The following is an 85,857-nucleotide window of genomic DNA, read 5'->3' as shown; positions in this document are numbered from 1 at the left end:
TGCTGAGGAGACCATAAACAACGGATCGCTTCAACAATAAATTTCCAGAGGATTGAATCGATTTTGAGTTTTCTGTGACCACGTCTACGTCTAGCGAAGGTGTTATCAGAAGCATATCGAGCTTGATAAACGTCATTGATGCTATTTCTTTTAAGCTCACGATAGATCGTACTAGGATGTCTTTTAATGAGTTCAGCAAATTTTCTGGCTGAAAAGCCTTCTTTTCTTGACTCAAGCATTAATGCAGTACGATCTTCAAAGTTAAGATGATGGTATGACAATTTTATATACTCCATAAACCCTTTAAATTAATTAGGTGGTTTATGTCGCACTTCAAGTTTTACTCTGCCGATCTAATTGTTTAAGTATGTAATGTATATCGTATTGAAAATAAAAAAATTCCTTTTAAAAAGCACCGTTATCGGTGCTTATAGTTATTTACACTTTCCATTAGGACCATTTATTTCTTCTTTTAAAGAATCAATATCCATTTGAATTAACTCTTTATCAGCAGCTACTACTAGACCAGATCTTTTCATGAAAGTTTTATATTCTTTAAATCTAGAAATAAGAAATTCATTATATTTTAATTCGGATTGCATATAGCTACATTCTATTGAATCTAGCTTTTTCCTTTGCGAACTGGTTAAATTTTTATTCGCATTCTTTTTGATAAAAGCATCTCTTTGTGCTTGAACTATATGGAATTTTTCTAAAATACTATAATATTCATCTTCAAAGCTTGTGTTTGGTGCCGCCGTAGTGTTAGTACAAATAAGTAAACCCAAGATAAAAAATCGTAATTTCATAATATGTAATATTCGCTTATGATAATTAAAAAGTGCATATTATAAGACTGTCACCATCAAATAAAGTAAATAAATTATATAAAAGAAAACCGCCCCAGAAGGCGGTTGCTGAAATTTATCAGCAATTATAAAAGTGCGGTGGACACACACTTTTATAGGTTTTAAACCAGATTTATTTTTTTATTATTTTTTTTATACTCTTCGGAATTAAAATAGTTCACTATCATCTTGGCATTTTCTTCTGATACTGCCTTTTTACTTTCAAGTACGGATTGAGTTTCTTTTTTAGTATTAAAGTCAGCAGGTACAATACTTGAAAGTGGTGGAAGTTTTGGCTGACCACCTGTTGTAATTCTTTCAATAAAGCTTGCTAACCACATAATATATTCACCCTTATTTTTATATTTAGGCATTAAGCTCATGTCGAGTTTAATTGAACATTCATTTAAGGGTTTACTTAGACATTCTTCAAAGTCTATAAAATTATATTTGAGTTTACAGGGGGTTCCCTTTATCTCTTTTCGAATAATACTGACCAAATTATTTAATTGTTCAATCAGGTTATCAGAGAACAATTTATCTTCTTCGAATTTTTTATACACCTTCTCGGCGATTATTAGAAATTTTGGCATGGTTCCTTCCCTCTTATTCTGACTTTGGTGATTAATCAGATTTTTAGGGAAGTATGATGGATATATTATTGCAGTATGTAAGTGTTGAAATGCCAAATGTAATCAATAAGAGGGTTATGAAACTGCCTTCCATAATAAGCCACAGCAATTAAATAAAATGCAAAATTCGTCGCATTTTATGTGCGGAAAGATTTTATAGTTGGTAATAATTTTCTGAAAAAAAATTAAGCTCATCAATAATATTATTTGACTTATATTTTTTGTGCTGTCTTAGCTAAAAATAGAATATAGAAATTTTTGAATTATTTTTTTATTTGCTGCCTTGCTGAATAACGAGTTTTTAGTCGAGGGACTGAAAAGTTAACCGTGTCTTCAGCAAGGTCTTTTATAATTTATGTTTTAGCTTGATGGTACTCATGCACCGCTTAAAGCTGCTTCAAACATTTCAATTATTGCTTTGGCTCCTTCAGCCTTTTGCCTTGCGTCTTGATCGTCAAAGATAATGGTTTCGTCATTTAGTTCACTCACATATCGCCGGGCTTCGTCTAGAGCTCTCCTTAGTTTTTGGACTTTGTGTTTGTTTACATCTTTGGCAATGGTTGGCGCATATCCTCCACGTTTTGCGTTTTTAAGTTGTCTAGCTCGGTTCTCTATTGCTGTAGCCATTCAAACACTCCAACTCACCTAACAAATTTTAGTAAAGCAACTTTATTGTTTGTTATTCTTAAACATTTAGTATTTTCTTTGTTCAAAGTGTCAAAATTGTTACTTAAGCCTTACTCCTGAAAAGTTATAGATCGAGTTTGCTTAAAAATTAATCTTTTCAAGTTATGAAACGCACATAACTTGGTATAGTCAATTTATACCGCTATTTAATAATAATTTTCCAAAAATAATTATTAATTAATGTATAAAATTATTAAAAGAATGCTATCTATTTGAAAAATCAAGAAAGATAGCATTCTTCTATTTAGTTATTCTACTGTTAGTTTTTGAAAATCATAGGCTGAAGGCGCTTGATACACTCTTAAGCCAAACTCTGGCAATATCGCGATGAGATGATCAAATATATCAGACTGAATTGCTTCATAAGAAACCCACGCCGTAGTATTGGTAAAAGCATAAATTTCTAAAGGTAGACCTTCACTCGTCGGTTGTAATTGACGAACAATAAGAGTTTGGTTTTGAGCAATGCCCTTATGCTGACGTAAATAGAATTCAACATATGCTCTGAATGTCCCAATATTGGTTAAACGTCTTTTGTTATAGCGTGACTGACTCCCTAAATGCTTATTGAATTCTTCAATTTCAGATTGCTTGGCATTGAGGTATTGATCTAATAATAGAAAATCTTTAAGTTTTTGCTGCTCTTCTTCAGTCATGAAGTGAACGCTAGTTTGATCAATATAAAGAGAACGCTTCATACGGCGACAACCGGCATTACTCATACCGCGCCAGTTTTTAAAAGTGTCCGTTACGAGTTTATTGGTTGGAATGGTGGTATAGGTTTTATCAAAGTTCTGGACTGTGACTGTATGCAATGAAATATCAATCACATCACCATCGGCATTTAACGATGGCATTTCAATCCAGTCTCCTATACGTACCATGTCATAAGAAGCAATTTGTACACTCGCGACCAATGACAAAATGGTATTTTGGAATACCAGCATTAATACGGCTGCCATCGCACCGAAGCCAGCCAGTAAGGTAAATACATCCTTTTTAAGGAAAGTACCTAAAATCATCAAACCACAAACAACAAAAATGATGAGTTTAACGAGTTGTAAATAACCTTTAATCGGCTTATTTCTAGACTTTGGATTACGCTGATAGATTAAGTTAAATATATTTAATAATTCACTAATAGTGAGTGCAATAGTCAGGAAAATAAATGCCTGTGCGCCCATCTGTACCAAAGCAATGGCTTTTTCAGATAAGTGTGGAACAGTGGTAATACCATTCATAATCACAATGGCTGGCACAATATTGGCAAATCGCTTAATAACACTATGCTGAGCAAAAACAGATTGGTTAAGTGACTTGATTTTAGTCACTAAATGACGGATTCCCCTAACAATAATTCGCTTAGCAATAAAGTTTGCCAACGCAGCAAATAAAATCAAAATTGTGAGTGAAACTATCATTTCTAGCCAAGGATAGTTGCTTAACTCAGCTTGAAGATCACGATAATAATTAAAAAAATCCAAACCCTTACACCTTACAACTTTATTTTCAATAATTTTAAAGTGTTCGTATGTTATAGATTAAGGCTTGTTTACATATGTCGTCATAAATACAACACGTCTATAATACTTAATCGCTAAATTAGATTAATTTTTAGAAAAATGATTCAAGTAGGCAATAAGTAGATTTTCATTTTTAAAATAAGACTAGTTATTCAACACTGCTTTATCTACTTAGCTCCTTCATAAGAAGTGCTCTTTTTATCAAATTACAGCTTTTTTGTTTCAATAAACTTACCTTGGTATGAAGAGTTATGAATGAAAAAACTTTCCTCATCACCTATTTTTCTTCATTTTTTCGTCAACTCACTTATTTTTTCACTGTGATTAAATTTTATAAAATAGTAAGTTCCTGCCTATCTGCTTATATTTAAAAAGTTTATTAATTTAAACTTTTGTAAAATATAGAGTTTATTATTCAAAGAATTAGAACAAAAAAATTAGTGAAAATTCCTATAACTCCTCCTGTTTTTTCTTTACAAACCGCAACAATCTTGGAATAAATCGTAATAATAATTTAATTAATAATAATTATCATTTACAACACATAAAAACCTGAGAAGATCTGCCATGATCCATGAAAATATTCTCGAATGCATAGGTAAAACGCCACTATTACAACTATCAAGGCTATTCACGCATCAATCAGTCTCAGTGATTGCGAAAATGGAATTGTTAAACCCAGGAGGAAGTATTAAAGACCGTCCAGCATTATTCATGCTACAGGAAGGCCTGAAATCTGGAGTGATTAATAAAGACAGCCATATTGTTGAAAGTTCATCAGGGAACTTAGCTATTGCGCTTGCAATGGCCTGCAAAATATATGGATTAAAATTTACTGCCGTGATTGACCCAAAAATTGCCTCAGCAAATTTACAAATGCTGAAGCTTTATAAAGCCAATATCGAAATGGTTTCTGAGAAAGACCAAAACGGCGGATATTTAAAAACCAGAATTGACACTGTAAAACGGCTATGCCAACAACTGCCAAATGCGGTTTGGATTAATCAATATGCCAATCCAAACAACTGGAAAAGCCATTACTTTGGTGAAGCAGAAGAAATCCTAAATCAAATTGATCGCAAGATTGATTACCTCGTGATTGGAGCAAGTACCTCCGGAACGATTATGGGCGTGTCTCGTCGCCTTAAAGAAAGATTTCCAGAATTAAAAGTCATTGCTGTCGATATTGTCGGCTCTGTGCTGTTTGGTGGTACATCTGGTCCACGCGAAATTCCCGGTATTGGAGCAAGTACTGTTCCGGCTCTCCTCTCCCCCGATGAAATTGATGATGTCATTTATGTAGATGACTACGAGTCGGCACTTGGTTGTAGAGAACTTCTTGAACACGAAGGAATCTTTGCAGGCGGTTCAAGCGGCTCATCAATTTCAGCCATAAAAAAACTGATTCCAACCATTCCCGAAGGTTCATGCGTCTTAACGCTTTTACCCGATCGCGGCGACCGTTATCTCGATCTGGTTTATGAAGATGAATGGTTCGAAATGATCAAAAAGCGTCACTTCAATCGAAACGTACGACGTCAAGAAAACCTTACTTTACAAAATGTTGTTTAACTTTCTCCTTAGGACATATTCATGAGCAATTTGGCTACCCTTCGCTATTTAAGTCAATCAGATTTATTAAATCTTGGAGCAAATCATAGTAATTCATTTATTGAAGCGATCACTGAAGGTTTAACCCTGCATGCAAATAAACAGTTTGTACAACCCTTAAAACCATACCTTCGCTGGCAAGGTGCAGACCATATTGCTGACCGTATTATCGCTATGCCTTGTTATTTAGGTGGCAACGACCCGATTGCCGGAATCAAATGGATTGGTTCAAGACAACATAACCCTAAAAAATTCAATATTCCGCGTGCCAGCGCACTGATTGTTTTAAATGATTCAGAAACAAATTATCCGGTTGCAGTGATGGAAGGCAGCTTAATTAGTGCAATGCGAACTGCTGCAATTACGGGTGTTTCGATTAAGTATCTAGCAAAAAAAGACTTTTCAGACATTACCGTAATTGGCTGCGGTCCAATTGCTCAAATGCAGATTAAAACTGTACTTGAGCAATACGCTCAAGTGAAAAAAATCCATTTATTTGATGTAAACCCTGAAGCAGCTGAAAAACTCAAAGCATTGTTCTTATCAGAATATCCGAATCTAGAAATTGAAATTCATGACAGTGCTAAGTCTGCAATTGTGCAAGCCGATGTCCTCATTACCTGTACCGTTTCAGATAAGCCTTACATTCCGTTTGAGTGGCTTAAAAAAGGCTGCTTTGTTTCAAACATTTCAATTATGGACATCGAACCCGAAGTCTTCTTAAAAGTAGACAAAGTGATTGTAGATGACTGGGACCAATCAAACCGAGAAAAGAAAGTCATCAACGTGTTGGTTGAAGATAGCTTGTTCAGTCGTGAAAAACTGCATGCTGAACTTGGCGACATCATTATTGGTCATAAAAACGGCCGTGAACACGAAGATGAAATCATTTTGCTCAACCCAATGGGCATGGCAATTGACGATATTGTCTGCGCGAAGTGGTTCTTCAATGCTGCACAAGAACAAAACGTTGGCACGGTTCTACCGCTTTTATAAGAATAGGAATAACTAAAATGTTAGATCGGATTTACACAGCACAACTACAAAAAACGATAGATGCCCTCTACATGGAGAATTATGGAGATTTTAAAGATCATATTTCCTATAAAAAGCCTTATCTGGCAATTACTCTCAATGATGAGTTGGAACTCTATTTCAGCTGTTTAAAAGTAGATGGTGTAAATCCTTTCTATGTTACCCAACCCGAAGTTTTACTTCATAACCTCTTAAGCAATACAACATCTAAAGTTTCGATTTCTGAAATTTTTAACTATTTAACTCAAGCAACTTGGTGGCCGTCACCACACCATCAAAAAGCGATTGATTATTGGCTAGACAACTTAGTAACGGCTGAAAAAATTCCTCAAATTTTACAGTCAGCACTTTCATTTTCTTCGCCTTTAATCAAAAGCGAGTTGCTATCGCTGGTCGCTGACCGCCCATTTCATCCATTCGCGCACTCAAAAGGTGAACTTGCCCCACTCACAACTCAAAAAGAAATTGAGGTGTATTGGTGGGCATTTAAGAAAGATGATGTGATCAATAATATGGAGTCAATTCCTCACAAAGAGCTTCTGTTATCAGAAGTTGAGGAAAGTCTTATTGTTGAAAAAATGGCTCAGCTTTCAGAGGACTACTTAGCCCTGCCTTTGCTAGAGACTCAACATCGCTATTTAAAGTTTGATGAAAATAAGTACGGTGGTATTGACCTGAACCATGTCACAACAATTGGTTTACCGACTTCTTCTTTAAGAACGCTTATTCACAACACAAAACCTACACTGCATTTAAAACTTTCGACCAATGCCAAGACATTAGGTGCAATCCGCTCTATGCCAGGCCGTTATTTAATGAATGGTCATACGGCGTATGATTTTTTAAATGACGTCATTAATAAAACTTCTTTATTAAAAAATCGCCTCTTTTTAAGTAATGAAACGCATTGGTGGGTGCTGGGTAAACAAGAGCCGATTGTAAAGAATTTAGGTGTAATTGGTTGCCAAGTCCGACATTTACCTGACTTTTGCCAAGACAAAAATGTCACACCAATCACTATGTCAGCTTTAAGCTGTACATATGTTGACCCTTGGGAAACTTTAGGCATTAAGGGTGACAAATGGACATTACTAAAAGACTTAAGCGTTCATTTTATTCAAACATTTTTAACGCTTTGGGCAAAAGGAATCATGCCTGAATGCCACGGGCAAAACACCATGGTGTGTTATGAAAATAACAAGTTGAAATGCTTTATTTTACGTGACCACGATACCTTAAGAATATGTACCACAGCCATTGAAGAAAGCGGTTTTATACCTCCGGTTTATATCATTGATACCAGTACACCGAACAATCTTATCTTTACTAAAAATGAAGACTTATTTAATTACTTCATTACCTTAGGGATTCAAATTAACCTCTACCCAATTGCTCTAGCTACCTTGAAATATACGGATCGTACAGAAAGCGATTTTTGGGAGATGGTACAAGACATTATTCAAGATTTTGTAGAAACCCAACCGATTTCAGAACAAACAAAATCACTAATTCAAACTTATCTTTTTGACAATAAGAATTGGCCATTCAAACAGCTACTTACGCCTTTACTTGCGCAAGAAAGCGACTCAACAGGCATGCCAAGTAAAATAGGAAGTACGCCAAACCCTTATCACAGCTTATCTGTTTCTAGCTATGAGACCATGGATATCTAAATCATGCGCTCATCTCGCCTAGATCATTTCATTATTTTGCTCTGTCAGTTTTTTTCCACTTTCGGGCTTATGGTGCTGATTCCGATCATGCCGCTCTATATGGAAAAACTGACGGCGCATATGAGTGCTCCCACTATCTGGGCAGGTTTGGCACTTGCGGCTCCGGCTATTGGCAGTTTATTTACAGCACCGATTGTGGGACACCTATCCGACACATTCGGCCATAAAAAGGCCTTGCTACTTTCTCTGGCTGGTTTTTGTATTTCAATACTGCTCATGGCGAGCGCCCAGCATTTATACCTGTTTATTTTTGCGCGAATTTTACTCGGTTTTTGCGGTCTCTCAGTCATTTTAAATGCCTATGTTTCATATCTTTCTAATGAACAACAACGTGGTGCCGCTTTTGGGCAACTACAAAGTAGTGTTGCGCTAGCTTGCCTATGTGGCCCCGTGCTCGGCGGGATATTTATGGATCAATGGCGGGTTGAAGTATTACTCAACGCAACAGCATTTGTTGTGATGACGCTCATTGTGATCGCGTCATTTGTATTAACTAATCCCGTTAAAGCAGAGGTCACAAAAACCAAAGAGAAATCTAAGCTTCCAGCTTTCTTTGATAGAACGATTTTTTCATGGTTAAGCGCCGGCATTTTGGTTCAAGCGGGCGGCTTTGGTTTGGTGTCATGCTTTGTTTTATACATTAGTGAAATAAGCCAAAGCACTCACTCATCGTTATCTGCTGCGAGTTTAACGGGAACCATTCATGCGCTTTCATGGGGAGCAGCCTTTATTGCTGCGACCTATTGGGGAAAACGAAATGATGATAAAGGAGATTCTTTTAATAACTTCATTTACGCATCTTTGATTTGCGGCATCACGATTTTTGCATTGATCTGGGTTTCGAATATCTGGCTAGTTCTTGTATTACGACTCATACAAGGCTTTTGCTTTGCAGCCCTTATTCCTTCGATCTTACATACCATTTCTCTAAAAGCTGGCGCTCAAAGCCAAGGAAAAGTGATTGGTATTTCTAACAGTGCCTTTGTCTTAGGGCAACTTATTGGCCCAATCACCATCACGCTCACTTACTCATTTTTCAATATTACCGCGGCATTAATCTGCACCTCACTATTTTTTATCGGTGCGGGATTAGTGGTGATTTTGAACAGATTCTTAATGGATACAATTTTAAAAGAGGCACAAGAATGAACTCAATTATTACAACAGATGCATGGTCTTATAAACTTTTCGAACAGTACCTGAATACTTTCTTTCGTGAACTCAAAGTGAATCTTGAAGAATGCATTATTCCAGCTCAAGACTCTCCTTTATTCACCCTATATGCAGAGCAACCAAATACCCTGTATTTTGCTTATACATTTCATGCATCTAACACGGTTGTTTATGGCGCAGTTCAGCACTTATCAACTACGGGTTATCACAGATATCAACGTGGTTTTGTTCTGCAAAATTTAAACGACAATACGTTTGACTCGCTCACCGACCCTAAACAGTTAGTGAAGCTGATTACAGATGAACTGAATAGCTTATTGAAAGATAAAAACCAAAATAAAAACCTGTATTCCGATATTACCAATAGTATCGAGAACACAAAATTCTTTTTAGAAAATAGACCTTCCAAAACAGCAACTAAAGCATTGAGTGGTTTTCAGGCTACTGAACAAGGCATGTTATATGGGCACCCTTTTCATGTGACCTCTAAAGCCAATTTAGGTTTTTCTAAAGAGGACATGAAAAAGTATAGCCCCGAGTTAGGTGCAAGTTTTCAACTCCATTACTTTGCGGTTCATTCGTCTTTAATACAAAAACTGGTCAGCGAGAACGAACCTTCTCACCATATTGAAGAGGAAGTTTTAGAAGCTGCGAAAAATCGTTTGCAAGAAAAATTAGCAAATTATGAACTCATGCCCACCCACCCTTGGCAAGCCAACTTCTTACTTCAACACCCATCTTTAAAGAAATATTTAGACAGCCAAGACGTGATCTATCTGGGCGCTTTAGGTCAAACGGTATGGCCGACCTCATCCGTTCGCACCGTGTGGCTACCTCGATCGAACCTATTCTTAAAGCTTTCAATTGATGTACGTATTACCAGTTTCATTCGTAATAACCCAATGGATGAAATGGAACGTGCCATTGATGCGAGCAAAATTATTATTAATCACAAGATTAATGAGCAATATCCCGACCTTTTGATTCTGCCGGAGTTAGAAGCAAAAACAGTCAAAATCCCAGAGCTTGAAAGTTCATTTGGCATTATTTATAGAGCGGGGCTTACGCCAGAGGTATTAGAAAATACCCGAATGCTCGGTGGCTTGGTTGAAGAAAACGAAAACCATGAAATCCCGCTTTTAAGCTTTATTCAGCAAGCAGCACCGAATCAAAACTTACAATCGACCGATGCGAAAGACTTCATTACTTTCTGGTGGAAACAGTACCTTAAAGTTTCACTTATTCCATTAGTTGAATTGTTTGCAAACAAAGGTATTAGCGTAGAAGCGCACATGCAAAACAGTTTAATGGAATTTAAAAACGGTTATCCGCATCGTCTTATTCTTCGAGACATGGAAGGCATTAGTATTGTTTCAGAAATGATAGAAGACGACTCATCTATTTCTGAAGATAGTACTGTTTGGTTCTCTCAAAAAGATGCTTGGACCTTTTTAAAATATTACCTCGTGATCAACCATATTGCTCATCTCATCAGTGCAATTGCACGAGTTACGGTAATTGAAGAATCTGAACTTTGGCAAGCCACCCGTCTTACCCTCACACAAGAAAACTTTACTGCCAAAGGCAAGCAGTACCGCGACTTATTAATTCATTCACTCACATTACCAATTAAGGCAAATATGTTAAATACGCTCTACCACAGTGGTGGCAATCCAATCTGGATTGAAGTTGAAAACCCTATTTATAAATATCGCGGCGCAGAAGCGCTTTGCCCTCTTCAACCAACACAACAAACCAATTATAAAACCCTTGCGGAAAATCGCGTGATGGGTCAATTATTAGAAGCGCTCATTTTTGAAAATACTTTTAAATACGAATTTTCTAAAGGTCAAATCAAGTTCTATATTTCCGATACCGTTTTCTATACCTGCGCGGCCAAACGACATTTTAGTTTTAAACGAATTAAGCTAGATCCTTCAAGCTTAATCCGTTCTGATATTACGTTAGACGCTGAAACTTGCCCTAACTTAAAAACGCTACTTGCCGACCTCAAAAATATTATTGAAGCTGACCCAGTTAAATGGCAAAACTTTAATGATGAACTCAATTTAACTTACGTTAAACATGCGCAAACTTTGAGCCAAGCACCTGCTCAACCTTTAAGAACTTTGCCTTACCTAGAACAAGAAGCGCGAATTACCAACGCCCATTTATATCACCCAAGCTTTAAGTCACGTATCGGCTTCGATTTAAAAGAAAATCAAAAATATGCACCCGAGCTTTCTGAAGGTTTTACGGTTCAATGGGTAGCGACTCATAACAGTTTATGCAAACTGGTTTTAAGTGAAACCATTAACTTAGAACAGCTTTATAAACAGCATTTTTCAGAGAAAGATCTACAAGCCATTAACGATCAATTGAAAGAGCAAAATGTAGATTTTAAAGATTATATCCTCACCCCAATTCATCCGTGGCAGTGGGATAAAATTATTGAATTGTATTATCAAGATGCGATTAGCAACCAACTGATCATTCCGTTAGATATTGAAGGTCCAACTTATTTACCACAGCAGTCGATTCGAACTTTATCAAATATTAGTGATATCTCGGCGCTTTCTCTTAAGTTGGCAATGAATTTGGTCAATACCTCGACCTCTCGCGTATTGGCACCACATACCGTTCAAAATGCGGCAAAAATGAGTGACTGGCTGTATAACATTGTTGAGCAAGACCATATTTTAGAAAAACAGCGTAAGCCTGTTATTTTAAGAGAGATTGGCGGTCTTTCAGTGAATCAGCAGATTGCCCTTCCTGTTCAATACGGCGCACTCGCCTGCATTTGGCGCGAAAGTATTTACAGCTACTTAAAAGAAGGTGAATCGGCCACGCCAGTAACAGGTTTGATGCAAGTTGATATTGACCAAAAACCTCTCATTGATGAGTGGATTCAAGAGTATGGTATCGAGTTCTGGTTAGAAAAATTACTCACCAATGCTTATCTACCCATCATGCATATTTTATGGTGCCACGGTCTCGCTTTAGAATCACATGCGCAAAACATGGTACTGATTCATAAAAATGGCTTACCAGTTAAAGCGGCCTTGAAAGATTTCCACGATGGAATTCGTTTTAGTCGTCATCTTTTACGCGAGCCGAATCTTTTACCTAACTTGCAAGATGCACCTAAAGAACACGCCAAAATTAACCCGAACTCGTTCTTGGAAACCCACTCTCCAAATGAGCTCAGAGACTTTACTCAAGATGCGCTTTGGTTTGTAAATCTGGCCGAGTTAGCAATTTTCTTAAATGAACATTATGACTTCGATGAAATCAAATTCTGGACCATGTTAAGAACCATCATCAATCAGCATAAAGAAGCTCACCCAGAGTTTATTGAGCGATATGAATTGTTTAACTTTACAGATGACACCATCGATATTGAACAGCTCGCAAGCCGTCGTTTTCTTCCGGAAATTCGCTTGAGAGTACAAACCACACCCAACCCGCTCAGCCTTATTAAGGAAATTGAATATGAATAAGCATTCGATTTCTTTTAAGAAACGAATAGCAAATGGCGAGACGCTCTACGGAATCTTTTGTTCCGTAGCTTCTCCGATTAATGTCGAGCAACTGGCACTTGCGGGCTACGACTTTATTATTATCGACTTGGAACATACTTTATTTAGTACGTCTCAAGTCGAGACCATGATTTTAGCTGCTAGAGCCATGCCTCTTGATGTGTTTGTAAGAGTGCCGTTAAACGCGAACCACCTCGTACTACCTCTGCTCGATGCAGGGGTAACGGGCATTGTGTTTCCGCGTATTGAAAATGCGGAGCAGGCTCAACAGGCGGTGAACTATTGCCACTATATGCCGCTTGGGCAAAGAGGACTCAACTCGACAAGATTAAATCGATACGGCATGGACGATTTAGCGAGTTTTGTTCAACAGGCTGCAAACGAAACGGTTGTCATTGCCATGATTGAAAGCTTGGAAGGACTACAACAACTTGATGAAATATTAAAAGTTGAAGGTATCGATATTATTCTGGAAGGTGCTGCCGACCTTTCTCAATCTATGGGAATGCCGTGGCAAACTAGCCATCCAAAAGTGAAAGAAAAAGTTCAAGAGATGTATTTAAAGACTAAAAATAGTCAAAAGCATTTCTGCGCCATTCCTCGACAACCTGAAGATATCGCGGCATGGAAACAACAATCTGTTCAGCTTTTTGTGCTCGGGGATGACCGCAGCATTATACGCCGTGCCCATCAAAACCATCTAAATACCTTTAAAGACATTTCATAACTGTTCACATCTTTTAAGGGGAATAAATGCCTATTCCCCTAATTCATTGAATAAATTTCAAATATATTATTTTAATGCAATTAATAATATTGTTAATTACAATGATTCTCATTTATAATTCGCTCAATTTAAAATCACTCTCAGGGCGAGACAATGGCAAATAAGAAAAGTAATAAACTTTTTACAAGAAAGTCTGAAGTTAAAAATATCATTCCACTTCTTTCACTTGGAGGAGCCATTATTCTTTCAAATTCGGCATTTGCCGCTTCACCTGCTGAAACCACAGAAACAGAAAAAAAGCCTGAAGCCCTCCCTACTATTACCATTACCGCTTCACGTGCAGATGAACTCTCTACCTCTGCCAAGCAAGTCACCAAGCTCGATGAAAAACAAATTGAACTTTTGAAAAATGGTTCGTCTGGCAACATTGCGACTGTTTTAGCCAAAGCCGTACCCGGCCTATCCGACTCAAGCCGAACTATTACTGACTATGGTCAAACTTTACGTGGCCGTAATGCGCTTATTTTGGTCGATGGCGTTCCAATGAACCTCACTCGTGATACAGCGAGAGGACTTTCAGCCATTGACCCTGAAAGTATTGCCAACATTGAAGTGATTCGTGGCAGTAACGCAATTTATGGTGGCGGTGCTGCGGGCGGTATTATTTCAATTACCACGAAAGCTGCGGGCGGTGAACCTACGGCTAAAACGGTCGTTGGACTTCAAACACCACTTACAAATCTACGTTCTAATGCTTTAAGTGGTGATATTCACCAGTATTTTACGGGCAGTTTTAACGCTTTTGACTATGCGCTCGACTTTGGTTATCAACGTATTGGTAGCCCATATGATGCAAGTGGTGACCGTGTTGCACCCGAACCAAGTCAGGGCGACCTTTACGACTCAAATGGCTATAGCATTGGCGGTAAGCTGGGTTATCACATTGATGACAACCAATACCTCCAGTTTGCTGCAAACTACTATAATGCTGAGCAAGACTCAGACTATGCATCTGACCCAAGTCCAAGTATTAAGAATGCTCCAGCTGGAACCGTACCAGCCAAAGCCATTAAAGGCTTAAAGCTCAAAGACCAAAATAAAAACGAAAACCAGATCTACAATTTAACCTATAACCATAAAGACTTTTTTGGTAATAAAGTTGATGCTCAAATTTATTACCGCGACTTCTTTACCCGTTTTTCACCGTTTGATGCCCGTGGAAATGCCAACCGTGGTAAACAAGTCGACCAGATTTATCAAGAAAATAATGTACTCGGTAGCCGCTTAACGGTGACCACTCCCCTTGAGTTTTTAGGTGATACCTCATTGGTTTGGGGTGGTGACTTTAGCCGTGAAAAAAGTGAGATGCCTTTAGATATTTTTGATCAAAAAATTTATGATCAATCGGGCGGCTTAGAGTTTGTAAAAATCGGCAAACTGATTTATTTACCTGAACTCACCACGCAAAGTGTCGGTGGTTTTGTACAGCTAAAACACCGCTTTAATGACCAATGGTCAGCAGAAGCTGGTACACGCTATGAAGACAGCTATGCGCAAATTGACAGCTTTGTTCCCTTATCACAATTAGGCAAAACCAACCCTTACACAGTTCCAGGTGGAAAAGTGAAAGCTGATGCATGGTTATACAATGCCAATGTGACTTTCTCACCAAACGACCAGCACTCAATTTATGCATCGTTTAACCAAGGTTTCCAGTTGCCTGATGTTGGCTTGATTATTCGTAATGCTGGTGAAGGTTTTAACCTTGGATCATCATTCTTAGAGCCTGTAAAAGTTGATAACTACGAACTTGGCTGGAAAGGTAACTTTAATAACTTCTCTTCAAGCTTAGCTGTATTCCACTCTACTTCTGACTTGGGTGCTGTTCAATCATTCAATAATGGTTTAGTGCTGGCTCGAACTAAAGAGAAAGTCACAGGTGTTGAAGCAACTTTTGACTACCTTGACGATGCAAATGTTTGGGGAACTGGTGGTAGCGTAACGTGGATGAAAGGCCGTGAGAAACCTCAAAATGGTGCTGAACAGGACATGACGGGCTTCCGTATTCCACCATTAAAACTAACAGGTTATATTTCTTATAGCCCAACTGAAACTTGGACAAACCGTCTACAAGCTACTTACTTCGGTTCAGAAGATTACCGTTTGAATGGTGTAAATAGTTTTGGTCGTTACGATGTAAAATCTTATACCACGGCAGATTTAATCAGTAGTTTTGCGCTTAACAAGAAAGACACCATGACCATTGGCCTAGAAAACATGTTTAACCGCAAGTACTACCCGCTTTATAGCCAATTATTAAGAACGAACGATAACACCAGCCACTTAGTTGCAAATGGTATAAAGCTTAAAGTGACTTATAGCCATAAGTGGTAAGAGCTTTGCTTAGCCCCTAATACAGTAAAAGCCCCAACCTCGGGGCTTTTATTATCTTTAGTATTTTATAAAAACATCGCTATAAAATATTCGAATTGTTTGTCCCGCTCATCTACATCGTTATGACTGAGCCTTTGGATAATGGTTCCTTCAATTATATGCAGAAGTAATTTGGCATCATGAAATGAAGCATCAGCTTTTAGTAATCTAAGCTGACTATAAATTTCATTGGTTATCCAAGTTCTATATTTAAGTGCGACCTGATAAGCATTTGAATAGGTATTTTTGGTTTCAAAAATGGCTTTAAATAATAAGTAATACAGCCCTTCCAAGTCCGTATGTACGTCATAAAGTGTTTTAAGTTTATTCGTTACGCTTGTGCTGTGATCATACTCAAACATAGCAATGACTTGGTCTTGCAGCCGTTCTTTTTGCACAAGTATGCAAATTTCAATAAATCGTGCTTTGGACTGGAAGTGATGATAAAAAGTCATTTTTGTAATTTCAGACTCTTTGATAATTCTGTCGACACCAACAAGATGGAATCCGTGATGGTGAAATAAATGAATTGCATGATTCACAACTTTTAAAGCACGTGTAGAAAGTACTAAAGGTGGCATATTTGTACCGTTTAAAATAATTTTTTGTTGTATATAAAAGAGATAGAAATGCCGTCACTCTTAAATTGAGCGCTAAAAACAGGCATGCAAAAGCAGCACAATAAAGGTGTGCTCGCCTATCTCGGGTTTATTGTTGCTATGATTTTTGAGTCGTAACGATTCTTAAGACGTAAAGACTTAGAGTCGATTAAACCGATTTATAGACTGTTTAAATGGTATGGACAGAGAGACTTTGGCAAAGGCCAATTTAGAAAAAGTAGGCATGAATGAAATCCTATATGCATAAAATTTCTGCCAATCACTGCTAAATGATTATGGTGGCAGAACGAAAGAGGGTTAGCAGACTGGGCATATAGAACCAGCACGCACAAGGCGTCCCCCTTCCGTCCTACCGCTACGAAGGGGGGACGAACGAGTTCGCCACCAAAAAATTGCTTTTTTGATGCGCTATACGCTCGCGGTCTGCTAAAACCGACTGGCAATGTAGGCCAGCAGGCAAAGAATAATCGGAGAGATTTGGGGTGTCAATGTGATATTGGCTAGAAAATGGATAAATAATTTTTTTGTTTTTCATTAGATTAGATTCGTTAATCTATTGAATAGAATATATTATATTTGCTTAACGCACTTTAAATTATAAATATGAATACGATCTACTCATTTATATAAGCATATGAGTGAATGAAGGCAGGTTGACAGACTGACACACAAGAATCAGCACGCATAAAGCGTCCCACCTCCATTCTACCGCAGAGAATAATAAGAGAGATTTTAAGTGTCAATGTGATATTGGCTAGAAATAAATCATTAAAAGTTTTAGTAAAACGAATTATTAATCCATTACATTATCTTTTATTTTTTGAGATTTAAAATTATCAGTAATATTTAAAGATACACCGATAAAATGAATCATAAAATCCATTTTATCGGCTTTGCTACAGAGGTTTTTTAAGATTCCATTTTATTTTCTAATATAGTTTGGAAACTCTTTTAAAACTGTGCTACATAATTGGCCTTTCATATCTTCACGTTTGCGTGCTTCAAATTGGTCCATACCTAATCTCATAACTTCTCTACCATACTTTTCACCTAGTTCATGTTTGGTACATTTGTCAGATTCATGAACTAATTCTTGTGAAGTATAGTGATAATTACAATCAAGTTGAGCACGGCTTAAAAAACCATGTAGTTGTACTGTTCTCTCGCAAGTTGTTCGTTGTATATAAGTTTTAGGCTCTTGAGCAGCATAAACTGATGTGCCTATCAATAAAGTGAAAGCTGTTACTAAAAAATTACGCATTATTTCCCCGATAAAATTATTAAAAGTATTAGTGGCAATGTTGCGGACGTATTAAATAATAATTGTGTATAAGTGTCTATTAATAATAAGAAAGTTAGATAAATCCTCTTATCTTTTGAATATTTCATCACCTTATTAAAATTATGGGATTAGTTTTATATGCACTTATAATGATTAAATTAAAATTTTGATGTAGGTTTAAATAACATACTTTATATTTTTCAATGAATGAGATTATAAAACCATATAAGAATAATTATAAAATAAAAATGAGAATTAACTTCATTAAATCGATAGATTTAGTTTATGAGAGTACCTAACAAATGTTTAAATAAATTTGTCAAATATAAAACTAAGCAGCAGATAAAGATAATTTCTTTTAGTGACTTTTCTTCAACTATAAAAGCAGTTTTCGAATCAAAAATTTCTAATATTTAATTTTTTATAAGATCCGCAAAGAGCACTGTTTAGTCACCCTTACTGAAACAGTGCTCTTTGCTTCATCACAACTCCTATCCAGTAGAGTTCGATGCATAGAAATAGTGTATGGCTGTGTCACTCAAAATGTTTACTGTATTTTCAGTTTTTTTTAAATGATCTCAGCATAAAAATCACGTATATTAAAAATTAACAGAAGAATCTTCTTTGGTTTATATTTTGAACAGCACAGAATACACACTAGATCGCATAGATCGGAAAATATTATCTGCCCTTCGTGGAAATGGACGCTTAACGGTTGCGCAGCTCGCCGAAGAAGTTGGGCTTTCATCTTCACCCTGCTGGACTCGACTCAAACGTTTAGAAAGTCTAAAAATTATTGAAGGCTATACAGTAAACGTAAACCCAAAAGCGATTGGTATTCACGAGTTGTTCTTTATTGAAATTACGCTAGAACGCCATGACGATGAAATGCTAGAAAACTTTAGTGAGGCTTTGGCAGACATTCCCGAAGTAATTGAAGCGCATTTAGTAACGGGTGACTATGATTACTTGGTGAAAGTGGCCGTAAAAGATGCCGAACATTACGAACGCTTTTTACGTAAAAAGCTCTATTCGATTAAAGGTATTCGGCATACGCGTTCAACCTTTGCCTTACGACCACTTAAATCTGCCAATACTGCCGATTTAATGTTGATTGAATAATTGAGTTATATAAGCCGCTTTAGGTGCTTCATTGTTTTAATTTGATTTTATTCAATGTTACACATAAAGCCTTTTTATCGGCTTCTTTAAGTTGAGGGTGCTGAACTGGCCACATATAGCTACAGCCATGAGGCGCCTTGTTATTATTTTTCTTAAGTTCATAGGCAATATTTTTTAGAAGTTCGGTGTTTAAAGAACTAATTTTTAAACGCACTTCACTTAAGTCTTGAGGCTTCCAGTTGGTTTCAGGGCTAGACAACCAGTCCGCACGATAACGATATTGAATTGCTTTAGCTACATCCATTTGCGCCACTATAAATGGCTTTACTGTTTCACTGTTCAGTCCAAAAGATTCGGCCGCAGAAAGTGATTGGTCGAGTACCTTCTTTTCTTGTGTTAAATCTTCAATCGGTAAATGCTGCTCTGCTTTATAGCCTGCGACATCTTTCATATAAGATAAACGTTCGTTAATTAAACGTGCTGTTTGCTCATATTGATAAGCTTGTGCCAGTGAAGAAAAGCACATCAAAGTTGCCACTGCAGTCGCCACTTTAACCGTTTGTTGAGCATACTTAATATTTAACATTTGAGTACCTGTAGAAATTATTGTTGTGCTGTCATTCCAAAGCAGTACTCTATTTTAAGAACACTCGAAAGTAAAATCTCACGATACGCTGAGCTCTTGGCTCCATGCAGAATCAGATTGGTGATAGATGTGCTGGCACACTTGTTTAACCGATGAAATAAAGTGCGGGTTTTGTCCCTCCCATTTTTCCACCATACAATACGCCACGTGTATACCTTTGGGTTGAAACTCTCTTGCCATCGACTGTGATAACGCTCGTATACTCGCAAACATACTTTGACTTAATACATCGTGATGAGCCGAATGATGAGATGGCGCTCCAAGAAAAATCACTGTACCCCGCTGCTGCTTTAACATAGGTTTCAGTACGAACTGTGACACGTTCACTGCACTTAAACCTGTGGTCTGCCAACTGTGTTCAATTTCTTCTAAAGATAAAGCTTCGATATTTGGCGCTGATGAAAAATTTGGCTGAAACACACATAACTCAATGGTATGACAATGCTCTGTTATATATTTCAGCAGACTTTTTAAATGCTTAGTTTTTATCAAGTTTAAGCGCACACTCGTCATGCCATCATTTACGTAACTTACTTGTATGTTCTGAACAGTAGAATCATGTATGACTTGATAAACATGTAATGGAGCTTGATGATTTTTATCCAAAATTACAAAGTCATGATTAAGTAGTTCTATATCATGGCCGGCAACCACAACACAGCCCTGCTTTTTTTGAAACTTCTGAAATATTGTTTTTAGCATATGAGTCTCTCAAAATTTTTCTTGGTATGGGCGTAAATCTAACTCATGTGTCCAAAGTTCAGGGCTTTGCAGGTAGAGCATCCAATAGTTTTCTACTATTGCATCAAGATTAAGCCCGCCTGTTCCACGTGTAAGACGCGCCAAACGGCCTAGCCCAAATAAAGCTTTATTAATTCTGTCACCATTTACCATTCCATCAATAATGACATGAGCAATATGAATGCCTTGTGTTTTATAAATTTGAGCTAGATTTAATGCATAAGCTCGCAAGGCAGATTTACCCATGGTAAAAGCAGCGAAAAACGGTTTTCCACGTAAAGAAGCACTCGCCCCAGTAAAAATAAGTGTGCCGTGATTTTGTTCTTTAAAAATTTTTAGGCAGCTTTGAGAAACCAAATAAGCTGATAAAAATGTGGATTGCCACATATCATTAAAAAACGATAGCGGGCTGCGTAAAAAAATTGAGGGAATATTTCCCCCAACATTATGAATAACAGCAGTAATACGTTCGTTTTGACTAGTAACGGTGTCAAATAGGGCCTGTACTTGATGTATATCTTCGGCATCTAAACGAAATGCGGTAGCTTCACCACCCTTTGCATGGATTTCGGCCGCGACTGCTTCAATTTTCTGGAAAGTTCGCCCAGCAACGTAAACTTTTAATCCTTCTCTTGCAAAACGATGACAAACGGCTGCTCCGATCCCCTGCGAAGCCCCGACACCAATAACAACTGCACAATCTCGTGTTTTATTCGGTGGTTCTAATGACATAGCCGTTTCACCCTGTTTGTTTTTTATACCATAAAGCAATAAACGGACGATTCAAAATTTCTTTACTAAACTTTTTACTTGTTCGAACGACTTCACCAAGTTGAGCAACCACGGCAATGTCTGCAATCGTCTGGTTATCTCCAACCAACCATTCGCTTTGTGATAAAACCTGCTCAATACGGTCTAAGTGTTTAATAAACTCTGCTTCAACATCTTCGGCTTTCATTCGGCCCAAGCCCTGAAAGAAAAGCTGTGTTTTTAATTCGGCTAAAATAAAAGCTTTCACCATCGGCTTTTCATACGCTGGGCGACCAATACTACTAATACGGATGGCTTCCTCTAAAGCTTCCGAATCATTTACTCTTAAATACACCTCATAAAAATAAAGAGACTCATCTGCCCAGTCTTCCCACAGTTCGGCAAGTGCTTTTTGATTTGGATCTTCGGGATAAAGTCGCGGTGTATCTGGATAGGCTTCATCTAAATAACGAGCAATACGGGTACTGTCTTGTATACGTTGCCCTTTATCATCAATAACGGGTACTTTCCCCACTTTACTCAGCAAAGGAACTTTGGCACCAAGAATGCCGTTATAGTTTACTGTATCAAATGGGATACCCTTAAATTTCAAAGCCCTTGAAATTTTTTGACAAAATGGAGAAATTTCCCACTGATGCAAAATAATATCTGACATTTATTCACCTTTATTTTTTAATTGCCTGTTTTACTTGCCAGTTCTTTTTTGGAACTAATCAATAAATATACAGAATACCTTTTTAAGTCAAACCATTTTTGATGACCTTCAAGTTTTAAAAGCTAAGAATTATTTGATTTGTATTATTTATATTTTAGCAATTTCTAACCAATACAATTTTAATTATAAGAAGCTCTGTCATAAAAGAGCCTCCCATATAGCTTTAAAATAATTAATAAGTCACTGTAACAACCACATTATCGGAGTAACTACCAGGTCTACTTGCAATCGTAGTACCTTGCGGAATTTTTCCATAAACTGTAGTCGTTTGAGCATTACCTGTTCCAGTACCAGACACTCCACCTGTGCCACCAATACTAGATACTCCACCCGTAGCATCCCACACCGAACTATAAGCAGCATCTTTATATAACTGGTAGGGAATAAACTCATTATTACTATTGGCCATACGCCTGAACCCTCCGCTTATACGGTTATTGCCATCCCCCAAATAAATCGTATAAGGCGTTCCATAGTTACATGTCGTATTTACAGCACCTTGTGTTGTGTAATCACGACTAGCCGTGCCAATATCATTAATATTGCCAAAATCTACATTCGAGGTTGAGTTTAATTGGCAAAGTGTTGGCACTACAAAATTTGCTGTTAAAATTACACTTCCAGAGTCCCAGCTGAGTAAATCACCTAAACATAACACTGATAGAAGATCCATATCCCAAAATAGTTGAACTGTAGCTGTATACGTTCCTTGAGGATAAGCAATTAGTGATCCTGTACGTGCGGGTACCTTCACATTTACCGAATAGCTAAGAACATTGTTTGAAGCGATAGTTACCACTGGACCATACCAAACATTGGAGGTTTGGTTGGTGGTAGAAGAACCTGCTCCACCTACAGTTGCAGTAACCGTATAGGGTAAGGTCACGTTATTATTCGCAGTGGTTGCTCCTGTAAATACGGTCTTCATACACATAAACGGAGAGATCTGAGGTATTATCCCTCCATTCGTACAAGTAATTGTTCCTGAAAAGTTTACCGTTGCATCACTATTAATATTTGCTGCCGTGTAGGTAAACGTATTATTGGTCGTTCCAGCTACCGTACAAGCAGCATGTGATGGACTAAAAAATGCATAAACGATATAAAATAAGCAAATACCTATAAAATATTTTAAAGACAATGAAAATTTTTTATAGCTCTCTCTTTGAGCCTTATTAATACTATTTACTGACATATATAAGGTCCCAATTTTTTAGTTGAGTACTGATTACTGTTATAAGTGAAGTTAACCTGGCATGAACCATGATCGAGAAGATCTACTTCAAGTTTGTTTTGTCTTAATAAGTTTGGAACGAATACTTCACCATCGTAGCCCACTACAGCATCTTGCTGTCCATTAATTCGAACGCTATAGCCTGGTAATAATGGTGAGTTGTTTTTATCAACCACTCTCACTAAACCTGAAATAACCTGATGAGCACCAAAGTCGACTAAAGTCCCTTGGCGATAGCCTACTACTGTTTTTTGATCTGTAGATTTAACATTCCAATTTAAAGGAAGATATGATGGATCTAAATAAATATGGTTCTCTCTATATGGCATAAGACTAGGAATAAGAAATCTTCCAGACTTGTCAGTTGTTCCTAGATTTATCCCACCATTTATAATTTGGCTTTGCGGTCCGGCATTGGTGACAACAGCATAACCATCCCCTATTTCATTGGCCGCAAATATACGTCCTGCCGCCGCAACCAACGATCCTGTCGCTGAAAGTGCCACTTGGTCATTATCCCCAATTCGGTTATAACGACCTGTCAGATACGCAGCCCTTGCTCGATAAGAACCATAGATCGATGCATTGTTAGTATGCGCATCCTGATCTCGCTCTACATATCCACCCCATCCAAATGAATTAATTTTTGGTTCCGATAAAACAAATACTTCTTGTCGGTAAGTCAGCCTGCCACTATCGCTAGATACGCTTGTAATCGCATTAGTTCTGGTAGATGGCGTATAGCGTAGCGCAAAGTAAATACCATAGTCCTTATGGTTTTCATAATCTTTATAAGCTGAACTATAAAAACCCCAGTTCTTGTTTAAACTTCCACTTAAGTTGGCAGACAGTAACTTATACGAGTTATCACTGTACTTGATCTGGTTATAACCGACATAAACACCATAGCCTGCATAAAAGTTATAGTTGATCCCTGCCCTAATAATCTCATCTGCCAGCGCGCTATAGCTAAGATAGTTTTGTGGCTCAGCACTAATCTGGTTTTCTTTTAAATATCGGATTTGAGACACACGGGCCAGATCAAAGTAGTTATCAAATACTTTGCGGTAACTGGTGTTAAATGAAATGTTCTTGCTAATACGCCCTTCTAAACCGACCAGAGCCGAATAGCCGTTTTCATCCTTATACTGACTGGCGGCAATATCGGCATTAATCACCCCCACACCAAACAAATTCTTGGCGAAACCTGTTCCTACGTTGGAAAGACCATCTGTTGAGGCTTCCACACCCCCACTTAAGGTTAGTGAATTGCTATAACCATAACGAATTGCACCAGAGGCAAAGGTGGCATCATCATAATCGTTTGAGTACAGCCCATAGTTATAGCGTGGAACCCCAACATCTACTGAAAACTCATTTATGCCTTTTGCCAGAATCTTCGATGAAAAGTAGTAAGGCTTTTTAGTAATGATTTGCTGACCTGTGGCATCAGTCGTCACCAGTGTGACTTCATTTCCTGAAATAAACGGCAGCTGTTTAATGTCAAATGGGCCTGACGGAACAAGGCCTGAATAAATCTTTTGCTGGTTAACGTATAAGTCCAGTGTTGAAGGCAGTGCCGCCGAACCGGAAAATTGCGGCAACGCCGAGGTAACAATATCACCACGCTGGGTATAGGCACTCGACCACTGCAAACCGGCAAGACGCACACTACTGCCCCAGTCCGAGCTGTTAGAAATAAAGTCACCTAGGGTATATATCCTGACTTTTTCAGGGTCTACATATTGCCATTTACTTTCCAGACGCACCCACTTCTCATGGCTATAGCTCGTTTCATTACTACCGTTATATAAAACGCCTGATGAAAAGTTACCGAGTGCACTATTAAAAATTCCTTCAGCTGAACCTGAGAAAATACTCTCATCATTGGTTATAGTGTGGTACAGGCTGTAGTTCAGGATTGCAGCATTTAAGGGTTTCATTTTCAGCAAGTTAGTGTTTGTAGTCGATTGACCATTTAAGTCAACAGAATAGTCACTCAACATGCTCGAAGGAACTTGTAAGTTTAAAGATTGCTCATTTTCCAGATATTTAAACTGGATTCCTTTAAGTTCATTAATACATACCCATTGGCTATCTGGAATATGCTCATCCATTTTCACTCTTAGCGTTTTTAAGTCGCCAGAACGAATATATAACTTTCCGTCCTTAGATTGTTTTACGGAAAACAAATCTTCTGAAGGATTAGAGTTAATAGAAATATTTAAAAATAACTGAATAAAATTAAGATTTTGCTCCTGTCCATTTGTCTTTTCCTGCGTATATTTATTATTGCCATCTATAGATTCAGGAACACTTGGAATCAAAGTATTCGTATGATCTACTAATTGTTCAGCAAATGAATGCGCTGGAAAGTACGCAACACATAAGACACCTATAATATATTTCATATAAGCCTCTTAAAGTGTGGTTTTCTTACCATTTACTGTCAGAGAAATACTATATTTATGATTTGGCTGATATGTAAAATTACTAATTGAATAACTTTTTGCTTGCTTTGCAAGAATATAGCCATTCACTGTATTTACCTTAATCGGATAACTCTTATTCTCTGTGTTATCTACAAGGGTTAAATCATTTAACAGTGCATGTCGATTCCCAACATTATTAATATTTAGGGAAGGTTCTTTTTGATGAGTATCAATTTTCCAATTTAGTTGAGTAATCGCATCTTTATTGACAACAAATACAGGTAATGACGAACGAAGCAATACATTTACACCTTGAGAAGCTTTTCGGCTATCAACAGGTTTGGGTAATTCATCAATAATAATACGGTAAGTTTTTTCACCAGAAATAGGCTCTGGATTAATTCTAACTACCCGTAAATTATAAGACTCATTAGGCTTTAGCTTTAAAAAAGGTGGACTAATATTGATTTCATCTGTAGGCGTTAATTGATCTTGCCCATTATTTTGAGTCCATTCAAATATACGTACCTGTAAATCAGCACTTTCATTTGACTGATTATATAAACTAATTGAAGATGCTTTCTGATGGCTTAAAATTTCCACTGTTACTGGTGAAAGACGGATTGTAGCTGCGTTAATAATGGTAGATAAAGATAAGAATAATCCCGTAATAATAAAAATATTTTTTTTCATGTTTTACTCAAATATATATCTTTTAATATATTAGCCCTTTCAAAAGGGCTAACAGTTTTTCTAATTTATACAAATTAATAAGTTACCGTTATTGTCACCGTATCAACATAGCTACCCGCACTTGGCAACGCTGAACCAGCAGGAATACGACCATATACGTTTACTGTTTGTACCGCACCACTCCCTGTACCACTATAAGCGGTTGTAGCAATTCCAATTGCAGTAGCACGTCCTGTATCTGAATATAAGTTATAAGGGATATATTCATTACTTGTTGCACCACCAATCATACGACGTTGGGTCGTTTGAGCATTTTTGCCGCCATCGAAAGCTAGAGTCCATGGCACAGTATTGTTACAAAGGACTTTAATTGAGGTACCTCCGGTCGTCGTGGTATCAGCATCTTCGTTAGTTGCGAGAGAGCTTAAAGTACCAAAGTCCAAAACAGCATTTGTGGTTGTACCTGTTGCAGATGTATTCAGGACACAACTATTTGTTACTGTCGCCTTAACAGTTAATGTCCCCGTTGCTGTAGCGGCGTTTGCTGCATTAAAAGAAAATAATCCTACAGCAATTGCCGATAAATAAAAAAAAGTCTTTTTCATGTCTAAAACCTTTTAAACTAAATTGTCGAATTAATAGATATAAAAAAATTAACTCTTATCCTTACAATCATTTTTATTTGACTGCTCTTTTAAAGCTTATTTTTTATCCTATTTTAGTCATCATACATAAAAATAATTAAAATGTATGAGTATGTTTTTATTTTTATTTCTATTTAATAAAATACCATTACACCAACTAACAAAACATTAACAAAAGTTAACAATCAAAATTACAAGAATTTGAATTATTTAAAATTAATAAATTACTATTAAAATTTATTTCCTAAATTTTAAATAAATATGTCAAAAATTTAGGTCTTTTAGATAAAAACCATAAGGATTAAAATTTAACTATACTATTTTTTGTCACATTAAAAGATATATTTAAAATAAATCATTAAAAACTCACTTTAACTAAAATAAATTATAGAGCGTATATAATTCTAATTTTTATGATGGGTAATATCGAACACTCTTTATTATGAAATTTATATAAAAATAAAGGCCTCTTAAGAGGCCTTTATTAAGTATATTTAAATAATTAAATACTCAACATACTATTTAAAGTTTCAGAAACATTTTTAGATTTCACTTTAGGCTGCAAGGCTTGTAAAGCCAGTTGCACTTGAGTGCGCTGAGGTTCTGCAAGCGTATACCAACGAGATAACACTTGTAATAAGCGTGAACCTAAAATCGGGTTTTTCTCGTCCAGATATTCTGCAAGATGAATAAAGTGAGCCACACCAAAGCCCCAAGTATTTTCAGGGTTATTTGACAAACCACCACTCACGGCGCGAATACGGTTTGGCGTAGTTAAGTCATAATCAGGATGTTGAGTTAAGTACTCAATTGTCTCAACTGTCGCATTTGGGTTTGCTGCCTGAATCATAAACCATTGGTCTAAAGACAATGCTTCGTCTTTAAAGCGATTATAGAAATCAGCAAGGGCTTCTTGTGCTTGAGGCGCATTTTGCCACACTAGTACACGTAGCGCACCTAAACGTTCAGACATATTGCCTGTGCTTTGATATTGCTCGTAAGCCAATTCAAACGCACTTTGGTCGCCCTGTCGCGCCATCATCATAAGCATAATGTTCTTTAATGCACGTACACCCATCGCTAAAGAAAATTCTTTTTGCAAGTCTGGGTCCAGGGTAAGGTAAGTCTCTTTCCAGAATGAACCCAAATCTTGTGCTAAACGATTCAGCAAGGCTTCACGTTTTACATGAATATCGGCTGGTGCATAGTTTTGATCAATACGACTACCCAAATAACCTTCAGTTGGTACATCAAATAAACGGGATGCTAAAAGTGGATCACGACCAACTAAATCAGGCAATGTACTTTGAATAGCTTGAATATAAGTATCCGCAGAGTGATCTTCTAACAAAATACGTTCAAGCAAGGTTTGTGTTGCTTGCCATTGGTTAAAACCATTTGTTTCATGCTGAATCAAGAATGCTAATTCTTCATCACTGTAATCGAATATCAGATTTACAGGTGCAGAGAAGTTACGTAATAGCGATGCAACTGGTTGCTCAGTCACACCTGTAAACTCGATAGTAGCTTCATCTTGGTCAAACAAATACACGCCATCTTTAACACCATTTACAAATAGGCTGTCGCTATGAAGTGTATATTGCTCACCTGTTTTAGCATTAAATAGCGCCAACGCTACAGGAATCGGAACAGCTTTTAAGTTTGGATATTTAGGATGTGCTTTTAGGCTTTGTTTAAAACTTAAACGGTAAGTTTGTGCTGCTGCATCATACTCACCTTTCGCTTCAAGCTTTGGTGTACCTGGTTGGTTATACCAAGTTAAGAATGCAGATAAATCGACACCTGAACCTGCTGACAATGCTGCAACCCAGTCTTCTACAGTTACGGCTTGTCCATCATGACGGCGGAAATATTCATCCGTTCCCTGACGGAATTTTTCTTTACCTAGTAATGTCGACATCATGCGGTTAATTTCCGCACCTTTTTCATAAACAGTCGCTGTATAGAAGTTATTAATTTCTACAAAGTGGTCTGGGCGTGGAGGGTGCGACAATGGACCTGCATCTTCTGGGAATTGATGCGATTTAAGAACAGCGACATCGTCAATACGTTGAACCGCAGCAGATTGTAAATCTTCCGAGAAAGATTGATCACGGAATACAGTTAAACCTTCTTTTAAGCACAACTGGAACCAGTCACGGCAAGTAATACGGTTCCCTGTCCAGTTGTGGAAATATTCATGGGCAATCACAGACTGTACACGCATAATCGCTGCGTCAGTTGTATATTCTTCATCGGCAAGTACACATGAGGTATTAAAGATATTTAAACCTTTATTTTCCATTGCACCCATGTTGAACTGGCTCACCGCCACAATCATATAGTTGTCGAGATCATAAGCACGGCCGTAGTGTTCTTCATCCCAACGCATAGAATGCTTTAATGCTTCCATCGCGATATGGCATTTTGGAATATCTTTCTCAATCGCATAGATTTCTAAAGCGACATCACGCCCTTCTGAAGTGGTATATCGGTCTTTAAGAACAGCTAAATCACCAATCACACAAGCAAACAAATAACTTGGCTTTTTAGTCGGGTCTTGCCAGATCGCAAAGTGACGGTTTTCACCAACTTCACCTGTTTCAAGCAAGTTACCGTTAGCAAGTAATACCGGATATTTTTTGTCTGCTTCTACACGTGTAGTAAAAACTGAAAGTACGTCTGGACGGTCTGGATAGAAGGTAATTTTGCGGAAACCTTCAGGCTCATTTTGCGTTACAAACAAGTCACCAGCTTTATATAAACCTTCAAGCTGAGTGTTGGTTTCAGGGTGAATAATAACTTGAGTTTGTAAAATGACTTCATCTGGTGCATCAGTGATCACCAGTTGTTCACTATCGAGTGAATATTGTGCAGGAGTAAGATCTTGTCCATTGAGCTGAATAGATTGCAACTCAAGATCACGGCCCAATAGCACCAAGTCTCCGGCAGTTTGACGCTTCATGACCAATGTTGAATCAACAATTGTTTTATCGTCATAGACTTGAATATCAAGATTAATTGATTCAACCAAGAACGCAGGTTTTTGATAATCTTTTAAATAAACTGTTTGATCTGCCTGAACTGGAGGCTGCGCCGCAATATTCATCTTTATTCCTTATATACTTTTCGGAAACCGTAGTACGAATTTTATGAATTTGATCATATACATTCATACATACTATGTTTGTTTACCTTTATAAAATTAATGGGACTTCATTTATACATTTCAAATTAGAATCGTCTTTTATTAGCACAGATTAGACCAAAATTACGATAATCGCTGCTTATATAATCAATCTATACAATAAAAATAAAACTACTTTCGCTTTTAACATTTTTGAGGAGCTGCTTACATTTTGGGCATGGTTCTTGCCTTATCAAATATACCAGTATAAGTATTTCAATCAGAACAAGAGGAACTCACTATGGAATTAAAAACTTATTTACATCGATTAGAAAATATTAAAGCGATTCATGATCTAGATGCAGCAGGACTCGACCATCATGTGATTGCCGTGTTCTTGTCTGCCGAAGGTATTTCAATGACTGCTCAGGAGGTAACCACTATCGTTAATACTTATGACGCCTTAGGTAAAGTGAAATTACCAAGTAAAAAAGTGCAGGCACTTATCAATGCCAAAAAACTTGGACAAAATGATGAGACCTTACCGTGCCCTGTTTAATCTTAACTTTTAACCTCTTATGAAAACCTAAAGTCAAAACAAAGACTTTAGGTTTTCTATTTTTGCACCAAACAAAAAGACAATCACAGCTATCGGCAATGCGGCTGTGTATAATAGGTCAGTCATGATTAATTTAAATGTTCGGAGCGAAATGGCCTTACAAATTCTACAAAAACAGCTAGATGAAAGTAGCCATTGCCCTCTCTGCCAAGCGTCGATGTATTGGGTAGATGCCGAACAATTTGAGCAAGACGTTCAATTTCATGAATGTAGCCATTGCCAACATCGTGTATTTAAAGACACGAAAATGACGTGCCACTGTGATCAATGCACAAAACAAAGAAAGAAACTTTTACAGCAACCCCGCCTACAAGAACAACGCCAATTTAAATCAAAAGACCAACCACAACGCAGTCTGGAACAACTGAGTTTTTTACATAAACTTTTTTTACTAAGCCTACTTGATGACTATGCTCGTGATGACATTGCACATGACGAATACATTCATTGGGACCAAATAAAATATCAGCCGATTACCCCCAACTGGATGTTCCAAAGCCATCTGATTAAACAGCTTCATAAAGATGGGATTTTAAATGCACAAGATCAAACCGATGAACCACAGTGCTTTTATTTAAATATTCGTCTAGATGGTTATAACGACCCAAGTTTATTTAGTGTAGCTCAGCAACTACGCCACTGGTTCTATGAAAACCTAAGTCTTGGTATTCCATTTCGTAGTGCCGATGAAGTGAAAGATGTGCTGTTTCAGGTGCTCTACCAAGAAATTATTCAGTTCACTCAGTTCTACTGCCGAACTTGGGGTATCCAAATTGCAGGAAGCTCTAATTTTCAAGCCTTTTGCTACCGTTTAATGGACTCATTGGCAATTGGACAAATTTATTATCTTATTCAGACTGCACTTGAATACCTTTATAAACAAAAGGCGCTACAGCCACGAAATGAAAAGTTTATTAACACCAATTTATTAAAGAAAACTTTAGAGCAATATCGGGAACGGGCTTTGGCTGAAAAGTGGGAAACTTCAATGTTGCCACGTCCTTACAATATTCCTTACAGTAAAATGAGCCACATATTGTTTAACCGCTTTTTAGGTTATGACGAACAGATTTTTGTACAACCTGTATGGAAAGCATGGCGAAAAATCGAACCTCGGTTAAACTTTTACTCGGTTAAACGTTGTATGTACTGTGGTTCAAATGATCTAAGTGTTGACTATGATGCAGCAGATTATGTGTCGTTGATTTGCCAAAACTGTAAACATCAAGATCACTATTTTACACGTTAAATTTCTTATCTCTGGCTTAATAAGGATTATCAGATGACTTCGACATCCAACCTCATTGAACAGGTGATTGAAGCTTGGCAAAACATGCAGGCAAAAACGCCTCTTGTGCAATGTATTACCAACAGCGTTGCTGCCAACTATACAGCCAATGTGTTACTCGCTTCCGGTGCTTCACCTGCCATGATTGATAATCCTTATGAAGCAGAAAGCTTTACCAAAATTTCATCGGCTTTAAGCATTAATTTGGGTACACCGACTTCAGAGCAAATGCAAGCCATACAAATCTCTGCTAAGACCGCACAGCTTAATGAAGTACCGTGGGTACTCGATCCGGTGGGCTACGGACCAATTTTAGCTTGGCGCAGTCAAATGACAGACGAGCTTTTGCAGTTCAAACCAAACGTTATACGTGGTAATGCCTCAGAAATTAGCACGCTTGCAGGCAATCAGGTTCAATCAAAAGGTGTAGACAGCACTTTAAGCAGTGACCAAGCTTATCAACAAGCTTTTTCACTCTTAACACATGCAAGCTGTATCGCTATTTCAGGTGAATCAGATTACATTTTATCTAACGAAATAGATGCTGTGATTCAAGTAAATGGTGGAAGCCCGTTACAACCCAAAATTACCGCAACTGGCTGCGCTTTGGGTGCATTAATTGCAGCCTATAGCGCTGTGACAACACCAACTATTGCAGCTCTTTCAGCTCATATTCATTTTGCAATTGCAGGTAAACTTGCTGCAAATCAAGCACAAACGATGGGTAGTTTTAGTAGCATATTTATGGATTATATCCATATGCTAGATGCTAACCTGATTGAGCAATATGCAGATATCAAACTTTTAAATAAACAGGCATAACCTAAGTTATGCCTGAATGACACTAGACTCACTTTAAAAGTAAGTAGATATCTGTCACAAGGTCACATTCATTCACATCATGCACAAAGTTATGATAGTGAAAGAAAACCGGATAATCCCCTGCCTCTTCTGGTTGCTCAGGTAACCAGTTTCTAAAGATGTAATAGACGCTATCTTTAATCTGGTCATGGCTACCCAAATGTCTTACGGTTGCATAACGCCCCGCAGGAATTTCACCTGTCTGTACACCGTAAGTATTTTCAGGTACAGCCTTTTCAATTGAACCGGCAATATCAAATCGAAACTCATCAGATAGAGTCTGTTCAGGGTCAGCAAAAGGAATACCATAAGTTCTAGACTTGGTCACTGGTGACAAACCTGTTTCTTTGCGCCAAGCAATAAAACGTGCAGCCGTTTCAAAGACTTTATCAGGGCTTCCTAAATGCGATAAATACGCAATCTTTTCAGCAGGTCGCTCAACAATATTTACATTCATTTTTAACTCACTTTTCGGAATCGTAAAAACAAACTTCTGATGCCAAGATTCCCAGTCCGGTTTATCTCTAAAAGCTCGAGGAGTTTGATCAAATGAACGCTTAAATGCACGAGTAAATGCCTCTGGACTATCAAATCCTGCTTGTAATGCAATCTCAACAATCTTGAGATCAGGTTCAAAAGCCAATTGAAAAGAGGCCCGCTTTAAACGAGAAAGTTGAATAAACTTCATCACATTTAAACCAATATGAATGGCAAAAATGCGATGAAAATGGAACTTAGATAAAGCTGCGATCTGACTCAATCGATCAACATCTAGGTCTTCATCTAGATGTCTTTGAATATAATCGCAAACCAGTTGCAGCTTTTGTGTATATACAGCCATACATTCATGTCTGTTCATTCGATAGCACTACTTTTACATAGTGCTCATCGCTATTCTTGATCGAAATTGCGTTTTTTAGAATTATACAACTTGCTTAAAATAATCGTCTCTTGGCATGTCGATAAGCTCAACACACAATTGAATTTCTTTATTAAACTCTTGTGGTAGATATTTTTTGTTGCTGAGCGCCGCTAATAACTGCTCACCCACAAGCTGTTTTTGTTCAGCAGTTCTTCCCGACAAAATATAGGCTTTTACATGGATATAGGCTTGATCAACCCCTAAGCCAATCAGAAAAACTTCATCTTTACGTGCACGGCTTTTGATGTCTTCTGGACTAAACAACTCTGTTTCAATCAGCGTGGTATTAATTTCTTCAAGTAATTGTTTTGCATTTAGTCCAGTTAAGTTATCTGAATAATCAACTACAACGTGCGGCATAGCCACCTCAATTTATATAATAAGTCATTAAGCCCATTGAACTTTATTCAATAAATAATAAAGCTAATCGAACTTGATCATATCCCATTCGAGGGCTAGTTGCTTCAACAATTGGTCTTAGTTTGATCGAACCATCATCAGAAAAATGATCTGGATTTTGACGCTTTTTCAACTTCTTATAAATTTTACGGACTTCTTCGACCACTTCTTCACCTGGGTGAGCAACCGAAATATCTAGTTTTTGCTCTTTATGCAGTCGAGCCAAGTGATTAATAATAGTTGCTGGTGTTAGACCACGTTCATGCGCGATATCTTCAATTTCGTAACCTTCTTCAAACAAGACACGTGTCTCGTCTAGCGTTGCCGTAGCATAATTTTGCTTACCACCTTTTGCGAGTTTCTTCTCATTACGAGAAATCTCGGTTTCATTTAAGGTGCCGCCACAGTGACGGATAAAGGCTTTGTGCTGGGCGGTTAAATCGACATCAGCAAAATTATCTTCCGCTTCAGCCGATAACTCCTGAAAACGGCGATCAGCTTTTACAGCAAGACTATCTAGCTCTAAGGCCTGCTCATTAAATCCTAATAATTTTAATCCTGTTAAAGATTTCAAACGTGAGAGCGCAACATAACCTTGCCCTTTTTCAAAGGTATGCATCAGGTTAATTTCAGCAGCCTCCAAAGTCATACCTTGGCTTTTATGAATGGTAATCGCCCAAGCTAAACGAAGTGGAATTTGCTGGAAACTTGCAATGACTTTTCCGGCTTCATTTTCAATTGACCATGTTTCCGGTGCGACCAGCAAAGTTGTACCGTCAGTTAATTTTACTTTTGGTAATAACCCGTTTTCGTCATCTTCTTCAAAACCGATCACCTCACCTAAACTTCCGTTGATATAACCCATATCAAAGTTGTTTTTTACAAACATGACTTTGGCATGCTTTTTCAAAGTAAGTTCTTCTGGTGCACGAACTGAGGATTTTAAAGTTTCTAATAGTTTTTCATTACCATCTAAAACTGCATTAAATTGATGTCCTTCATTATCAATTTCATTTAAGTGCTGATAATTGATATTGTCGACATCCATATTGTGCGTATAAAGACGAGTAAATGTCTCACCAATGTCATGTGCACGTGATTGATGTAAAGCTTGCAAATGTTCAGCTTGAATACTTTGCGCACGGATGGCATTTAAAATCTGATTTAAAATTTCATCGTCTTGACGGTGCTGTTCTGTTAAATAGCATACGCGGAATTTAGCTTCGACCCATGCATCTGACATAAAACAGAATTTGTCACGGTTGGCTTCACCATTACGGCCTACAGGTGGCAACTGAAAAAAGTCTCCAGCCACAATCACTTGAATGCCACCAAAAGCTTCATCACTTTCTTTAAAATATTTTAAAACCTGATTGACCAGATTGAGCTGCTTCGCATGTAGCATCGAGATTTCATCAATGACGAGAACTTGCGCATTTTCAAGGTGTTCCTTGAGATATTTACGCTCTTTCATACGTTTTAGATCGTCGTCAGTTAACTGATCTTTAATGCCGATGCCCGCCCACGTATGAATGGTCATACCGTTCATATGCGTTGCAGCAATACCTGTCGATGCTGTAATCGCTACAGGCACTTTACGTGCTTTTAGATATTGAATGTACTGATTGAGTGTATAGGTTTTCCCTGCACCAGCCGAACCGGTTAAAAAAACATTTTCACCTGCTTTGAGCAGTTTAAGTGCAGTTTCCTGTTTCATAATCTCATATGTACATCTTCAACAGCCCATAGCTTAACGATTTTCCCGAAAAAATTAAATGAATGCGCCAAATTTTATATAAAGTCATTAAAAATCAACAATTAAAACTTAAGTAATATTTGGTAGGTTTTTGGTAGGTAGGAAAATAATCTACACATCACAATACTAAGCCCATGGTGAGGCTCACCTGTAATAACAAACAATGGATTTATGGAAAAAGGAATCACTCCATGGCTTTTAAAAATATTGCAGATCAAACAAACGGTTTTTATATTCCTTGCGTATCACTCTTTGGTCCAGGATGTGCCAAAGAAATTGGTACAAAAGCACAAAATCTCGGCGCAAAAAAAGCATTAATTGTGACCGATGAAGGGCTATTTAAATTTGGCGTTGCAGATCTTATTGCAAGCTATTTAACCGAAGCAGGCGTAGCGAGCCATATTTTCCCGGGCGCGGAACCTAACCCAACCGATATTAATGTTCACAATGGCGTAAAAGCCTATAACGACAATGGGTGTGACTTTATTGTCTCGCTAGGCGGTGGTTCATCTCATGACTGTGCAAAAGGAATTGGTTTGGTCACTGCAGGTGGTGGTCATATTCGTGACTACGAAGGCATCGATAAAAGTAAAGTACCAATGACACCACTGATTGCAGTGAATACAACGGCAGGTACTGCATCTGAAATGACTCGCTTCTGTATTATTACCAATACAGACACTCACGTAAAAATGGCAATTGTTGACTGGCGTTGTACCCCACTTATTGCTATCGATGACCCGAAACTCATGATTGCAAAACCAGCAGGTTTAACAGCAGCAACTGGTATGGATGCGTTAACCCATGCGGTTGAAGCATATGTGTCTACGGCGGCAAACCCAATTACCGATGCGTGTGCTGAAAAAGCAATCACCATGATTAGTCAATGGTTACAGCCTGCTGTCGCAAATGGTGAAAACATTGAAGCACGTGATGCAATGAGTTATGCACAGTACTTGGCTGGTATGGCATTTAACAATGCATCTTTAGGTTATGTCCATGCAATGGCTCACCAGTTAGGCGGGTTCTATAACCTACCTCACGGTGTATGTAACGCAATCTTGCTACCACATGTTTGTGAATTTAACTTAATTGCTTGTCCAGATCGTTATGCAAAAATCGCGGAGTTAATGGGTGTAAATACGCAAGGTCTCACCGTAACAGAAGCTGCATATGCTGCAATTGATGCCATCCGTAAACTGTCTTCTTCAATTGGTATCCCATCTGGCTTAACAGAACTTGGCGTAAAAACCGAAGACCTCGCGGTGATGGCCGATAACGCTCAAAAAGATGCATGTATGCTGACCAACCCTCGTAAAGCAAACCATGCACAAGTTGTGGAGATTTTTAAAGCCGCTCTTTAATACTGATGTAACGGTATGTTCCTGTAGTAAGTCAAATCCCTCCGACCGTTGACTTACTTTTTGGGAATACTTAGCTCCAGCGGTATTCCCTTTTTTTAAAACCTATACTCCAACCTTCTCTAAACCTGATTGACAATTTGCCCATTTCATTGAAGGATACTCAACATGACTTAATGACAATAGCTCGATAAAAATGAATACATCTACAGCTAAACACAATTATGCCCCAGATATTTTAGGTGCCGGCTACGAACAGCTAACACTCAACTTTCCAGATGATTATGAAGGTAAAGTTATAGCCACCTTAGTTCGTAAAAAGGCCACTCAGCCAACTCAAAAAGCCGTACTTTATATTCATGGTTTTTTAGATTATTTCTTTCAAACTGAAATGGCCGAGCAATTCAATGCGCATGGCTATGACTTCTATGCACTCGATTTAAGAAAATATGGCCGCTCAAAGTTGCCTCATCAAATTTTCTACAATGTGCTTGATTTAAATGAATATGATGCCGAAATTACTCAAGCATTAGAGATCATTGGCCAAGAAAAACATACACAAGTATTACTCGCAGGTCATTCGACTGGCGGTTTGACAGCAACGCTTTATGCTACTCATCATCCAGATCATCCACTTATTAAAGCACTATGGGCGAATAGTCCGTTTTACGACTTCAATTTAAGTTTAGTTGAAAAGAAATTTGGTATTCCAATGCTCAGTCGAGTAGGAAAATATCTGCCTAAAGTTAAATTTCCAAGCAAACTTAACAAATGGTACACCACCAGTCTTCACAAACAACTTAAGGGTGAATGGGACTTCAACCTGGATTGGAAACCGACCTCTGCCCCTACAGTTCAACTTAGCTTTCTACATGCGATTCATACAGCACAAAAAGAAATTCACCACGGCGTTAAGCTAAACGTCCCCGCACTGATTATGCATTCGCACCAAACTAAAAATCCTCGTAAATGGGGACCAGATGCAACCCAAAGTGATGTTATTTTAGATGTTAAAGACATTGCGAAATTCGGTAAAAAAATAAAGGGTGATGTTTCGGTTGTCTCTATTCACAATGGCTTACACGATTTAGTCCTTTCGGCCCAGCCAGTGCGGAATCAAGTCTATCAACAACTATTCCAGTGGCTGGATCAAAAAATCACCTAACTTAGCTTAGGCGAGTCAATATATTTCACCAGCAGTTGATGCGCAGGATGTTCACTCGGTAATAATTCCATAAGACGTTCTACCGCATCGATTGCTTCGGGAAAATGAGCTAAATGTTTGAGTAATAAATCCGTTTCTTGGGTTTTAAAAATTGCATCGCTCAAGCGTGACTCAAGGCAGTCGCGCCATGCACACAGAAACGGACTTTCGGTTTTTGCCAGAAAAACACCGGTATAAAGCTGTAAAGCAGAAGCCGCATATCCTGCATCGAGTGCTTGTTCAGCTTGTAAGAAATCGGCTTCAACATGCACAAGTAGCCGATATGGGCGTGAACCAAGCAAACCGCCTAAAATATCTCGTAGTTGAGACATTTCAGCCTTAAGCGTACCCATGCTGACTTTGCGCTCACCATAGAGTGCCTGATAAAGATGTTCTAAAGTTAAGCCATGTGGACATAGTGCCAATATGGTTAAAATTTCAATTTGCCGCGGTGTTAATAATAAACTTTTACCATTAAATTTAACTTGTGGCGTCGAAAATGCCCGAATATGTAATTGTTGGCGTTGCTGCTCTAGCAAAGCAGATTGAATAATGGATGCACAACGTTCGGCAGCCAATATTCCTAAACTATTATGATTCTTCCATGTAGTTGATAAATCAACCACACCTAGTGTTTGTTTTGAATATGGATCGATAATTGGTGCGGCATAACATACCCAATCATGAATCGACTCCATGTAATGTTCATTTGAAAAAACACAGCTTGATTGTTGAGTTTTTAAAGATAAAGCTAAGGCATTTGTACCGACAAATTCTTCACGCCACTGCCCGCCTTGTACAAAATGCACGCGTTCAGCAGCACTTTGCATTTGGGCACTGGGCGCAGTCCAAATAATAGTACTGCCTATATCACCGACAGCAATCACCATTGAAGATTGCTCTGCAATATGACGTAAGTCGTCACCACACTGACTTAAAGCCATATCTAAAGCATTTTGTGAAGCAGATTTTTTTTCGACTAATGGAGCCGCAAAGCGTTCTTTAGGAATCGCAGCAGAAGCTGATCGCTCCCATGAGCTTGCAATACTTTGGCCGAGTTTGGCAGCGTTTTGAGGAGAGAGACTATTTTGCGTGCGCAGTTGATCAATCAACGTCCGTTGCTGCAATAAATCCTTTTTTGTGAACATTTGTAAATTCCTTATATATCCACATTTCTATTCCAACCTTTCTCCAACCTTCTTCTTTATATCCTAATTATACAAAGTACGAAAGTACCTACTGACAGGGTTCTTGTTAGTCTTTAGTCCTAAAAAGCAAAGGAATATTTATATGCGCTATATCGATCCAAATCAACCAGGCTCAAAAGTTCAATTCAAATCACAATATGAAAATTTTATTGGCGGTGAATGGGTCGCACCTGTAAAGGGTGCGTATTTTGACAATGTATCTCCCGTTGACGGAAAAGCCTTTACACGTATTCCACGCTCTAGTGCCGAAGACATTGAACTCGCGCTAGATGCAGCGCACAAAGCTAAAGCAACATGGAATAAAGCATCTCCAACGGTACGCTCAAATATACTTTTAAAAATTGCCGATCGTTTAGAAGCAAATCTTGAAATGCTTGCGGTTGCAGAAACTTGGGATAACGGTAAAGCAGTCCGTGAAACTTTAGCCGCTGACCTTCCACTTGCAATCGACCATTTCCGTTATTTCGCTGGATGTATTCGTGCTCAAGAAGGCGGCATCTCTGAAATCGATGAAGATACTATCGCTTATCATTTCCATGAACCGCTAGGTGTGGTCGGACAAATCATTCCATGGAACTTCCCGATTTTAATGGCTGCATGGAAGCTGGCTCCTGCTTTAGCGGCTGGGAACTGTGTGGTAATTAAGCCAGCTGAGCAAACGCCAGTGGGTATTTTACTGGTTGCCGAACTCATCCAAGACATTTTACCGCCGGGTGTACTTAATATTGTCAATGGTTTCGGTTCAGAAGTCGGCCGCCCGTTAGCTACCAACCCACGTATTGCAAAAATCGCATTCACAGGGTCAACACAAACTGGACAAATGGTGATGCAATATGCGACCGAAAATATTATTCCAGTTACGTTAGAGCTTGGTGGTAAGTCACCGAACCTTTTCTTTGAAGATATCATGGATAAACAAGATGACTTCTTAGAAAAAACACTTGAAGGTTTTGCCATGTTTGCCTTAAACCAAGGTGAAGTATGTACTTGCCCTTCTCGTGCTTTAGTGCAAGAAAGTATTGCTGATCAATTCTTAGAGTTGGCCGTTGAACGTGTAAAACGCATTAAAACTGGTCATCCTCTCGATACTGAAACTATGATTGGTGCTCAAGCATCTTTACAACAACAAGAGAAAATCTTACGTTGTATTAATACGGGCCGCGAAGAAGGTGCAGAGCTCTTACTTGGTGGTAGTGGCCGTAAAGAAGTAGGTGACGGTTTCTATGTTGATCCGACTATCTTTAAAGGCCACAACAGCATGCAAGTCTTCCAAGAAGAAATTTTTGGACCTGTACTTGCTGTGACAACATTTAAAGACTTTGACGATGCAATCAAAATTGCCAATGACACCATGTATGGTCTAGGTGCTGGTGTCTGGTCACGTTCAGCCCATATTTCTTACCGTGCTGGTCGCGCTATTGAGGCGGGTCGTGTCTGGACAAACTGCTATAACATCTACCCTGCGCATGCTGCATTTGGTGGTTACAAGAAGTCTGGTATTGGTCGTGAAAACCATAAGATGATGCTAGATCACTATCAACAAACTAAAAACTTGTTGGTAAGTTATTCAACTAAACCAATGGGCTTCTTCTAAGTTTCGCACCAAGTTGATACCAGGCTATCAACGCTAGAAGGAAGCAAGCTCAGTAATTGTATAAAAAGCCAGTAATTTAGATTGCTGGCTTTTTTATTTAGTACAGCCAGCTCTCAAATTTTTACTATCCGGAATAAAAAAGCGTCATCTAATATTTAAAGCACATCATTTAGGCATTGCTTTTGCATTCATTCATACAAACCAACTCGCAGGAGTATTGTATGAATCAACCAGAAACAGCTTCCGTTATTTCTTCAAGTGCAGAAGTCTCATCAGCAGAATATTTTGCTCAGCGTCAACTTAAACAAGGTACCGTAGGTTGGTTACTCCTGATTGGTTTAGGCGTAGCGTATGTGATATCGGGTGATTTTGCCGGCTGGAACTTTGGTATTGCCCAAGGTGGTTGGGGTGGAATGTTCATTGCCACGGCACTCGCTGCGCTTATGTACTTATGTCTATGTCTTTCTATGTCAGAAATGTCTACCATGATGCCGACAGCAGGTGGCGGTTATAGTTTTGCACGTGCTGCCTTTGGTCCTTTCGGAGGCTACTTAACAGGTACGGCGATTTTAATTGAATACGCCATTGCGCCTGCTGCTATTGCCGTATTTATTGGCGGTTATTGCGAATCTCTATTTGGGATTAATGGCTGGATGATTTACCTCGCCTGTTATGCCATTTTTATGGGTATACATCTCAAAGGTGCCGGCGAAGCCTTGAAAATCATGTTTGCCATTACGCTAGTCGCTGCTGTTGCCCTTGTTGTGTTTATTACAGCAATGATCCCACATTTTAGTGCACAAAACCTTTTAGATATTCCCGTTAGCACAGCAACTGGTGCAAGTCGTTTTCTACCTCATGGCTATTTGGGCATCTGGGCCGCGGTTCCCTTTGCAATCTGGTTTTTCCTTGCAGTTGAAGGTGTTCCATTAGCAGCCGAAGAAGCAAAAGATCCAGCCAAATCTCTGCCACGCGGTTTAATCGGTGCAATGCTCATCTTAACCGCGTTTGCTATGCTCATTTTGTTCTTGGGTGCAGGCGCAGCAGGTGCAAGTACTTTACAAAACTCAGGTGCCCCTCTGGTAGATGCTTTAGTGAAAGTTTATGGCACCAACACTTGGCTTGCGACATTCGTAAACTTTGTGGGTTTAGCTGGTTTAATCGCAAGTTTCTTCTCAATTATCTATGCCTATTCGCGTCAAATCTTTGCATTGTCACGAGCTGGCTACTTACCGACGTCACTCTCGTTAACTAATAAAAATAAAGCCCCTTATCTCGCAATTATTATTCCGGGCATTATCGGGTTCCTGCTTTCACTTACCAAAGAAGGCGATTCACTGATTTTAATCGCGGTTTTTGGCGCAACTATTTCGTATGTGTTGATCCTTTTATCCCACATCAAATTACGTCTATCTAAACCCGATATGCGTCGCCCTTATAAAACACCAGGTGGCATTGTGACCTCAAGTATTGCACTCATTTTAGCAGTCGCTGCTGTGGTCGCAGGTTTTGTTGTTAATCCGAAAGTTTGGTTTATTGCTGCCGGCATCTATGTCGTATTTATTGCTTACTTCTTATTCTACAGCCGCTATCATTTAGTGAAAGGTACACCAGAAGAAGAGTTTGCAAATATTAAAGCTGCCGAACAAGAACTATAAAAAGGGATGCAACTATGAGTTATCGCAATATTGTCGCCAATCAACAGTATCATTTTGCTGGCCTAAAAACTTTGATGGCAAAAGCTACACCGTTACGTTCAGGCGATGAGCTAGCAGGTATAGCTGCCAGAGATGCAACCGAACATGTTGCGGCACAAATGACTTTGGCCGATGTGCCACTGAAAACCTTTTTAAATGAAGTTGTAGTCGATTATGAATCTGATGAAATTACGCGTCTGATTATTGATGAACATGACTTAACAGCCTTTGCCCCTATTTCACACTTTACAGTAGGTGATTTTCGAAATTGGTTACTTGGAGAAGATGCAACTGCCCAAAGCTTAAAAGCTTTAGCATCAGGTTTAACTCCAGAAATGGTGGCTGCTGTCAGCAAAATTATGCGCAATCAAGATTTGATTTATGTCGCCAGCAAATGTGAAGTCATTACCCAATTTCGTAACACCATTGGTTTAAAAGGTCATCTTTCTACCCGTTTACAACCTAATCACCCTACCGATGATGTGCTCGGTATTTCAGCCAGTATTTTAGATGGTTTGATGTATGGCAATGGTGACGCCGTGATTGGTATCAATCCAGCGACGGATAACCTGCATAATTTGTCAGAGCTACTGAAATTGCTTGATCATGTTATTCAGGAATATCAAATTCCGACGCAATCTTGTGTGCTCACACATATCAGCTCAGGCATTCAACTTGCTGAAAAAAATGTGCCAATTGATTTAATGTTTCAATCAATCGCTGGTACCCAACTGGCAAACGAAGGATTTGGAATTTCACTCGATTTACTACAAGAAGGATATGAAGCCACACTCGCACTCAAGCGCGGAACCATTGGACACAACGTTATGTACTTTGAAACGGGTCAAGGGAGTGCCCTATCAAGCAATGCACATCACGGCGTTGACCAGCAAACCTTAGAAACTCGGGCCTACGCAGTGGCTCGTAAATATAACCCGCTTTTGGTAAATACAGTCGTCGGCTTTATTGGCCCCGAGTACCTATTTAACGGTAAACAAATTATACGTGCAGGTTTAGAAGATCACTTCTGCGGTAAGTTGCTTGGAGTACCGATGGGCTGCGACATTTGTTACACCAACCATGCCGATGCAGACCAAAACGATATGGATGTGCTTCTTACTCTATTTGGCGCTGCAGGCATTAACTTCATTATGGGAATTCCAGGTTCGGACGATGTCATGCTCAACTATCAAACCACTTCATTCCATGATGCTCTCTATTTAAGACAACTCCTCGGTTTAAAACCCGCTCCTGAGTTCTCCGCTTGGCTTGAACAACAAGGGATTTTTAAACAGCAAAACTCTCAAATTTGTTGGGCAGACCACATGCCTGACCAATTCTCTCGTCTGCTCATGAACTAGGGGGAACACCATGAAACTGAACCGTGATATTCAATATCCGTCCTCTACCCATCAGGATCAGTGGGAAAAACTTAAAGAGTTTACTGATGCCCGTATTGCTTTAGGGCGTGCTGGTTGCAGTATCCCAACACGGGCCTTACTTGAGTTCCAGTTGTCTCATGCGCAAGCAAAAGATGCTGTTTATCAACATATGGATGTTCCCTACTTGTCTGAACAGTTACAGCAAAAGCAACTTCAAACTCTTCATGTTCAAAGTAATGCCGCTAATAAAGAAATTTATCTCAAACGCCCAGATTTGGGTCGTCAGCTTTCAAATCTATCAAAAGAAGCCTTGATTAAAGAGTATGCAAAAAAACCACAGCAGTATTATGTTTGTATTGTGGTAGGTGACGGTCTCTCTGCAAGAGCGATTGAAGCAAATGCTATCGCATTTATTGCAGTGCTAAGCGAACATATTCAACAAGAAAACTGGAGCCTTGCGCCAATTATATTTGCAACAGGAAGCCGAGTTGCTTTAGGCGATGAAGTTGCAGAAATTTTTAAAGCCTCCATGCTGGTTATGCTTATTGGAGAGCGCCCAGGTTTAAGTTCTCCTGACAGTATGGGAGTTTACTACACATGGAATGCATATTCAGGTTGCCTTGACTCCAAACGCAACTGTATTTCCAACGTCCGTTCAGCAGGCTTAAGTATTCCAGTTGCGGTACAACGTTTAATGGCACTCATGAAAAAATCGAAGCAGCTTGGCTTTTCAGGAGTAAATTTAAAAGATGAACATCAACTTTCAAATATCGACCATAATGAAAACTCAAAGCTTTTATTTTAAATAGTAGGTTACGCATAGATATTTCTTACCTACAAAATATTTCTGCGTAACAAGATTATCTTAACGAAAAATAGCAATTTTCAGGTATTGACGATTTATATGGATATTTTCTTCTTTATATTTATCGCTATACTCCACCTATTGATCTTCTATGAATCATTTGTATGAGTACTACAAACGCCTTTCCTAAAACTATTTATGCCATTCAGCATCTTGCTTTCGAAGACTTAGGTTCATTAGAAGATGTCTTTTATCAACTTGGTTTTCGCGTCCGTTATTTTGAAGCTGGTGTAGATGATTTAACTCCTGCTTTCGCCCATGACGGTTTAACTATTATTTTAGGTGGTCCGATCGGAGTTTATGAAACTGAAGATTATCCATTTTTAAAAGATGAAATCGCTTTACTCAAACAACGTTTGGCAGCAGATAAACCAACACTTGGCATTTGCTTAGGTGCACAGCTTATAGCTCATGCACTTGGTGCCAAAGTATATGCAGGCCATCAAAAAGAAATTGGCTGGGGAGCTTTAAGCTTAAGTTTACGCCCTAATCAGGTATTATCGCCTTTGCTTAATAATATCCATGTTTTACATTGGCATGGTGATACTTTCGACCTTCCTGAAAATGCAGCCCTTTTGGCGAGTTCAGATATTTATACTAACCAAGCCTTTGAAGTGGGTAATAATATTCTTGCTTTACAGTTCCACATTGAGACGACTCAAGAAAACTTTGAAAAATGGCTTATTGGTCACACATGTGAACTTCGTAATGCTGGAATTTCCATTCCTAAATTGCGTGAGCAAAATATCGAATATGCCCCTGCACTTGAACACGCTGCATTTGAATTAATTCAAAAATTCTTGAAAAGAATTGGTTATAGTGCATAAGTGAAGTAATTTCTAATGTTTAATGAATATTATTTTTTACCACTTGGTATTTTATGACTATTTTTTAAACAAAGAAACTTTATATTTTATTTTTAGAAACATTTCAGAAAAGTTTCAGTGTATTATTAATTTGTAACATAAAATATACGCTGATTTACTATGGATATCTGGAAGTTTCTTAAAAGCTTTAATACGGTCAATACTTACTTAATGCTTTCAACAATGCTTCTCATACTATTAGTTCTTTACTTTTATGTGATTAATCCTACCTAAGCTCTTTTGCCAAGGAAGCGAAATCATAAAGAAAAAGAATATTATGATGAGAAGACCTCCGAAAAAAGCCCAACCTTACAGTTGGGCTTTTTTAATATCTGTTGTTGACTCACAATATGTTGTTCGTCTTGCGAAAAAGTAAGAGATAAGCAATCTCAACTATCTACTCACAACATGTTGCTCGTCTTGCGAAAAAGTAAGAGATAAGCAATCTCAACTATCTACTCACAACATGTTGCTCGTCTTGCGAAAAAGTAAGAGATAAGCAATCTCAACTATCTACTCACAACATGTTGCTCGTCTTGCGAAAAAGTAAGAGATAAGCAATCTCAACTATCTACTCACAACATGTTGCTCGTCTTGCGAAAAAGTAAGAGATAAGCAATCTCAACTATCTACTCACAACATGTTGCTCGTCTTGCGAAAAAGTAAGAGATAAGCAATCTCAACTATCTACTCACAACATGTTGCTCGTCTTGCGAAAAAGTAAGAGATAAGCAATCTCGACTATCTACTCACAACATGTTGTTCGTCTTGCGAAAAAGTAAGAGATAAGCAATCTCTTACTTTTTCTCAGGTTTGAAGCTGTCTTTCAAATCAAGAACGCGGTTGAAGACAGGTTTTTCAGGAGTATGATCATGTTGGTCCGCAACGAAATAACCTTCACGTTCAAATTGGAAACGGTCTTCTGGTTTCGCTTGAGCTAAAGCAGGTTCAATCACAGCCTGAACGACTTTCAAAGAATCTGGATTTAAATTCGCTAAGAAATCATCACCAGTTTCAGGGTCAGCCTCTGTAAATAAACGATCATAAATACGTACTTCAGCAGGAATACCCTTGCTTGCAGATACCCAGTGAATCACGCCTTTTACTTTACGCCCTTCAGGATTCTTGCCTAAAGTGTCTGGATCGATTGAACACTTCAGCTCAACAACTTCACCATTTGCATCTTTGATGACTTCATCACACTTAATTACATATGCATGGCGTAAACGAACTTCACCATCCGGAATTAAACGCTTAAAGCCTTTTGGCGGTACTTCTTCAAAATCTTTACGGTCAATATAAATTTCTTTAGTTAATGGAATGACACGCTCACCCATATCGACATTTGGATGACGCGCATGTGTAAGGTCTAAATCTTCCGGTAAGTTTGTAAGTGTCACTTTTAAAGGATCTAACACAGCCATACCACGCGCTGCTGTATTCTCCAAAGATTGACGAATACAGAACTCAAGCATTGCAACATCAACAATACCGTCAGTTTTAGACACACCTACACGTTTACAGAAATCACGTAAGCCTTCTGGTGTAAAACCACGACGGCGCATACCAACAACTGTTGGCATACGAGGGTCATCCCAACCATTTACATAACCACCTTCAACCAACTTACGTAATTTACGTTTAGAAGTAATGGTGTAATCTACATTCAAACGAGATGATTCGTATTGGTGCGGAACAGCTTTAGACTTAACCTTTTCAACAATCCAATCATAGAATGGACGGTGATCTTGGAATTCCAATGTACAAAGTGAATGCGTGATTCCTTCAATTGCATCAGACAATGGATGAGCATAGTCATACATTGGGTAGATTTTCCATTTGTCGCCAGTTTGATGATGCTCTGAATGCAAGACACGATACAAAATTGGATCACGCATATGCACGTTCGGGCTTGCCATATCAATTTTAGCGCGTAAAACAGCTTCACCTTCTTTTAGTTCACCGCTGCGCATTTGTTCAAAGCGAGCAAGGTTCTCTTCAACAGATGCATCACGATACGGCGAGTTTTTCCCTGGTTCAACAAAACTACCACGGTTTAATTTAATTTCTTCTGGAGACTGCAAATCAACATATGCATCACCTTGCTCAATCAATTGAATTGCCCATGCATAAAGCTGATCAAAATAACCAGAAGCATAGCGAGGTTCACCATTCCAGTTAAAACCAAGCCATTTCACATCATTGGCGATACCATCAACGTATTCTTGTTCTTCTGCATCTGGATTCGTATCGTCAAAACGTAAATTACAGAGTCCATCAAACTCTTCTGCAACACCAAAGTTTAGACAGATTGCTTTTACGTGACCAATATGTAAATAACCATTTGGTTCTGGCGGAAAACGAGTTACGATTTGTTTGGTACGTCCGGCAGCTAAATCATCAGTAATGACTTGGCGAACAAAATCTAATCCAGCCTGTTGTTCTTGCTGCGCAGAATCGACAGAGGCATGAGTATTCGGTGTCGGGTTGTTTGGCAGGTTCGAGACAACATCATTAGGCTTCATAGTGTATCAATCACTTCTTTGTAGATAAAATTTCGAAAAAATAAACGCTATCTTCATTTTTCACAAAGATTTTAACGTTTTTTACTTGCCTTGTAGTTTACAGTTTGCTTATGCTTCTCTCAACCAAAAACCCATGGTCATAAGCCCATGTTTAGGAGATTAATGTAATGAGTTTTCCTCAAGTCGAATTAAACACCAATAAAGGTCGTATTGTTCTTGAACTAAATACTGAAAAAGCACCAAAAACAGTAGCAAACTTTTTAGAATACGTACGTGACGGTTTTTATGACGGCGTTATTTTCCACCGTGTCATTGATGGTTTCATGATCCAAGGCGGCGGGATGGATGAAAACTTCAAAGAAAAAGCAACTCGTGATGCAATTGAAAACGAAGCTGACAATGGTTTAAGTAACGATGTTGGTACAATTGCTATGGCACGTACTCAAGCGCCACACTCTGCTTCTGCACAATTCTTCATCAATGTAAAAAACAACTCTTTCTTGAACCATACTTCAAAAACTGCACAAGGTTGGGGTTATGCTGTATTCGGTAAAGTTGTTGAAGGTATGGACGTTGTAGACGCGATCAAAAGTGTACGTACAGGTAACCGTGGTTATCACGCTGACGTTCCTTTAGAAAACGTTGTTATCGAATCTGCTAAAATTATTTCTGAATAATTTTAGGATAAAGCTGTGACCTATCTGTTTATTTCAGATTTACATTTGTCACCTGAACACCCTCGACTCGTTCGAGGGTTTTTAGATTTGTTGGTACATTATCAAAATAAACAAACACAGCTTTATATTTTAGGTGACTGGTTTAATGCTTGGATTGGTGACGATTATTCAGCTCCTTGGCTCGACGAAATTGTCGAAGCTTTAAAAGTTTTTAATGAAAAAGGTAATCGTGTTTACTTTCAAGTCGGTAACCGCGACTTTGCTCTAAATCAGGTTTTCCTCAATAAGTTTAATGGTGTATTACTCCCCGATATTTATTATCTTAATATTGCAGGCCACCAATACCGTCTAGAACATGGCGATGCGTTATGTACGGATGATATTTCTTATCAAAGATTTAAAAAAATTATTCGAAATCCCCTTTTAGTTGCCTTTTTACGCCGTACGCCACTGAGCTTCCGTGCGAAGCTGGTCAATGGTTTCCGTAAAAGAAGCCATTCGGACAAACAGCAAAAAAGTTATGAGATTATGGATGTGAATGAACAAGCCGTGCTCTCCGCCCTAAAAGATATAGACATACTTATTCATGGGCACACTCATCGTCCAGCTATTCATAAAGTACAGAACAAACAACGAATTGTACTCGGTGACTGGAAAGAAGATCACGCACAAATTTTAGAAATTGATCCCTCTTCACATCTGCAGCAAATCAAACTAACTGATTGGTATTATTAATTAATTGTCAGTTATTTTTCACATGCTTAGCTTGTTTATTTAAATCAAAATCCCAGATCATACATAGACAGGTAAGGAATACAAATTTCCAGCTTATATGTCCATATTTTTGATATTCGATGTATAAAATTAAAAGACACAATACAAATGCAAAAAACAGAAAGGCTTTAACAACTCTAATTTCTCGCAGCTTACTCTTTGCATCTTTGGGCATTAAATCAAACATTTTCAATAAATTAATTAAAAATTTATATAAGTATTATATTTCTTTATCACATTAAAATGCAGATGTTTTCTTATAAAATCGCGTATCATGCCAAAGATGAGAACACTTCGATTGTAATAAGATTGATATGGAGTAAGTATGGATTTACTAAATACGGTTAAAAGTCGCTACACCACAAAAGCGTATGATCCTGAGAAAAAAATTCCCAAAGAAAAATTTAATAAATTATTAGAAATTTTACGCTTCACCCCTTCTTCAGTGAATATTCAACCTTGGCATTTCTTGGTGGCTGACAATCTTGCTGCTAAAGAACGCATTGCTAAAGCCTTAACAGGGCGATATGCCTATAATGCTCCTAAAGTTCTTGAGTCATCACATACGCTTGTATTTTGTACAAGAACAGATATTTCACCCGAATATTTAAATCAATTACTTGAACAAGATGATTTAAGCGGTCGATTTAAAGATGAAAAAGCAAAACTTGGTCAAAAAGATACACGCCATGGCTACGTTGAGTTTTATCGCAATGAACAAAAAAATTTATTTGGCTGGATGGAAAACCAAACTTTTATCGCTTTAGGACAACTACTTTTTGCAGCTGGTCTTGAAGGCATAGATGCAACCCCAATGGGTGGCTTCGACGAAGATGTTTTAAATGAAGAATTTGGCTTAAAAGAAAAAGGCTTACGTAGCTCTGTCATTGTCTCACTTGGCTATAGAAGTGAAAATGATTTCAATGCGAAGTTGCCAAAATCTCGTCTGCCAGATGAAGTTATTTTTACACATTTATAAGATTAGCAGAGTTCAAAAGAACAGTCTTTTGAACTCCTATTTCATAGCTAAGGCTAAACAAACCAATCCACTTATTCCCAAAATCGTTCCTAAAATCGTTGGGAGTTTTAATTTTTCTTTATATAAAACTACACCACAAACTATCCCAAGTAATACCACTAGAATATTCATGCTTGCAAAGACAATCGCTGGTGAATCTTTAAGTAAAATATGTGCTTTAACATACAAGGCAATGTTTGAAAAATTAAGTACACCTAGTATTAATCCGGCCACAGTATTTTTAAAATTCCATGCTGACTTTTTTTGGAATAATAAATAAACTATTGATAATACAAAGGCTGTAATAAAAATCAGATTCAAAGTTAACGTAAATTGTAGCCCCAAACTACTCGTGTATTTTAACAAGACATCTACAGCAGCATAACCAAACCAGACACTCATTAACGCAAGAATTGCCTTTTTCGATTGATGGCCTGAAGTGCCATTTATCTGTCCAAATACGATTAAAATAACAGCAAAAATTCCTAAACCAATACCTAATAATTTAAGAGAATTAAACCGTTCTTGAAAAAAGAAATAAGCTGCTAATAAAGAGAGTACCACTGACAATCGTTGAGCAATTTCTGTTTTGACGATACCGGCATGCTCTAAGGATTTCGCAAGACATAAAAAAATACTCGGTAAAATGATGCCTAAAGCAACGATTAGCCACCAAGGCATGTGTTGTATAGAAATATGCTGAATATCTGGCTTAAACCACCAATAACATAACAAGCTAGCACTTGCATAATTCCATGCAATCATTTGCATGGGTTGATAGCCCTTTTTCTTTAAATTTTTTAGTAATACAGACACCAGAACACTGCACAGCGCCGCAGCAAATATTAATATCATTTGCGAAGAACCTATTAAACTGAGTTTTCAAGAAAGCGAGATGCACTACAAATAACTGAATATACTTTTTATATTTTTAAAGCTATAAAAAAACCAGCCATCACTGACTGGTTTTTCTAAGCTAATCAATTAACGATTATTTTCGTCGTCTTGACCATCTTCAAATTTAGAATCGTTGTCGAAACCGCCTTGATGACCACCGAAGCCGCCTTGACCACCGAAGCCGCCTTGACCACCGAAGCCACCTTGACCACCGAAGCCGCCTTGACCGCCGAAGCCGCCTTGACCACCGAAGCCACCTTGACCACCGAAGCCACCTTGACCACCGAAGCCAGCGCCTTGAGCACCACCAAAGCCAGCGCCTTGACCACCGAAGCCACCTTGACTACCACCCTGAGCTGGGAAACCTGCACCTTGTGCACCTGCTGGACGTGGGTTACGAGCTGGAACAACTGTAGAAATTGCGTGTTTGTAAACCATTTGACTTACAGTATTTTTTAATAAAACAACATATTGGTCAAAAGATTCAATATGACCTTGTAATTTAATACCGTTAACAAGGAAAATAGAAACTGGGATACGTTCTTTACGGAGAGAATTTAAGAACGGATCTTGTAAAGTTTGACCTTTAGACATTTTTAACTCCAAAAAAAAATTTTTAAATCAGCGCAAAAAAACTATCTTTATTTTTCAACTAAAAATTATAAAAAGACAGTGTGCAAATTTTGCTTTATCCATAAGAGTTTCGCAAGTCTTCTTTCGCCTGCTTTATCGTCAAGTAAGTTTTAAAATCGTGTATTTCTTGCAAAGAACGTAACCACGTATATTGACGTTTGGCAAGTTGTCGTGTTGCAAATAAGGCTTTATCCTCCATTTCTTGCTTTTTTTTGAGACTCATATCACTTTTTAATAGAAATTCTAGAGCTTGTCGATAACCAACAGAACGCATAGAGGGTAAATTTTCATCTAAATCGTATTTTTCAATTAGAGATTCAACTTCACTCAAAAAACCGATATCCCACATTTTGCTTAATCTTTGCTCAATGCGTTGATGTAATTCTAACCGATCTGGAAGCAAAGCATAGTTATGAAATATGTATCGATATGGTACGTTTTTTGGTTGTTCTGCCTGCAATTTGGTAATTGGTTGACCTGTAATACGATAAACTTCTAACGCGCGAATAATTCTTTGTTTATCAGAAACCTTGAATTTCACACCAGCTGCCGGATCTACTGCCACAAGTTCATCATAAACAGCTTGCCACCCTTCATTCGCTGCTTTTTCTTCAATTGCTGCACGAACATTTGCATCTGCGCTTGGCAAGTTACTTGATAATCCTTCTAGGAGCGCCTTGAAATAAAGCATGGTTCCTCCTACCAAAATAGGAGTTTTGCCGCGTGAATGCATCTCGTCAATTAAAACACAAGCATCTTCAACAAACTGGGCAGCCGAATAGACCTCAAGTGGAGTAATAATATCTATTAAATGATGTGGATATAGCTCCTGCTCTTCACGTGTTGGTTTAGCCGTACCAATATCCATGTCTTTATATACAAGAGCCGAATCAACTGAAATTAACTCAAAATCTCCACGCTCGTAAAGTTCACATGCCAAAGCGGTTTTTCCGCTTGCAGTTGGTCCCATTAAATTGATGACGGGCAATTGATTTGACATGTAAAACTACTCTCCTCGAGCAAATAATTTATCTAGTTGAGATAATGGAAATGCACGCCAAGTTGGACGACCATGGTTACATTGACTGGCAAATTCGGTTTGTTCCATTTGGCGAAGTAAAGCGTTCATTTCTGAGAGGCTAAGTTGTCGATGTGCTCGCACTGCCCCATGGCATGCCATACCAGCTAACAGTTCATCACGCTTTTGCAATAATCCTTGAGCTTCATCATTTGGATCTAAATCATTAAGAAGTTCAGGAATAAGGTTTTCAAAATCTGCTTTTTGCAAAATAGCCGGCACACCACGCACAATGACTTGCTCATCGCCATATAAATCAATTTCTAGCCCCAAACGCTCAAGCTGAGGCTTTAAGTCTTCGACCCGTACCGCTTGCATACGACTAATTGAAATGACTTTAGGTATAAGTAACTGTTGAGATGTCCAAAACTCAGGTTTATCCCAAGCATTTTTCATTTGTTGCAGCAAAATACGTTCATGCGCTGCATGCATATCAACAATAATCAAACCTTCAGTATTTTGCGCCAGAATATAAATTCCATGAAGCTGAGCAATTGCGATACCTAATGGAAATTCATCTACTTTAGCAACTGGTTCAACATTTTCATCAACTGAAAAATTGGTAGCAGGTTGATCACGTAATGGCGCCAAATAAGTCTTTAATGCATTATTTAACTGCGCAGAACCATTATATTTTGGAGTTTGTTCTGCATAGTGAACAGCTTGGGGACGACTATTATTAAAATCAGTTAAAAGCTCAGTCGAAGGTTGAGAACTATTCGGCTTATCTAGAGTTGTATCAACAGCTTGCTCTGTACGATGTAATGTGAATTGTTCTTGATATTTAGGCTGAGGTTGTACCGAAAGATTTTGAGTATCATCTACTTTCATGGCTTGTGCCAAATCAGCACTAGCGGTCTGAAATTGTGCTAACGTTTCTTTAGCATAATGTCTGACAAACTCATGTACTTCTCGTTGATTTAGAAAACGAATCTCATGTTTCGTCGGATGAACGTTAACATCAATATTTTCAGGGTCGACTTCTAAGAAAAGCAAATAAGATGAATGCTGATGACCATGTAAAATACCGTCGTATGCCATTCTTAAAGCATGTGAAATGGTTTTATCTTTCACAATTCGGCCATTTACATACACATATTGTAAGTCTGCTTGAGCACGTGCATCAGAAGGATGCCCTAGCCAACCTGACAAACGCATGTTAATACTTTCGGCATCGATCCAGTAAGCATTTTGAACAAACTGTTGACCCAATAATTGCTGTACACGCTGAAATCTTAATTCCCCGCTATCTGCTATTGGTAAATTAATTCGAATATTGTCATTGTGCTCAAGTACAAAACGTATATCAAAATGTGTTAGCGCCAAACGACGTACAATTTCTTCAATATGCCCAAATTCAGTGGTTGGCTTTTTTAAAAATTTACGACGAGCAGGTACATTAAAAAATAAGTCCTGAACTCGAATATGGGTGCCCTTTTGTGCAGCAACAGCTTGGACTTGTTGATGATCAAAGGCTGTACCATTCACCTCGACCTGATGACCAATTCCGCTTTCATCTTGGCTACTGGTTAAAGTCAATCGTGAAACTGCAGCAATAGAAGCAAGTGCTTCACCACGGAAACCTAAGCTCACAATCGCGTGTAAATCTTCTGCTGTTTTAATTTTACTGGTTGCATGGCGCATCACTGCCAATGGTAAATCATCAGGATGAATTCCATGTCCATTGTCAATAATTTCGATTAATGTTGAGCCGCCTTGTGCAATCCGCACAATTAACTCAGTTGCACCTGCATCAATTGAGTTTTCTAATAATTCTTTTACGACCGATGAGGGACGTTCAATCACCTCACCAGCAGCAATCTGGTTGGCTAACGCGGCGTCTAATGTATGAATACGACGTTGTGTTAGCTTTTCATCAGTCATGAAGCTGTTCCTGCAAAGTCTGGTACAAATGCTCTGTTGGTAAAGTTAAAGTGACGAAACGATTGAGTTCATCATCTGATTTTTGAATATCAATAACGATATCTGCCTCAGGGATTTCGTCTCCACCTTTTGATGGCCACTCAAATAAAAATAGTGCATCCTGAATATCTAAATAATCACGGATTCCCATTAATTCAAGTTCGTACGGATCATTGAGACGATATAAGTCAAAATGAAAAATTTCTTTATTATTGATTTTATATGGTTCAACCAACGTATATGTCGGACTTTTAACCGAACCTTTATGCCCTAGAGCTTGCAAAAAATAACGGGTTAATGTCGTTTTACCGGCGCCCAAATCTCCAATCAGATAAATCACGCCAGCTTGAACATGCTGCGCCAATGCCTGAGCTAAACGCTGGGTATCTTCTTCATGATTTAAGACCATTTTCAATGAATACGACATAACACACTTAACATGATTCAAAATAATCGATATGATACCATTGCCCTGCTTTAAAGCCTACTTAAGTGCTTAAAGTTGGCTTTTTTTACATCACATTTATTAAATATTGACACACTTTTATGTCTAGCCCGATTGAATTTTTCCCACCTATGATTGATGGCGTAAGCGCAAGCCAAGTCTATCTTCCTCCACAAACGACAGTACAAACCATCTATCAATTTCTTTGTGAAAACTTTCCTCATATAAAAGCAATAGAGTGGCAGCAACGTTTCCAAGATGGACTTATTTATGCACAAAATGGCAAAAAATTAACATTAGACAGCCCTTATATAGCAAACACGCATATTTTTTATTACCGATTCCTTGCTAACGAAGTACATGTTCCCTTTGAGCATCAGATTTTATTTGAAAATAATGATTTGCTGGTTGTCGATAAACCCCATTTTTTAACGATTAGCCCAACAGGGCAATATGTCCAAGAAACGTTATTGGTGCGTTTAAAAAAACAAACGGGCAATGAGTTTTTAACACCAATCCACAGACTAGACCGTGAAACTGCCGGTGTCGTTTTATTTTGCAAACGACCACAATCACGTGGAATTTACCAACAGTTATTTGCAGATCGCGAAGTTCATAAAATTTACCATGCAATCGCTGCCTATAAAGCTGAATTAAGTTTCCCTCAGATATTAAAATTGTATTTAGATAACGGCACGCCCTTTTATACAATGCGCGTTATTCCCCATACTAAAACCAATACCGAAACTAAAATTGAGCTGCTTCAGCATAATCAATCTTGGGCTAAATATTGTTTAACGCCAACCACCGGCAAACAACATCAACTCCGTGTTCATTTAAATCATTTAGGTATACCGATTAAAAATGATCCGTTTTATCCCGTAGTTCAACACAAAGCCGATGATGATTTTTCCCAGCCCTTACAGCTTCTAGCTAAGCAAATTTCTTTTATAGACCCGCTAACAAAACAGAAAATGGTTTTCAATTCACAGCTTGAATTGACACTGTAATCTCATCGTAATGACAAAAAGATTATTTTTTATGCTGAAAGACATTGAAATTACATTCCGATGGTTTAAAATAAATCCCTAAAAATTAAAAATCATTTGGTTTTGTTATTCATGCGAAAAACAGAAGTTTATCAGGTTCGACTTGACTCCCAAGAGAAAAAACAGGCTTTTGCTGTTTTTAAACAATTGGGAATTACCCCTGCCCAAGCGGTACGACTGTTCTTTAAACAAGTCGTCTTAACTAAATCTATTCCTTTTGCTATCGAAAATCAGAACATTAATATGGAACAATTATTAAAACTGAGAAAAGCAAAAGCAACTTCATTAAATCAGAACCCTTCAAATTTAAATGAAGATGATGACCATGAAGATTTATTTGAAGAGCTAAATGCACTATTAGGTGAAAGTGACAAAACTTAACGGTGTTGCATTTTTAAACAACTTTTAACGTCAATTGGCGTCTTTTTTAGTTATGCTCTCTTTGTAAAAATATAAACATAAATACAAGGAGCGCCTAATGATTGTAAGACGAGCGACCTATGAAGATCTAAGTCAACTTGCTGTTCTATTTGATGAATACCGTCAATTTTATGGTGCATCTTCTAATCTTGATGAATCACATCATTTTTTAAAACAACGTTTTGAGAATAAAGAAAGTGTGTTTTTCATCCACATTAAGGATGAAAAAATCACAGGTTTCGTTTTGCTTTATTTAGGTTTTTCTTCAGTTGCTTGCTCTACTTACTATATCTTAGATGATGTCTATGTTACCCCTATGTTCCGACGTCAGGGTTCAGCAAAACAGCTCATTGATACAGCTATTTTATTTGCAAAACAAGAAAATGCTTTACGTATTAGTTTAGAGACTCAAACGAATAATCATGAATCTCACCGTCTCTATGAAAAAATGGGATTTATTCGAGACAGTGAATTTCAGACATTCCATTGCTTTCTTAAATAATATTTTGAGCGAGTTGCTTTTCCTGCTCCGACAAATATACCCAATTCCCTTCCTCAATCTCAGGTAAGACCAATTGACCGATTTGATGTCGATGTAATTTTTCGACTTTATTGCCCACAGCTGCAATCATTCTTTTGACTTGATGATAAACGCCTTGATGAATGGTCATTGTTAATTGATGAGACCCTAGCAGTGCTACATCTGTCGCAGCAAACACACCTTTTTCTTGGTGTAAATTAACACCCTGAGTAAGCATTTCAATTTGCTCAGGTGTGACTGAATCAATAGTCGTAACATGATAAACCTTTGGGACATGTTTACGAGGATGAGTTAAAGCTTGTAAATATTTACCATCATCAGTGAGTAAGAGTAAGCCCGTTGTATCTTGATCTAAGCGGCCAATTGCTTGCACACCCCGTTGAATCATGATTTCAGGCAATAAACTAAAAACACTTTGATGATGCTGAGGATTGTGTGAGCACTCAAAACCTTGCGGCTTTTTTAAAGCGAGGTAAACTTTTTCCCGATATTGATAAGTTTCCCCAAACAAAGAAAATTCTAAATTTTCAGGAGAAAACTGTTTTTTGAGATCAATGACAATCTCTCCCTCAATACTTACAGAACCATTTTTTATTAACTGCTGGCAATATTTACGTGAACCAAGCCCTTGTGATTGCAAAATTTTTTCCAGCAGCATAAAGCTTTCTCTTTAGAACTAAACCATTATTTTAACTCAGTTTCAGAGCTTTATTACGTTTTTGCTTTAACAACTTTGTTCTTAACTTCCATCATCTTCAAATTATTCTTCAATGACTCGATAAATTTTTTCGTTTTGCTCACTTTCAAATAATAATTCTGTTGTAGGCAAAATGATCTCATTATCCACAATAATATGTTCGATACGCTGACTTAACTTTAAAGGCTCATTTTCATGTTCAACTAAATTTTTCTTCAATTGTGCTTTCGCATCATAAATTTTGTCGAACTGATCTTTAATCTTGATATCTATAATATCCATATGGCTGACCCTGTAGTTATAAGTATTGATTATTTTTTATATCATAATCTCTCAAACGAATGGTCTTTTAAGTTGTTAATTTATATAACATTGTGACCAAGCGTAACTAAAAATAAAACTCCTTATCATTGAGTCATATACATTAATTTTTTTCTTGCAACCGCTTCATTTAAACTATTCCACGTTTAAAAAGCGCTCACATTTTGGCTCTTAATTATTATACAATTCAAATTATTTGCTTTTCTTGCCGCTTCTCATGCTCGCCCAATTTGATGTTAATTTAGTTGTCTTATTAGTTCTACTTATCTGCGGTTTACTAAGTCAAAATGCAGCTGTAACGATTGCCGCAGGCATCTTAATCGTCATTAAAATCACACCATTAAATCAATTTTTTCCTTATATTCAAGCTCATGGTCTTAACCTAGGAATTCTCATTTTAACCATTGGCGTACTGACTCCAATTGCCAGTGGTAAGCTTAGCGGAGAGAGTATTTTAAAATCCTTTATAAGTTTTAAATCTTTGCTGGCTATTGCTATTGGTCTACTTGTGGCTTGGCTAGGTGGACGTGGTGTGAAACTTATGTCAAGCCAACCTGATGTTGTGGCAGGCTTACTTATTGGTACAGTTGCGGGCGTTGCTTTACTCCGAGGCGTCCCTGTTGGTCCCCTGATTGCTGCAGGCTTGCTGTCCTTATTCATTGGTAAATAAAATTATAGATATTAAAAAGGTGCTTAATCGCACCTTTTTAACACTTAAGCTCAATTAATTTTTTATCCAGAATAATAGGCATTACGTTTTAAAGAGAACTTTTCTAACTGCTTTAAAAATCCTTCAAAATAGCTCTTCTCTTTTTCTTCAGTTCGGTAGCCTGCATATAATGTACGTCTTAAACCCGTTGCAGAAACACAGTCTAAACGGCGGCTAGTTACCCAACCCTTTTGTTCATATTCATTCACTACCCAGTCTGGTAAAGCAGCAATGCCTCGACCGCTCGCTACAAGTTGAATCAACATTTGCGTTAAATCTGTAGTTCGAATCTGTTTTGGTTGAATATTTGCCGGTATAAATAGTTTCGACATAATATCTAAACGGTGCTTATCTACCGGATAAGTAATGAGAACCTCTTCAGCTAAATCTTGAACTGTAATATGTTCAGCACGAACCAATCGATGAGTATTTGATAAAACCAAACGCGACTCATATTCAAAAATTGGAAAATACTCGATTCCTTTTAATGCGATCGGATCGGCTGTAATAAGTAAATCAAACTCACCATTTTGTAAAAGCTCATGTGGATTTGCTTCAAAGCCCGAAGCAAAGTCTAAGTCTACGTCTGGATACTGCTGTCGATATTGATTTAATAAAGGCATTAACCAGTCAAAACAGCTATGACATTCTGAGGAAAAAATAATTCTGCCTGTTTGCCCATGAACAATTCGCGTAATGTCACTTTGTGTGATCTGAATTTGTGGTAATACATCATCAGCCAATTTGAGTAAACGCTGCCCAACATTTGAAAAACTAACAGGTCTACTTCGACGATTCACCACTTCTACACCATACCAATGATCTAATTCTTTTAATTGGTGAGAAATAGCAGACGGTGTTAAACACAGATCATTCGCAGCCGCAACAAGTGAACCATGTTCACGTAAAGCAACCAAAGTTTTAAGATGACGAATTTCTAACATGGGCAAAAGCCTGAACAAATAGATTTATCTATACATTTTTCAACTTATCTGTTATTTGACAGCAATTAGAGTCAGTTTAGATAAATCACCATTAATGAACAGTATTCATCTTATCACAATATTAATTAATTTGTCTCAACATGAACTTTACTTAATTCTTTTTATAAGAAATGAATTTTCATAAATATAAAGGTAAATATTTTTATTAAATAGAAATTAGTGAACCTTTTATATAGACAAAGAAAAAGGCCTTATGGCCCTTTTCATTTCATCATTGTGCTTTTGCTTTAGGAAATGCCTGCTCAAAATCGATGAGCTTAAAGCTTTTTACCAAGTCATCTTGCCCATACGTTACTTCATAAGAGGTTTCTTTCCCACTAAAATATGCTTCAGTTGGTGTTCCAAATACTTCCCATAACCCAAATGAGGCAACATCTGCTATGCCATGGCCAAATGCTCGGCTTACTTTAGCCCATTTTGGATAACCTTGCTGGAAAGTATAAATTTCGACTCTTGTACCATCACGATATTCGGAAAGTACAGGTGCTCCAAACTCGGCAATAACATAATTGCGAGAACTCCCCGGATTAAAAACATTTAATTTTTTTTTTCTTGGTTGATTCCCCGCCATAAAGACTGAGCAACCAGACATAGATAACATAACCAAGCCCAGAAGGCAGGCAATACTTAATTTTCTCACGATTTAGATTCTCTATTTCTTAAATATTTATACAACTTATTGTAATGCCTAAAGTATTACGTGCTTATCATATATAATTTAATAAAAACTTTCGATAAATTATTCAATATAAAGATAAAATGTTATTAGTTTAAATATGCAAACTTCCTCTCGAGATTCTAGTTTTTTATTATTTTGATCTCTTTTTTCCCTTATACTTTCTTTTTTGAGTTTCCTTTTATTAATTTATTATGGCGTCACCCCAATCCCCTTCATCTTCTCCTCAAAACTACTCGCTCTTCTTGGCAATTTTTTCACTCGCAGTAGGCGGTTTCTGTATCGGCACTACAGAATTTGTCGCAATGGGTCTTATTCAAGAAATTGCACACAATTTAAAGATCACAGTACCTGAAGCCGGGCATTTTATTAGCGCTTATGCATTAGGTGTTGTAATTGGCGCCCCGATTATTGCTATTTTGGGCGCTAAAGTTCCTAGAAAGTCTCTATTGCTTTGTCTCATGCTGTTTTATGGGATTGCTAATGCCTGTACAGCTTTAGCACATACGCCAGAAACAGTTTTAATTTCTCGTTTTATTGCGGGATTACCTCATGGTGCATATTTTGGAGTCGGTGCCCTTGTAGCTGCTGAACTCGCAGGCCCTTCACGAAGAGCTTCAGCAGTTGCACAAATGATGATGGGTTTAACAGTTGCTACTGTTATTGGCGTACCTTTAGCTACATGGTTAGGCCAACATTTTGGTTGGAGAGCAGGTTTTGAATTTTCAGCAACAATTGCATTTTTTACTTTAATTGCCGTAGCTTGCTTTGTACCGAATATTCCAGTTCAAGCTACTGCCAGCATAAAAACAGAATTAGCTGGGCTTAAAAATATAAATATGTGGTTAACCCTTGCAGTCGGCGCAATTGGCTTTGGGGGCATGTTCTCGGTATATAGCTATGTCTCACCAATTCTCACTGAATACACTAAAGTTAATATCCAGATTGTTCCTATTGCATTAGCGCTGTGGGGCATCGGGATGGTGATTGGTGGGTTAGCCGCGGGCTGGCTTGCAGATAAAAATCTCAATAAAACTATTGTGGGCGTACTTATTAGCTCAGCGATTGCATTCGTAGTTGCAAGCTTTCTGATGAGTAATATATATAGTGCTATTGCTTCTTTATTCCTAATCGGACTTACCGTGATGGGTTTAGGTGGAGCTTTACAAACACGCCTCATGGACGTTGCAGGCGATGCCCAAACCCTAGCAGCTTCACTTAACCACTCCGCCTTTAATATGGCCAATGCATTAGGAGCATTTTTAGGTGGTTGGGTACTGAGCCATCAGATGGGCTGGATTGCACCGATCTGGGTAGGTTTCGTACTAAGCCTTGGTGGTCTTATTATCTTGCTCATCGCATTTGCTGTAGAAAAAGCAACTCAAAAAGCCTGATTCTCATTAGGCTTTTTTAATAAAAATACTAATCTGTTAACTTTTCACCACAGTGTGGACAATAGCATTTCTTCTCTCTCACAGATTCTTTTTCTTCTAATACCTTTTCGCGCATGATTTGGATAATCAGATTATGCGCTTGTTCTTTCGGTAGTCCCACTTTTTGTCGAATACGTTCTATTTCAGCTTCATCATGCATGATGTCAATACCACGCACTTGAAGTAACTCACGAAACTCTTGTTCAAGGCGCTGATTCCGTTGGTTAAGTTCATTGGCTAAACCGGAAGCTAAAATCCCAGCCGGTAAAGCAGCAATCCCTACCCCTAAAATTGTAATTAAAGCTCCTAGTAGTTTTCCTAAGCTGGTCACAGGTGTGACATCGCCGTATCCAACTGTGGTTAAGGTAACGACCGCCCACCACATTGCTTTAGGAATAGAGCTAAACGCTTCTGGTTGCGCTTTATTCTCAACCACATAAATACCAGAGGCAGTCATAATAATCATAATGATTAAAATAAAAATCACTGCCTGAAAAGAACCTTTTTCTCGCTTAATAACACATAGCAATATTTGCAAAGAAATAAAATAGCGAGTTAATTTTAATAGTCGAAGTAATCGTAAAATTCTAAGCATACGAAGGTCTATTCGTACAAAGAAATTTAGATACGCCGGCAAAATTGCCATGAGGTCAATCAGCGCTTCTCCGCTTTTCATCCATGCGAAACGCTGCTTCCATGCAGCTTGTGTAGGATCACGCTCTACTACACTCCAGAGGCGTAAGAGGTATTCAATACTAAAAATCGTGATTGAAATATTTTCAAAGTAGTCAAACCATATACGATAGCTGTAATACAGATCGTTTACAGTTTCTAGCAATACCGCAATGACATTCCCAATAATTAAGAAAACCAAGAAGTAGTTAATACACCTACTGACTGTTGTTTCGTAATCATGATCATGAAGGTTGTTATAGAAGAATTTACGTAATCTCTTCCAAGCTAAAATTCGCATACAGATCTGAGCCACATGATATTGAACATATATTAAGCTCACATACTTAAATTCACCACTATAAGGACCAATAAAATATTTTATTAATTGTATTAACTAAACAATCATAAATAATATTTCATATTTTCTAATTATATTTTAATGAGCAGCAACATATCTAAACTGATTTTCTTCCCACCATTGCACATCATAAATACCTGCATGTGACTTCAAAATGACGTTAATATAATTTTGAAGCAGCATAATATGGTGAGTAATATCTAATTTTCTAAAAAGAAATCTTCTCAAAATTGGCGTATTTGGTGAAATGAATATCGCAAAGCCATTACTATATTCTTCATAAACACTAATACCGATATACATCGTGATCTCAGGTAATGGTACTTCTATTTCCCACCCCCAGCGTTCAGCATTTAATTCAATACTTAAGTGATATCTATTTTTCAATATACTATAAATATACTGTGCAATATCTTCCGTTTTCTGTACTAACGTATTTCCGTCTTCTGCTGATAAATTTTGATCATATAGCTGATAATCATCAAATTTAAATTCAACAATTGTCTTTAGCATTTTTAAGTTCCATATATAAAATACCCATGTTCTTTTTAATTATTTTTAAGTTCATCCAATTATTTTAAAGCAAAATCTTCTTTAATATCTAGCGTTATATTTATTTTTACATTTTATAGGAATAAAACTTGATTAATTCATTACTTTAATATTTAAAATATGCACTAATTCTCATTAAAATAAAAAAGGAGCTGAATAATCAGCTCCTTTTTTGTACTAAATCGACTTATTAAGTCAATTGAGCAGCAGCAATTTTCTTAGTATCTACTTTATCAGCAGCATTTGTATATTCGCCCATTTGGTCGAAATTCAAATATTTGTAGATGTCAGCAGACATACTGTCAATTTGAGCTGCGTATTGTTGGTATTCTTCTGGAGTTGGTAACTTACCAAGTACAGCAGCAACAGATGCAAGCTCAGCAGATGCTAAGTAAACGTTAGAACCTTGACCTAAACGGTTAGGGAAGTTACGTGTAGAAGTCGAAACAACAGTTGTGTTCGGCGCAACACGTGCTTGGTTACCCATACATAATGAACAACCAGGCATTTCTGTACGCGCACCAGCACGGCCATAAGTGTTATAGAAGCCTTCTTCCATTAACTGATGTTCGTCCATACGTGTTGGTGGAGCCAACCATAAACGAGTTGTTAATGAACCGCTTGGTACTTTCTCAAGTAACTGACCAGCAGCACGGAAGTGACCAATGTTAGTCATACAAGAACCGATGAATACTTCATCAATTTTGTCGCCTTGAACGTCAGAAAGAAGTTTTGCATCATCTGGATCGTTCGGGCAGCAAAGGATAGGTTCTTTGATTTCTGACAAGTCAATTTCATACACTTTAGTGTATTCAGCATCTGCATCAGCTTTAAGTAAGCTTGGGTTTGCTAACCATTTTTCCATGTTTTCAACACGACGAGCCATCGTACGTGCATCACCATAACCTTGTGAAATCATCCACTTAAGCATTGTGATGTTAGAACGTAAGTATTCAGCAACTTTCTCTTCAGAAAGTGTGATTGCACAACCAGCAGCTGAACGTTCAGCAGAAGCATCAGAAAGTTCGAATGCTTGCTCAACTGTTAAGTCAGTTTCCATTTCTGTTAAGTCGATTTCTAAGATACGACCAGAGAAGATATTCTTCTTACCTTTTTTCTCAACAGTAAGATCGCCTTCTTTGATTGCATAGTAAGGAATCGCATGTACAAGGTCACGTAAAGTAATACCAGGCTGCATTTTACCTTTGAACTTAACAAGAACTGATTCAGGCATATCAAGTGGCATTACACCAGTTGCAGCAGCGAAAGCTACAAGACCTGAACCTGCTGGGAACGAAATACCAATTGGGAAACGAGTATGCGAGTCACCACCAGTACCTACTGTATCTGGAAGAAGCATACGGTTTAACCAAGAGTGGATAATACCGTCACCTGGACGTAAAGATACACCACCGCGGTTCATGATGAAGTCTGGAAGTGTATGTTGCATTTGTACGTCAACTGGCTTTGGATAAGCAGCAGTGTGACAGAAAGACTGCATTACCAAGTCAGCAGAAAAGCCCAAGCAAGCTAAGTCTTTTAACTCGTCACGAGTCATAGGACCAGTTGTATCTTGAGAACCCACTGTAGTCATCTTAGGTTCACAGTAAGTACCTGGACGGATACCTTGACCTTCTGGAAGACCACATGCGCGACCAACCATCTTCTGAGCTAAAGTGAAACCTTTGCCAGTGTCAGCTGGTTGTACTGGAGTACGGAATAATGTAGATGGAGCTAAACCTAAAGCTTCACGTGCTTTAGCAGTTAAGCCACGACCAATGATCAAGTTAATACGACCACCAGCACGTACTTCATCTAAAAGTACTGGAGTTTTAAGTTCAGACTCAGCGATTTGTTCGCCATTTTTGAACGCAGTAACTTTTGCAGCAGCATGATCGATTTTAAGAGTAACTTCGTCACCCATGTTCATGTTAGAAACATCGATCTCTACTGGTAATGCACCAGCATCTTCCATTGTGTTAAAGAAGATCGGAGCAATTTTACCGCCTAAACACACACCACCGTCTTTTTTGTTTGGAATGTGAGCGATTTCATCACCAAAGAACCAAAGAACAGAGTTTGTTGCAGATTTACGAGATGAACCTGTACCAACAACGTCACCTACATAAGCAACTTGGTTGCCTTTAGCAATAAGTTCTTTAATTTGGCTTAATGGACCAACTTCACCTGGTTTTTCAGGGTTGATACCATCACGCTCGTTTTTCAACATTGCATTTGCATGCAATGGGATGTCTGGACGGCTCCATGCATCTTGAGCTGGAGACAAGTCATCAGTGTTTGTTTCACCTGTTACTTTGAACACAGTGATTTTGATTTCTTCTGGTACATCTTTACGACTAGTGAACCATTCAGCATCAGCCCAAGACTGTAAAACAGCTTTTGCATTAGCATTGCCAGCTTTAGCTTTATCAGCTACGTCATGGAACGCATCAAATACAAGTAATGTTTTTTTCAATGCTTCAGCAGCTAAGCTTGCTAATTCAGCATCATCTAGAAGCTCAACTAAAGGCGCTACGTTATAGCCACCAAGCATCGTACCTAGTAAATAAACTGCACGTTCTTTAGAAACTAGCGGAGATGTCGCTTCGCCTTTTGCAATCGCTGCCAAGAAAGCTGCTTTTACGTAAGCTGCTTGGTCAACACCTGCAGGAACACGGTTTTCAAGCAAATCAACCAAGAATGCTTCTTCACCTGCCGGTGGGTTTTTTAATAACTCAACAAGTTGAGCAGTTTGAGCATCATCAAGTGGCTTCGGTGGGACTCCGAGTGCGGCACGTTCAGCAACGTGTTGGCGGTAAGCTTCTAGCACGGTGTTCATTCCTCTTTTTTTAAAAAATTACTTGTAAATTCCAGCTTTCACAAAGCTTCACAAGTAATATGGACTACAAAATTTTACTAGAGTTCAAGCCAAAAGTTAATGAGCGCGGGGTGTTTCTCCGTGATGCCCATTATTTTGTAACTAAATACCCCTGTATAAATAATGATCTTAATGACTGGTTTATGATGCGGTATTTTGAATTTAAAGAACACTCCACCTTAGTGGAGTGTTGACGATGTATTAATCACTTAGAACTTTTTATAGTTTGGCATTTTGTCGTGTGGTGTAACCAAGCACTCATCTGCCATTTGTTTTCTAATTTTTTCTTGCAGGGCTTCTGGATTAGTTTTTAATTCATCTTGTGGAATAGCATAAACTTTTTCAATAATATTCAAGATGAATTTTTTGGTGATCTCATCTTCGATTTTATTTGCATGTTCAATCGCTTGAGACTTTTCAATTGCTTGCTGACGGTCAAATACAATACTTCTAGCCGCATTCCCAACACTGGTACAGAAGCCATGCCATTGTTCTTCAGGTGTTAAAGGTTTTTTCTCTGTACAGCCGACTAACAACATTCCCATCAAAACAAATAAAAATTTTTTCATCATTACTCTACACAGACTATGCTGCCAACATCATACTGAATCTGACAGAGTTTGCAAAAACTGCTATAAAAAAACCGAGATATAAACTCTCGGTCCTTTATATGTAGTGTGAGAAATACACATTTCTTAATTTAAATTAATTAAAAAACTTAATATCAGTAGGCGTTGATATTTTTGCAGCATCTCCAACCGATTTTAAGGTACCGTTTTTGGCATCAAAGCGGAACAAACTAATATTATTAGTAAAAACATTTGTTACATACAGATATTTACCAGTTGCATCGAATGAGAAAGCACGTGGTTCAATGCCATTAGCTTTATAAACAGTCGGTTGAGCCAGCAATCCATCCTCTTGAATTTTAAATACGAGGAGTTTGTTGTCTGAGCCACGATTAGCAGCGATCACATATTTGCCATCTGGACTAAGAATAATTCCGCTTGCACTCTTAAATTCGGGCGTTTTGTCTTCATGAACTAGCTTTAGCTCAGCAGTTTTCTTCAAATAGCCATCTTGCACATTAAAGGTCACAATTTCACTTCGCATTTCGGCGGTAACATATGCATGCTTACCATCTGATGAAAAGACCATATGACGCGGACCAGAGCCATGGTTAAACGTCACATCTCGACCGTTATCCGCTTCGAGTGGTTGCGTTTTGTTTGGGTTATAACGAAAGACATAGACTTTGTCATTCCCAAGATCACTTGCATATAAATACTTACCATCCGGACTAAAAGTTGTCGAATGAGCATGTCCACTCTCTTGACGGCCCTTAACATGACCAGAACCTTCCGAAAAAACAATATTTTGTACCATTTCACCCAAATGCCCATTCGGCAAAATTGGAAAAACAGCCACACCACCACGACCTTTATCAAATGCCGAATAATTCGACACAAACAGGAATTTACCATCTAAACTAATTGAGGCATGAGTTGGATGTCCACCATGACTATTCACCGTGTTCAAAACCTCTACCTTTCCGTTTTGAACCGATAGTGCAGTGACTTCTCCTAAATTTTCTTCATTTGTTGTATATGCAAAACGACCATCTTTAGATTTCACAATCCAAGATGGACTTTTCATTTTTAACACTTTAACCGGAGTTAGAGTCCCGTCAGCATTAACTTGCAATTGATATAAACCTTCACTGGCCTTTTCCGGTTTTTGAACAAGTGGTGCATCAGGAATCGATGTCCAAGTTCCGACTAAAGCGATTTGTTGTTCTGCTGCATTCACTGTGGAGCCCCACCCAAGTGACAAAAAGGACAATGATAATGTTGCTGTTAATTTCTGAATGAGTCCACGATATTTAATATTTGTATCGTTAACCTTGCTATCTCTAATTTCAACACAAGTATCTTTTTCCACTGGCATTTTTCCTTGAAAAATTTACCTTATTTGCAATTAACAACAAGGCATTATCAATCTAATTTCATTTAATGATTCTGAAAATTAATTTATAAAACCGCAATTTTCAAGTGAATTTTCTTTAATCAAAATCCTTTTTAAAGTAGGATTCCTGCTAAAAGAATTGATGATCAACATGATTAATATTTAATTTTTTAAAATAGTATAGCGTTAATAAATTAAGAGCCCACTTAAAGTGAGCTCTTAATTTATACATCTAGAAACGCCAGTTGTAGAATAAATCGATTGCTCGTTCTAAAGACTGACTTGCTTCTAAATATAAACGGCGATTCATTTGATAACGCAGCGTAAGTTTATTGACTGGCGTAAATACTCCGACACCATAACGAATAAACAAATCAGGCGTAATATATCCAGTTAAGCTTACCTGAGTATCATCACCCGTACCTTGTGCATCTAATGCAAGACCACTTAAGCCGAAAGTACGTCCAATTTGATTCGTGAAAGCGCGTGTACCGCCCAAGCCCATACTAATACCAGCAGCAGCGATTGTATTGTTTACATCAGATTTAAAACCTTCCGCATTACTTAAACCGCTTGAGCCTTCATTAATACGACCTGTCACTAATGCATTTAATGCTTCTTGTTCAGATAAGCCCGCATCGTTATAAACTTGAATGTTTGGTGATGATGCAGTACCTGTAACACGAACGCCAACCATACTACCCTGAACATTTTTATTTGCATCTATATCTAAAGTTGGGTTTGCCAATGGGCCATTGAAACGGGCAATAGCACGGTTTAAATCTAAGCTTTGACCATAAGCTTCAATTTTCACCTTTTGACTTACACCAATAGCACCCATCGCGCGCATTGCCGTTTCATAACCACGCTGAGTTAAGTTCAAACGACCTACTAAAGGAATATTACTGTTAAAGCCTTGGAAGATAACTTGATTACCAATATTTACCGAAATATCGGCACGGATATCCCAAGGTTTTGCTGCACGTAAAATTGCAAGTGGATCTTGGCCTTGACGGACAATACGAACATCTGAAGATGTATTAATGACAGGTGCTGTTGTTTCAGGCATTGAAATACGTGCACGAGGAACATCTACCGACCCTTTCAAACTTAAACGTTTGTCGAAAGGATACATATCGAGTGTCAAATTCGGATTTGCAATAGCTGTAATTAATGGTGCTTGACGTACGAGTAAGTTATCACCTTTTAAGTTCAACTGTAGACGTGGAGAATCTTTCCAATCGAAACTACCTTTAAGTAAACCTACCCCTTGTCCACTGTTAAATGCGCCATCAATTGTTGCCATATCCTGACGAATAGATGAATACACTTGTACATTGGTTAAGTTCACTGGCAGGGAAATCATACTGATTGCCCCATTTTTCAAACGCATCTCACCCGTAAATTGCGGTTGGGTTAATGTACCATTTACTTTACCTGCCAAGGCTAAAGTACCACTCATTGAACGCACATCTTGAATAAATGGTTTTAAAACTTTTAACTGTACATCATTAAAGGCGACCTCACCATGCATTGGCATAGATGGTTGGTATGGATTAATAATGACATTCGCGTATCCGGTACCAATATCTGGTGTTTTTACATCAACACGGAACAATAGACCATCTGAAATGCTTTTCGCAATTACACTCAGCTCATCATAAGTCAACGTGGTTGGCGGATCTTGAGGGTCTTCTGCTGCTAAACCTAGTTCACCTTTTCTGGTTACTAAGCGTGCATCAAGTTTAGGATGTCCACCATTTACCCAAGACGCTTTAGCATAACCATTGAGTTGACCCGTCATAGCCAAACCTTCCGGCATAAATGCGGCAAAATCTCCTAAATCCAGATTTTGGGTAATAAATGAAATATTGCCTTGTGCTTTACTCACACGTACAGGTTGGTCAAGGCATAACTGACTATTTCTACTTTGCCAGCAATGCTGCCCAACATATAGCTCAGAACGTGCTGATGAAAACACAACAGGCGCATTTTGATTTTGTGCTAAACGAATTCGACGCGAATCAAAACTACCTTTTTGAATTTGGCCCAACCAATCATTATTTTGGTTAAAACCGCCTGCTAACTGCACATAAAATTTAGAAATATTATTATTTGCCTGAACTTTTAATAAGTGTGCTTTTCGTGTTCCAGTTAAATTGACTTCAGCAGACTGGATTAGACGGCTACCACTACGTAAATTATCAAGCTTTGCTGTGAGCTGAGTTGGAGTTGTTTCGGAAGTTGGTAGTTCACCCTGTACACGCAGTTTTTTAACGCTCACTAAATTATTGAAAGCGAAGTTATCAACTGCAATATTAGCTGTAGCCTTCAAGCGCGGCTGAGATTGAACACTTAAATCTCCATAAGCACGGCCACTTAGACCCGGATACAACTCATAAAGCGCAGGCGCATTGAGCTTGATTTTTAAATTCTGCGCATTACCAGTCGCCTGTAACTGGTTTTGTGCATACACTAAAAATAGATTATTCGCTTCAAATTGCTGAGGTAAAAAGCCCTTTTGGTTCGAATCCATAAGCACAGATAAGTTACCTTTACCTCTCACTGGCTTATTATTCAAAAATCCTGCAAGGTTCAATTGCTGAATATCAATACGCTTTAACTTATCAGACCAAACACCTTGCGTTTTTACATTTCCTGAAATTTCGCCTTTTATACTAGAAACAAAATATTGAGGTTTAAAACGCACAAGCGAACTATTGATATCCCAAGCAATACGATCTTTTAAGTTTAATGAGCCAGTCGCGTAGATTTTTCCAGCCACACCATCATGTTGTAACTGACTAATTCGAATAAACTCTGGAGTACCCGCAAGAGAGAACTTTAATAACCCATTAGCCTGATTAAGTGCTTTTAAAGATCCATCATAATTCACTGCAAAACCTTTAAAACCACCACCGGCTTTAACATCATTAAATAATAAAGCTGCCGTACTTTTCCCAGCTAACGCAACCGTTTCTTGGTTTGCTTGAGCCAACTGGCCTTTTAAATCAATTTTTTCAAGTTGAATGATTTGTTGATTTGGCTTGGCAAAACCACTTGCTTTGATTGATCCATTAAGTAAGTTTACCGGTGCAGCTGCATGAATACTTTGTGGATTAAAGTCTTTAGCATTTAATAACGCATTCCATGCCAACTGACGTTTTTCGGTAGGTAATAAAACTTTAGCCTGACCTGTGAGGCTCCCTTTTTGAGCCGCAAAATTAAAACTAGGAACATTAAGAATATTATCTTTAACATTCAATGTTGCTAAATATTGTCCAGCTGGCAATAAGGTTTGTTCATGCTGATATACTTTAGTTGCCACTTTAATATCTTGCTGACCATCCCGCAAAGTCAAATCTACTTGACCACTATCACTGCTTAACCAACCTATATATGGCATAGCACGATCTATTTTGGACCAAGCCACATTCATAAACATTGGCTGTGGTTTTTTATTCTTTTCAGGTGCTTGATTTAATTTAAGTTTCCAAGACTCATAGCGGTCAAAGTCGACATTAGCAAATACTTCCATGCCTTTTTCTAAAGAGCCAGTTGAAGCAACTGCAGCATCTAAACTTGGCGGTAAGAAGTCCTGAACGACTTGAGGGATAGCTTTATCTTTAGGATTAACATGATCTAAACGACCTTTTACATCCCAAGTGACATGATCTTTCCAGTTCACCAAGCCTTTAAGGTTAACTGCACCTTTCATGACCTGACCATTAAAGTCTGTAATATTCAGCTGATGAACCAAATCAGTATTCATTAAGGCGTTGTATTGGCCTTCTGGTAAATTTTCCCCTTTTAAATCTGTCTCAAGCGCTAAGTTAAGTTGCTTAACATCCCCCTGAAACTTGATCACACCATTTTTAGCAAATAATTTTTGTTCAACCAGTAAAGGCAAGTGATAATTTTTAAGTAACAATGCACCTTTCATTGGTACTTCATGGCGAACAGGATGTAAAACGACCCAACCTGTTAATAAATCTGGTGTTGTCGTTGCTACACCGGCTTGCAATGTATCTAAACTTCCTCGAGCTGCCACTTTAATATTTTGGATGTTTAAACTTTTTAAAGAAGGAATTCTTAAATCTGCTGTCGCATTCAGTGGATATTTGCCACTAAAGTCCATATTTCCTGTTGCGTTATGAATAGAAAGATACCCCATATCCATACTTGAATTTTCAAATTTCAGTTTTGTCTCTGACCACAAAGCATCATTTAGATGAACATCATGGAAATTTACGACAGAACCTGAATTTTTAATTTCTAAATGATCGACATCTCCCACATCTACACGAAGCACAAATGGTAATTTAATGGGTTTAAACTCAAATGGTTTATCCGATGGCGGAGCTTTGTTAATAATAACTAGGTTACGGACATCTGCATTGCTCAAATGCACTTCTTTTTCTAATATTAAAGAACGCCACCCTAACCGTACATCCGCTCTATCTAAAGTAACGTCAACTTCTTTTAACTGAACAATAATATTTTTAAGAATAATTCCCCGAAGTAAATTACCCCCTTCATATTCATATTTAATGACTTGCTGAGCTTGTAAAACACGGTCTAATAAAAAACGGCTTCCACGGTCAGTCGACATCATAATAATGATGGAAGCAACAAGTAATAAAAGTATGATTAATATTGTCAGCAAAAAGCTACGCAAAATGCGTCGCTTCTTAGGAGAGCTAGGTGCCGAAGTGGGCTGCTGTTCTACTTCCGCCATAAAATAAACCTAATAAAATTTTATTTTTAAAGTTGTGGACCAATAAAGAAATGCAAACGAATCGGATGATTATCATCAGAAATACCTGAAGCCACATCTAAACGAATTGGTCCAATTGGGGACTTCCAACGAATACCGACACCAACACTGTAGGCAGTCGGGTTACTAAAATTCTTATCGTAAGCATTACCAAAATCAGAAAAAACAGCTGCTCGCCAACCCTCTTTGAATTGATAGTTATATTCTAAAGAGCCTACTGCTAGAGCCTGTCCACCAATCTTATATCCATTTTCTTCGGGTGAAAGACTTTTATAATCAAAACCGCGAATTGTCTGGTCACCACCAGTAAAGAATCTTAAATTATAGGGAACTTTATCAAATTCATCGGTAAAAATATAACTAAGATCAGATCGTCCCACAAACTGATGGTTATCATTTTCACCTAGAGAATAAATAAATCTCCAACCCGCTGTAGCAATCGCCATATTGGCATCGGAAAGTAAACTGCTACTTCCCAGTTCTAACTTATAGCTTTGTTTAAATGCTTTCGTTGGATTTAACCTTGTATTACTTGAGGTTTTAGAAGTTTCATAACCAAATAATAACGCTTCTTGCTCTGATGCAGCTGTTTTAAATGCATCTGGCAATTCAGAAATATCGACATTTCCTTTTTGAGTCAGTCGGTCCAGACGGTAACGAACCCCAATAGTATGTTGCCAATTGCCTAAAGGTTTTTTAATAACTCGCTCACCACCCAATACGGCAGATTCAGTTAATAAACTCACATCAGGACCGATATTATCTCTAGTCTCGCGCTCATAACCACCTACAATGTTAAAGTAATCATTTAATGGATGCTTATAAGGAATACTATAACGGCCATCTATAGACTGACGAATTTGTGAAAGTTCAAAGTTGGCATCAAAGGAGTGGCCATATTCGTTCACAATCGAACGACGATATTGACTACGTAAACGAGCTCCCGTATCAGTACCATAACCCACACCAGTTTCCAGACTATTCAATTTATCCGCATTTAAAGTCACAATAACCGGAATCCGTTTTTCTTCACGTGCTTGGGCTTGTAAACGGTCTTGTTCCGACTCTTGCTCTGCATGATCTGCTGCTGCAGTTTTCAAAGAAGCTGGAGCTGCAGCTAATTGTACATTTTCAGTTCCGGCAAATTGTTTTTCGTCTACCACATTTTGACTAACCTCTTTACTAGATGAGGCTAATTGTCGTGCTTTAGCAAGCTGTTGTTGTTCTGGAGAAAGCAATTTTGATTCATCAATAGTGACATTTTGCTGATCGACTAATGCTTGTAAATCTGGGGGTAACTCAAGCGGCTTCTCAATTGGATCAGGTTTAATTGAATCGACCAAAGTGTAGTTAAAATAGCGAGAATTCGTCAGGTTGTTGGCTAAAGCATTTACACGCCAGAATGTGTAGTCATCGCCCTCTTTCCAAGGTGCCATACTCTCAAGAATATTTAATTTGATTGGCAAGGGTTTTGAAGGATCACTCATACGAAACTCAACCTTACCTAGCTTATATCGCTCACCCGTTTCATATTTGAGGTTAATATCTGCTTTGTTTTCAGGTTGGCTTACTTTTACATCGTGTAAACGCCAGTAGGCATCAAAATATCCATTATTTGTTGCGGCATCGACAATTCGACTTTTAGTTGTTTCATACAGACCATGATTAAAGATATCACCAACATCTTGGTCTGGAACTAAACGAATAACTTGAAACTGTGGTTGTTTTGCACCAGCTCCACTGAATTCAATATTTTGTTCATTAATTCGTACCGGCTCATTTGGAGTAACTTTAACTCGAACACGGCTTGCACTTAATTTTTCAAAACGAAACTCAGCATTGTAATACCCCACCGCTTGAGCGGCCTGATTGCTTAGGCTCCTAAGTTGAGGCAATGCTGAATTAAAATCTTCAAATGATTCTTGAGTAAATGTAGATAATTTACCTTTGATATTTTTAGCCAAATCGTCTGGAGCACCCGTAACCTCAGCAGTAATACGAGGTATTTGCTCCATCGGAATCACACGCGGTGGACGAATTTTATTAAATATCCGTTTAAAGAAACCTTTTTCTTCCGGCGGCTCTTCAGTAACAGCTGTAAGTTCAGGTAAAGTTTTTCCAGTTTCATTAGCTTCGACTACAATCTTACTGTCAGATTGAATCTCATGCATGAGTTGGTCAATATTTACAGGCGCCTGATTAATTTCATGTAATTCTGCTTGTGATGCATCATTCACTACCATTTCTGGATGTTTTTGCGTGCCATTTTGGAAGTTCTGAGCTTCAGTTTTTGCCTCTTCTGCTACCCGATAAATCTCATTTGCCATATTCTGGTCAACAGGCATCACGGGTAAATCTTCGAGGTTATCGAGCGTAATTGGCTTAAATTCTTCAATCTGATTTGGAAATTGTTCTTGTTGTTGCAATATAGCCAAGCTATCTTGTTGCTGCTGTGCTTGAGTTACCAGAGTAGCAACATCAGTAATCGGAACATCATTTTGGTTATTTGTATTTGTTTGTTGTAATGATGGATCAGTTACTGACTGGTTTGCTACTGGCGTTACGGTCTCAGCTGAACTTTGAGCATAACAAGGATTAACACATAAACTTAACAATAGGCTGCTACAAATAAGTTTAGGTATACTCTGCATTTTTAGGATTAAATGCATAGAGTGAGAAAGAGTTGACTGTTTAAACTTAATTTTAGAAGGCATGGAAAACTCTAAACTTATTTTTTAATAAACGCACCAATATGAGGATAAAACTCACTCGAAACCATTGATTTTTCATTTAATCAAGCGTTAAAAATATCATACATGGTTTTCGATGCAAATTAACACTCCGTCACATTTTTTAATAAAACTCAATGAAGCTTGTATATGATGAAACAAGATGAATCCCTGATGACATCACGTCGGTTTGTACCGATGTTTTTTACACAGTTTTTTGGCGCATTAAATGACAATGTTTTTAAGCAAGCTTTATTGTTAGTCATTACATATGGTTGGATTCAACAACAATCTGCCCCTGTAAGTACACTCAATAATTTAGCAGCATTATTGTTTATTTTGCCATATTTCTTTTTTTCAGCAACAGCAGGACAAATTGCTGACAAATACGAGCGCTCACAACTTGTGCGTGGCATAAAAATATTAGAAATCATAATCATGCTTATTGGGTCTGCTGGTTTCTTATTGGGGCATTTATGGCTACTGCTTCTGGCTTTATTCTTAATGGGAACACATTCCACTTTTTTCGGACCTATTAAATATGCAATTTTGCCTGAAATTTTAAAACCAAACGAACTTATGTCGGGCAATGCCTTATTTCAATCCGGTACATCGATGGCAATTTTATTCGGCATGATCTTAGGTGGTGCCGTAATTGCATCATCCGAAGGTAATTTACTATGGATTAGTCTGACTGTAGTCGCTATTGCTTGCATAGGCTATTTATTTAGTCGCTTCATTTTACCCCAAAAAGTTGCTGCACCCGATTTAGATGTTGATTGGAACTTTATTCGTACAAGCTTCCAAACCATTACATATGCCAAAAGTTTACCGTTAGTGTTCACCATTTTATTAGGTAATTCGTGGTACTGGTTTTATGGAGCAACTTATTTAACGCAAATTCCGCAGTTGACTCAACAAAATCTCCATGCATCGGAAAATGTGGTTAGCCTGTTACTCACATTCTTCTCAGTCGGTATTGGGGTAGGTTCTCTTCTCTGCCGTAAAATTGGTGGTTCGGAAATTAATATTAAAATGGTGCCGATTGGTGCAATTGGCCTTACTGTTTTTGCGCTTTACCTTGCAGCGAGTCTAGCCTTTGTACCGGAGAAAACTGGAGCATTACTAACATTAAAAGATATTTTCACTCAAGGCTGGGTTTACTACCATGTCATGATTGCCGTGACTTTATTGGGTATTAGTGGTGGTTTTTATATTGTTCCTTTGTATGCCATGATGCAGGCTTACTCACCGCGCTCACATCGTGCCCGAGTGGTCGCAGCAAATAACATTTTAAATGCTGTATTCATGGTTTCTTCAGCAATTTTCTCAATCTTAATCTTAAGTGTTTTAAAAATTGATATTAAAATACTATTTATTATTACAGCTGTACTTAGTGCAATCTTTAGTATCTGGCTTCTTGCCCGACTAAAACCAATGCTTGCCACAGCACATCTTTCTTTGGAGGACTAATTTATGCGCCACTATACGGGAATTGATCAACTTATTAACTCCTTTGATCAGGCATTACGTAGTCTTGTTCCAGGTGCAACAGCAGCACAGCGACAAAATCCGGCTGAAACGGCTGAAACAAAACTTGGAGTTGAAGATGCTCGCCATGTTGCAGGCTTAATGCGTGTTAACCATAGTGGTGAAGTATGTGCTCAAGCGCTTTATCATGGGCAAGCATTAACGGCAAAATTACCAAATGTACGCCGCGAAATGCAACAGGCAGCAATTGAAGAACAAGACCATTTAGCTTGGTGTGAAGACCGTTTAAAAGAGCTAAATAGTCATACAAGTTTATTGAACCCGATTTGGTATGGCCTTTCATATGGTATGGGTGCTCTTGCCGGTATTGCAGGTGATAAATATAGTTTAGGTTTTGTTGCTGAAACTGAACGTCAAGTTAGTCTACATTTGCAAGATCACTTAAACCAGTTACCTGCTCAAGATGAACGCTCTCGTAAAATTTTAGAGCAAATGAATGAAGATGAATTACATCATCGCCATACAGCGCTTGAAGCAGGTGGTGTTGAATTACCTTATGCAGTAAAAATCACAATGACTGCTATTTCAAAGTTAATGACTAAAACCAGTTATTACCTTTAAAAAAAACAAAGGATTGATCTCATTCAGATCAATCCTTTTTCAAATATTATTTTAAACCATGATCATATTTGAAACGTTCGATATCTCGAATTGAGTTCCAATAGTTTCTGTTAATACGGTCACGATCAATTTGTAATTCTCTTAAAAGCTTACGATAACGTTCACGCTCCTCCGGCTTTAATTTTTCGTTGTAAGCATTATCAGAATACTGCTTAAACTTTTCGTCATAACGGTCATATTCATTTTTTGCATTGTAGTAATCGGAAGCTGCACGATAATAAGGTCTTAACCGATCACGCTGCTCGATTGGACAGACATTAATATTCCCGTTCCCTTCTAAAGCGTTATAAAAAATGTTTGCTGGCTGGCAATAATACCCTAGACCTTCTTTATATCCACGTTCATATGACTTTTGATCTGGAACAATATTAGCTTTCCCACACGCTTTATAATATTGATCTAAACGCGGCGAAGAACCTTTTGAACCGTCTTTCTCACCCACTAATGACCAATTCGCAGTCTTACATTCTTCTACGCTCATTGCAGCACAACCTGAAAGGCTGATTGCCAAAATGGCTAAACCGATATTTTTCATATTAAGAGAACTCAAAAATAAAATTTAAAAAAACGCAAAAAATAAAATTCCAGTACATACACTATGTAAGTCCTACTTTATTCAAGACTTATATATAAATGTTTAACTGGATAAGCGTTTAAGTTTAAAGCAGTTTGACCATCTCACCAAATTTAAGGATCACAAATTCTAATTATGTTTAATTTTTAAAAGCGAAATCATGGACTATCAAGTGGCTCTTATACGTTAATTTTACTTTAAAAATTTATTATTAAAACAAAACTCAAGCCACTGATTATGAATACAAAAAATAAAAATTATTTATAAAACTATCTTTAATCATTTTACTCTTTTTTTACGCGATTTACTTCAAGGGCTAAGGTAGGATTTTAGCTAAATAACCACCAAGGTTTTTTATAATGAGTACGCTTATTTACCCAAATTTAAACTTAAAAGATTCTCACTTTAAGGCATTTAAAATATCAGATGATTTTATTCCACAAACGAAAATCGATACCTTTAACTCAGAACTTTTTTTAAAAGAAGTTGATGAATATTTAAGTTTATATCCTCAGACTCAGCACATTGATATTTGTCTACATGACTTAAACGGACATATTCGTGGTAAACGTATTGACGTTAAGAGTCTGAAAAATCTCTCTCATGGATGTTATTTTCCACTTTCTGTTTACGCCATGAGCCTTGATGGAAAAGTAATTGAAGAGACAGGATTAGGAAAATATATTGGTGAACCAGATAGACTTTGCCTGCCCATTTTAGGCAGCTTGCAACCAAGTGCCTTATCCCCAGAATTAAATGCTCAGCTTTACCTATCAATGCAAGAAGAAGATGGTACAGACTGCCGCTATGAACCACGCAATATATTAAAAAAAATATTAAATCAGCTACATGCCCATAATTACTTTCCTGTCATGGCTGCCGAATTAGAATTTTATCTTTTCTCACCTCAGCATCAGGCTGAAACCTGTATAGAAAACCAATGTTTTGATATAGATGCACCCAATAACTATCAACAAGTCCTAGATGAAGTTGAAAAAGCTGCTCTACTACAATCTATTGAAATTACGGCAATTGTTGCGGAATCATCTCCTGGACAATATGAACTAAATCTTCAGCACAGCTATGACATTTTGAAGCTATGCGATCAAATTAATGCTTTAAAAAGAATTGTAAAACAAGTCGCAAGAAAGCATGACTTAACAGCTTGTTTCATGGCGAAACCCAACTTGGCAAAAGCTGGTAGTGGCATGCATTTTCATATGAGCATGCTGAATCAATACCATGAAAATATATTTAGTTCAGAAGAAGAAAAAGATGAGCTTTCTACCAACTTACTCAATGCAATTAGCGGACTTATTGAGCTAATGCCTGCATCTATGGCGATTTTAGCGCCTAATATTAATTCTTATAGACGTTTTAAAATTGGGCATCATGTGCCATTAGAAGCCAATTGGGATACCAATAATCGTAATGTCGCAATTCGTATTCCATGCTCGGATGTACAAAATCAACGTTTAGAATATCGTGTTGCTGGAGCTGACTGTAACCCCTATCTCGTTACAGCCACTATTTTAGCAGGTGTATCTTACGGCTTATCTCATAAATTACCACTACCAAAACCTGCTCATCTTTTAAAATTTCCAGACGAGCATATTTTATTAGCTAACAATCAACCAGAAGCCTTAAAAATATTTAAAGGAAGTCTTATTTTAAAAGGATATTTAGGCACTGACTTTGTCAAACATTGGTACACGGTTAAGCAGGCTGAATATCAAAACATTTATAGTCAAATGACTGAAGCAGAACAACATTGGGATATATAAATAAAAAAAGCAAAAAAACTATAAACTACTTTGCAAACCCTTAGGGAGAAATACCCTAAGGTTTTTTTATATCTAATTAATGATTTTTCTGTTTAGCTAGAAAACGCAATCCAACACCAGGTTCAGTTGCAATATAACGTGGCTGAATCGCGTTATCCCCCAGTTTACTGCGTAACTTGCCCACTAAAATACGTAAATAGTGCGTATCTTCCTGATGGGTTGGGCCCCATAGTTCTTTTAAAAGTTGTGGCTGGGTTAAAAGCTGTCCTTGATAGCGCATTAATAGCGTTAAAAGTTGAAATTCTTTTCGAGTTAACGTAATTGGTTGTTGCTCGACCCAAACCAAACGTTGCGTAACATCAACTTTAAGATAACCATCGTCATAGACATGCGCTTCTTGCTGAATCGGTTGGTTTCTTAAAATGACACGGATACGTGCCAAAAGCTCTTGCACACTAAACGGCTTGGTCATGTAATCGTTTGCACCAGCATCTAGCAAAGCAACTTTTTCGTATTCATCAGCACGTACAGATAGCACAATAACTGGTACATTCGACCAGCTACGTAACTCTTGAAGGACTTCTTTTCCGTCTAAATCGGGTAAGCCCAGATCTAGAATAACTAAGTCGGCACCTTGCGTTGCTAAAGCTTCTAGGCCTTTGTAACCCGTTTCGCAGAGCGTGGTTTTATATTTTTGAGTTCTTAAAGCAATGTCTAAAAATTTACGAATTTGAGGCTCATCATCAATAATCACAATACGTGTTTCTACAGGTGATGTTTCGGAACTTATCATGAATTTACAACTTATTCTTTTACTGGGTGAATGGGTAATCTGATTTGAATTAAAGTACCTTTATTTTGGCGCCCTGAAAATGCTTCTATTGTACCCATATGAGCACCAATAATCGCTTTTACGATTGTAAGCCCTAAACCAGTACCAAATTTTCCACGGTCTCCTCTTTCCATCGTGTAAAACATATCAAAAATGCGATGTCTTTCATCTTCAGGAATTCCCGCACCTCTATCTTCAATTTCAATTTTTACTTCATCTTCTGATGAAAGTTGAGCACGAATCATGACTGGTTCATCTGGGGGTGAAAAGTTTGCAGCATTTTCTAAAACATTAAAAAAAGCTTGCTCTACCAGTGCAGGGTGAACATATAAACTAATTTGTTGCTCAGGTAACTGAACGACCACTTGCGTATCTGGTTTATAGCGTTTTAAACGGCGGGTTGCCGAACCAATTAATTCATCTACCCCAATCCAGTCTCTTTTTAAAGTTAAGCCTTCGTGGCCTAAGCGTGTCATATCAAGCAAGTTTTGAATATAACGGTCTAAACGCTCACCTTCTAAATGAATTGTTTCAAGTAAATCTTGCTGGTCTTGTTCTGACATATCAGCTTTAAAATTGGCAAGCGTATCTGCGGCTCCAATAATAGAAGCAAGTGGTGAACGTAAATCATGCGATACCGAAGATAATAAAGCAGAACGTAAACGCTCTGTTTCACTGGTGACTTTTGCTTGTTCAAGTTCATTGACCAATTGGGTTCGAAGTACTGCCTGTGCAATATACTCAATTACACTTTCAGTTAGTTTTTTCTGCTCAAAATTTAGAGAAACCACTTCATCTTTAAAGTAAATTCCCACTATACCTAGGCTATTTTTTTGCTCTAAAAGTGGTAAAAACCACCAGTTCGACTGACTAAGGGTATCAGTAAAACGCCCGCACGGTTGTTGATGTTTTAAACACCATTCTGCAGCTACTTTTTCTTTATCATTTAGTTCTATGTCAGATGAAATAACTCTATTTTGGATAGAAATCCACACTTTAGTTTGAAGCTGGGTTTCTAAAGTCATACGACCGGTTTGCATGACTTCTTCAAGATTTACTGCACTAGAAAGCTTACGTGCCAAGTCTTGCATTACTGTGGTGTAGGCATTGGCAGCTTTTAAAGATAAAACTTGCTGGCGTAACTGAGAAGCCAATCGCCCAGCAATTAAAGCTGCTGCAAAAAAAGCAACAACGGTAACCACACCTTGGTGTGCTGAAATTTGAAATGTAAAACGTGGTGCTATAAAGAAAAAGTTATAGGCTAAGAAACAAATAAGAGCAGCTACTACTGCAGCAAGCATTCGGGTTTTAGTTGCTACAATTAAAACTGAAATAATAAAAATAACAGAGAAGTCTTCAATACCTAATAGAACTTCGGCAAAGTGAGCTATAAAAATACTTGCGCATGTTACCGCTAAAACAAAAACACTTTCTTTTAATGATAAAAATGATGGCTTCTCAAGTTGAGCTGTCTTTTTAGTGCCCTGTTCTGGGTGTAAAATCGTTAAAGCAATCGAGTTTTCTTGATTTAATAATTGCTGAGCTAAATTTTTCTTAAATAACTTTAACCACCACGGTGAAATACTTTTGCCAATGACCAGATTGGAAATACCTCGATCAAGCGCAGCATCCATTAACACCGAAGCAACTCGTGGCCCATATAAAACTTCGGTTCGACCACCAAGTTGTCGAGCCAATTCAAATGCGCGGTCGATTTCAATATATTCTTTTTTATATGAATTTGCTGAACTCTGCCCAGAATCCAAACTTTTAGCAACATTCACTACAGTCCATGTTGCTCCATTGCGTTCAGCTAATCGACAACCTGCCCGTACTAAATATTCAGAAGAGCCTTGCCCATCTATCGCAATCATTAATTCATTTTGTAGCGAGATAGACTTCAAGCCTTTAGAGGTATAACTCTGTTTTAAATCTAAATCGACATGCTCAGCAACGCATTGCATTGCCAGTTCACGCAATGCAGTTAAATTTGAAATGCTAAAAAAGCCTTGTAATGCCAGATTCGCTTGCTCTGGCACATAAACTTTTCCTTGATGGAGCCTTTCAATGAGTTCACTAACAGGTAAATCAATTAAACGAATATCTCGAATACGATCAAATACACGATCTGGCACAGTTTCATTTACTCGAATGCCCGTAATCTGATGCACCACATCATTTAAGCTTTCTAAATGCTGAATATTCATGGTGGTAAATACATCAATACCAGCGTCTAGCAATTCATTGACATCTTGCCACCGTCGTTCATGGCGACTATTTGGTATATTGCGATGAGCCAACTCATCAACTAAAACAATTTCCGGATGCCTGAGTAAAATAGCATCCAAGTCCATTTCTTCTAAAGTATGCCCCTGATATTGCATTTCCTTTCTAGCAATTTGAGGCAAGCCTTCCAAAATTTTTAGAGTTTCTATTCTTCCGTGGGTTTCAACAATACCCACAACAACATCTGTGCCCTGTTGATATAACTCTTTAGCGCGGGCAAGCATAGCATAGGTTTTGCCGACACCGGGCGCTGCACCGAGAAAGACCGTTAGTCGACCGGCTTGATATCTGTTGACATGATTTAATAAGGCTTCAGCCTGATTTTCGCGATTGCTTTGCACTTGATATCATCCGGTAAACTAACAATTTTATTTTCAAGTTAATGTGTAGATTGTAATTGATCTAAAGCGATATTGAGTTCTAATACATTAACACGAGCTTGCCCTAGTACACCAAACTGAACTGGTTCAATATGCTTTTGAAGTAACTCTTCTACAACTTTAGGGTCTAAATGACGCGCTTGAGCCACTCGAGCAACCTGTATTTGAGCAGATTCTGGGCTAATATGCGGGTCGATACCACTACCCGATTTAGTCACTAAATCACTTGGAATAGGGACATTACCTGTGTGGTCTTGTTGTTTAACCGCAAGAATCTGAGCATCAATTTGTTTTTGAAGCTCTGGATTGGTAAGGGCTAAGTTTGTGGCCCCCATAGACATTGGGTCATAAGCAACCGCTGAAGGACGTGGATGAAAATAAGCCTCTCCAACAAATGGCTGAGCGACTAATTTTGACCCTAGAACCTTATGGTTTATTTCGATCAAACTACCATTTGCTTGATTGTTAAATAACACCTGTCCCGCACCTGTAGCGATCGCACTATACACAGCACCACAACCGACAAGGGTAAAAATTAGAAGTCCGAAAGATGCTCTTAAGGTCTGATCCAAATTTGCTTCTGAATTTTGTGCATAAGTTTTCATTTCAAACTCCAGATTACAAACCAAATAATTGAACAATCACAACATCAATCGCTTTGATGGCAATGAATGGTAGAACCACACCACCCACGCCATAAATCAACATATTTCGGCGTAGTAACTGAGTTGCAGTTGAAGGTTTAAATTTCACGCCTCGGAGTGCGATTGGAATTAATAACGGAATAATAATCGCGTTAAAAATTAATGCCGATAAAATCGCGCTGCTTGGACTTGCTAAGTGCATTACATTCAATACTTGCATTTGTGGAATCGCAGCAGCGAACAATGCAGGCAAGATGGCAAAGTATTTAGAGACGTCGTTTGCTAACGAAAATGTTGTTAAAGCACCGCGGGTAATCAACTGCTGTTTCCCAATCTCGACCACAGCGAGTAGTTTGGTTGGGTCAGAGTCTAAATCAACCATATTGCCGGCCTCTTTAGCAGCTTGTGTACCTGAGTTCATAGCCAAACCAATATCGGCTT

70 protein-coding genes and 2 pseudogenes are annotated in these 85,857 nt (G+C 38.0%); 29 read left to right on the top strand and 43 right to left on the bottom strand.

What is annotated here, in order from left to right; translation table 11 throughout:
- From J671_RS13815 to J671_RS13795, 5 genes are all read right to left on the bottom strand, one after another.
- Window positions 1–239: helix-turn-helix domain-containing protein (locus J671_RS13815; RefSeq protein ID WP_230400570.1), on the bottom strand; the 239-nt coding region annotated here is incomplete at its 3' end.
- A 195-nt stretch (window positions 240–434) separates the two neighbouring features.
- The gene (locus tag J671_RS13810; RefSeq protein WP_227556649.1) at window positions 435–788 is read right to left on the bottom strand and encodes a hypothetical protein; all 354 of its coding nucleotides are present in this window, start codon (window positions 786–788) and stop codon (window positions 435–437) included.
- Window positions 789–970: 182 nt separating this feature from the next.
- Window positions 971–1,441, bottom strand: coding sequence for a hypothetical protein (locus tag J671_RS13805; RefSeq protein WP_004886619.1), 471 nt, complete (start codon window positions 1,439–1,441; stop codon window positions 971–973).
- 414 nt (window positions 1,442–1,855) lie between these two features.
- The gene (locus tag J671_RS13800; RefSeq protein WP_002048677.1) at window positions 1,856–2,107 is read right to left on the bottom strand and encodes a hypothetical protein; all 252 of its coding nucleotides are present in this window, start codon (window positions 2,105–2,107) and stop codon (window positions 1,856–1,858) included.
- Window positions 2,108–2,415: 308 nt separating this feature from the next.
- On the bottom strand, window positions 2,416–3,651 hold the full coding sequence (locus J671_RS13795; protein WP_031982629.1) for a mechanosensitive ion channel family protein: 1,236 nt from the start codon (window positions 3,649–3,651) through the stop codon (window positions 2,416–2,418).
- A gap of 606 nt (window positions 3,652–4,257) precedes the next feature.
- Between J671_RS13795 and sbnA the strand changes: the two genes are divergently transcribed.
- From sbnA to J671_RS13760, 7 genes are all read left to right on the top strand, one after another.
- On the top strand, window positions 4,258–5,262 hold the full coding sequence (gene sbnA, locus J671_RS13790; RefSeq protein WP_031982628.1) for a 2,3-diaminopropionate biosynthesis protein SbnA: 1,005 nt from the start codon (window positions 4,258–4,260) through the stop codon (window positions 5,260–5,262).
- A 21-nt stretch (window positions 5,263–5,283) separates the two neighbouring features.
- Window positions 5,284–6,297, top strand: coding sequence for a 2,3-diaminopropionate biosynthesis protein SbnB (sbnB, locus tag J671_RS13785; protein ID WP_031982627.1), 1,014 nt, complete (start codon window positions 5,284–5,286; stop codon window positions 6,295–6,297).
- Window positions 6,298–6,368: 71 nt separating this feature from the next.
- A complete protein-coding gene (locus J671_RS13780) occupies window positions 6,369–8,009 on the top strand; it encodes an IucA/IucC family protein (protein WP_081404902.1) in 1,641 nt (546 codons plus the stop codon).
- 3 nt (window positions 8,010–8,012) lie between these two features.
- Entirely contained in the window at window positions 8,013–9,218 is a 1,206-nt protein-coding gene (locus J671_RS13775) for an MFS transporter (protein WP_031982624.1), read from the top strand.
- Entirely contained in the window at window positions 9,215–12,742 is a 3,528-nt protein-coding gene (locus J671_RS13770; RefSeq protein ID WP_031982623.1) for an IucA/IucC family protein, read from the top strand. The genes J671_RS13775 and J671_RS13770 overlap by 4 nt, the downstream gene beginning before the upstream one ends.
- Complete coding sequence (locus tag J671_RS13765) at window positions 12,735–13,508, top strand: HpcH/HpaI aldolase family protein (RefSeq protein WP_031982621.1); 774 nt, start codon at window positions 12,735–12,737, stop codon at window positions 13,506–13,508. Before J671_RS13770 ends, J671_RS13765 begins: the two co-directional genes overlap by 8 nt.
- A gap of 153 nt (window positions 13,509–13,661) precedes the next feature.
- Window positions 13,662–15,902 (top strand): TonB-dependent receptor, encoded by a 2,241-nt coding sequence (locus tag J671_RS13760; protein WP_031982620.1) that lies wholly within the window; start codon window positions 13,662–13,664, stop codon window positions 15,900–15,902.
- Window positions 15,903–15,967: 65 nt separating this feature from the next.
- Here the strand turns inward: J671_RS13760 and J671_RS13755 are convergent, their stop codons facing one another.
- On the bottom strand, window positions 15,968–16,522 hold the full coding sequence (locus J671_RS13755; protein WP_031982619.1) for a TetR/AcrR family transcriptional regulator: 555 nt from the start codon (window positions 16,520–16,522) through the stop codon (window positions 15,968–15,970).
- Between the two features lie 961 nt (window positions 16,523–17,483).
- Complete coding sequence (locus J671_RS13750; RefSeq protein WP_031982617.1) at window positions 17,484–17,822, bottom strand: hypothetical protein; 339 nt, start codon at window positions 17,820–17,822, stop codon at window positions 17,484–17,486.
- 657 nt (window positions 17,823–18,479) lie between these two features.
- Between J671_RS13750 and J671_RS13745 the strand changes: the two genes are divergently transcribed.
- Window positions 18,480–18,965: an Lrp/AsnC family transcriptional regulator gene (locus tag J671_RS13745; RefSeq protein ID WP_031982616.1), complete on the top strand. Its 486-nt coding sequence runs from the start codon at window positions 18,480–18,482 to the stop codon at window positions 18,963–18,965.
- Between the two features lie 28 nt (window positions 18,966–18,993).
- Here J671_RS13745 and J671_RS13740 read toward each other — a convergent pair whose 3' ends face one another.
- The 9 genes from J671_RS13740 to pepN all read right to left on the bottom strand — a co-directional run bounded on the left by J671_RS13740 (window position 18,994) and on the right by pepN (window position 29,950).
- Entirely contained in the window at window positions 18,994–19,551 is a 558-nt protein-coding gene (locus tag J671_RS13740) for a chorismate mutase (RefSeq protein WP_031982615.1), read from the bottom strand.
- A 78-nt stretch (window positions 19,552–19,629) separates the two neighbouring features.
- Complete coding sequence (locus J671_RS13735) at window positions 19,630–20,313, bottom strand: SDR family NAD(P)-dependent oxidoreductase (RefSeq protein WP_031982613.1); 684 nt, start codon at window positions 20,311–20,313, stop codon at window positions 19,630–19,632.
- 9 nt (window positions 20,314–20,322) lie between these two features.
- Window positions 20,323–21,084, bottom strand: coding sequence for an SDR family NAD(P)-dependent oxidoreductase (locus tag J671_RS13730; RefSeq protein WP_031982612.1), 762 nt, complete (start codon window positions 21,082–21,084; stop codon window positions 20,323–20,325).
- A gap of 7 nt (window positions 21,085–21,091) precedes the next feature.
- Window positions 21,092–21,778: a glutathione S-transferase family protein gene (locus J671_RS13725; RefSeq protein ID WP_031982611.1), complete on the bottom strand. Its 687-nt coding sequence runs from the start codon at window positions 21,776–21,778 to the stop codon at window positions 21,092–21,094.
- Window positions 21,779–22,010: 232 nt separating this feature from the next.
- The gene (locus J671_RS13720) at window positions 22,011–23,033 is read right to left on the bottom strand and encodes a spore coat U domain-containing protein (protein ID WP_031982610.1); all 1,023 of its coding nucleotides are present in this window, start codon (window positions 23,031–23,033) and stop codon (window positions 22,011–22,013) included.
- The gene (locus J671_RS13715; protein ID WP_031982608.1) at window positions 23,024–25,483 is read right to left on the bottom strand and encodes a fimbria/pilus outer membrane usher protein; all 2,460 of its coding nucleotides are present in this window, start codon (window positions 25,481–25,483) and stop codon (window positions 23,024–23,026) included. Before J671_RS13715 ends, J671_RS13720 begins: the two co-directional genes overlap by 10 nt.
- A 9-nt stretch (window positions 25,484–25,492) precedes the next feature.
- Complete coding sequence (locus J671_RS13710; RefSeq protein ID WP_017393250.1) at window positions 25,493–26,197, bottom strand: molecular chaperone; 705 nt, start codon at window positions 26,195–26,197, stop codon at window positions 25,493–25,495.
- 74 nt (window positions 26,198–26,271) lie between these two features.
- Window positions 26,272–26,802: a spore coat U domain-containing protein gene (locus J671_RS13705; protein ID WP_004886579.1), complete on the bottom strand. Its 531-nt coding sequence runs from the start codon at window positions 26,800–26,802 to the stop codon at window positions 26,272–26,274.
- 541 nt (window positions 26,803–27,343) lie between these two features.
- Window positions 27,344–29,950 (bottom strand): aminopeptidase N, encoded by a 2,607-nt coding sequence (pepN, locus tag J671_RS13700; protein ID WP_031982607.1) that lies wholly within the window; start codon window positions 29,948–29,950, stop codon window positions 27,344–27,346.
- 319 nt (window positions 29,951–30,269) lie between these two features.
- Here pepN and J671_RS13695 point away from each other — a divergent pair, with 319 nt between their 5' ends.
- From J671_RS13695 to thiM, 3 genes are all read left to right on the top strand, one after another.
- Entirely contained in the window at window positions 30,270–30,527 is a 258-nt protein-coding gene (locus tag J671_RS13695) for a hypothetical protein (protein ID WP_002049016.1), read from the top strand.
- A 151-nt stretch (window positions 30,528–30,678) separates the two neighbouring features.
- A complete protein-coding gene (locus tag J671_RS13690; protein ID WP_031982605.1) occupies window positions 30,679–31,836 on the top strand; it encodes a hypothetical protein in 1,158 nt (385 codons plus the stop codon).
- A gap of 33 nt (window positions 31,837–31,869) precedes the next feature.
- Complete coding sequence (gene thiM, locus J671_RS13685; protein ID WP_031982604.1) at window positions 31,870–32,697, top strand: hydroxyethylthiazole kinase; 828 nt, start codon at window positions 31,870–31,872, stop codon at window positions 32,695–32,697.
- 28 nt (window positions 32,698–32,725) lie between these two features.
- Here thiM and J671_RS13680 read toward each other — a convergent pair whose 3' ends face one another.
- The 3 genes from J671_RS13680 to J671_RS13670 all read right to left on the bottom strand — a co-directional run bounded on the left by J671_RS13680 (window position 32,726) and on the right by J671_RS13670 (window position 35,774).
- Window positions 32,726–33,577 (bottom strand): AraC family transcriptional regulator, encoded by an 852-nt coding sequence (locus J671_RS13680; RefSeq protein WP_031982602.1) that lies wholly within the window; start codon window positions 33,575–33,577, stop codon window positions 32,726–32,728.
- A gap of 81 nt (window positions 33,578–33,658) precedes the next feature.
- A complete protein-coding gene (locus J671_RS13675; RefSeq protein WP_004886572.1) occupies window positions 33,659–34,018 on the bottom strand; it encodes a 5-carboxymethyl-2-hydroxymuconate Delta-isomerase in 360 nt (119 codons plus the stop codon).
- A gap of 43 nt (window positions 34,019–34,061) precedes the next feature.
- The gene (locus tag J671_RS13670) at window positions 34,062–35,774 is read right to left on the bottom strand and encodes an AAA family ATPase (RefSeq protein ID WP_017393254.1); all 1,713 of its coding nucleotides are present in this window, start codon (window positions 35,772–35,774) and stop codon (window positions 34,062–34,064) included.
- Window positions 35,775–36,004: 230 nt separating this feature from the next.
- Between J671_RS13670 and mdh the strand changes: the two genes are divergently transcribed.
- Both mdh and J671_RS13660 read left to right on the top strand, forming a co-directional pair.
- Complete coding sequence (gene mdh, locus J671_RS13665) at window positions 36,005–37,177, top strand: iron-dependent methanol dehydrogenase (RefSeq protein ID WP_002049024.1); 1,173 nt, start codon at window positions 36,005–36,007, stop codon at window positions 37,175–37,177.
- Window positions 37,178–37,370: 193 nt separating this feature from the next.
- On the top strand, window positions 37,371–38,339 hold the full coding sequence (locus J671_RS13660) for an alpha/beta hydrolase (protein WP_002049001.1): 969 nt from the start codon (window positions 37,371–37,373) through the stop codon (window positions 38,337–38,339).
- Here the strand turns inward: J671_RS13660 and J671_RS13655 are convergent.
- Window positions 38,336–39,526, bottom strand: a complete 1,191-nt coding sequence (locus J671_RS13655) for a helix-turn-helix domain-containing protein (protein ID WP_004708154.1) — start codon at window positions 39,524–39,526, stop codon at window positions 38,336–38,338. The two genes, J671_RS13660 and J671_RS13655, sit on opposite strands and share 4 nt — an antisense overlap.
- 142 nt (window positions 39,527–39,668) lie before the next feature.
- On the opposite strand from J671_RS13655, the gene J671_RS13650 reads away from it, so the two are divergent.
- From J671_RS13650 to J671_RS13630, 5 genes are all read left to right on the top strand, one after another.
- Entirely contained in the window at window positions 39,669–41,180 is a 1,512-nt protein-coding gene (locus J671_RS13650) for an aldehyde dehydrogenase family protein (protein WP_022575525.1), read from the top strand.
- Between the two features lie 221 nt (window positions 41,181–41,401).
- Window positions 41,402–42,838 (top strand): ethanolamine permease, encoded by a 1,437-nt coding sequence (gene eat, locus J671_RS13645; RefSeq protein ID WP_031982601.1) that lies wholly within the window; start codon window positions 41,402–41,404, stop codon window positions 42,836–42,838.
- Between the two features lie 14 nt (window positions 42,839–42,852).
- Complete coding sequence (locus tag J671_RS13640) at window positions 42,853–44,238, top strand: ethanolamine ammonia-lyase subunit EutB (protein WP_031982599.1); 1,386 nt, start codon at window positions 42,853–42,855, stop codon at window positions 44,236–44,238.
- A gap of 10 nt (window positions 44,239–44,248) precedes the next feature.
- Window positions 44,249–45,064, top strand: a complete 816-nt coding sequence (gene eutC, locus J671_RS13635) for an ethanolamine ammonia-lyase subunit EutC (protein ID WP_031982598.1) — start codon at window positions 44,249–44,251, stop codon at window positions 45,062–45,064.
- A 164-nt stretch (window positions 45,065–45,228) separates the two neighbouring features.
- Window positions 45,229–45,951: a glutamine amidotransferase gene (locus J671_RS13630; protein ID WP_002048996.1), complete on the top strand. Its 723-nt coding sequence runs from the start codon at window positions 45,229–45,231 to the stop codon at window positions 45,949–45,951.
- Window positions 45,952–46,787: 836 nt separating this feature from the next.
- Here the strand turns inward: J671_RS13630 and J671_RS13625 are convergent.
- Complete coding sequence (locus J671_RS13625) at window positions 46,788–48,515, bottom strand: glutamine--tRNA ligase/YqeY domain fusion protein (protein WP_002049025.1); 1,728 nt, start codon at window positions 48,513–48,515, stop codon at window positions 46,788–46,790.
- Between the two features lie 167 nt (window positions 48,516–48,682).
- Between J671_RS13625 and J671_RS13620 the strand changes: the two genes are divergently transcribed.
- The gene (locus J671_RS13620) at window positions 48,683–49,192 is read left to right on the top strand and encodes a peptidylprolyl isomerase (protein WP_002049022.1); all 510 of its coding nucleotides are present in this window, start codon (window positions 48,683–48,685) and stop codon (window positions 49,190–49,192) included.
- A 15-nt stretch (window positions 49,193–49,207) separates the two neighbouring features.
- A complete protein-coding gene (locus tag J671_RS13615; protein ID WP_031982596.1) occupies window positions 49,208–49,927 on the top strand; it encodes a UDP-2,3-diacylglucosamine diphosphatase in 720 nt (239 codons plus the stop codon).
- Window positions 49,928–49,934: 7 nt separating this feature from the next.
- On the opposite strand, the gene J671_RS0104530 is transcribed toward J671_RS13615, so the two are convergent.
- On the bottom strand, window positions 49,935–50,153 hold the full coding sequence (locus J671_RS0104530) for a hypothetical protein (RefSeq protein WP_022575521.1): 219 nt from the start codon (window positions 50,151–50,153) through the stop codon (window positions 49,935–49,937).
- A gap of 138 nt (window positions 50,154–50,291) precedes the next feature.
- Between J671_RS0104530 and nfsB the strand changes: the two genes are divergently transcribed.
- The gene (nfsB, locus tag J671_RS13610; RefSeq protein ID WP_002048986.1) at window positions 50,292–50,945 is read left to right on the top strand and encodes an oxygen-insensitive NAD(P)H nitroreductase; all 654 of its coding nucleotides are present in this window, start codon (window positions 50,292–50,294) and stop codon (window positions 50,943–50,945) included.
- Window positions 50,946–50,981: 36 nt separating this feature from the next.
- On the opposite strand, the gene J671_RS13605 is transcribed toward nfsB, so the two are convergent.
- The 5 genes from J671_RS13605 to tsaE all read right to left on the bottom strand — a co-directional run bounded on the left by J671_RS13605 (window position 50,982) and on the right by tsaE (window position 55,942).
- Window positions 50,982–51,839: a DMT family transporter gene (locus J671_RS13605; RefSeq protein WP_022575520.1), complete on the bottom strand. Its 858-nt coding sequence runs from the start codon at window positions 51,837–51,839 to the stop codon at window positions 50,982–50,984.
- A gap of 129 nt (window positions 51,840–51,968) precedes the next feature.
- The gene (gene hfq / locus J671_RS13600) at window positions 51,969–52,475 is read right to left on the bottom strand and encodes an RNA chaperone Hfq (protein WP_000033651.1); all 507 of its coding nucleotides are present in this window, start codon (window positions 52,473–52,475) and stop codon (window positions 51,969–51,971) included.
- A gap of 94 nt (window positions 52,476–52,569) precedes the next feature.
- The gene (miaA, locus tag J671_RS13595) at window positions 52,570–53,514 is read right to left on the bottom strand and encodes a tRNA (adenosine(37)-N6)-dimethylallyltransferase MiaA (RefSeq protein WP_031952771.1); all 945 of its coding nucleotides are present in this window, start codon (window positions 53,512–53,514) and stop codon (window positions 52,570–52,572) included.
- 6 nt (window positions 53,515–53,520) lie between these two features.
- Window positions 53,521–55,476, bottom strand: coding sequence for a DNA mismatch repair endonuclease MutL (gene mutL, locus J671_RS13590; RefSeq protein ID WP_022575518.1), 1,956 nt, complete (start codon window positions 55,474–55,476; stop codon window positions 53,521–53,523).
- Window positions 55,469–55,942, bottom strand: coding sequence for a tRNA (adenosine(37)-N6)-threonylcarbamoyltransferase complex ATPase subunit type 1 TsaE (gene tsaE, locus J671_RS13585; RefSeq protein WP_002049012.1), 474 nt, complete (start codon window positions 55,940–55,942; stop codon window positions 55,469–55,471). The genes mutL and tsaE overlap by 8 nt, the downstream gene beginning before the upstream one ends.
- A 119-nt stretch (window positions 55,943–56,061) precedes the next feature.
- Between tsaE and J671_RS13580 the strand changes: the two genes are divergently transcribed.
- From J671_RS13580 to J671_RS13570, 3 genes are all read left to right on the top strand, one after another.
- Window positions 56,062–56,970, top strand: coding sequence for a pseudouridine synthase (locus J671_RS13580; protein ID WP_031982595.1), 909 nt, complete (start codon window positions 56,062–56,064; stop codon window positions 56,968–56,970).
- Between the two features lie 111 nt (window positions 56,971–57,081).
- Window positions 57,082–57,390, top strand: a complete 309-nt coding sequence (locus tag J671_RS13575; RefSeq protein WP_002049033.1) for a type II toxin-antitoxin system RelB/DinJ family antitoxin — start codon at window positions 57,082–57,084, stop codon at window positions 57,388–57,390.
- Between the two features lie 97 nt (window positions 57,391–57,487).
- On the top strand, window positions 57,488–57,931 hold the full coding sequence (locus J671_RS13570) for a GNAT family N-acetyltransferase (protein ID WP_002049009.1): 444 nt from the start codon (window positions 57,488–57,490) through the stop codon (window positions 57,929–57,931).
- On the opposite strand, the gene J671_RS13565 is transcribed toward J671_RS13570, so the two are convergent.
- Together J671_RS13565 and J671_RS13560 are read right to left on the bottom strand one after the other, a co-directional pair.
- Window positions 57,924–58,628, bottom strand: a complete 705-nt coding sequence (locus tag J671_RS13565) for a pseudouridine synthase (RefSeq protein WP_031982594.1) — start codon at window positions 58,626–58,628, stop codon at window positions 57,924–57,926. The genes J671_RS13570 and J671_RS13565 overlap by 8 nt on opposite strands.
- A 102-nt stretch (window positions 58,629–58,730) precedes the next feature.
- Window positions 58,731–58,949: a hypothetical protein gene (locus J671_RS13560; protein WP_002049030.1), complete on the bottom strand. Its 219-nt coding sequence runs from the start codon at window positions 58,947–58,949 to the stop codon at window positions 58,731–58,733.
- A 256-nt stretch (window positions 58,950–59,205) separates the two neighbouring features.
- On the opposite strand from J671_RS13560, the gene J671_RS13555 reads away from it, so the two are divergent.
- Window positions 59,206–59,658: a DUF441 domain-containing protein gene (locus tag J671_RS13555; RefSeq protein ID WP_002049035.1), complete on the top strand. Its 453-nt coding sequence runs from the start codon at window positions 59,206–59,208 to the stop codon at window positions 59,656–59,658.
- A 62-nt stretch (window positions 59,659–59,720) separates the two neighbouring features.
- Here the strand turns inward: J671_RS13555 and J671_RS13550 are convergent, their stop codons facing one another.
- Window positions 59,721–60,641: a LysR family transcriptional regulator gene (locus J671_RS13550; RefSeq protein WP_002048985.1), complete on the bottom strand. Its 921-nt coding sequence runs from the start codon at window positions 60,639–60,641 to the stop codon at window positions 59,721–59,723.
- A gap of 271 nt (window positions 60,642–60,912) precedes the next feature.
- Window positions 60,913–61,341, bottom strand: a complete 429-nt coding sequence (locus J671_RS13545; RefSeq protein ID WP_212752945.1) for a hypothetical protein — start codon at window positions 61,339–61,341, stop codon at window positions 60,913–60,915.
- 230 nt (window positions 61,342–61,571) lie between these two features.
- Here J671_RS13545 and J671_RS13540 point away from each other — a divergent pair, with 230 nt between their 5' ends.
- A complete protein-coding gene (locus J671_RS13540) occupies window positions 61,572–62,771 on the top strand; it encodes an MFS transporter (RefSeq protein ID WP_031982591.1) in 1,200 nt (399 codons plus the stop codon).
- Window positions 62,772–62,799: 28 nt separating this feature from the next.
- Here J671_RS13540 and J671_RS13535 read toward each other — a convergent pair whose 3' ends face one another.
- The 7 genes and pseudogenes from J671_RS13535 to J671_RS13505 all read right to left on the bottom strand — a co-directional run.
- Window positions 62,800–63,783: an ion transporter gene (locus J671_RS13535; RefSeq protein ID WP_031982589.1), complete on the bottom strand. Its 984-nt coding sequence runs from the start codon at window positions 63,781–63,783 to the stop codon at window positions 62,800–62,802.
- A 138-nt stretch (window positions 63,784–63,921) separates the two neighbouring features.
- Window positions 63,922–64,356, bottom strand: coding sequence for a hypothetical protein (locus tag J671_RS13530; protein WP_031982588.1), 435 nt, complete (start codon window positions 64,354–64,356; stop codon window positions 63,922–63,924).
- Between the two features lie 229 nt (window positions 64,357–64,585).
- Window positions 64,586–67,225: a bifunctional aconitate hydratase 2/2-methylisocitrate dehydratase gene (locus tag J671_RS13525; RefSeq protein ID WP_002049011.1), complete on the bottom strand. Its 2,640-nt coding sequence runs from the start codon at window positions 67,223–67,225 to the stop codon at window positions 64,586–64,588.
- A gap of 257 nt (window positions 67,226–67,482) precedes the next feature.
- Window positions 67,483–67,845 (bottom strand): hypothetical protein, encoded by a 363-nt coding sequence (locus tag J671_RS13520; protein WP_031982586.1) that lies wholly within the window; start codon window positions 67,843–67,845, stop codon window positions 67,483–67,485.
- Window positions 67,846–67,978: 133 nt separating this feature from the next.
- Entirely contained in the window at window positions 67,979–69,214 is a 1,236-nt protein-coding gene (locus J671_RS13515) for a lactonase family protein (protein ID WP_002049019.1), read from the bottom strand.
- Between the two features lie 256 nt (window positions 69,215–69,470).
- Window positions 69,471–73,976 carry a translocation/assembly module TamB domain-containing protein gene (locus J671_RS13510; RefSeq protein WP_031982585.1) on the bottom strand — a complete coding sequence of 1,502 codons (4,506 nt, stop codon included), beginning with the start codon at window positions 73,974–73,976 and terminating at the stop codon, window positions 69,471–69,473.
- Between the two features lie 26 nt (window positions 73,977–74,002).
- Window positions 74,003–76,462 (bottom strand): annotated as a pseudogene (locus J671_RS13505) (autotransporter assembly complex protein TamA); the annotation flags it as partial.
- A 432-nt stretch (window positions 76,463–76,894) separates the two neighbouring features.
- Between J671_RS13505 and J671_RS13500 the strand changes: the two are divergent.
- On the top strand, window positions 76,895–78,217 hold the full coding sequence (locus J671_RS13500; protein ID WP_081404896.1) for an MFS transporter: 1,323 nt from the start codon (window positions 76,895–76,897) through the stop codon (window positions 78,215–78,217).
- A 3-nt stretch (window positions 78,218–78,220) separates the two neighbouring features.
- Complete coding sequence (gene coq7 / locus J671_RS13495) at window positions 78,221–78,856, top strand: 2-polyprenyl-3-methyl-6-methoxy-1,4-benzoquinone monooxygenase (RefSeq protein WP_002049350.1); 636 nt, start codon at window positions 78,221–78,223, stop codon at window positions 78,854–78,856.
- A 46-nt stretch (window positions 78,857–78,902) separates the two neighbouring features.
- Here the strand turns inward: coq7 and J671_RS13490 are convergent, their stop codons facing one another.
- Window positions 78,903–79,451: a DUF2799 domain-containing protein gene (locus J671_RS13490; protein ID WP_031982580.1), complete on the bottom strand. Its 549-nt coding sequence runs from the start codon at window positions 79,449–79,451 to the stop codon at window positions 78,903–78,905.
- Window positions 79,452–79,849: 398 nt separating this feature from the next.
- On the opposite strand from J671_RS13490, the gene J671_RS13485 reads away from it, so the two are divergent.
- Complete coding sequence (locus J671_RS13485) at window positions 79,850–81,274, top strand: glutamine synthetase family protein (protein ID WP_031982578.1); 1,425 nt, start codon at window positions 79,850–79,852, stop codon at window positions 81,272–81,274.
- Window positions 81,275–81,350: 76 nt separating this feature from the next.
- Here J671_RS13485 and J671_RS13480 read toward each other — a convergent pair whose 3' ends face one another.
- From J671_RS13480 to J671_RS13465, 4 genes and pseudogenes are all read right to left on the bottom strand, one after another.
- Window positions 81,351–82,067, bottom strand: a complete 717-nt coding sequence (locus tag J671_RS13480; protein ID WP_000625750.1) for a response regulator — start codon at window positions 82,065–82,067, stop codon at window positions 81,351–81,353.
- An 11-nt stretch (window positions 82,068–82,078) separates the two neighbouring features.
- The gene (locus J671_RS13475) at window positions 82,079–84,733 is read right to left on the bottom strand and encodes a sensor histidine kinase (RefSeq protein ID WP_031982577.1); all 2,655 of its coding nucleotides are present in this window, start codon (window positions 84,731–84,733) and stop codon (window positions 82,079–82,081) included.
- A gap of 38 nt (window positions 84,734–84,771) precedes the next feature.
- Window positions 84,772–85,377: a potassium-transporting ATPase subunit KdpC gene (gene kdpC, locus J671_RS13470; protein WP_031982576.1), complete on the bottom strand. Its 606-nt coding sequence runs from the start codon at window positions 85,375–85,377 to the stop codon at window positions 84,772–84,774.
- A gap of 13 nt (window positions 85,378–85,390) precedes the next feature.
- Window positions 85,391–85,857: pseudogene (locus tag J671_RS13465) on the bottom strand (potassium-transporting ATPase subunit B); the annotation flags it as partial.

It is taken from the genome of Acinetobacter sp. 1130196 (genome assembly GCF_000588095.1).
Classification (GTDB): Bacteria; Pseudomonadota; Gammaproteobacteria; order Pseudomonadales; family Moraxellaceae; genus Acinetobacter; species Acinetobacter nosocomialis.
Note: the sequence above shows the minus strand (reverse complement) of the source record. Positions and strands in the feature narration are given on the sequence as shown.

Bases quoted from the DNA above. Each gene is read 5' to 3' on its own strand.
- J671_RS13740 (WP_031982615.1), bottom strand. From the start codon at position 19,551: ATGTTAAATATTAAGTATGCTCAACAAACGGTTAAAGTGGCGACTGCA.
- mdh (WP_002049024.1), top strand. From the start codon at position 36,005: ATGGCTTTTAAAAATATTGCAGATCAAACAAACGGTTTTTATATTCCT.
- nfsB (WP_002048986.1), top strand. From the start codon at position 50,292: ATGGATTTACTAAATACGGTTAAAAGTCGCTACACCACAAAAGCGTAT.
- J671_RS13500 (WP_081404896.1), top strand. From the start codon at position 76,895: ATGATGAAACAAGATGAATCCCTGATGACATCACGTCGGTTTGTACCG.
- J671_RS13730 (WP_031982612.1), bottom strand. From the start codon at position 21,084: ATGTCATTAGAACCACCGAATAAAACACGAGATTGTGCAGTTGTTATT.
- J671_RS13710 (WP_017393250.1), bottom strand. From the start codon at position 26,197: ATGAAAAAAAATATTTTTATTATTACGGGATTATTCTTATCTTTATCT.
- J671_RS0104530 (WP_022575521.1), bottom strand. From the start codon at position 50,153: ATGTTTGATTTAATGCCCAAAGATGCAAAGAGTAAGCTGCGAGAAATT.
- thiM (WP_031982604.1), top strand. From the start codon at position 31,870: ATGACTTCGACATCCAACCTCATTGAACAGGTGATTGAAGCTTGGCAA.
- J671_RS13760 (WP_031982620.1), top strand. From the start codon at position 13,662: ATGGCAAATAAGAAAAGTAATAAACTTTTTACAAGAAAGTCTGAAGTT.
- J671_RS13510 (WP_031982585.1), bottom strand. From the start codon at position 73,976: ATGGCGGAAGTAGAACAGCAGCCCACTTCGGCACCTAGCTCTCCTAAG.
- J671_RS13800 (WP_002048677.1), bottom strand. From the start codon at position 2,107: ATGGCTACAGCAATAGAGAACCGAGCTAGACAACTTAAAAACGCAAAA.
- J671_RS13690 (WP_031982605.1), top strand. From the start codon at position 30,679: ATGGCCTTACAAATTCTACAAAAACAGCTAGATGAAAGTAGCCATTGC.
- J671_RS13775 (WP_031982624.1), top strand. From the start codon at position 8,013: ATGCGCTCATCTCGCCTAGATCATTTCATTATTTTGCTCTGTCAGTTT.
- J671_RS13630 (WP_002048996.1), top strand. From the start codon at position 45,229: ATGAGTACTACAAACGCCTTTCCTAAAACTATTTATGCCATTCAGCAT.
- eutC (WP_031982598.1), top strand. From the start codon at position 44,249: ATGAAACTGAACCGTGATATTCAATATCCGTCCTCTACCCATCAGGAT.
- J671_RS13765 (WP_031982621.1), top strand. From the start codon at position 12,735: ATGAATAAGCATTCGATTTCTTTTAAGAAACGAATAGCAAATGGCGAG.
- J671_RS13520 (WP_031982586.1), bottom strand. From the start codon at position 67,845: ATGATGAAAAAATTTTTATTTGTTTTGATGGGAATGTTGTTAGTCGGC.
- J671_RS13560 (WP_002049030.1), bottom strand. From the start codon at position 58,949: ATGGATATTATAGATATCAAGATTAAAGATCAGTTCGACAAAATTTAT.
- tsaE (WP_002049012.1), bottom strand. From the start codon at position 55,942: ATGTCGTATTCATTGAAAATGGTCTTAAATCATGAAGAAGATACCCAG.
- J671_RS13695 (WP_002049016.1), top strand. From the start codon at position 30,270: ATGGAATTAAAAACTTATTTACATCGATTAGAAAATATTAAAGCGATT.
- J671_RS13620 (WP_002049022.1), top strand. From the start codon at position 48,683: ATGAGTTTTCCTCAAGTCGAATTAAACACCAATAAAGGTCGTATTGTT.
- J671_RS13725 (WP_031982611.1), bottom strand. From the start codon at position 21,778: ATGTCAGATATTATTTTGCATCAGTGGGAAATTTCTCCATTTTGTCAA.
- J671_RS13480 (WP_000625750.1), bottom strand. From the start codon at position 82,067: ATGATAAGTTCCGAAACATCACCTGTAGAAACACGTATTGTGATTATT.
- J671_RS13640 (WP_031982599.1), top strand. From the start codon at position 42,853: ATGAGTTATCGCAATATTGTCGCCAATCAACAGTATCATTTTGCTGGC.
- J671_RS13530 (WP_031982588.1), bottom strand. From the start codon at position 64,356: ATGCTAAAGACAATTGTTGAATTTAAATTTGATGATTATCAGCTATAT.
- J671_RS13675 (WP_004886572.1), bottom strand. From the start codon at position 34,018: ATGCCGCACGTTGTAGTTGATTATTCAGATAACTTAACTGGACTAAAT.
- J671_RS13555 (WP_002049035.1), top strand. From the start codon at position 59,206: ATGCTCGCCCAATTTGATGTTAATTTAGTTGTCTTATTAGTTCTACTT.
- eat (WP_031982601.1), top strand. From the start codon at position 41,402: ATGAATCAACCAGAAACAGCTTCCGTTATTTCTTCAAGTGCAGAAGTC.
- J671_RS13715 (WP_031982608.1), bottom strand. From the start codon at position 25,483: ATGAAATATATTATAGGTGTCTTATGTGTTGCGTACTTTCCAGCGCAT.
- J671_RS13650 (WP_022575525.1), top strand. From the start codon at position 39,669: ATGCGCTATATCGATCCAAATCAACCAGGCTCAAAAGTTCAATTCAAA.
- J671_RS13780 (WP_081404902.1), top strand. From the start codon at position 6,369: ATGGAGAATTATGGAGATTTTAAAGATCATATTTCCTATAAAAAGCCT.
- J671_RS13750 (WP_031982617.1), bottom strand. From the start codon at position 17,822: ATGCGTAATTTTTTAGTAACAGCTTTCACTTTATTGATAGGCACATCA.
- J671_RS13535 (WP_031982589.1), bottom strand. From the start codon at position 63,783: ATGCGAATTTTAGCTTGGAAGAGATTACGTAAATTCTTCTATAACAAC.
- J671_RS13660 (WP_002049001.1), top strand. From the start codon at position 37,371: ATGAATACATCTACAGCTAAACACAATTATGCCCCAGATATTTTAGGT.
- J671_RS13490 (WP_031982580.1), bottom strand. From the start codon at position 79,451: ATGAAAAATATCGGTTTAGCCATTTTGGCAATCAGCCTTTCAGGTTGT.
- J671_RS13670 (WP_017393254.1), bottom strand. From the start codon at position 35,774: ATGAAACAGGAAACTGCACTTAAACTGCTCAAAGCAGGTGAAAATGTT.
- J671_RS13580 (WP_031982595.1), top strand. From the start codon at position 56,062: ATGTCTAGCCCGATTGAATTTTTCCCACCTATGATTGATGGCGTAAGC.
- J671_RS13680 (WP_031982602.1), bottom strand. From the start codon at position 33,577: ATGGCTGTATATACACAAAAGCTGCAACTGGTTTGCGATTATATTCAA.
- J671_RS13625 (WP_002049025.1), bottom strand. From the start codon at position 48,515: ATGAAGCCTAATGATGTTGTCTCGAACCTGCCAAACAACCCGACACCG.
- J671_RS13720 (WP_031982610.1), bottom strand. From the start codon at position 23,033: ATGTCAGTAAATAGTATTAATAAGGCTCAAAGAGAGAGCTATAAAAAA.
- J671_RS13770 (WP_031982623.1), top strand. From the start codon at position 9,215: ATGAACTCAATTATTACAACAGATGCATGGTCTTATAAACTTTTCGAA.
- J671_RS13540 (WP_031982591.1), top strand. From the start codon at position 61,572: ATGGCGTCACCCCAATCCCCTTCATCTTCTCCTCAAAACTACTCGCTC.
- pepN (WP_031982607.1), bottom strand. From the start codon at position 29,950: ATGAATATTGCGGCGCAGCCTCCAGTTCAGGCAGATCAAACAGTTTAT.
- J671_RS13485 (WP_031982578.1), top strand. From the start codon at position 79,850: ATGAGTACGCTTATTTACCCAAATTTAAACTTAAAAGATTCTCACTTT.
- J671_RS13805 (WP_004886619.1), bottom strand. From the start codon at position 1,441: ATGCCAAAATTTCTAATAATCGCCGAGAAGGTGTATAAAAAATTCGAA.
- J671_RS13565 (WP_031982594.1), bottom strand. From the start codon at position 58,628: ATGCTGCTGGAAAAAATTTTGCAATCACAAGGGCTTGGTTCACGTAAA.
- coq7 (WP_002049350.1), top strand. From the start codon at position 78,221: ATGCGCCACTATACGGGAATTGATCAACTTATTAACTCCTTTGATCAG.
- J671_RS13575 (WP_002049033.1), top strand. From the start codon at position 57,082: ATGCGAAAAACAGAAGTTTATCAGGTTCGACTTGACTCCCAAGAGAAA.
- sbnA (WP_031982628.1), top strand. From the start codon at position 4,258: ATGATCCATGAAAATATTCTCGAATGCATAGGTAAAACGCCACTATTA.
- J671_RS13735 (WP_031982613.1), bottom strand. From the start codon at position 20,313: ATGCTAAAAACAATATTTCAGAAGTTTCAAAAAAAGCAGGGCTGTGTT.
- J671_RS13605 (WP_022575520.1), bottom strand. From the start codon at position 51,839: ATGATATTAATATTTGCTGCGGCGCTGTGCAGTGTTCTGGTGTCTGTA.
- J671_RS13550 (WP_002048985.1), bottom strand. From the start codon at position 60,641: ATGTTAGAAATTCGTCATCTTAAAACTTTGGTTGCTTTACGTGAACAT.
- J671_RS13755 (WP_031982619.1), bottom strand. From the start codon at position 16,522: ATGCCACCTTTAGTACTTTCTACACGTGCTTTAAAAGTTGTGAATCAT.
- J671_RS13570 (WP_002049009.1), top strand. From the start codon at position 57,488: ATGATTGTAAGACGAGCGACCTATGAAGATCTAAGTCAACTTGCTGTT.
- hfq (WP_000033651.1), bottom strand. From the start codon at position 52,475: ATGTCTAAAGGTCAAACTTTACAAGATCCGTTCTTAAATTCTCTCCGT.
- mutL (WP_022575518.1), bottom strand. From the start codon at position 55,476: ATGACTGATGAAAAGCTAACACAACGTCGTATTCATACATTAGACGCC.
- J671_RS13655 (WP_004708154.1), bottom strand. From the start codon at position 39,526: ATGTTCACAAAAAAGGATTTATTGCAGCAACGGACGTTGATTGATCAA.
- kdpC (WP_031982576.1), bottom strand. From the start codon at position 85,377: ATGAAAACTTATGCACAAAATTCAGAAGCAAATTTGGATCAGACCTTA.
- J671_RS13705 (WP_004886579.1), bottom strand. From the start codon at position 26,802: ATGAAAAAGACTTTTTTTTATTTATCGGCAATTGCTGTAGGATTATTT.
- miaA (WP_031952771.1), bottom strand. From the start codon at position 53,514: ATGTCAAATCAATTGCCCGTCATCAATTTAATGGGACCAACTGCAAGC.
- sbnB (WP_031982627.1), top strand. From the start codon at position 5,284: ATGAGCAATTTGGCTACCCTTCGCTATTTAAGTCAATCAGATTTATTA.